The sequence below is a fragment of the Xanthomonas sp. NCPPB 2632 genome (assembly GCF_041228075.2).
Classification (GTDB): domain Bacteria; phylum Pseudomonadota; class Gammaproteobacteria; order Xanthomonadales; family Rhodanobacteraceae; genus Luteibacter.
In genome coordinates this window covers 286,091-401,433 of sequence record NZ_CM192979.1, presented here as the reverse complement: position 1 = coordinate 401,433, position 115,343 = coordinate 286,091, and the positions used below count along the sequence as shown (strand labels likewise).

The window sequence follows — 115,343 nt, the reverse complement described above, 5'->3', positions numbered from 1 at the left end:
GGACGACTGGTGGAACGAGGGATACACCCTCTACACCCCAGGAAATACGTCAGAGGACATGCTGTCTCGCCGAACGACATCTCCGGCAGCACCACAAGATGGCACCACTTACGTAGCGGTTTCCAAGGGGTTATGGCATCTGGGATGCCTTGCATCGACGGCCAACGGCGAGGCCGGTGAAGCCTTCCTGGCCAAGGGGCCGGATGGAACGAAGGTGTGGCTCAACCAGCTCGTTTATCGTCCTGCACGCGGCTATCGCATTCTCCGGCGCTTGGGCCTGATGATGGCCACGCGTGTAGAGGATCGTTTTGGCAACGCGCTAACCTACACCTACAACGGTGCAAAATTGACCCGTATCGACGGCAGCGACGGCCGGCAGGTCACGCTCGACTACACGAGCGACGGCCTGCATGTGGCACACATCAATGTCGTGACCGCCAATGCCACGCGCACCTGGACCTATGGCTACACCGCTGTATTCGGCGGCTCTGTGTTATCCAGTGTGACGCTGCCTGATGGCAGTGGCTGGGCCTATAACCTTGGCGACCTGACCTATGACGTCAAGTCGACCACTCCCACCGGTCATTGCCTGGATCCCGCAGCGCCAGATGAAAGCATAAGCAAGGTGGGGACGATTACCGGCCCGTCAGGCGCAGCGGGGCGCTTCGAGCTCCGTCCCACCCGCCATGCCCGCTCGGATGTCTTCGAATACTGCGACGCCACCAATGCGACAACAAACGGCACCGAGCATGCCCCGCGTTATACCAACAACCTGGCGGTTCGAGCCAAGTCGCTCAGCGGTGCGGGCATCGGAACGCTGAACTGGACGTACAGCTATCCCGTGGCTGCCGGCAGTTGGCGCAAGGACTGCCAGAATTCCGGATGCAGCACGACGTCGTATTCGGAGATGATCGACCCGTCAGGCAACACGACTCGATTCACCTTCAGCAATCGTGCCGATGCCAGCGAAGGCAAGGCACTCAAGACCGAATATTTCAATGGGGGCACAGGCGGGGCACCGGTGCGCACGGAAACCCTGGCTTACGCGTCCGCAAGTCAAGGGCCGTGGCCGACCAGTTATGGTCTCGGATTCAACATCTACGCCAACCGTGAGAGGCAGCAAAGTGATGTGCCCCTGGCACGCAAGGATATAGCCCAGGATGGCGACACTTATACGTGGCAGGCGCTGACGTTCGATGCCTATGCGCGTCCGGCGACCACACGGCGAAATAGCAGTTTCGGCTACTCGGTGGACGAAGCGCATGCTTACCAGGATGACACCACTAGGGGCATCATCGGGCTGCCTTTGCAGGAGAGCAACCTCACCACCGGCGAAGTGGTCAGCCGGAATACCTACGATGCGTCCACCCTGACACTGGCCTCCCGCGCGGTCTTCGGTCAGGCAGTGATGAACTACGCGTTCAATGCGCAGGGTCAGCTGGCCAGTTTCACCGATGCCAACCAGCACACGACGACGCTGAGCAATTACAAGCGGGGGATTCCTCAGTCCATCGCCTATCCCGACCAAAGCCCTGACCATCCCAATGGCACCAGTCAGTCCATCGCGGTTGACGACTTTGGTCAGATTACCTCGATCACCGACCAGGCAGGAGCAACTACCCAATACACGTACGACGCGATAGGCCGTGTCGCCCGCATCGACTACCCCGCTGGTGACACGGTAGCTTGGGCGCCGCGCGTGCTTGGCTACTCGCTGAGCGGTGACGCCCGGGGCATGGGAGGTAGCCATTGGGTGCGTACGGTGACGCAGGCCAACTATTCCGAGCGCACCGACTTCGACGTGTTCTTGCGTCCGGTGATGAACGGCAAATCCGAGGTGGGCACCGGCGCCCTTTATGTCTCCGATCGCACGGAGTACGACTGGAAAGGCCGCAAGACGTTTGTGGCTTATCCCGTGGACGGTGCGCCCGACCGTAGCGCCATCTCTGTTGGCGTATCTACCGTCTACGACGCCTTGGGACGTGCCACCGGCACGACCCAGCCTTCGGAGCTGAACAAGGTGCTGACGACAAACACACAGTACCTTTCAGGTGGTCGGCGTCAGGACACTGATGCACGAGGCAACGCCACGGTGACCGCGTTCCAGGCCTTCGATGCGCCCGGCTATGACAGACCTGTTCGTGTCGATGCGCCAGAAGGGGTAACTCAGGTCATCGCCCGCGATGTCTACGGCAATCCCTTGTCGTTGGCCCAAGGAGGCGTTACCAAGACGATGGCCTACGACGCTCAGCACCGCCTGTGCCGCTCATGGGAGCCTGAAACAGGCAGTGCCATCACGGCCTATGACGCTGCAAGCAACGTGTCGTGGACGGCATCCGGCATCGCCTTCAATGGATCAGGCTGCGGCTACGATCAGGCGACCGATGCGGCCAAGGTCAAGCGTTCGTACGATGGCATGAACCGAGTCACGGCGGTGATGTATCCCCAGGGCACCCTGGCGACGAGCTTCAGCTACGACCGCCTGGGCAATCCCGCCTCGGCGACGGCGGCGACCAGCGGCCCGTCTCCCAATAGCACCGGCACGGTGACCTGGAGTTTCGGTCGCAACAAACTCGGCCTACTAACGGCTGAGGTTCTGGCCGTGGATGGATGGTCATGGGCCTTCAGCTACAGCTATGACGCCAACGGCAAGGTGAGCAACACCCAGTACCCGGATGGCGAAAATGTGGCGGTCAATCCCAATGCCCTGGGACAACCCACGACAGCTGGACGCTTTGCCAGTGGAGCAACCTATATGCCCGATGGTCAAACGAAGACCTACGGACTGAGTAACGGTGCGCTCTATTCCGCTGAACCCAACGCACGTCAACTGCTGCGTAATTTCACGTTCGGTACCGCTGCGAATCTGGCGGTGAGCGAAGACTTCACTTATGACGAAGCTTCAAATCTGACACAGATCAATGATCGAGTCGGTAGTGGTCAACGGTCTCGCACCATGAGCTACGACAATCTAAACCGGCTGACATCGGCCGCGGCAGGTGGCCTGTGGGGTACCGAAACGTACACCTACGACACGCTCAACAATCTGCGCAGCATTGGCAACAGCGGCGGGCTCAACACGTATGGATACGATGCCAACAATCGGCTGACGACCATCACCAACGGCGGCACCACCGTGCATACGTTCCAATACGATGCACGCGGGAACACGGTAATCAAGGATGGTGCGGCACTCAACTTCGACATAGCCAACCGCCTGCTGAGTCTGGCAGGCAAGGGTGACTACCTGTACGACGCTGCCGGACGTCGCGTGCGATCGATGACCCCGTCAGGCACAACGTACTACGCGTATAACAGTGCCGGACAGTTGGTCTGGCAGTACGACCAAGCCACGGCCAATGGCACCGACTATATCCACCTTGGCAAGACACTGGTTGCCAGCAAAAAAGCGTCGACGTCGGCGGTGATGGGCAACATCGACGGGGTGACGACCGGGGCCAATGCCACCATCAGTGGCTGGGCGTGTGCCAGTGGGTTGGCCCAGTCGATCGATGTGCATCTGTATGTCGGTGGACCCGCCGGTTCCGGCACTGGCGTCGGTGCTTACACGGCGAATCAACCCAGCGAGACAGCCGTGCAGACTGCCTGTCATTCCAGCGGAACCAAGCACCGCTTCAGCATCCCCTTGACTGACGCCCAGCGTGTGCAATATGCCGGCAAAGCGATTTACGTCCATGGCATCTCGCTGACGGGTGGCGGCAATAATCTTCTTGCACAGTCCGGCACCTTCGTCATCCCGCCGTCCGTTCTGGCTCCTTCTTCGCCCGCGTCAATATCGGCCGCGGCAGCCGGTGACCTTTCGAACATCGCGGTCAACTGGTCGGCGACGGGCAATACGACGAGCTACAAGACGGAATGTTCCACCAACAGTGGTCCATGGGCGACGCTTTATACGGGAACGGGGACCAGCGCTTTCTACAATGGGCCGGGCGATGCGACGTATCAGTTCCGCGCGTCTGCATGCAATGCGAACGGCTGTAGCACACCGACGGTGTCGTCCGTTGTCACCATCGCGCATATCCCGCCAGCGCCGGCCAGCATCAGCGTGCCGGCCAATTCGACTGGTGCCGTGGCGGTGAGTTGGCCTGCGACGACGTATGCCACGTCGTACCAGGTGGACCACAGCACGAACGGCAACTGGGCCAACGTGTGGTCCGGGACAAGCACGTCCACCACCGTGAACGAAGGCACCTCAGGCAACTGGTCCTATCGCGTGCGTGCCTGCAACGCGAACGGCTGCGGCGGTTATGCGACCAGCGGTGGTGTGATCGTGATGCGGCCACCGGGCACCCCGACCATCACTGGTGGTGGTACCAGTAATACGGGTGCATACACGATCAGTTGGTCCACCGTAAGTGATGCAACCAGCTACAACCTTGGCGAGTCGGTAAACGGGAGTGGGTTCCAACGTGTCCAATGGAATGCCTCGACCAGTTGGTCTACGTCAGGTCGTGGCAACGGCACTTATGCGTATCAGGTTCAGGGGTGCAACGACCTGTCGTGCGGGCCTTGGAGCAATGTAACGACGGTAACGGTGTCACTGGTGCCCTCTGCGCCGCCGGCGCCAACCTTAACCACGACGTACCACGGCCCAACCAAGCCCACGGTGCTGGTCAAGTGGACAGCGCAGTCATCCGCCACGCGGTACGAACTGATGGAAAACAACACCCAGGTCTACAACGGCTCGGCTCTATCCTATAGCTCGTTGCAGCAACCTGGCGTCACGCTTACCTACAAGGTGCGCGCATGCAACGCCGTGGGCTGCTCGGCCTACAGCCCGTCGAACAGTGTGAGTCCGTGATGGCCCGGCACAGGAACATGATGATGGAGACTTCCGCGATGTCGATCGTTCGTCGTTGCCTGCGGCCGGGGTCGGCTTGGCTAACAGCCTTGCTGCTTTTGATGGCGATGGTTTGCGCAAGCATGGGGGTTGCCCATGCGGCGGAGACGATTACCTACTACTACACGAGTCCGCAGGGAACGGTGCTGGCGAAGGCAGATGCGTCGGGCAACATCATTAGCAGTACGGATTACCGGCCCTACGGCACGCAGGCGCTGGGTACGCCGGAGCAGGGGCCGGGGTATACGGGGCATGTTAACGACACTGTATCCGGATTCGTTTATATGCAGGCCCGCTATTACGATCCGGAGGTAGGGCGCTTTCTAAGCAATGACCCCATGCCTTCAAAAGCAGGCAACCTCTTTACTCCTGCTCGTTATACCTACGCGAATAACAATCCAACACTTAATATCGATCCTGATGGTCGCCAAGCGTTTGCAGGATGGAGTGATTCCCAAGTACACGCAGTCGCTCTAAATCCCGGCGCGGGTGCCACTTTTACGGGAATAGTCCTCACATCCCTGCCCATAATTGGAGACGTGGCCAACATAGTTGAGGCCGTGCAGGACCCATCGCCCGTCAATATCGCAGCGGCTGCCATCGGAATTGTGCCGGAAGGTGGCGGCCCAGCCGCCAGCGTCATCCGATTAGGCACTTCCGGGGGCGAGCGGGCAGGCAAGGTTTTTACACGGATGGGTAAGATAGAGGTCAAGGAGATAAATGCAGCTGCACATGAGGGCAAGATTGTCTGCGAAGCATGTGGTCGTGAGACGGTTCCAGCGCTGCAAAGTCAAAAAGGAGTGACGCCTCCGGGAAACGAAGCACATGTCGATCACATTATAGCCAAGTCGAAGAACGGAGATGGCTCACCATCGAATGGTCAGGTACTCTGCCGCGACTGTAACCTGGACAAAGGCGCGGATTAATGAAAGAACAAATAAAGCTCTTCTTTCACGTACAACAGGACGAAGACGGTTTCCCGGGCGTGGGATCGGAATCAGTGTGGGCTATACCCACCGAGCGTGAGGGCTTGTTTACTGTAGATAATATTCCATTTTTTGCTACCGACGCGAATTTAGGTGACGTCGTGTCAGTGACAGAAAGGGATGGCGTTTTATGGTTTCGTGAGGTCGTGACAAAAGTCCCGCTCTCACTGGTACGAATCGTTTTTTTTAACCCTGAGAAGCACGAGCGCGTAAGTTTAAAACTGAAAAGTTTTGGATGCCAAACTGAGTACTGGGCTGAGCGGAAACTTCTTTCCGTGTCGGTTCCAAGGAAGAGTCTTCCCGAAGTTCAAGCTTTTCTAGAAAGTGAGGCAAGTCTTGGGTCACTGGATTATGAAGAGCCAATTATAAGGGAATGAATAGTGCATGTCGGTTGACAAGAATGAGATCTTTGAAAGCCAGCTAAATTCCGAAGGAAGTCTGGCCGGAGTGTACGAGCACGACGACGAAGTGGGGTACTTCTACCTCTATGATCCGAACCGCCCAGAAGGCCAGACGATCATCGGCGCCGTGTGTGTTTCCGTCGGACCCTGCCTACATGACATCGACGACTTAGCCATCCGCTGGAGCCGTGATGAGCACATCGTCGGTTTGTTCGTGAAGGAACAGTTGCTTGCGGCATTCGACGTAAAGAACCAGAAAGCGTTCGGTGGTGAATCGAAAGGAAGCGTTGGTTTCCCTGCACTCGATCTCCAAGACTTTCCCGTCGATGGGATCAAGTCATGATAAAAATCGAGTTTCCCCCTGAAATGTCTCGCGACGACGAGGTTGAAATCCTGTTCGCGGAGCCGGTTGAAGGCGGCTTCCGCCTCGAGAACTCCCCGTTTTATGTGTACGGAGTGAGCTATCTCGATGTCGTGGCTGCCGATGCAGGCTCTGATCGCTGGCTGTTTACGCACGTCAAGAAGAGAAGCGGTCACTCGACGTACCGAATTCTTCTCAACGGAAAACATCAGGAAGCAGAGTTCAAGACGCGATGGCCTGCCCTGGAAATCCTGGGGTGCACGTACGAAGAGGGCGGGAAGCCCGAGCATCGTCTTTACGCCATTGATATACCCCCTGACGCTGACGTGCACGAAGCCTATCGGTTGCTGGAGCAGGGAGAAAACGATGGTGCATGGTTATTCGAAGAAGGTCACCACGATTCAGGTGTACCTGATCACCAGTGACCGGACTCGTTTCGAAACACTCTATCGCCACCGACATAGTGGGCGATATTCATTCGCCCTAGTCGAACGAGGTGAGAGATGAAGCAGTGACTGACGATCGTCGGTCTGCTACAACTCGCCATGGTGATCCTGGACGCACTGCGATTCATTGCCGCACTTCAACCCGCTCTTTGGATCGCCAGATGGTCTCTGGGCCTTCCCGGAAGCATCTTGGGCCAGTGGGCTGCAGAGAGATGGCTGTGGCATAGCGGTGCGTCGATGCGTGAGATCGGCATCTGCGGCCTGGTACTCGCCGTTATCTTTAACATGGCCCTGGCGTGGGCCATCGCGCGTCTTTCTCGCTGTACTCGACGAGCACTTCGACGTGAAGACTAAGCCCTCAGCTCAACGTCGAATCTTCAACCGCATCAGTTGCGTCATAGCCGCGCCATACGGCCGCCTGAGCATCGCCTTCGCGTGTAAACGTGCCGGCCTGTATACAGGCCGCGAGGGGCCGACCCACGCCCCCTTTTTCCCGAGCTCGCTAACGCAGAATGTAGGAGCGGACGATGTCCGCGATCCCTCAACAGCTCCTATTGCGAACGAAGCCGTACCACATACCATTGCCGGCGTTTCCTCATGCAGGTCACGGTGAATCGCGGACATCGTCCGCTCCTACACATGCACGCACGTGACGCGACTAAGGTTTCAACGTCGGATCTTCAACCGCATCAGTCGCTTTATCGCCGAGCCATACGGCGGCCTGAGCATTGCCGTGACGTCGAAACGTGCCTGCCGGTAGACCGGCCGCGCATGACTGAAAGTAAGAAACCCCGTCTTGCCGTGATAGGCGCCCGACCCCGACGCGCCGATACCACCGAACGGCAAATCATCCATCGCCAGGTGCATCACCGTATCGTTGATCGTGACGCCACCGACCACCGTGCGTGACAGAACGCGCTCCTGCTCCGCCACATCGTTGCCGAAATAATAAAGACTGAGCGGCCGTTCGTGCCGGTTGACGTACGCGATGGCGTCGTCGATACCATCATAGGGCAATACCGGCAAGATCGGCCCGAAGATCTCGTCGCGCATGACGTCCATCGTGTCGTTGGCGTCGATCACCGCCATCGGCGGGATACGGCGATCCGCCCTGGCAGCCAACGCACCGACGTCAAGACTGGCGGGTACGGCACCTTCCTTATCCGTCTCGTCGGGAACAAGGACGCGTACCGTGGCACCACCAGCACGCGCCGTATCGAGGTAACCCATCAATCGCGCATGATGCCGATCGTTGACGATAGCAGTGTAGTCAGGATTGTCCCGCCACGTCGGAAACATCACCCCGGCCGCCCGCGAAAGCGCGGCCACAAACGCCTCGACACGATCGCGCGGCACCAGCGCATAGTCCGGCGCCACACACATCTGCCCGGCGTTGAGTGTCTTGCCGAACATCATCCGACGTGCCGAGAGGTCAAGATCGGCATCGCGACCGACGATGGCCGGCGACTTGCCGCCCAGCTCCAGCGTCACCGGCACGAGGTGTTCCGCCGCCGCACGCACGATGTGCTTCGCCACCGAGGTGGCACCGGTGAACAACAAATGGTCGAAGGGAAGCCGGGAAAACGCCTCGCCCACGTCCGGACCGCCGGTCACCACCGCGATCTCGGTGTCGTCGAATGCAGCACCGATCATCTGCTGCATCAGCGCCGAACAACGCGGCGTGAGTTCGGACGGCTTGATCATCGCGCGGTTGCCGGCCGCGAGCACCCCCGCCAGTGGCGCAAACGTGAGGTTGAACGGGAAGTTCCACGGCGAGATAACGCCTACCGTGCCCTTGGGCAGGTAGTCCACCCACGCACGCGCACCCAGCAACGCGAGTGGTGCGGGCGACACCGCGCGGCGCTCGCGGCGCATCCACGCCCGCACATGGCGCTTTGCGTGCTTCAACGGTTCTATGGACGCCGCCACATCGGTGAACAGCGAGGCATCCACGCTGCGGTGGCCGAAGTCCTCGCTCAGCGCCTGGGTGATGGAGTCCGCGTTATCGACCAGCAGGCCGATGGCACGATCGAGGCGGTCTATGCGCGTCTCTGCCGAAGGCGGGCCTTCGGCGAGCTGCGCGGCTTTCTGGCGGTCGAGAATGTTCTGCATCCGGCCAGTGTAAGCCCGGACGCGTGATCAGGTGGCGGACGCGGACCAGCCGCCACCCAGGGCGCGGATCAGCTGCACGCTGGCGCGCAGCTGACGTGTTTCCAGGTCGATCACGTTGCGGCGGGCATCCAGCGCGGTCGTCTGCGCCTGCACCACGTCCAGGTAGCCCACCGCGCCTTCCCGGTAGCGGTTCATCGACAGGTCGACCGATCGCTGGGCCGCATCGGCGGCGGCGCGCTGGTCGACGAGTGCCGCACCCAGGTCGCGCAGCAGGGTGAGGTTGTCCTCGACCTGGGCGAAGGCATTGAGCACCACGTCGCGGTAGCGCGCCCCGGCTTCGTCGGTGGCCGCCTGCGCCTGTGCGACCACGGCCTTGCGGCGACCGCCGTCGAACAGGTTGAGCGCCAGCGTCGGCCCGATCGCCCAGAAGCGGTTGGGCGCCGTGGCGATGCTGCCCCACGACGAACTCTGCCAGCCGCCCTGCCCGTCCAGCGTCAGCTGTGGGTAGAACGCGGATTTCGCCACGCCGATGCGCGCGTTGGCGGCGGCCGTGCGTCGCTCTGCCGCCGCGATGTCCGGGCGACGCTGGAGAATGAGCGACGGCACCTCCAGCGGAAGGGTCGGCACCTTGACCTGCCCGTCGTCGGCCGCGAGCTGGAAGTTCGAGGCCGTATCGCCCACCAGCACGGCGATCGCATGCAGCACCAGGCTGCGTTGTGCCTGCGCCTGGGTCAGCTGCGATTTCGCGCTGGATAGCTGGGTCTGTGCACGCGCAACGTCCAGGCCGGACGCGATGCCGCCGTCATGCCGGGACTGCGTCAGCTTCAGTGCCCGGGCGAACGCGTCGATGCTCTGCTTCAGCACGGTGACCTGCCGGTCGAAACCGTTGAGTTGCAGGTAGCTGTCGGCAAGCTGCGCCTGCAGGCTGAGGCGCGCGGCGGCAAGATCGTCCCCGGCGGCTACCTGCTCGGCCTTGCCCGCGGTGACGGTATCGCGCACGCGCCCCCACAGGTCCACTTCGTAATCCAGCTGCGCACCGATCGTGTACGAGTCGTAGTAGGACGGCGACGTGGCACCGCGCAAAGGCCGGGTGTCCGACTCGCGGTTGCGCGTGCCGTTGGCATTCAGGCCGATCTGTGGGAACAGGCCTGCGCGCACCTGCCGCAGAACGGCTTCCGACTGCTCGTAATGCGCCAGCGCGGCGGCGAGGGACGCGTTGTTGGCCAGCAGCTTCACCTGCAGCGCATCGAGTCGGGCATCCCCGTAGAGGGTCCACCAACTGTCGCGCGCCAGGCGATCGGCGGGCTTCGCCTCCGTCCACGGCGACACGGCATTGGCGTACTGCGGTGCCACGGGCACCTCCGGCGCACGGTACGGCGGCGCCAGCGAACACGCCGTCATGCCGACGGTGACGAGGGCCGCCAGCACGATCCGCTCAGGCCGGCGCATGGACACCCTCCGCCTTCTTCGGCGCGTTGACCCGCACGGTGTCGCCATCCGCCAGTCCGTCGGGCGGGCTCTCGATGAGACGATCGCCCTGGGCGATCCCGGAGGACAGCTGCACGGTCTTGCCCATGTCGCGCGCGACGGTGACGGTGCGGAAGCTCACCTTGTCGTGCGCATCGAGCACCGCGACGCGCAGCCCCCGGTCGTCGAATACCAGCGCGCTGGCAGGAACACTGAACAACGCGGCGTTACCGGGCAGGTCGAAGGTCACACTGGCGTAGGCACCGGGCAGCAGTGTGCCTTCAGCGTTGTCGACGGACACCTGGACCAGCGTGGTGCCCGTGGCCGCATTGATGGCGGACGACGAGGATTCCACGATACCCGTGAAGGTACGCCCCGGGTATTCCGGCACGGTGAGCTTCACGGTCGAGCCCCGCTTGATCGACGGCGCGTCGTTCTGCGGCACGTTGACGTACATGCGCAGCTTGCGCGTGTCCGAGACGACGAACAGCTCCTGGCCCCCTCCACCCGCATTGATCAGCGCACCCACATCCGTCTCGCGCGCCGTCACGGTGCCGTCGAAGGGCGCGGTGAGCCGGGCAAACCCCTTCAGCGCCTGGATACGTTCCAGGTTGGCCTGCGCCGCGGTGGCGAGCGCATGCTTGGCCTCGTAGTCGCCCGTCTTCTCATCCACTTCCTGCCGGGAGACGGAATCGGAATCGCTCATGGATTTCCAACGCTTCGCCGTGGTCTGCGCCAGCGCCTCGTTGGCGCGCGCACTGGCCAGGTCGGCCCGCGCCTGCAGCAGCTGCTGGTCGAGATCCGGCGTTTCGATCTCGGCCAGCACATCGCCGGCCTTCACCTTCTGGCCGATGTCCGCTTTCCAGTACTTGAGGTAGCCGCTGGTGCGCGCGTAGATCGGCGCGCGAGCATAGGCCTGCAACCGGCCGGGAAGATTGAGCTCGCCGCCGCCCTGCCCACCCTGCGGCTCGACCACGTTCACCGTCGGCACGGCCTGCTCGTCCGTCCAGGTGCTCAGCTTGCGCGAGTCGTTGGCGCGCGTAGCGACGCCGGCGACGACGATCGCCAGCACCACGATGACGGCGATGATGCCGACGATGCGCAGACGACGCGGCGGTGGGGTATGCAACGTATCAGGCGACATGGACAGGCTCTCCGGAGGGCTTCGCCGGTGGTGTGGGGGACGCATGGCCGCGACGGCCGTGGATGATGCTGAAAACGACGGGGACGAACAGCAGCGTGGCGATCGTGGCGAAGATCAGGCCACCGATCACCGCACGGCCGAGCGGCGCATTCTGTTCACCGCCCTCGCCCAGGCCCAGCGCCATCGGGCCCATGCCGATGATCATCGCCAGCGCGGTCATCAGCACCGGGCGGAAGCGGACGAAGCCGCCCTCGAGCGCCGCGGCGGTGGCATCGCCGAGTTCGACAAGGCGCTCGCGACAGAAGCTGACCACCAGGATGGAGTTGGCGGTGGCCACGCCCATGCACATGATCGCGCCGGTCAGCGCGGGCACCGACAGCGTGGTGTGCGTGGCGAACAGCATCCAGACGATGCCTGCGATGGCCGCGGGCAACGCCGTGACGATCACGAACGGATCGCTCCACGACTGGAAGTTGACCACGATCAGCAGGTAGATGAGCACGATGGCACCGAGCAGACCGAAGATCAGCCCGGAGAACGCGTTGTTCATCGTCTGCACCTGGCCGAGCAGGGCCACGCTCGACGCCTTGGGCAGGTCCTTCCTGTGCGCATCGATGATGGCCTGGATATCCGCGGCCACGGCGCCCAGGTCGCGATCCTGCGTGGTGGCATAGATCTCCACCATGGACTGGATGTTGTACTGGCTGACCACCGCGTTGGTGGCCGTCCGCTCGATGGTGGCGAAGCCACCGAGGATCTGCGAACCCGCCGTGCCGCTGCTGGGCGTGACCGGCACGTTCTGCAGGTCGGCCAGCGAGTCCATGGCGTATTGCGGTGTCTGCATCACGATGGGATACGACACGCCGTTCTGCGGGTTGAGCCAGTAGGTGGGCGCGATCTGGCTGGAACCGGCCAGGTTCACGCCCAGGCTGCTGGTGACATCCCGCGCGGTGATGCCGACCTGCTGGGCCTGGCTGCGGTCCATGTTCACGTTGAGGGTGGGATTGGCCTGCGATTGCTGGATACGCGCATCGGCCACGCCGGGCACGCGACGGATGTCACGCAACAGGCGATCGGCGTAGGCGAAATTGGCCGACAGGTTGGGGCCGCGCACCTGCAGGTCGATCGGTGCCGGCGAGCCGAAGTTGAGGATCTGGCTGATGATGTCCGCCGGCGGAAACGAGAACGTCGTACCCGGAAATTCCCGCGGCAGTTTTTCGCGCAGCGTGCGGATGTAATCGGCCGTGGGCGCGTGCCCCTCGTTCAACGCGATCTGGATGTCGCCGTCCTGCGCACCGATGGTGCCGGTGTTGTTGTACGCGTTGTTGATACCCGAGTTGGACAGGCCGATGTTGTCCACCAGCGTACCCAGTTCTTCCCGCGGGATGATGCGGCGCACGGCGTTGCTCACCTGCGCGAAGATGCGCGCGCTTTCCTCCACGCGCGAGCCGACCGGCGCCCGCACATGCATGAGGATCTGACCGGAATCCACCGACGGGAAGAAGTTCCGGCCCAGCATCGGCACCAGGCCGAACGACAACACCACGAACGCCATGAAGACGATCACGAAAACCTTGCGGTGGGCGAGCGCCATGCCGAGCAGCCCGTGGTAGCGCTCGCGCACCGCTTCGAAGTGTGACTCGAACCCCCGCTGGAAGCGCACCAGCGGATTGCGCGACGGCGCCTTGCCCTCGCCATGCGGATCGTCGTGCGTATGCGGATGCAGCAGGTACTTCGCCATCGTCGGCACGAGCGTGCGCGAAAGGATGAACGAAGCGATCATCGCGAACATCACCGCCTCGGCCATCGGCACGAACAGGAAGCGCGCCACGCCGTTGAGGAAGAACATGGGCACGAAGACGATGCAGATGCACAGCAGCGACACGAAGGCCGGGGTGACGATCTGCGCGGCGCCGTCGAGGATCGCCGTCTCCACGTCCTTGCCCTGCTCCAGGTGCCAGTTGATATTCTCGATGGTCACGGTGGCGTCGTCGACCAGGATGCCCACCGCCAGCGCCAGGCCACCCAGCGTCATGATGTTCATGGTCTCGCCGAACGCAGCCAGTCCGGCGATCGAACCCAGGATGGACAGCGGGATCGACGTGGCGATGATCACGGTCGAGCGCCAGCTGCCAAGGAACAGCAGGATCATCAGGCTGGTCAGCGCGGCGGCGATCACGCCCTCACGCGCCACTCCCTCGATGGCACCGCTGACGAACAGCGACTGGTCGCCGATCGGCTTGATCTCCAGCGAGGGAGGCACGGACTCCTTCAGCCCGGCGACGCGGTCCTTGATGCCCTGGATGATCGCCAGCGTGGATGCGGAACCGTTCTTCAGCACCGTCATCAGCACCGAGCGGTTGCCGTCGACATGCACGATATTGGTCTGCGGCGGCGAGCCGTCGCGCACGTGGGCCACGTCGCGGATGTACACGGTGGCGCCGTCCACGGTCTTCACGGGCAGGTTGCCCAGCTCGTCGATCACCGAGGGCGCATTGTTGAGTTGCAGCGTGTACTCGAACCGGCCGATCTTCTGCGTGCCCACCGGCGTGATGAGGTTCTGCGCGGCCAGGGCGTTGGCCACATCCTGCGCGGACAGCCCGCGCGCCTGCAGCGCACCGGGATCGATGTCGATCTGCACCTGGCGCGTCTTGCCGCCGAAGGGGTACGGAATGGCCGCGCCCGGCACGGACGTCAACTGCGGACGGATGACGTTGAGGCCCAGGTCGCCCAGGTTCTGCTCGGTCAGGCCCTTGCCGGACAGCGCCAGCTGGATGATCGGTACCGTGGATGCGCTGTAGTTGAGGATGAGCGGCGGCGTGATGCCCTGGGGCAGCTGCTTCAGCAGCGTCTGCGCGACGGCGGTGACCTGCGCGTTGGCCGTACGGATGTCCACCGTCGGCTGGAAGAAGATCTTGACGATGCCGAAGCCCTGGATCGAGTTGGCTTCGATGTGTTCCACGTCGTTCACGGTGGTGGTGAGCACGCGTTCGAACGGCGAGGTCACGCGGCCGGCCATCTGGTCGGGCGGCAGGCCGGTGTACTGCCACACCACCGCGATCACCGGAATGCGGATCTCGGGAAAGATATCCGTCGGCGTGCGCAGCGCCGCCAGAGGACCCACGATGAGGATCAACAACGCGAGGACGATGAAGGTATACGGTCGCGTGAGTGCGATCCGGACGATGCCGATCATGGGAGAAGGATTCCGTGCGCGAATGCTGCGTCGCGGCGAAGTTTGCCCCCATGGGCCCGCAGGCCGTAGTTAAGATTTGTTTAGGCTGGCACGGCGGGGCACGTCACGGAGAACACCGCGCCGCGCTCGTCGCCACCGACCGCAAGCGAATAACCGTGCAACCTCACGATGGCGCTGACGATCGCCAACCCCAGGCCACAACCCGGCTTGGCGCGGGTTTCGTCGGCACGATAGAAGCGCCGGAACACTGCTTCGCGCTCGCCCTCGGGAATGCCCGGGCCCGTGTCGGCGATGTCGATGCGCGCCTCGCCCGAGGCATCCGTCAAGGCCACCATGCACACCGTGCCGTGGTCGGGCGTGAACTTGATGGCGTTGCCGACGAGGTTGGCGAACGCCTCGAACATGAGCTGGGGATCGCCGCGTAGCGGCGGCAGCGCACCCACTTCCAGGCGAAAATCGTGGCCGCGATCCTCCGCCAGCGGGGCGTAGAACTCGTGCACGTTACGCAGCACGGCGCCGATGTCGAGCGGTTCGAAGCACGCGCTGCGCTGGCGATCCTCCAGCTCCGACACGCGCAGCAAGGCGCGGAATCGCCCCAACACGGTGTCGATGTCGGCCACGCACGCCTCCAGCGCATCGCCTTCGGGCAACGCGGCAAACTGCTGTTGCAGACGATACAGCCGCGTGCGCACGCGCGTGAGCGGCGTCCGCAGGTCATGGGCGATGTTGTCGGTCACGCCCTTGACCTCGCCGAGCAGTCGCTCGATCTCGCCCAGGGCCGTATTGACGGTGGCGGCAAGCAGGTCCACCTCGTCGCCACCGCGCGTGACGGGCAGGCGGACACTGAGGTCGCCCTCGCGAATGGGCGCCATCGCCTGCTGGATGGCACGGATGCGCCGCGCGGGGCCACGCGCGATCAGCACGCCACCCAACACGCCGGGGATCAGCGTGAGCGACAGCCCCCACAGCAGGCCGCGGCGGATGATCGCGCCCAGGCCATCGATGGTGGTGCTGTCCTTGGCCACCACCAGGCGCTGACCACCGGGCAACAGGCGGGTGACGCCGCGGGCACGCAGCGGTGAGCGGTGCGCGGAGGCGAGGACGTTGGCCTGCACCGAGGTCACCACGCCGTCTTCCGTCAGCTCGGCCGGCACGTGCGCGATATTGCCCGCGATACGCCGGCCGTCGGCAGCGAACAGCCCCACCCACATGAAGCCCTGCACGTCGACGGCGCTGGCGGCTTCCACGGTTTCCGGCAGGCGGTGCGGGTCGGTGGTTTCCAGGTAGTGGATACGCGCGGCCAGCATCTGGTCGACCACGCCGGTCAGGTAGCGCGAGGTTTCCCACTGCACCACGCCCAGCAACACCACGCACCAGATCGCGAAAAGCGCCCCGTAGATGAGGATCAGTCGAGAGGTGGCGGAACGCCAGGCGTCAGTCAGCGGGCGCAAGCAGGTATCCCGATCCGCGCACGGTGCGGATCAGCGGCGGCTGGCCGCTACCGTCGATCTTGCGGCGAAGGCGTCCGATATGGACATCGATGACATTGGTGCCCGGGTCGAAATGAAACCCCCATACGTGCTCGAAGATCATCTGCCGCGTGACCACCTGCCCCGCATTGCGCATGAGGAATTCGAGCAGGCGGAACTCCGTGGGCAGCAGGGTGAGCGGCTGGCCGTTGCGCATGGCGTTGTGCTTGACCAGGTCGAGCTCCAGGTCGGCCACGCGCAGCCGGGTCTCATTCGCGCTGGGCCGCCGCCGGCGCAGCAGCACTTCGGCGCGCGCGGCCAGTTCGTCCGGCGAGAAGGGTTTGGTGAGGTAGTCGTCGCCGCCGGCGCGCAGTCCGCGGACACGCTCGTCCACGTCGGACAAGGCACTGATCATCAATACGGGCGTATCGATACGGCGCTGGCGCAACGCGGACACGATGTCGATGCCGTCCATGCCGGGCAGCATGCGATCGAGCGTGATGATGTCGTAGCCGTCGGCCAGGGCGCGCGCCAGGCCATCGCAACCATTCGCCACCCAGTCGGCGGTCAGGCCGTGCGCGGCCAGTTCCGCGACGATGTCACGCGCGGTGACTTCATCGTCCTCGATGACCAGTGCCTTCGGCATCCGCAGCGACTCCCGAGCAAAACGAATAGGAACAACGGAAAACGGCCCCGAGGGGCCGTTCCGGATCTTACGCCCAACGCGGCACTCAGGCAGCGATGGCGACGCGCATCTTCTTCATCGCGTTCGCTTCGATCTGGCGGATACGCTCGGCGGATACGCCGTACTCGTCCGCGAGATCCTGCAGCGTGGCCTTGTTGTCCTCGGCCAGCCAGCGACGCTGGATGATGTCGCGCGAGCGGGCATCCAGGTTACCGAGCGCCGACGACAGCGCGCCCATCTGGTTGTTGCTCGCATCTTCCTCGGCGAGGTTGTCGTACGGATCGGCGCCTTCGTCGACGAGGAAGGCGGCCGGTGCCGGCTTGTCGTCGTCATCGGCGTCGGCCGGGGCCTCGAAGCCCACATCGCGGCCGGAAAGACGCGATTCCATCTCGCGCACCGTGGCTTCGGGAACGCCCAGGTCGTGGGCTACCACGCGCACTTCTTCCGCGTTCATCCAGCCCAGGCGCTTCTTGCTCTTGCGCAGGTTGAAGAACAGCTTGCGCTGCGCCTTGGTGGTGGCGACCTTGACGATGCGCCAGTTGCGCAGGATGAACTCGTGCATTTCCGCGCGAATCCAGTGCACCGCGAAGCTGACCAGGCGAACGCCCTGGTCGGGGTCGAAGCGCTTGACCGCCTTCATCAGGCCGATATTGCCTTCCTGGATCAGGTCCGACAGCTGCAGGCCGTAGCCGTTGTAGCCCCGGGCCACATGGACCACGAAGCGCAGATGGGACATGACCAGCTGCTTGGCGGCGTCCAGATCGGCGTCGTCACGGAAGCGACGCGCCAGCGACTGCTCCTCGTCAAGGCTGAGCACCGGGATGCGATGGACTGCCGAGATGTAGGAATCCAGACTGCCGACGACGCTCGGGAGCCCGTAGTTACGGGTAACGAGAGCTTGGGACATGTGTGGAACCTCCAAAAAGTCTGTATGCAGATTAGCAGTCCCGATGTGAGAGTGCTAAGTCAGCCCGAAGTTCATCGGTTAACTGTACGCAATGGTACAGAAATACCCTGGGCCTGTCCAGATGGACCGGCCGGGGTATTCAGGAGGCAGACGGATACCTGCTCGCTGGAAGGCAGCGAAGCCGTCGCGAGGGGACAGGGCGAGTCCGTCGTACCTACAGTCATTGGGCCACAGGGCTGGCTTTAAAGGGTTCACTGCCCACCTAGCCTGCGGCTATGGCACTGCGGTTTCCCCCTCGAGCCGGCACCCTGGCGATCTGTCGCTTTCCAGCGCCCGGCATGGCTGCGGCTGCCGAGATGGTCAAAAACCGCCCTGTCATTGTCGTAAGCAGGATTTTACGAGGACGGCACGGATTGGCGACTGTGGTGCCGGTGAGCATGACCAGACCGAACGTTCCACGTCGCTGGCACGTACTTGTTCCTGCAGACGCCATGCCTCATGGCTGGAGCGACAAGCCGGGAGAACGCTGGGCCAAGTGCGACATGGTCACCACGGTCAGCCTTGAACGACTCAGTCTGGCCAACGCTCGCCGCCATGCAGGGCGGCCGGTATACGGCGGCGCCGAAGTCGACGAGCTAATACTTCGCCAGATTCGCGAGGCACTCGGGTACATCTTCGAACTTTTCTGAAAAACGGATGTTTCGAACGTTAACCCATTGACCGTGTGCGTGCCGCCCCCTTAACGTCCTGCGTGTCAGTCGGCTCGCCCGACCTCAAGACCTCGACGAGACCTTCGGGTGGTCGCCGAGGCAGACCGAAGCGCGATGACAAGCGCCTCGGATCTCACCCAGCCCGCGAGCCCAGGCTCGCGGGCTTTGTCACGTCTGGGGCAAGAGTTCCGCTTTCGCTGGAAGCGACCAGTCGATCGGCGCCTCGCCGCGGGATTCCAGGTAGGCGTTCGCCTTGGCGAAGTGCCCGCACCCCATGAAACCGCGGTGCGCGGACAGCGGCGAGGGATGCACGCTGCGCAGGATCAGGTGGCGCTTGCCGTCGATCAGCTGGCCCTTCTTATGGGCGTGGCTTCCCCACAGGAGAAACACCAGGCCTTCGCGCTCGCGATTCAGCGCGTCGATGGCGGCGTCCGTGAAGCCTTCCCAGCCCTTGCCCTGGTGCGATGCGGCCTGCCCCGCTTCCACCGTCAGCACCGCGTTGAGCAGCAGCACGCCCTGGTCGGCCCAGGGGGTGAGGCAGCCGTGGTCGGGCCGCGGAATGCCGAGGCTGCCTTCAATCTCCTTGAACATGTTCTGCAGCGACGGCGGCACCCGCACGCCGGGGCGCACCGAGAAGCTCAGCCCGTGCGCCTGGCCGGGGCCGTGGTAGGGATCCTGGCCGAGGATGACCACGCGTACGCGGTCGAAAGGCGTGTGCGCGAAGGCGTTGAAGATCTCCGGGCCCGGCGGGAAGATCGCCTTGCCCGCCGCCTTCTCGTCCCGAAGGGAGTGCGACAGGGCCAGCATGTCCGGCCGGTCGAGGTAAGGGCCGATCCGTTCCTTCCAGGACGGTTCCAGTTTGATGCGGTCGTTCAATCGCGTGTCCTTTCGCGCAGGTGCAGCGCCACCCGCAGCTGGAACAGCAGCTTGGTGATGAGCAGTTTTTCCTCGACGGGTTTCTCGACCAGGTCGTTGGCGCCCGCGCGGAGCAGCGCGGCCTGGTTGGCGGGGTTTTCGTCGCCGGTCATGATGAGCGTCGGCAACCGCCCCTTGCCGTAACCGAACTCGTTGCGGATGCGCTCGACCAGGTCGCCCCCCGTGAGCTCGCCTTTCAGGCTGACATCGGTCAGCACGATGTCCGCCCCCATCCGCCCCCGGGATTTCGCCTCGTGCAGGTGGACCAGGGCATCTTCCGCGCTGATCACGTGATGCACGGTCAGGCCGTATTTTTCCATCATGCGGCGGGTAGCCAGTGCGACCACGCGGCTGTCCTCGACGTAGAGCACCTCGCCCTCGGCGCCCCCTTCCGGACGGACATAGCCGCGGATGAATTCAGCCAGGGCCTCGAAGCCCAGCGACTTGTCGAAATAATCGGTGACGAACTCGCCCAGTTCTCGCCGATGGAGGCGCTCCTCGACGTCGCCCGAAACGACCACGATGGGCATGTAGATCTGCGGCGCGGATTCGCGCACGAAGCGGGCCACATCCAGGCCATCCATGTCGGGCAGGCGCAACGCCACGGTGACGAAATCGAACACCCCGCGCTGCAACTCGACCTGGGCCTCCGCGCCGGTGGACACGCCCACGATCTCCACGCCCGGCACTTCCGCGGTCACGACACGGGAAATGAGCTGGCGAACGACCCGGGAGCCGTCGACCAGGAGCATCCGCGGGGCCGTACCAGCCACGCCCGAACCGATGTGAGTCGCCACCCGGATTCCCCTTTTTTCAGACCGCCGCGGCGCGGCGGATCTGCCGCGCGCTGACCAGCCGCGCGCCCAGCCAGCCGAGCAGGGCCGAGGCGAACGGGACCGAAAGCAGCAACCAGGCCGGCAGGCCACCGAAACTGACGCTGCCATCGTACGCCGCCGCCAGGCGCCCGACCGGCCCGGCCATGGCCAGCTCCAGCGTCACGGCCAGCACCACCGCCAGCACGCCGGCGAGAAAGCCGAGCCAGAGGCCCGCGTAAAGGTAGGGCCGACGCACGAAGGGCCGGCTGGCGCCCACCAGCAGCAGCACACCGATCTCCGCGCTGCGGCTCTGGATATCCACCCGGATGGTGTTGCCCACGACCAGCAGCGCGGCGATGCCGAGCAGCGTGGCGAGCAGGCTCACGGCGCGCGTACCGACGCCGAGCAGGGCGTCCAGTCGCTGTCGCCACGCACCGGTGTCCTGCACCATGTCGACCCCGGGCGTGGCCTTCATCGCCTCGACCAGGCGTCCGGCATCCTCGGCGGACAGCCCGCTGCGCGGCTGCACCGAAAGCACGTAGGGCAACGGGTTCACGTCCAGCGACTGCAGCGACCCGGAAAAGCCCTGGACCTCGGCCAATTCGTCCAGGCCGTCCTTCGGGGTACGCACCACCACCTCGGCCACCTCGGGACGCCCACGCAACGCGGAGGCCGCGGTCTCGGCCATGGCACCGTTCTGGCCCGGCTTCATGAAAGCGCTGATGGACTGGTTGCGGCCAAGGGCGTCGCCCATGCGCTCGACGTTGCCCAGCAGCAGGTAGAACGCGAGCGGCAACGCCAACGCCACGCCCATGACCGCCACCGTGAGCAGCGTGCTGAGCGGGCGCGCTGCCAGACGCCGCAGGCTGATCGAGAGGCTCCATGCGTGGTGTTCGCGCCAGGCGCCCACCCGGCGCGCTTCGCTGCGCTGGGTCTTGGCGGGTTCGGCGGGGCGGCGGGTGTCGCGAGCGGCGTTCATACCACCTCCGTAGCTGGCACGTCGGCCACCAGCTTGCCGTGGTCGAGCACGACCACGCGTTTCTTCATGCGCTTGATGAGCATGAGGTCGTGGCTGGCGACGAGCACGGCCGTGCCCACCTGCTGGAACTCGGCGAACAGGGTCATGATCTCCATCGCCAGCTGGGGGTCGAGGTTGCCGGTGGGCTCGTCGGCGATCAGCACGGCCGGTTTGGCGACGATGGCGCGCGCGATACCCACCCGCTGCTGCTCGCCCGTGGACAGGGCATCGGGCAACTGCTTCTCGTAGCTGAGCAGGCCGACCTTCTCGAGCGCCGCGCGCACCCGGCGCGAACGATCCGCGGGTGCGATGCCGGCGATGACCAGCGGCAGTTCGACATTGGCGAACACGCTGCGATCCATCAGAAGCCGGTGATCCTGGAAGACCATGCCCAGCTTGCGGCGGATGCGGGGGATATCCGCCGAGCGGACGGTGTTGAGCTTCTGGCCGTCGAGGGTGACGACGCCGTTGGTGGGGCGCTCGATCATGGCCAGCAGCTTGAGCAGCGTGCTCTTGCCCGCGCCGGAATGGCCGGTGACGAAGGCCATCTCGCCCGCGGCGACCTGGAAAGAGACGTCGGTAAGGGCCTGGTGATCGCCCTCGTATCGTTTGCTCACCAGATCGAAACCGATCACCGCGTCACCCGTTGGCTGTTCAGCCTCAGAGGATAAGGGATGTCGTGACGGTTTTGCGGGCCGCCTTCATGGAGGCGGCCCGCACACGCCTCAGCGGTTGCCGAACAGGCGACCGATGCGGCGGAAGAACCCGACCTTTTTCTCGTGCGTCTTTTCCGCGGGAGCCGGCGTGCCAGCGGGGCGGTTCGCCGCCACCTGGCGTGACGGACGACGCCCCGGATTCGACTCGGCCGCACCCTCGTCCTTGTGGCGCGCGCCCGGCGACGCCGCCGGGCGATCGGCCGTTGCCGCCGCCTCGGCCACGTGCTGGCCATCGGCCACCACATCGAGGCCTTCCCGTGCGCCACGACCACGGCCACCGCGACGGCGACGACGCTTCTTCACCGTGCCATCGGCAGCCATGGCCTCGGTAGCCGCCGGCAGCTCCTCGACCGACTCCGCGACCACGACGGTGGTCATCGGCACCTCGGTGGATACCGCGGTGAACCCGCCCACGGGTTGGTCCTCGCGCGGCGGACGCGGCCGGCGCTCGCGGCTGGCCGGGCGTTCGCCGGAGCGGGACGACCCGCCGCGACCGTCGCGGCCGGCACGACCGCCCTTCTCCGGCGGCGCGCCGCGCGTGGGGATGTGGCCGCCGGTGTCGTTGGGATCGTCCACTTCGTCCTGTACGCCGTCGGCGCGGGGGCGCGGAGCCGGCATCACCAGCATCTTCGCGTCGATCGACGCGGTGGGGATCTTCTGGTTGATGTAGGTCTCGATGTCCGGCAGGCCCATCGCATACAGGTCACAGGCGAAGCTGACCGCGTCGCCCTCCGCACCCAGGCGGGCGGTACGGCCGATGCGATGCACGTAATCTTCGGCGTCCTGCGGGAGGTCGTAGTTGAAAACGTGGCTGACCGCCGGGATGTGCAGGCCGCGTGCGGCCACGTCGGTGGCCACGAGCAGGTCGATCTGGCCGTCCTGGAAGCGCTGGAGCAGCTTCTGGCGCTTGACCTGCGGCACGTCGCCGGAGATGGCGCCGACGCGGAAATTGTGCCGCTTCAGGCGATCGGTGATGCGCTCGGCGGCCGCCTTGGTGTTGACGAAGATGATGCTCCGCTCGGTCTTGCTCTCTTCGAGCAGGTTGAGCAGCAACGGCATCTTTTCTTCCTTGGACGGAAAGTAGACCACCTGGCGGACCCGGTCGGCGGTGACGTTTTCCGTCTCCACCACCAGCTTCTCGGCCTCGTGCATGTGCTCGTAGGCCAGCTCCAGCACGCGGTGGCTGAGGGTGGCGGAGAACAGCAGCACCTGGCGCTTATCGCGGGCCGGCAGGCGGCGGAAGATGAAGCGCACGTCCTTGATGAAGCCGAGGTCGAACATGCGGTCGGCTTCGTCGATGACCATGACCTCGACCGCGCCGAAGCCGAAGACGTCCTGCTTGTAGTAGTCGAGCAGGCGGCCGGGCGTGGCGATGATGATGTCGCAGCCGTCGCGCAGCTGCTGGCGCTGCTTGTCGTAGTCGACGCCGCCGTAGATCAGCGCGCTGCGCAGGCCGGTGGCCTTGCCGATCGTCTGGAAATCCTTCTCGATCTGGATGGCCAGTTCGCGGGTGGGCGCGATGATCAGGGCACGGGGGTCGGCATCCTTGCGGTCCGCCGCGGCCGGGTGCTTGAGCAGGCGGTCCATCAGGGCGACCAGGAAGGCGAAGGTCTTGCCCGTGCCCGTCTGCGCCTGGCCGGCGACGTCGCGCCCCAGGAGGGCGACCGGCAGGGTCAGTGCCTGAATGGGCGTGCAGCGGGTGATGCCCGCAGTGGCCAGACCCTGGTGGAGCAGCGGATGAAGGTCGAGGTTTTCGTAGAAGACGTCGGTGAGAACGGTTTCGGACATAGGTATGAATGGCCTGTCGTCGCGCCACGCGCATGCGCGGCAGCATCCCCGGCGACCGGCTTGGGGTCGGGGGACGGTGGGTGATCCGGCCGGCGTCACGGGAGAGTCGGGGGCGGCCGGTTGCCACCGGCGGCCTTACGACGCGCCCGGCGCACGATGGCCGGAGGCGGCGGCACGCGACCCGACGGCTTCCGCTGGCATAGGTGAAAAGGCTGGAAAACGAGTAACCTTCTTACCTATGTCAACGGAAACCATCCCGTCGGCGCCCTTGAAACGCTTGAAGCGCGCCCCTAGTTGCGTTGGAATGAGGGCTCGAGGCTGCAATGGCCAGGACCTTCGCTTCCGGTGCGACCCGCGACATGAGGCGCCTTAGTGTAGCCGATGTGAGCGTCACGGTCGTCAAGCCCCCCAGTCACCCCTTTTTGGAGATCACGGTGAGCGACAAGATCACCCATACGAGCGACGCTGCGTTCCAGCAGGAAGTCCTCGATTCCGACACCCCCGTCCTGCTCGATTTCTGGGCGGAATGGTGCGGCCCCTGCAAGTCCATCGCGCCGCTGCTCGACGAACTGGCCGGTGAATACGAAGGCAAGCTGAAGATCGTCAAGATCAACATCGACGAGAACCAGCAGACGCCGCGCCAGTTCGGCGTGCGCGGCATTCCCACCCTCATGCTGTTCAAGGACGGCAAGGTGGCGGGCACCCAGATCGGTGCCGTGGGCAAGGGCCAACTGGCCAAGTTTATCGACGGCGCCCTCTGATCCGTTTTTATCGCATGACCCGAGCCACCGCGTGAGGCGCTTTACGTCGCGCCTCACGCGATGCTAGGCTCTAGGGGTTCGCCGGGACACCGCTTGTCCCCCAGCCGCGAACCCTCTCCCCTCTTCTTTTAACGGCGCCCCGTGAGGTTTGCCCGTGTCCGATATCGAAACCAAAGACTCCAACGACGCCAAGGGCGCCGGCGACACGCCTGCGACCGAACCGCGTCCCCGTACGCGCCGCAAGGCGCCGCCTGCCGAAACGCAGGCGGTAGAAACGAGTGCTCCCGCACCGGCTCCGGTCAAGGCCCCGCCGCCATTGCCACCGGTGCCCGCACCGATGCCCGCGCCCGCCCCCCAGGCGGAACTGCAGCTTGGCAACACCTCGGCGCCGCCCGCCGACGCCCGACCGGCGTCGTCGCAAGGCGATTCCCGTGACGGTGGCCAGGCCAACCCGCCGCAGGGCGGCCAGGGCGGTCAGAACGGCCAGACGCAGGCGCGGGGCGACAACCCCAGCCCGCAGCAGAACCGCAACGACCGTGCCGATCGCAATCCTAACGGTGGCGCCAACCCCAACCCCAACGGCGGCGCCAACAACGCCAACAATGCCGAGCGCGAGGGCCGCGGCCGTCGTCGCCGCAACGAGCGCAACCCGCCCCGTCCGGGCGGTGGTGGCGGTGGCGGCAATCCGGGCAACGGCAATGGCGGCGGTGGCAACTACCAGCATCCGCGCAGCAACAATAACAACGGCTACCCCGTCGACGACGACGAGAACGCCGATGCCGGCAGCAACGATCGCCTGATCAACCTGACCGAACTCAAACGCAAAAACGCCATCCAGCTGCTCGAGTTTGCCGAGTCGCTGGGCGTGCGCGAGGGCGTGGCCCGTCAGCGCAAGCAGGATGTGGTGTTCAACATCCTCAAGGCCCATGCCCGGTCGGGCGGCGGCATCTGGGCGGAAGGCGTGCTGGAAATCCTGCAGGACGGCTTCGGCTTCCTGCGCTCGGCCGACGAGTCGTACCTGGCCGGCCCGGACGACATCTACGTCTCGCCGAGCCAGATCCGCCGCTTCAACCTGCGCACTGGCGATTACATCACCGGACGCGTCCGCCATCCCAAGGAAGGCGAGCGTTACTTCGCGATGCTCAAGGTGGACGACATCAACGGCGATCCGCCGGAGGCGTCGAAGAACAAGCTGTTGTTCGAAAACCTCACGCCGCTGTTCCCGCGCAAGTCGTTCAAGCTCGAGCGCGGCAACGGCTCCACCGAGGACATCACCGGGCGCATCCTCGACCTGGTGGCACCCATCGGCCGCGGCCAGCGCGGCCTCATCGTCTCCCAGCCCAAATCCGGCAAGACGATGATGCTGCAGAACGTCGCGCAGGCCATCCAGTACAACCACCCGGACGTCCATCTGATCATGCTGTTGATCGATGAGCGCCCCGAGGAAGTCACGGAAATCGCCCGCACGGTCCGCGCCGAAGTGATCAGTTCCACCTTCGACGAACCCGCGGTGCGTCACGTGCAGGTGGCCGAGATGGTGATCGAGCGGGCCAAGCGCCTGGTCGAGCACAAGAAGGACGTGGTGATCCTGCTCGACTCGATCACCCGCCTCGCCCGCGCCTACAACACGGTGGTGCCCAGTTCCGGCAAGGTGCTCACCGGTGGTGTCGACGCCAACGCCCTGCAGCGTCCGAAGCGGTTCTTCGGCGCGGCGCGCAACGTCGAGGAAGGCGGCAGCCTGACGATCATCGCCACGGCGCTGACCGATACGGGTTCGAAGATGGACGAGGTGATCTACGAGGAGTTCAAGGGCACCGGCAACATGGAAGTGCACCTGTCCCGGCGTATCTCCGAGAAGCGCGTCTATCCTGCCATCGACATCAACCGCTCCGGCACGCGCCGCGAAGACCTGCTGATCGACCCGGACCTGCTGGCCAAGATCTGGATCCTGCGCAAGCTCCTCCATCCGATGGACGAGTTGACGGCGATGGAGTTCATGCTCGACAAGATGAAGAACACGAAGTCCAACGACGAGTTCTTCAATTCGATGAAGCGCTGACCGCGCCTCACCGGAAGCTCGCGAAGAGGCCGCCCCAGGGCGGCCTCTTCGTTTTCACTACCTCACAAAAGCATTTGTTACCCTGCGCCGTCACGCCACACCTTTTACCGTCGGGCGTTTGCCCCCATGTGGGCGGCATCGGCCAAAAGCCCCCTCTTCAAGGAAAGCCCCTGTGTCCATCCCCAGCGCCGCCAAGAGCACGCCCATCGGCGACCGTAACGACCTGGTGGCGTACCTCGCCAAGGGCGAGAAGCCACGCGACGCCTGGCGGATCGGCACGGAGCACGAGAAGTTCGGCTTCTATACCGACGACCTGACCCCGCCGCCATTCGACGGCGATCGCCCCGGTATCCGCCAGCTGATGGAAACGCTGGCCACGCGCTTCGGCTGGGATGTCGCCCGTGAAGGCGACACGCCGGTAGCGCTTACCAAGGGCATGGCCAACATTACGCTCGAACCCGCCGGGCAGCTGGAGCTCTCGGGTGCGCCGCTGGAAACGATCCACGACACCTGCGACGAGGTGACCGACCATCTGCGCGAAGTGCGCTCGGTGGCGGAAGAACTCGGCATCGGCTTCCTCGGCATGGGCTTCCAGCCAAAATGGCGCCGCGACCAGATGCCCTGGATGCCCAAGGGGCGCTACAAGATCATGCGCGAGTACATGCCCAAGGTCGGATCGCTCGGCCTGGACATGATGACCCGCACCTGCACCGTCCAGGTCAACCTCGATTTCTCCAGCGAGGCGGACATGGTGAAGAAGTTCCGAGTCGCGCTCGCGCTGCAACCCATCGCCACCGCGCTGTTCGCCAACTCGCCCTTCACCGAGGGCAAGCCCAACGGCTACAAGTCGTTCCGCTCGCATGTATGGACGGATACCGACAACGATCGCACCGGCATGCTCGACTTCGTGTTCGAGGACGGCTTCGGCTACGAGCGCTATGTCGACTACATCCTCGATGTGCCGATGTACTTCAGCTACCGCGACGGCAAGTACGTCGACCTGGCCGGACAGGACTTCAAGAAGTTCATGCGCGGCGAGTTGCCGGCGCTGCCTGGCGTACGGGCCGACATGAAGGACTGGGCCGACCACCTGACCACCGCCTTCCCCGAGGTACGCCTCAAGCAATACCTGGAGATGCGCGGCGCCGACACCAGTACCTGGAATTCGCTGTGTGCCTTGCCGGCATTCTGGGTGGGCCTGCTGTACGACGACACCGCACTGGATGCCGCATGGGATCTCGTGAAGGACTTCACGAAGGCCGAGCGCCATGCCTTGCGCGACGGCGTGCCGAAGGAAGCGCTCGCCCTGCGCTTCCGCGACCACAGCGTGCGCGAATTGTCACTGGAAGCGGTGAAGATCGCCCGTGACGGCCTGAAGCGCCGCAACCGCCTGGGCCAGCGCGGCGTGGACGAGTCGGTATACCTCGAGCCGCTGGAGGAGATCGCCCTGTCCGGCAAGACCCAGGCCGATACCAAGCTCGAGCTTTTCCATGGCCCATGGAACGGCAGTGTCGATCCCGTCTTCCGCGACTACGCCTACTGAGACCCCAGCGATGCAGATGACCGAAACCCGGCTCGGCCGCCTCGACGATCTTCTCGCGTCGACAAACCGCCACTCACTCGAAACCCTCGACGGATTGTTCTGCGCGGCCCTGGTCGGGCCGGCCGAGGTCGGTGTCGACGAGTGCATGGCGGTCGTCGAGTCGGAAGACGCCATGCCGTGGCCGTCCGATGCCGTGGGCGAAGAAGCGGCCCTGCTCATGCAGGAATTCTGGGCGGTGATCGAGGCGCGCGTCGCTGGCGACCCGGCGCTGCTGGGCGAGGATTCCCTGCCGTTCGTCGACTCCCCCGAGGAGTTCGAGCAACTCGAGGACATCAGCGAGTACGACGGCGACTTTCCGCTGGCCAGCGACTGGGCGCTCGGCTTCCGCTTCGCCATCGACGCCTGGGAGGAAGCCTGGTCCGAGTGGCTGGACGAAACCACCTACCCCTTCGTCGGCATGCTGCTGACCCTCACCGCCGACCAGACCGATCCCGACCCCGGTACGCCGGCCGTGCCGCTGCCGACCTTTGAAGAGCGGATGACGCTGCTCAACGAGATACCGTTCCAGCTGGCGGCGCTGTATCGCCGACGTCACCCGGACCACGGGCGTCCGTTGCGTCGCGAGGACGCCAAGGTCGGGCGCAACGATAGCTGCAAGTGCGGCAGCGGGAAGAAATACAAGAAGTGCTGCGGCGCCGGCGGCTGATCCGCCCATAAAAAAAACCTCCCCGTTGCCGGGGAGGTTTTTTCGTATCAGGCCTCAGCCGATCGCCGAAGCGATCAGAACTGGTACTTGGCCGACACGCTGAGCAGGTTGCCCTTGTCGTCGCTCTCGCCGATCAGGCGGTCGTTCGTCGCGTCGGTGACGCCCGCGATGTGCGCCTTGTTGACAAAGATGTGCGCGTAACCGGCGTTGAGCTCGAAGTTCTCCGTGGCCTTGTAGCCGACGCCGAACGCCAGCCACTTGCGGGTGGAGTCGGGCACGCGCGGCGAGCGGGTGTCGTCGTAGGTCGGGGTGCTGTCCACGGCGATACCGGCACGCAGCGTCAGCTTGTCGGTCGGGTAGTACTCGCCACCGGCCGAGAGGAAGTAGCTGTTGCGCCAGCTGTAGTTCTCGCTGGTGGACGGCTGGTTCGGGTTCGAGTAATCGACCGTCAGATCCTTGAACTCGTCCCACTTGGTCCACGACAGGTCGAAGCCCAGGCCGAACTTGACGTCCTGGTGCCAGAAGCTGGCGGTGGCCACCACCGGCGTGGTGAAGCCCGCCGTGCCGTTGGTGTGGGTGAAGGGCGGCTGGCCGCTACCGAGCAGGGCACCGACGGTCGGGTTGGAAAGCACGGCCGAGACGTTGCTCGGCATCGTGAAGTTACCCGTGCCTTCCAGCGTGTGCTTGATCTTGCTGCGGTAGTTCAGCGCGATGCGGTCGTTCGGGGTCAGCCTCCACAGACCGCCGACCTGCCAGCCGTAGGCCCAGTCGTCGCCCTTGATCTTGGCCACGCCATCGCTGCCCGGCGGCACCACGGCGGCGTACTGGCCGGCCAGGGCACGAGCCACGGCAGGCGAGAGCTGGCCAGCCGCGGCGGCGCGCTGGATCAGGCCCAGGCCCACGGTGTTGTAGTTGATGGCGCTGGTCAGTTCGGCCGTGGTCTTCTGCGCGATGGCGCTGACGCCCAGGGCAAAGTTGTCGGTGACGTCGAACGAGGCCGACAGGGTGGCGTCATACGACTTGAAGTCGGACTTGATGGCGTTGTAACGACCCTTCCAGTCGCCGTCGTATTCGGTCTTGAAGCCGAACGGCGCGGTCAGGCCGAAGCCGACGTGCCAGCGATCGCTGACCTGGGTGGCCACGTAGAAGGCCGGCACCGGGATGGTGGTGCCCGCGTCGCCGCCGTTGCCACCCGAAATGGGACGACCCTGCGCGTCGGTGGCGGTGCCGTGGAACTTGGTGCTGAAGTTGATGCCGGTGACGTCGGCCTGGAACGTGGTGCCCTTGAGCATGCTCATGGCGGCCGGGTTGTTCACGATGACGGACGCATCGTCACCTGCCGCGGTGGAACCGGCGAAAGCGCGGCCGAGCGCAGCGGCACTGTTTTCCTTCAGCTGGAAGGCACTGGCGTGGGCGGCCTGCGGAGCCACGAGCGCGCCGGCGATGGCCAGCGAAAGGGCGGCGACGGCCAACGGGCGGGTACGGATCAACGTCTGCATGGTGGGGCTCCTGCTTGTTCTGTCTGAGTCGATGTCACAGTCGCGCAACGGAAAAGTTCTCGTTTTCATACGCGCGTTTAACAATCTGCGGGGGAACTCTGGACGACTTGACGAATAATTTGCAAGTGCCGGTGCAACAAATCTGCAGGAATGTGGTCCGCACGCGCCCGCGGACTCCGGCCTTTTGCTACCTTAGGTACTCGAACCGCCAGCGAGACCGCCGTCATGCACTGCTATGTCTACGCAAGCCTTCGCAAGCCAGATACCTACGTCTGGATGACCCGCCGGGACGGCCTCGACATGCTTCCCGAACCGCTGGTCCTCCTGCTGGGCGAACTCCGGTTCGTGCTCGAGGTGGAACTCACCCCCCAGCGCAAGCTGCCGCACAACGACACTGAGCAAGTGCTCATCAACCTGGCCGGGTGCGGCTGGCACCTGCAGACACCCCCGGGCGAAACCCTCACCGTCTGCAACCAGCCGAACCACAACCGCGAGATCGACCCCGACCAGATGCTCGTCCGGGCCTGAGCGGCCGAAACCGCATCGGGCGCGTGGTGCATCGCCAGGGTTAACGCCGCGTTACCGCGTACGGCCATGCGCGTCCGTATACTCCCGCGCATGGCCAATCCCAAACGTCGTCGACCGTCGCTGCCCAAAGCGCTGACCTGGTTCATTCCCGCCCTTGCCGCGGTCGCCTGCGCCGGCCTCACGGCGTCGCCGCTGGCGCTGATTCCCCTTCTGCTGGCCAACGCGCTGGTGATGGGCGCGGTGTGCCACGCGATCGGCTTCGACCCCGAAACCAGCTACCTGCGCACGGCCCTGCGCCGGGGCTCCGCCTACGTGGTGATTTTCACCGCGTATACGTTCGTGGTCTTCGTGCTGGTGGCGTGGCCCCTGCTCAAGCTCACCCAGGCCCCCAGCCTGGGCGCGGCGCTCCTGCTGGCCGCCACTCTGGTGGTGGCGCTTGCCGCCCTCTGGCGAACGTGGCCGGCGTTCGGCCTGATCTACCTATGGGACGACGCCTATCCCGAAGACAGCGGAACGGCCTCGTGGATCTTCACGGCACTGGCGCGCTCGGTGAGTTTCGGCCGCCACCTGTCCGCCGAGGAGCGTTTCTTCTCCCATTTCCTCCCGGCGGCATTCAGCCTGCTGGTGCTGGCCTTCTGCGCCGTCGCGCTGTCCGGTCTGTATGGGGTGTTTCCTTCGGAAATGCGCCTGGTCGCGCTTGCGTTTTACGGCGTGGTGCTGTTGCCGGTGGCAGGCATGGTGATCGCCAATCGCACCCTGCGCGCGTTGCTCCCGGATCGCCGCGGGCGCCTGGGCGCGACTCGCGGAAGTGCGCCGCGCCGCGACGACATCGGGCAGGACGCGGAACGCCCTGTGCCGACCCCGCCCGCGCCCATTCCCGTGCTCAGCAGCGAGGAAAGCCAGCCGGGTGTGCGGGAGCGTGCCCTGCTGCTGGCCACCCGCGAGGGTGACATCGCCCGCGCCGTCGCCCTGGTCGAAGCGGGTGCCGAACCGAACACCGGCGCCGAGCCCGGCGACCGCGACCAGCGCCCCGTGTTGACACTGGCGGCACTGTCCCCCGATTCACGCCTGCTTCGAGCACTGATCGCACGGGGTGCCACCGTCGATCGCGCCCACCAGGGCGTTACCGCCTTGCACGCCACCACACGCGACAGCTGGCATGGCCGGCCCGAGGCCGTACTCACCCTGCTCAGCAATGGCGCGAATGCGGCGGCCATCGACAATGAGGGCAACACGCCGCTGCACGGCGCGGTGCTCAGTGCCGAGCCCACCGTCGCGGCCATGCTGCTCGACGCCGGCGCGCCAGTGGATGCGGTGAACGCCGCCGGCGACACGCCATTGGCGATCGCCTGCCGCGCCGCCAACTGGGCGCTGGTACGGTTTCTCCTGGAGCATGGCGCCAAGGCGTCGCCCGTGGGCGGTGAGCCCGCGCTGGTCGCCGCGGCGGGCATCGCCGATGACGACGCCGAGGGCGTCAAGGTGCTGCTGCGCTACAAGGCGGCGGTGAACGCCACCGACGCCCACGGCCGCTCGGCACTGATGGCCGCCGCCGCCGAAGGGCACGAGCAGATCGCCCGCGCACTGCTGCAGGCGCACGCGCAACCCAACCTCGCCGATCGTCACGGCACCACGGCCCTCATGGAGGCCTCGCGCGCCGGGGCGCACGGCATCGTGCAGCTGCTGGCCGACGCCCATGCGGACGCGTCGCCGCGCGATGGCCACGGCCGCGACGCACTCACCCTCGCCTGCCAGTCGCCGCGCGCGCAGGCGGCCACGGTGCGTGCGCTGCTCGCCCTCGGCGCGCAGCCGAAAGACCCCGGCGCGGACGGCAGGAGCGCGCTGGACCACGCGGCCGGTGCCGGGCGCTGGGATTTCGTGGCGTTGCTCGATCCGGAAACGCCGCTGCCGACATCGCTGAGCGAGTCGGTCGTGCCCGAGGCCGGCGCCGATTCGCCCCTGCACCTCTACGACGCCCTGCGCTTCGGGCACTGGGCCGTGGCCTCCACGTTCACCATCAAGGTCCGCGCGTGGCCCGTGGAGGAACTGGCGGCGCTCTATGTCGATCTTGCAGGGTCCGGTTTCGAGGCGGCGCGCGCATGGCTGCTCGACCACGGCCTGCATGCCGAGGCGCGACTGGGTGCACCCGACGACGCGCCCCAGGCCGGACGCCGCCTGTTCGACGCACTGCTACCCCAACTGCCGCAATCGGCCGACGCCCTGCTGCAGCTGATGCGTGCCGGCGCCAGCCCGGCCGGCGCGGGTCTGCTCGGCCAGGCGATCTGCCGCCTCGACGGAGCCGACGAACGCCTGACCCTGGCGATGCTCGAGTCCGGTGCCGATCCGTTCGGGGCCGATGCCCGCGGACGCACTCCCCTGCACATGGCCGCCGCTACGGGCCGTAGCGCGCTGCTGGGCGCCCTGCTCGCCCGCGGCATGAATCCGAACGTGCGCGACGCAGGAGGGCGCACGCCGCTGCACGCGGCGCTCGAGCAAGGCGGCGAAAGCCTGCCACTGGTACGCCTGCTGGTGGCGCACGGCGCCGACCCCGAGGCCGCCGACGTCAATGGCGAAACACCCTACGGCCTGGGCATCGGGCATGGCGACGTCGAGCGCTGGCTGAGCTGGACGGCGTGGCCGCTGCCGCGTCGCCCCCTGCGTGCCGACGATCTGCCGGCCGCCGCCGCCGCAGGCGACGCGCAAGCCGTGGACCGACTCATGGAGCTGGGTTTCCCCGTCGACACACGCGACCACCAGGGCGCGACCGGCCTGCTCCGCGCGGCCGGTGCCGGACAGCGTCACGTCGTCGACCACCTGCTCCAGGCAGGCGCCGACCCGACCCTCGCCGCGGCCTCGGGCATCACGCCGCTGGCGGCGGCCGTCAACGCGCGCCGCGACACCATCGTCGAGGCCTTGCTTGCGCATGGCGTATCGGCCGACCAGCGACTGCCGGGCGAGACCACGGCGCTGATGATCGCCGCCGCGCTGGGTTATCCGGAGATCGCCGACATGCTGCTGCGCGCAGGCGCCGATGCGAAAGCCGAAGACGCCCACGGTCACACGGCCCTGCACGCCGCCGCGCAGTACTGCTTCGGCAGCAGCGACAGCCTGCGTGCGCGGCGCCTGCTGGACACCGTGATCGGCAAGGGCGCCGATGCGAACAAGGCCGACAAGGACGGCGTGACCCCGCTACTGATGTTGCTGGGTGCGAACCTGCGCCCGGGCGCCCCTGCCGATGCCACTCACCTCGGCGCCCTGGTGCCGGTGCTGCTGGATGCCGGCGCCCGGATCGAACATGCCGACCATCGAGGTGTCAGCGCGCTGCACGCGAGCGCGATGCACGCCCTGCTCGGGCCGGCGCGCGTGCTGCTGCAGCGTGGCGCCAATCGCAACGCCGCCGATGGCTTCGGCCGCACCGCGGGCGATGTCGCACGGCACCTGGGCTATGTGGACATCGCGCATGAACTGGGCAACCGTGTCGGCACCGTGCCCAGCGTGCGCCAGACACTCCGGCAACCCGCCCAGCCGGATTGAAGCGCCCCCTCACGTAAACGCGACACCCCCTGTAGGAGCGCGCGATGCGCGCGACATCTTCTCGCGGTGCCTTTCATGCTGGCGCGCCAGCTCCCTTGGGGGAATATCGCGAAGAGATGTCGCGCGCATCGCGCGCTCCTACAAATACCGTGTCGTGTGTCAGATGCGCGTTGTATGCCGTGCGTCCTGGCGGAAGGCTTGCCTCAGCCGTCTCGCTCGCGCTCGTCCACGGCGTCGGCTTCGAACAGCTGCTGCAGGTCGTGCAGGGCTTCCTTCGAGGACTGGATGAGCGCCGCGTCGTCGTCGTACACGAGGTACTGGGCGCGCAGCACCTGCTCGTCGTGCTTGCGGAAACGGGCGATACGACTGTCGACGACCTCCGCCGGCATGTCCAGCGACTGGAGCACGTGGCGGGTCATTTCCAGGCTGGAGTAGAACGTCTCGCGCACGGGTTCTTCGATGCCGATGTCCATCAGGCGGAAGGCGTGCTGGCGGTTACGTGCACGGGCGATGATCTTCAGGTGCGGATACTGCCGCCTGACCAGCCGGGCGGTGCGGATGTTGGCCTCCGGATCGTCGGTGGCGATGACGAACACCTCGGCCTTGTCGGCCTGGGCCGCACGCAGCATTTCCGGACGCGCGGGGTCGCCGAAGAACAGCGACGTGCCACCGAACCGCCGCGAGGTATCCACCTGCTCCACCGAGCTTTCCAGGGCGACGAACGGGATGTCCTGCGCGCGCAGCATACGCGCGACGATCTGGCCCATGCGGCCGAAGCCCGCGATGATGACCCGCGGCGTATCGGACTCGATGGTGTCGAATGCGCGGTCGGGCGTGTGCGTGCGCTCGTGCACCAGCCGGGAAGCCGCCAGCACCAGCAGCGGTGTCAGCGCCATGGACAGCGAGATGGCCATGACCATCAACCCGCGCTGGCTGTCGTCGATCAGGCGGTTCTGCTGGGCGAGGTTGAGGATGACGAACGCGAACTCGCCGCCGCTGGCCAGCACGGCGGCAAGCCGCACGGAATCGGCAGTGGTCAATGCGCCGATCAGCCGGCCCAGCGGCACGATCAGCATCGCCTTGACGGCCAGCAGCAAGACCACCATGCCCAACACCAGGAGCGGCTTGGCCACCAGCAGCGCGAGGTCGACCGACATGCCCACGCTGACGAAGAACAGCCCGAGCAGCAGCCCCTTGAACGGCTCGATGTTGGATTCCAGTTCGTGCCGGTATTCCGAATCCGCCAGCAGCAGGCCGGCCAGGAAGGCACCGAGCGTGACCGAGATGCCGGCCAGTTCCATCAGCCATGCCGTGCCCATGACCACGAGCAGGGCCGTCGCGGTGAACACCTCGGTGCTCTTGGCGCGGGCGACGAAACGGAACACGTGGCGCAACAGCAGGCGACCGCCCAGGATCACCCCGAAGATGGTGCCGACCACCCGCAGCACGCTGGCCAGGTCAGGGCCGTGCGCATCGTGGGCCACGGCGCTGCCCAGCAGGGGCACCGCGGCGATCAGCGGAATGGCGGCCAGGTCCTGGAACAGCAGGATGGCGAAGGCCTGGCGACCGTAGGCCGAACCGGCTTCCTTGCGCTCGGCCAGGATCTGCAGGCCGAAGGCCGTGGAAGACAGGGCCAGACTGCCGCCGACGATGACGCCGGCTTTCCAGGTGAGGCCGAACAGGAAATAGCCGATGGCGCCGAGCGCCAGCGCGCAGGTAATGACCTGCAGGCTGCCGCTGCCGAATACCGCGCGTCGCATCACCCACAGGCGCGATGGCGACAGTTCCAGCCCGATCACGAACAGCATCAGCACGACGCCGAAATCGGAGATCGTCGCGACACCCTCGGTGTCGTTTACCAGACCGAGGACCGACGGCCCGATGACCACCCCTGCCAACAGGTAGCCGAGCACGGCGCCAAGGCGGAAGCGCTTCGTGAGGGGCACGGCCACGACCGTCGCCAGCAGGAAGACGACGGCCGTCTCGAGAAAGTGATGTCCATCCATCCTGCGACTCCCGGAAGATCGTTCCGGATTATGTCACGCGAGCGAACACGCTGGCCTCGCACGATCGGCCAGCGATGCGGCGCATCAGCTCTTCAGCCAGCGCGCCACGTCCACCGCGAAATACGTGAGGATCGCGTCCGCGCCGGCACGCTTCATCGCCAGCAGGGATTCCATGACCACGGCCTTCTCGTCCAGCCAGCCGTTCTGCGCGGCGGCCTTGATCATCGCGTACTCGCCGCTGACCTGATAGACGAAGGTGGGCGCGCCGAAGGTGTCCTTCACCCGACGGACGATGTCCAGGTAAGGCAGGCCGGGCTTCACCATCACCGCGTCCGCACCCTCGGCGAGGTCTAGCTCCACCTCGCGCAGGGCTTCGTCGCTGTTGCCGACGTCCATCTGGTAGGTGTGCTTGTTGCCCTTGCCCAGGTTGCCCGACGAACCCACGGCGTCGCGGAACGGGCCGTAGAAGCTGGACGCGTACTTCGCCGAATACGCCAGGATGCGCGTGTGGATATGGCCGGCTTCCTCCAGGGCATCGCGGATGGCACCGATACGCCCGTCCATCATGTCGGACGGGGCGATGAAATCCATGCCGGCTTCCGCCTGCGCCAGCGACATCCGGATCAGCGCCTGCACCGTGGCGTCGTTCATCACGTAGCCGTCGGCGTCGATCAGGCCGTCCTGGCCGTGCGTGGTGTACGGGTCCAGGGCCACGTCGCCGATCAGGCCCAGGTCGGGAAAACGTTCCTTGAGGGCCCGCGTCGCGCGCTGGAACAACGCCTGTGCGTTCCAGGCCTCGGCGGCGTCTTCGCTCTTCACCTCGTTGCCCACCGACGGAAACAGGGCCAGTGCCGGGATGCCCAGCGCCACGCACTCCTCGCCGAGCTTCAACAGCTGGTCGATCGAGAGCCGTTCCACGCCCGGCATGGAGGCCACCGGCTGTCGTACGCCTTCGCCATCGACAACGAACGCGACCATGATCAGGTCGGACACGGTGAGCACGGTCTCGCGCATCAGGGCGCGGGAGAAGGCATCGCGGCGCATGCGACGCATGCGGACGGCGGGGAAGGTCATGAAGGGTGGCCTGTGGGTGGGCAAGGCCACCATTTTACGCCTCGACCGCGATCGCGGTGGCGGCACGGGGTCGCAGGCCTCAGGCCACCTCGATACCGCACGTCGCACCGCGGACCAGCGCGATGCCGTACACCTCCGAGAGCAGCGCCGGATCGAGTGTCGCCCCCGGCGACCCCTGCCGCAGCAGGCGACCGCCGGCCATCAACGCCACCTCATCGGCGTAGCGCGCGGCCAGTGCCAGGTCGTGCAGCACGGCCACCACGCCGAAACCCTGGGTCGCAAGGGCGCGGGCCCGGCGCAGGATGAAGTGCTGATGGGCAATGTCGAGCCCGGCCTCGGGTTCGTCCAGAAGCAGCCACGCGCCGTGGCTGGCCCCTTCCCATACCTGCGCCAGCACCCGGGCCAGGTGCACGCGTTGGCGCTCGCCACCGGACAACACCGTGTAACGCCGCCCACGCAGCGCCCAGGCATGGGCCGCGTGCAGCGCCGCGGTGACGATGCCGGCATCGCGCGTCCGGTCGGCCGGGTGGGGCCCGCGGCCCAGCGCCACCACTTCCTCCACGGTGAAGCCGAAGTCGAGATCCACGCGCTGGGAAAGCATGGCGCGTCGCCGGGCCAGGTCGCGCGGGTGCCATGCCGACAACGCGCGATCATCGAGCGTGGCCACGCCCCCGCTCGCATGCGTCAGGCCGGCAAGCACTTTCAGCAGGCTGCTCTTGCCCGCGCCATTGGGGCCGATCAACACCAGCAGCCGGCCCGACGCCGCGGTCAGCGACACGTCGTGCAGGATGTGCCGTCCCTGGCGAACCAGGTCGACGTGGCGAGTCGCCAACCGCCCCCGCAGCGCCGTCACCGCGCCGCACCGTTGCCGCGCCCGCGCAGCAGCCAGAGGAAGAAGGGCCCACCGACGAGCGCGGTGAGCACCCCGATCGGCAGTTCGCCGGGCGCGACGACCGTGCGTGCCAGCGCGTCGGCCGCCACCAGCAGCGTGGCACCGCCCACCGCGGAGGCCGGCAGGAGCAAGCGATGGTCGGGGCCGAAGCCCATGCGCAGCAGATGCGGCACGATCAGGCCGACGAAACCGATCACGCCGGTAAAGGCCACCGAGGCACCGACGGCCAGCGCGACCAGACCCACGAGGAAGGGCTGCAGGCGCTCGGGCCGGTGGCCGAGCAGCGTCGCCTCGCTCTCGCCCAACAACAGGGCGTTGAGCCCTGCCGCGGCGGAGGGAAGGCACAGCAATGGCAGCAGTATCCACGGGGCCACCGTGGCCAGCCGCGACCAACTCGCGCCACCCAGGCTGCCAAGCGACCAGAAGGTCAGGTCGCGCAGCTGGTTTTCGTCCGCCAGATAGGTCAGCAGGCCGACCCCGGCCATGGCGATGGCGTTCACCGCGACGCCGGCGAGCAGGAGATGGCTGACGCCGCCACGATGGCGGCCCAGCACGTAGACGAAGGAGGTCGCGCCCAGGCCACCCACGAACGCCGCGGCGGCGACCCGCCAAGAGCCGGCCTGGCCACCGAGCACGATCGCGCCGACGGCGCCGAGGGCCGCGCCGGCGGACACGCCGATCAGACCGGGATCGGCCAGCGGGTTGCGGAACAGGCCCTGCATCGTCGCCCCGCCGCTGGCCAGCGCCGCGCCGACCAGGATCGCCAACAGCACCCTGGGCAGCCGCAGGCCGAGCACCACCGCGTCGTCGCCGCGCGCCGCGAGGCCATCCATCGCACGCAGAAGGGATGCAAGCACCTCGCGCGGCGGAATGTCGATGGCGCCGTGGCAGAGGCTCCACAGCACCGCCACGACGAGCAGCAGGACGAGCGCCGGCAGCGCCAGGCGGCGCCACGTCAACGTCGGCAACACGGCCACCACGGTGCTCATGGCGCGAGGAAAGACCAGCGCCGTTGCAGCGCGAGGGCCTCGTCGGCCGTACGCGGGCCGAAACCGAGCAGCGCCTGGCCCGGCACGAAGAACACCCGCCGGGCCTTGCCGGCCGGCGTATCGGCGACACCCGGCAGGGCCAGCACACCCGCGATGCCACCGACCGCCGCTTCGCGCTCCTGCATGAGGACGATGACGTCGGGCGCCATGGCCACCAGTGCTTCGGGAGACACGGCCTTGTAGCCGTCGATGCCCGCGGCGACATTGCGGGCCCCTGCCAGGACCAGCGCACGGTCGGCGGCCGTCTCCGCGCCGGCGGCCATGGGGCTGCCCTGCCCTGTCGACATGAGGAACACCGCGCGGGGATGATGGGACATGGCAACCACCGCAGCCGACAGTGTCGCGAACGTGCGCGTCACGCTGCGCGCCAGCGACTCCGCGTCCGCCGCGTGGCCGGTGAGCGCACCCACGCTGCGGATTTTCGCAACGATGTCCTCCGGCGTGCGCGATGCGGGCAACGAGGCGGTGCGCACACCCGCCTCGCGCAGCTGCGCCAGGGCCGCGGGCGGACCGGCATCGTGGGTCGCCACGATCAGGTCGGGGCGCAAAGCGAGCACGCCTTCCGCACTCAACTGCCGCACATAGCCGACCTGCGGCAGCGACGTGGCCGCCACGGGCCAGGTGCTGGTGCTGTCCACCGCGACCAGGTTGCCTTCGGCGTGGATGGCGTAGAGGGTCTCGGTGACGTCGCCGCCCAGGGCGACGATGCGCGACGCGGCGTTCGCTGTGAGCGACACGCACGCGAGCAGGGCGGCAAGCGCGAGATGACAGACACGGGTCGTCTTCATGCCGCCGCTCCTGCCGCTGCCAGCAACGCCCGCCAGTCGTCGCGCTCCGGCACGCCCGGTTTGCGCCGGCCGAACACCTGCACGATCTGCGTGCCGTCCTCCGCGTACAGTTCCAGTGACGTGACCATGCCTTCGGGTACCGGCTTGCGCACGATCCAGCTTTCGGCAATCGCGTCGGCACGAAGGTGCAGGTTGAAGTCGTCATCCAGCACGTTGAGCCAGGGCCCGGCCATCGCCACCTTCCGCACCGGGCCGGTATGGATCTGCACCACGCCCGGCGAGCCGACGAAGACCATCAGCGGCTCGCCACCCGCCGCCGCGCCTTCGAGCACCCGGCGCACGGTGCCATCGTCCACCCGGCTGGCGAACTCCGACCCCACCAGCCGCAGGGCCTGCGTGCGGGTCACCCGGTGCTTCCTCAGCAAGGCGAAGAAGTCGTGCGGGTCGCGCAACGCACGCCATCCATCGCGGAGTGCATCGACGGATACCTCGTCATCCGACTGCTGCACCGGAAGCGGGTCCGCCACCGCCACGCAATCGATGAGCGGTGACTGCACGGCCGCCGTGTAGCGATGCACCAGCGAGCGCCAGGCCGGACGATCGCTGTGTTCGGTGAGGTACACCTTGTGCACAGCCTTGCCGTCGCCGTCGAAGAACTGCAGGCTTTCCAGCGTGCGTCCGCGCGCCGATTCGCGAACCGCAAAACCGTAACGCCAGTGGGTGAGGAAAAGGCGGAGGTCGATATCCTCCGCAAGCACGATGCCCATGGTGCCGCCGATATCGATGTTCTCGTAACGGCCTTGCTTTTCATGCACACAGTACGCGTTGCGGGTAAGCGCCATCACACGCCCCAGCGAGGGAATCTCGCGGATCAGGCCCGGCAACTCACCCTCCAGTCGCGTAACCCCGTCGCCGACGCGACTGGCCACGAGTTCGCCCTCGCTCACGCCCAGGCGTTGCGCCGCGTCGCGGGCGCGAAGCCCGGGTTCGGCGTCGCGCAACCGTCGCCAGCCGTCCACCAGCGCGGGTATGTCCAGGCGTAATGGCGCCGATACGGGAATCTGCTGCATGGTCGTATCCTCAGAAGGTGTAACGGGCCGATACCGAGACGGCACGCCCCGGCATGGTCAGGCGTTCGATCTGTGCGTTGCGCACCTGGGCGTCGTCCACACCGCCACCGGTGGCCACGTTGGTCAACACGCCGCCGTGCAACGAGCCCCAGTCCCAGTACCTGCGATCGGCCAGGTTGGTGACGCCGGCCATCAGCTCCAGCGCAGCGATGGGTTTCCAGTGCGCGTAGAGGTCGATCGTCGCGTAACCCGGCGCGCGATACGTGTCGGCATCGTCCAGGCGCGACTTGCGGCGCACGCCCTTGCCGATCAGTTCGGCGCCCCACGTCGATGCGTCGTAGGACACACCCACGACAGCGGACAAGGGATCGACGCTGTTCAAGGGCGACGTGCCGCCGACGCCATAGACCTGCTTGTCACCCCTGGCGGCGGACAGGCTGCCCTGGATGCGCCAGCCGCGCAGCGCGTCGCTCAAGGCACCGAGCATCAGGCCGCCGGAGGCTTCGGCACCCTTGATGGTGGCGCGAGGGAAGTTCACCGCCTGCATGACGATCAGCAGGTTCTGGTTGAGCGCCCATTGCGGCCACTGGCTTCGATCCAGCGTGTAGCCGCCATATATGAAGTTGCGATAGCGGTTGTAGTACGTGCTTGCCGAGAAATAGCCCAGCTCGCCGTTACCGCGCACGCCGATCTCGATACCCCTGCTGGTCTCGGGCTTCAACGTCGGATTGGGCACGATGCCGTAGAGGCGTGGCGTACCCCATGCCACCGCCAGTTCGCTGTACAGCGGCGGGCGGAAACCCTGCGCGTAGCTCGCGTAGAGCTCGACGTTCTCCGCCATCGCGTAGGTGGCGCCGAGCTTTGGCGAGAATCGGCTCTTCGTCACGTTGCCGAGCCCATCCTGGACGAACGCGCCGTCGTAGTAGGGATCGTTCCGGTCGGGTCTGAAGGCATAACGGTCCCAGCGGACACCGGGCGTGACACGCAACCGGCCGTCCATCAGGACGAGCTCGTCCTGCGCGAAAACGGCGTAGCGATCGGTATCGTTGCGCGGGAAGAAGCGCAGCGGGTAGTTCTCCGGCATGTACGGCGAACGACTCGACACGACGCCGGTAGCCACGTTTCTGCCCTGACCATTCAGCTCGCCCGACGGCGTGGTACGCGAGGCCTCGATGCCATAGGCGATACGCTGGTCGACGTCGCTACCCTGAAGCGAACGGAACAGCGTTAGCTTGCCGCCCCACAGCCTTTCGCTCAGGTCGCTCAGGTAGAGGCGATCGTAGGTCGCGGCGCGCGAGGGCACATTGGCCAGGGTACGCGTGCTCGATTGGGTTTCCGACGTCTGCCACCACGCGTCCCACTCGACACGATCGGCGATGCCCAGGTCGATGTCGGCGTATCGTTGCCCCACCGAAACGCGGGTGCGCGTGGCACGGTCGGCCGCGACATCCGCCAGGAGCCGCGTGGTGCCGGCCTGGCCCAGCCCGCTGAGTACGTCGGTATCGACGCGGTTGCGGTACATGTCGACCGTGACGCGATCCTCGCGCCCCGACAGTGCGACATGCACATACTTGCCCAGCACGCTGGTGGTGTTCTGCGTCAACGGATCGGGGCGAGTGCGCAGATAGTTGGCCGTGTCGACATCGCCGGTGTTGCCGAGCTGGTTCGCTTCGCGATGATCGGCGACGAACACGATGCCGTTCTTCGGCGTGCCGCCCGCCAGCGTCAGCGACGTGCCCAGCGAGCGCTCGGCACTGCCGTAGCGCTCCTTCACCGATACGTAGACATCCTTGCCATCACGCAAGTAATCGGCGGGGTCCTTGGTGGTGTAGCGCACGGTGCCGCCGAGTGCGTCCGAAGGGTCAAGGGCGGATGCGGGGCCCCGGACGATCTCGACACTCTTCAGGGTGTCCGGGTCGACGAAGCTGCGTCCGGCACGCATGCCCGTGGTCGAGAAGCCGAAGGCGCTGGAAGCCGATACGCCGTCGGTCAGGATGGCCACGCGGTTACCGCCCAGGCCGCGGATATTGAAACTGTCGAGGCCCCAGCGCCCCGCCGTGCCCACGGCCGAGACGCCAGGTTCGTATTTCACGAGATCCCGTATGTCGACGACGAGGTGGCGATCCATGGCCTGGCGATCGATGACCGACACGGTGGCCGGCACATCGAAACGGAATGCCGAACCGATCGCGGTCACGGTGATGCGCGGCAGCTCGTCGGTGGTCGTAGCGGCTACTGCATCGGCGGCGTCGCGACCGTTGGCATGGGCAAGGGGCGAACAGGAGAGTGCCGCGCCGATCAGCGCGGCGAGGGCATGCTTTGGCAACACGTGATAGGTCCTTCGCAAGGTCGTGCCGATGAGGCACGTTTCGGGAGCTTGCGAAGGAGGCGTCCTGCCTCCGGCTGGCGCCGGTCAAGGGGAGCCGCACCCGGAGGTGCGACGTCGCGCCATGTTAATGCGAATGGTTCGCATTAATAACCACCCAACACGCTGTTTGTGGATCAGGCCTCGATACGGTTCGTGGTTTCCGTATCGAAGAAATGCACCCGCTCACGGTGGAAGCCGAGGGCGATCTCGCTGTCCGGTCGCACCGTGGAGTGCGGCGGCACGCGGGAGACGAGTTCGTCGCCGCCATGGCGCATGTTGAGGAACACCTCGTTGCCGACCGGCTCCACCACGTCGACATGCGCGTGCAGCCGTGCCTCGACACCGGGGTGATCGTCGACGGTGAGCAGGTCTTCCGGGCGGATACCGACGATGAGCGGCTTGTCCACGTACGCGGCCAATACGTCGCTCTGCGTGCCGAGGGCCAGCGTGCCCTCCTTCATCACCAGGCGCAGTCCGTCCTCGCGGCGTAGCGTGCCGTGGAAGAGATTCATTGCGGGACTGCCGAGGAAGCCCGCGACGAACAGGTTCACCGGCTTGTTGTAGAGGTTCATCGGCGTATCCAGCTGCTGGATGACTCCGCCGTTGAGCACCACGATGCGCTGGCCGAGCGTCATCGCCTCGATCTGGTCGTGCGTGACGTACACCATGGTGGCGCCCACGCGGCGGTGGATGCGCGCGATCTCGACACGGGTGGAAAGGCGAAGCTTGGCATCGAGATTGGACAGCGGCTCGTCGAGCAGGAATACCGACGGGTCGCGCACCATCGCGCGCCCCAGCGCCACACGCTGCCGCTGCCCGCCAGACAGGGCCGCGGGACGATGGTCCAGGCGCTCGTCCAGTCCCAGCATGTCGGAGGCACCCGCCACTCGACGATCGATCTCGGCCTTGTCCACCCCGCGCAGGCGCAGGCCGAAGCCGAGGTTCTCGCGCACGGTCATGTGCGGATAAAGCGCGTAGTTCTGGAACACCATGGCGATGTCGCGGTCTTTCGGCGGCACGTCGTTGACGACGCGGTCGCCGATGCTCAACGTGCCGCCGGAGATCGACTCCAGCCCGGCGATCATGCGCAACAGCGTGGTCTTGCCGCAGCCCGACGGCCCGACCAGCACCAGCAACTCGCCGTCGGCGATGTCGAAGCTCGCCTCCTTCAGGGCCACATGGCCGTTCGGATAAACCTTGCGCACCTTGTCGAGGCGAACTGCTGCCATCACTTACTCTCCCGTTGACCCGCATCCGAGGGGCAAATGCCCCGCCATGGACACGGGCGATGCGGTATTCTGCCCGCGTAAACGTTTACGTCAAAGTGTCGGTCGCGCGCCACCGTTTTTGAACGCCCCATGCGTGTGAAGAGGGCGTGGAGCAAACCGTCACTGGACGCCAGCGCCCGCGCGAGGCAACCTTGCGGGCTTCCGTGATCTGACAGGTCTGAAAAAACATGTCCAACGTGAGCGCCGCGGCGCCGACTCTGCTCGCCGACCTCGGCGGCACCAATGTGCGCTTCGGCATCGCGCATCCGGAAGCGGATCAACCACTTATCCAGGAAAGTATCCGGCGTTACCACGTCAAGGACTACGCCTCCCTTGGCGATGCCGCCAAGCAGTACTTCAAGGAAACCGGCCACGAGGCGCAGCGCGCCATCATCGCCGCGGCCGGCCGTATCGACAACGGCGAGACGGTCAAGGTCACCAACAACCCGTGGGCGATCTCGGCGAAGAACCTCGCAGCCGAGCTCGATCTGGAATGGGTGCACCTGGTCAACGATTTTGCCGCGCAGTCCATGGCGGTCATGCTGATGAGCTCCGCGAAGGACGCCAGCGGCCACCAGGACCTGGTGGAGGTGGGTACCGTCCCGGTGCCGAAGATCGGCGCCAAGGACGAGCAGACCTTCGTGGTGGTGGGCCCGGGCACCGGCCTGGGCGTGGGTGGCCTGCTCATTCGCGGCGAGAAGGTCAGCGTGCTGCAGACCGAAGGCGGCCACGCCGGCTTCGCCGCGCACAGCGCCGAGGACATCGAGATCCTCAAGGTGCTGAACCTGCGTTACGGCCGCGTCTCCAACGAGCGCCTGATCTGCGGCCAGGGCCTGGTCAACCTCTACGAGGCGATTTGCGAGATCTCCGGCCAGAAGCCGCGCGCGGACATCACGCCCGAAGAAATCACCAAGCTGGCTACGGACAAGAGTTGCGCCATGTGCGACCGCGCCGTGGAAACCTTTGCCGGCATCTTCGGCAGCGTGGCCGGCGACCTCGTGCTGACCCTGGGTGCCTGGGACGGCGTGTACCTTACCGGTGGCATGACACCGATCCTTCTTCCGTGGATCCAGAAGGGCAAGTTCCGCGAGCGCTTCGAGGCGAAGGGTCGTTTCCGCGACACGATGGAACAGGTACCGACGCAGGCGATCATGAACCCGGAACCGGGCCTCATCGGTGGCGCGGCGCTGGCCATCGTGGAAGCCGGCGGCACCCCGCTGCGCCGCTGACACCCAGGCGGCAGCCGCCATGCGTCATGCCGCGCGCAGCTGGAGCCCCAGCGCGCGCATGACGCGCATGACCGTCGCGAATTCCGGATTGCCCTCCGCCGAGAGGGCGCGATACAGCCCCTCGCGCGACAGGCCCGCCGCGCGTGAGACGCGGCTCATGCCACGCGCCCGGGCGATATCGCCCAGCGCGGCACGAATGAGGCTGCCATCACCCGGATCGTCGTCCAGGCTGGCGTTGAGATAGGCCATGTGATCCGCCTCGGTGACGAGGCGCTCGACGGGGTCCCAGCGAGTGAATTTCTCTTGCATGCTTGCTTGTCCCATGAGGCGGCACGTGCCGTGGCTTTCCTGATGTCACGCTGTTGCGAAGTCTTGTCTCCACCGCAGAGCAGGATGACCATCACGCCCGAACGCTGGATGAAATAGACCCGGTAGCCCGGTCCGTGATCGATGCGTATCTCGCGGACGCCCTCGCCCACATGCTTGACGTCACCGAGATAGCCGAGCGAGAGCCTGCGGATCCGGACATCGATGCGCGTGACGGCCGACCGATCGCGGAGCGACGACAACCAGCGGCGGAACGTTTCACTTTCGGCAATCTCGTACATGCCGCGCAACGTAACTCATAAGTTACACATGTGACCTATGGATTACAAGTATCGAGACGATAGATTACGCAGCAAAAAGCTGATCTGCCGAAAAAACAGTCTTTCCGATCAGAGGGGAGGCGCCAGCAGGGCGTCGAGGTCGCTCTCGTCGAAGCTCAGCCGCTCCCGGCTGCCGCCGCCTTCGAGGACGGCATCGGCCAGGTCAGCCTTGCGCGCCTTCAGCTCCTCGATGCGCTCCTCGACCGTGCCCGCGGTGATCAGGCGATAGACGAATACCGGTTTGTCCTGACCGATGCGGTGCGCGCGATCGCTGGCCTGCGCTTCGGCGGCGGGGTTCCACCAGGGGTCGTAATGGATGACGGTGTCCGCGCTGGTGAGGTTCAGGCCCACGCCGCCCGCCTTCAACGAAAGCAGGAACAGCGGTACGTCGCCTTCCTGGAAGCGCTGCACCGGCTCGGCACGATCGCGCGTTTCGCCGGTAAGCGTAACGTAGCTGATACGACGCCGATCGAGCTCGGCCGCGATGAGCTTCAGCATCTCGGTGAACTGACTGAACAACAGCACCCGACGGCCCTCGGCCAGCAACGCGGGCAACATGTCCATCAGCAGTTCGAACTTGGCCGAGTCGCGCACGCCGCGCGCGGCCTCGAGCTTCACCAGGCGCGGATCGCAGCAGACCTGACGAAGTTTCAGCAAGGCGTCGAGCACCACGATGCCGCTATGCGCGATGCCACGCTGCGCGATCACCTCGCGCAGCTCCTCCGCCAGTGACAGGCGCAGGCTTTCATAAAGGTCGCGCTGGCGCGACTCCATCACCACACGGCGCGTGATCTCGGTCTTGGCAGGCAGTTCGGAGGCCACCTGTGCCTTCGTGCGACGAAGGATGAAAGGTGCGATGCGCCGGTTAAGGCGGTCCTGGCATTCGATGTCCTGGTGCTTCTCGATCGGCGCGCGATAGTGCCGACGGAACGCGCCTTCGTCACCGAGCAGGCCGGGGACGGCGAGGTCCACCTGCGACCACAGTTCGCCGAGGTGATTCTCCAACGGCGTACCGGTGAGACAGAGGCAGCGCGGCACATTCATCGCGAGCAGCGCCCGGCGTGCCTGCGTGCGGGGGTTCTTCACCTGTTGCGCTTCGTCCAGCACCACCAGCGAGAACGCCTGTTTCTTCAGCGTCTCCACATCGCGTGGCAGCAGCGCATACGTGGTCAGGATGACATCGCGCTCGCCGATATGGGCGAAGGTTTCGGCACGCTGCGGGCCATGCAGTGCAAGCACGCGCAGGCCAGGAGCGAAGCGAGCCAGCTCGGACGACCAGTTGGGTACAAGGCTGGTCGGCACCACGACCAGTGCCGGCGACTCGAGGTTGCCGCTTTCCTTCAGGGCCAACAGGTGGGTGATGAGCTGCAGCGTCTTGCCAAGCCCCATGTCGTCGGCGAGCACGCCGCCCGTGCCGGCCTCGGCCAGCGCGTTCATCCAGCGCAGGCCGTCACGCTGATAACCGCGCAACTCGGCACGCAGGCCTTCCGGCACGGCATCGCTGGCACGCTCCGCCGCCTCGCGCAGGCGCTTGGTAAAACCACGCAGGCGCTCGGGCGCCTCGAACGAACCGCCGCTGGGCAGGGCCTGCACCAGTTCTTCCAGGCGACCGGCCTGCACGCGGGGCAGGTGCAATTGCTGACGCGGTTTTTCGAGGTATTCCGCCAGCGGCGCCAGCAGACCGCGCAGTTCCTTCAGGCGCACCGGCACGCGGCGACGCTCGTCCACCGGTGCATACCAGACGGAATCCTCCGCCTCGCCCGGGGTGGGGCTCAGGCTGAGCTGATGCTCCGCCAGTGCATGGGCCACGGCGGGCAGCAGGTTGACCCGCTTGCCCTCCACCTCGATGCCGATTTCCAGGTCGAAGGCGCGGTCGGCGTCGTCCTCGTGAGCCTTGCCGTACCAATGCACCGGACCTTCCAGCACCTCGAAGGGAAAGCTGCGGTCGTATTCCAGCACGAAGCCGTCGGCTTCGAGTCGGGGACGCAATGCGAGCCAGCGCGCGGGGGTGTTCACTTCCAGCGCACCGGCATAGCCCTTGCCGGGAAACAGCCAGGCATCGTCGGGCAGCGTGTCGGCCATGTCCCAGGGCAGGCCCTCGGTATCGACGGCCGGATTGAGGCCCGCACCTTCCAGGGTTTCCATGGAGGCGAGTTCTTCCGCCCGACGCCGCGCGATCTCCAGCAAGGCACCGTTACGCACGCGGCGCACCAGCGGCTCGCCGCCGCGCCCCGGAAGCCGTTCGCCGGCGTAATCGAAGGCGAGCCGGCCATACGCCAGCGGCGGGGTGCCGGCGGCAAGACGGGCGTGCCGCGTCAGCGCGTGCAGTACCAGCACGGGCCGTGGCGACACCTCGGCACGGCGCATGTCGCCGAACACCTGCGGTGCGGGAAGGCGCGATCCCATGCGCGTACCCGCCACACCGGTCATGAAAGCGGCCGTGCTTTCGGGCGGCAGGGGCGGCAGGTCCAGCCAGGTGTCCTCGTCGGGCGAGCCCTCCAGCGGGCCCACTTCCGCGTGCTCGGCATCGAGGAACCACAGCGAGCCGACGCGGAACAGCCGCTGGCTGGCGGGAAGTGCCGGCTGCAGTTTCTGGCTGCCGTCCTTCTCCAGATTCCAGCGCCAGCTGAGTGCGTGCGGCTGGCCGCGCGACAGCTTGAGTCCCGCCACGCCGCCGAAAAAGCATGGCGCGCCATCGAGCACCTCGGATAACAGCTGGTCGCCCAGTGCACCGGCGAAGCGCGCGTAGCTGCGGCTCTTGCGAAGGGTTTGCGGCAGGCCGAGCACCGTCGAGGCCAGGCGTTTTTCGGCCACGGTGAGCGCGGCATCGGGAAGATGGCGGCTGTCCAGCGGGGTGGGCCGCGAATAGCGCCCTTCCTCGCCGAGCGTCAGCAGCACCGGCGCAACATCCAGGCGGGCGGCCGGTTCGTGGTCGTCGTTGACGCCCTCGAGGAAGAAGCCGAGAACGATACGCCCGGCCGATGGCTCGGGCGCCGCCGGCTCGACGAGCGCGCGCTGCCATGCCACGGGTAACCCGTCGGCCATGGCGTGACGCCTGCGCTTGTCGTCCGGTTGATGCATCCGTATGCGAGCCTTTCGGCGCGACCAAAACAGGAAGCTTAGCAAAGGCGGCACGGCGTGCCCGTAGGACTTTTTACCCCGCGGACCGTCCCGGTTCAGCCAGCCGGGAGATGCCTCATGCGGCCGGTGCGCGGTGCGGAAAGAGGTCGACGGGGTATTCGGCCTTCTGTTCGCGGCCCATCAGCGTGCGCAGCCCCTGCTCGGGCGTGACCTCGCCATGGAGCACGGAGCGCACGGCGGCGGAGATCGGCAGGTCCAGCCCGTGAAACCCCGCGAGGCGGGCCACCTCGTCGGCCGTTACCACGCTTTCGACGACCTGGCCGATCTGGCGTATCGCCTCGGCCAGGGGAATGCCCCGACCCAGCGCGAGGCCGAGACGACGGTTGCGCGACAAATCACCCGTGCAGGTCAGCACCAGGTCGCCCAGGCCGGCAAGACCCATCAGGGTTTCGGCCCGGGCGCCCAGGGCGACGCCGAGGCGAAGCATTTCGTTCATGCCGCGGGTGATCAGGCCAGCGCGAGCGTTGAGCCCCAGTTCCATGCCGTCGGCGACGCCCGTGGCCACGGCCAGCACGTTTTTCATCGCGCCACCGAGCTCCGCGCCCAGGATGTCGTTACCGGTATAGGCCCGGAAATTGGGCGCATGCAGCAGCACGGCCAGTTCCTTGCCGAAAGCGTCATCCGTGGCATGCACGGTCACGGCACTGGGCAGGCCGGCCGTGACCTCGCGCGCGAAGGACGGCCCCGTGACCACCGCGGCAGGTCGACCGGGCAGTTTCTCGCCGACCAGCTCGTGCAGGAAACGACCGGTGCCGGTTTCGAAGCCCTTGGTGGCCCATGAAATACGCACGCCCGGCTCGAGCATCGGCACGATCTGGTCGAGCAGTGCGGCGAACGCGTGACTGGGCACCACCAGCAGCACGATGTCGGCCCCGCGCAACACGCTGGCCAGGTCGGCGTCGTAGGTGAGTTCCGGCGGCAGATCCAGGTCGGGCAGGTAACGCACGTTGCGCCGCGAGGCGGCCATCGCCGCCAGTACGTCCGCATCGCGCCCCCACAACCGGGTGGGGACGTCGTTGCGTGCCAGCAGCGCGGCCAACGCCGTGCCCCAGGAACCGGCACCGAGGACGGCGACGGTGGGTCGGGAAGCGGCGTTCATCGCTCAGCTGTTGAGCGGATGGGCACCGGCGCCTTCGACCTGCTGGCGCTGCTGTTCGGCGTACAGGGCGTCGAAGTTGATCGGCTGGAGGAGGAACGGCGGGAAGCCGCCTTCCTGGATCATGGCCGAGACCATCTGGCGCGCGTAGGGGAACAGCAGATTCGGGCAATAGGAGCCCAGGATGCCGTCACGGTCTTCCGCAGTGAAGCCGCCGATACCGAAGATACCGGCCTGGTGGACTTCGGCCAGGTAGGCGGTGCGCTCGCCCAGGTTGCAGGTGAGCGTGAGGCTGAGCACCACTTCGAACAGGTCGTTACCCAGGTCGACGGCCTTGTGGCCGAGGTTGAGCTGCACCTGCGGCTGCGTTTCCGTCTCGCCCATTTCCTGGAACACCTGCGGCGCGTTGGGCGCTTCGAAGGAGGCATCCTTGACGTAGATCTTTTGCAGCATGAGCTGCGGCTGGCCGGCCTGGCCGTTGACGGTGATGTCTGCCATTGCTTGAATCCTCGAAGGCGTCGTATGGGCGGGATACGTGCCGCTGGCACGAAAGCCGGGATTGTTTCACACAACCCGGCGCGCCGCACAGTCCGGCTTGCGTGGCGGGGTGGGATTCTGAGAGAATGCCCGGCTTCCCTATGCCGACCCGATACGTCGGGCACGTCCGTCATGTGATGCGGGCCTTGTCGAACGGGATGCTCCACCCCCTCCAGCCATCACATGGCGTCCCGCAACCCGGGCCGTGGCTGGGCCGTCGCCACCCTGGCCAAAGGGCGGTCCAACGAATCTAAAGGAGGTCATCATGGCCCGTAGATGCCAAGTCACCAACAAGGGCGTGCAGAGCGGCAACAACGTCTCGCACGCAAACAACAAGACCCGCCGCCGCTGGCTGCCGAACCTGCACGAGCGCCGCTTCTGGGTCGCGAGCGAGAACCGTTGGGTGAAGCTTCGCGTTTCCAACCACGCGCTGCGCACCATCGACAAGAACGGCATCGAAGCCGTGCTGGCCGACCTCCGTTCCCGCGGCGAAAAGATCTAAGGAGATCAACCATGGCAAGCAAGCGCGATAAGCACCGCCTGATTTCCACCGCGGGCACCGGTCACTTCTACACGACCACGAAGAACAAGAAGAACACCCCCGAAAAGATGGTGTTCATGAAGTACGATCCTGTCGTCCGCAAGCATGTGGAATACAAGGAAGGCAAGATTAAATAAGCGCCTGGCGCTTTTCGATCTTCCTGAAAAACCCGCCGCGAGGCGGGTTTTTTTTGGCTCGTCGTTCCTGGCCGGGAACGAGTCGCGGTCAGTGAAGAAAAAAGGGTTCTTCACGGATGACCCGGGCCCGTCCCGAAGCCGAAGCCAGAGCCAGAGCCACCGTCGCTAGGAGGGCGCGGCGAAAAACCGTAAAAAAGGCCCGCCAGTGATGGCGAGCCTTTCCAATAACCGCTGACCGTTCGCGCTTACGCGCCGACCGCCGAATAGCCCTTCAGGCGCTGAGCGAACTGCTGCAGCGAGCGGATGCCGCTTTCCTCGGCCTCGGCGATCCACTGCTGCAGCGACTTCAGCGCCTTGTCGCCTCCGCGCTCTTCCATCAACGCGACCAGCCGGGCGCGGAACTCGCAGACCGTGGCCAGCGCGGGGCGGTTGGCCAGGGCCGCCTGCATGCGCTCGCGCGCATCGTGATCGAGCCAACGCCCGCCATCGGCCAGTGCCCGGCGCACGCGACGCGGCACGGCCTTCAGGCTGTCGCCGGCCTGGGTCATTTCCTCGCGCATGGTCGGCAGGATGACGTTGCGGTAGTAATCGGTGGTGGCCTGGAAGCGCAGCGCCAGCACGCCCTTGAGCGTCTCCGAATCCGGCAGGTGCACGTTCGGACGGATGTTCAGCGTGGGCGCCACGCGCAGGACCTTGGCGAGGCGGAAGAAACGCAGGCTGCAGATCACCGCCCAACCGATGTCGAACTCCCACTTGCGCAGGGCGAACTTGGCCGAGCTGGGGAACGCGTGGTGGTTGTTGTGCAGTTCTTCGCCGCCGATCCAGAAGCCCCACGGCGAGATGTTGGTCGCGGTGTCGGAGCTTTCGAAGTTGCGGTAGCCCCACCAGTGGCCGATGCCGTTGACGAAGCCGGCGGCCCAGAACGGAATCCAGGCCATCTGCACGGCCCAGATGGCCATGCCGACCACGCCGAACAGCGCCACGTCGATGAAAGCCATCAGGACAGGACCCCAATACGGGTGTGCGCCGAACAGCTTGCGCTCGAACCAGTCGTCCGGCGTGCCGCGGCCGTACTTCTCCATGTCGGCCTTGTTGTAGCTGGCCTCGCGATAGAGCGATACGCCGTCGAGGAACACCTTCTTGATGCCGAAGACCTGCGGGCTGTGCGGATCTTCCTCGGTCTCGACCTTGGCGTGGTGCTTGCGATGGATGGCGACCCATTCCTTCACCACCATGCCCGTGGTGAGCCAGCCCCAGAAACGGAAGAAGCCGTTGAGGGTCCAATGGAAGTCCACGCCGCGATGCGTGGCGCTGCGGTGGTAATACAGCGTCACCGTGAAGATGGTGAGCTGGGTGACCACGAGGACATAGATGGCGATCTCGCCCCAACTGGCGCGAGTGAGGCCGTTGGCCAGGAAATCGAGCAGGGTGTCGAACATCGGTCGGTACCGCGCGGGGAGTGAAGGTGTCGTACAGGTGCCAGTCTAGCGAGCCAAACCCGTACCCACCAGCATGGAAAAGGGCCAAATGTGAAGCCCGCTGTTGTGGTTTCCGGACCCCATTCCGCACAATCGCAGGATGACCGATCCCTTACACGTTCAGCATGGTCGATGCGTAGCGGCATTTTGCGCACACGATGTCCGTCGTTGCGCGTCATTCGCGCTCACCACGCCATGACCGCGCCTCCTTTGCTGAACGTGTCGCGGGTGTCGCGTCGCCGTGCGGGGAGACAAGCGGTCGAGGACGTGTCGTTCAGCCTGAACCGCGGCGAAGTCCTGGGCCTGCTGGGCGTGAACGGCGCGGGCAAGTCGACCACCCTCGCCATGCTCGCGGGCGCCCTCCGGCCGGATGATGGCCGGATCGACATCGACGGCGAGGACTTCATCGCGCGGCCCGCGCTGGCCAGGAAGACGCTCGGCTGGCTGCCCGAGAGTGCGCCGCTGTGGCCCGAGCTGTCCGTGGACGAACACCTGCTGGCGTTTTCGCGCCTTCGCGGCGCCACGCGCAAGGACGCGAGGACGGCCACCGACGCCATCGTCGCCCGGCTCCAGTTGGGCGACCTCCGGCGGCGTCTTGCCGGCGTGCTGTCACAGGGCCAGCGACAGCGCCTCGGGCTTGCCTGTGCCCTGGTCCATCAGCCCGTACTCGTGATCCTGGACGAACCGGCCAACGCGCTCGACCCGGTCCAGGTCGGCGAACTGCGTCGACTGATCCGGGAACGCGCCGCGGCGGGCGCCGCGGTGATCCTGTCCACCCACGTGCTGGGCGAAGTGGTGGCCGTCTGCGATCGGGTGGCGATCCTCCACGAGGGCCGGCTCCGGCACGACGCCCCCTTGCGTGCCGCCGATGGCCATGGCGATGTCGAAGCGGTGTTCTTTGGAATCGCCACGGGAGGACGGACATGACCGTCGCCGCCGTCGCTCGCCTGGAATGGCGTCGCCTCGTGGTTCGTCCGCTGGCCTGGGCGCTTGCCTCACTCACCATCGCCTGGCTGGCCTGGACGTTCGTGCTCGGCCTGGGCCAGTTCCTCGGCGCCCAGGTGAAGCTGGCCGGTAGTGCCGATGCCCCCGGATTCACCGACCTGGTCGCCATCCCGCTGCTGGCGGAGCTGGACAAGCTCGCCTTTCTCGTGGTGCCGCTGATGACCATGACGCAGCTGGCCGGCGAGCGCCGTGCGGGCACCCTGGCGCTACTGGCATCGACCGGCCTGTCGCCGACACGCATCGTACTGGGCAAGTACATCGCGGTGCTGGGCTGGCTCGCCCTGTGGCTGGCGGCCACGGTGGCCATGCCCCTTTGCGTGGGCGCCGCCTCCACCGCGGACTGGGGCAAGCTTGCCGCGGCCACGCTGGGCACGGGCCTGTTTCTCGCGACGCTGGCGGCCATCGGCCTGGCCTGCTCGGCGGCCACGGCGTTTCCGGCGATCGCGGCGGCCATGTCGCTCATCGTCACGCTGGCGCTCTGGACCATCGACCGCGGCGCGCAGGCGGCCGGCGTAAGCGGTGGCTTCCTCGAATGGCTGGCCATGGCGACCCATCTACAGCACCTGATCCGCGGACTGGTCATGTCGTCCGACCTGGCCTGGTTCGCGCTGGCAATCGCCCTGTCGCTCACACTCGCCATCCGCCGCCTCGGCGCCGACCGGGAGCGCCAGTGATGCGCCGCCTCGATCGCTGGCTGGTGCTGCTGGGCCTGCTGGTGGCGACCGGCTGCCTCGGTTTCCTCAGTTCGCGCCATGTGTGGACGGCAGACTGGACCCGAGGTGGTCGCGCCAGCCTGGCACCGGAAAGCGTGGCCGTGCTGGACGCGCTGCACGGTCCGGTCGAGGTCATCGGCTATCTCTCGCCGACCGGCCCGCTGCGCGAGCAGATCGCCGCCGTGCTTGAGCGCTACACGCGCCAGAAGAAGGATCTGCACCTGTCCTTCGTCGATCCCGACCTCGATCCGGCGGCATCACGCCAGCTGGGCATCGCCGGCGACGGCGCCTTGCTGGTGCGCTACCAGGGCCGCGAGCAACGCGTGGAAAGCCCGATCAACGAGCGCAACCTGTCCAACGCGCTGGAACGCCTGGCGCGCGGGGGCGAGCGGGTGGTCGCCTTCGTCACCGGCGATGGCGAGCGACAGGCCGATGGCCACGCCAATGCGGATCTCGGCACCTTCATGGGCCAGATCGAACGCCGCGGCATCCGTGCCGTGCCACTCAACTTCAGCCAGACACGCGGCGTTCCCGAGCACACCGACCTGGTCGTGCTCGCCAGCCCCGGCGCGCCCTTGCCGGCGGCGAGCGTCGCCGCGCTGGTGGACTACCTGCGCGACGGCGGCAACCTGTTGTGGCTGACCGAGCCGGGCAACGACGACCTGGGCACCGGACCGCTCGCCGACGCCCTCGGCGTGCGGGTGCTCCCCGGGGTACTGGTGGATGGCCAGGGCAGCACCCTGAATGTCACCGACCCCCGCCTGGTCGTGGTGGGCGATTACCCCTTCCATGCCATCACCCGGGGATTCCACGAAAGTGCCCTGTTTCCGCAGGTGTCGGCGCTGGCGCAGGTGTCCGATCACGACTGGGCCGTGGTGCCGTTCCTGCGCTCGGGCGAGCGCAGCTGGACCGCCTTCGGCGGCATCGACAACGCGCACCCCTCGACCGTCGCCTTTCATCCGGAGGCCGGTGAGCTGAAAGGGCCACTGGATTTCGGCTTCGCGCTCAACCGCCTGTCGCCGCGCCCCGATCGCAACGAACAGCGCGCCGTGTTGATCGGCGACGGCGACTTCCTATCCAACACGTACATCGGCAACGGCGGCAACCGGGCCCTGGGCGAGCGCGTGCTCGACTGGCTGCTCGGCGACGACGTGCTGGTGAACCTGCCGGCGCGCGGCGCCCCCGACCGCATCATCGCGTTGTCGCAGGACGGGCTCAATGCGCTCACCTTCGGCTTCCTCGTCGCCCTGCCCCTCCTGCTGCTGGGCACGGGCGTGGGCATCGCGTGGCGACGCCGGAGGCGCTGACATGCGAAGCCGGCTGATCGGACTGCTGGTGCTGACCTTGCTGGTCGGTGCCGTGGCATGGCAATGGCACCTGGACGAAAGCGATGCCCGCGCGCATACACTGACGCCGCTCGACCCGGATGCGATCACGCGCATCGAGGTCGCGTTCAAGGGCATCACCCCCCAGCGCTTCGAGCGACGCGACGGCCACTGGATCGCCGAGGGCAACGGTAGCGTGGTCGACCAGGGTCGGCTGGGCGACTTGGCCGCGCTCGCGGCCACACCGGTGTCCGACTGGAAACCGTCCGCGGCGTTCGACCCGGCGAAGATCGGCCTGGCGCCGCCGATCGCCGTGCTGGTGCTCGACGATGTGCGCATCGACTTCGGCGACCTGGCCGCGCTCGGCAGGCAACGCTACGCGAGGGTGGGGAATCGCATCGCCTTCGTGCCCGCGCAGGCGCTACCGCGGGCCGAGCGAACCGCCGCCCTGCCGATGCACGCCGGCGCGCCGCCCTGAACCCCCTGCCCTGATTCCCAAGGCTCCGTGGCAGTTGCCAGCCGCCGCGACAGGCCCCATCTTCCGCGCATGCCCGAACTGCCCGAAGTCGAAACCACCCGCCGCGGGATCGCGCCGCACCTGGAAGGACGCCGCGTCACCGGCGTGGTGCTTCGTCGGCCGGACCTGCGCTGGCCCATTCCGCCGGAGATCACCTCGCACTTGCCCGGGCAGGTGATCGAGGCCGTGGAACGCCGCGCCAAATACCTGCTGCTGCGGACGCAGGCGGGCACGGCGCTGCTCCACCTGGGCATGTCCGGCATGTTGCGCGTGCTGCCGCGGGACACACCGCCGGGCAAGCACGACCACGTGGACATCGTGCTGGAGACCGACCAGGCACTGCGCCTGACCGATCCGCGCCGGTTCGGCGCACTGCTGTGGCAGATGCCGGGGGAAACCCATGCCCTGCTGGATGGCATCGGACCGGAGCCGTTGACCGACGCCTTCGACGGTGACGTGCTGTGGCGCCTGGCACAGGGACGCAGCGCGGCGGTCAAGACTTTCATCATGGACAACGCGGTCGTGGTCGGCGTGGGCAACATCTACGCCAGCGAGGCACTGTTCGCCGCCGGTATCGATCCCCGTCGCGCCGCCGGCAAGGTGTCGCGGCAGCGCTATGCCCGGCTCGCCGCCGAGATCAAGCGCATCCTGGCGTATGCGATTTCCCGGGGCGGCACCACGCTGCGCGACTTCCTCGCGCCCGACGGTGCGCCGGGGTATTTCTTCCAGGAGCTGTTCGTCTACGGACGGGGCGGCGAGCCCTGTAAACAGTGCGGCTCGCCGATCCGGGTCGTCACGCTCGGGCAGCGTGCTTCTTTCTACTGCCCTTCCTGCCAGGCCTGATCAATCCGGCCAGCGCATCGCCGCGTGCGAGTTGTTGAACAGCGGATCGGACTCGTCGCCCGAAAGGGCCACGGCCAGTCCACCCGCCACGCCGTCCACCTCGACCGTCTGCCCTTCCTCGAAATGCGCGCCGAGGGCGCCCAGGTCGACGAAGCGCTCCGCCAGCGCACCGGCGCGGTCGATCTCGCGGTCGGGCACGTTCGTCAGGCTGATGTCCGGACGACCGAACTTGCGCATGCCACGCGTGCGGATCCAGGAACGCCCCTTGGTCTCCTCCGGGCTGCACAGGATCAGCACATGGTGGCGCGTGGGCGCGCCGCCCTTGACCAGGTAGTGCTCACGCCAGCCGGCGGCATCGAACAGGCTGAGGATCTGCGGGTCGACCACCGCCTTGCCGCCGATGTCCGTCAGCGCGGCCACGACGCCAAGCGTGTCGCGCAGGTAATCCAGCGCGTCGCGGTCGGCAAACCGGCCGCGGATGGCGATGACGTGCGGCGCGGCCTTGGCCGCCGCGAAGGCTTCGGGGCTGTCCTCGCGCAGCAGGTCGCCCAGCGCGCCGGACAGGGGATAGCCCTCCCAACGGGACAGCACGGCGTTCTGGAAGCGTTGCAGCTCCACGCCGTCGGGCAGTCCCGCGCTGCCGTAGCGCGACGCGGGGATGGCCAGGTCTTCCGGAAAGGCGCCGAAGACGAAAAACAGCAGCACCGCATTTTCGTCGCTGGGCTGCCAGTGGGGGCGCGGCCACGAGGGGGCGGCAGGGGTCATGTCGGTCACGCGGGCTGTCCTTCGTCGGAATCGGTTTCGCCGAGCGGCAGCACGGATTGCTGCAACTCGATACGGCCATCGCCGGCGGTAACGCTCTTGAACTCCGCGCGGCTGACCGAGACATAGCGGTCGTTGCCGCCGATCTCAACCTGCGGGCCCTGGGTCACCGCCCGGCCATGCTCATCCACGCGAACCACCATCGTGGCCTTCCGACCCGAATGGCAGATCGTCTTGATCTCTTCCAGGTTGTCCGCCCAGGCCAGCAGGTAGCGGCTGCCCTCGAACAGTTCGCCGCGGAAATCGGTGCGCAGGCCATAGGCCAGCACCGGGATACCCAGCCGGTCCACTACGTCGGACAGCTGCCAGACCTGGGCCTTGCTCATGAACTGGGCCTCGTCCACCAGCACGCAGTGCAGCGGACCGCGGCGGGCGATGTCCCGCTCCACGATGGCGAGGATGTCCTCGTCGCCGGCGAAGCGCAGCGCGCGGGCCTGCAGGCCGATGCGCGACGCCACCACGCCTTCGCCGTAGCGGTTGTCCAGCGCCGGGGTGAGGATCAGCGTGCGCATGCCGCGCTCGTGGTAGTTGTGCGCGCTCTGCAGCAGCGTGGTGGTCTTGCCGGCATTCATTGCCGAATAGTAGAAATACAGCTTGGCCATGCCGGTCGTTCCGATGCGTGACCGCACATGGTACCGCCTGGCGCCGTCGCCGGCAGTCTCGCCGTCGCTGAGAGTACGGTCGCGTTCCCTTTCCCCGGGCCGGCACCTGATACCATCCACGGTCTCGTCCGCCTGTCCTTTCCGGCCCGAATCCCGATGCTCAATCCGCAACAACACGCGGCCGTCGAGTACTGCGACGGTCCCCTCCTCGTGCTGGCCGGTGCCGGCTCGGGCAAGACGCGCGTCATCACCGAAAAGATCTCGCACCTGATCTCGCGCCGCCACCTGGCCGCCGAGAAGATCGCCGCGATCACCTTCACCAACAAGGCGGCGAAGGAAATGCGCGAGCGCGTCGGCAAGCTCATTTCCGAGCAGTCGGCCAAGGCGCTCACGGTCTGCACCTTCCACGCGCTGGGCCTGAAGTTCCTGCAGATCGAGCACGACCGCGCGCAGCTGCGCCGCGGGTTCTCCGTGCTGGACGCCGACGACAGCGCCAACATGATCAAGGAGCTGTCACCCAAGGGCGTGAAACCGGAAGTCATCCAGGGCATCCGCAACCTGGTGGGCAAGGCCAAGAACGGCGGCCTGTCCCCGGAAGAAGCCATGGCCTCGGCGCGCAGCCCGCGCGAGATAGAAGCAGCCACCATCTACGACCTGTACCAGCAGCGCCTCGCCGCGTTCAACGCGGTGGACTTCGACGACCTGATCCGGCTGCCGCTGCGCATCCTGGAAACCGACGACGACGCGCGTGCCGTCTGGCAGGAGCGCCTGCGCTACCTGCTGGTCGACGAATACCAGGACACCAACGACGCGCAGTACCGCCTGCTCAAGGCCATCGCCGGCCCCAAGGCGCGCTTCACCTGCGTGGGCGACGACGACCAGAGCATCTACGCCTGGCGCGGCGCGAACCCCGAGAACATCGACCAGCTCGGGCGCGACTTCACCCACCTGCGCGTGATCAAGCTGGAGCAGAACTACCGCTGCGCCAAACGCATCCTGCGTGCGGCCAACCATCTGATCGCCAACAACCCGCACGTGCACGAGAAGCGCCTGTGGAGCGACCATGCCGAAGGCCCGCCCATCCGCGTTCTGGAATGCAAGGACAACGACCACGAAGCGGAACGCATCGCCTCCATCGCGGCCAGCCTGCACGAGAAGTACAAGGAAAAAGGCATCCGCTGGGATGACTTCTGCATCCTCTACCGCGGCAACTTCCAGGCACGCGTGATCGAGAAGGCGCTGCGTCTCGCCCGCGTGCCGTATCACCTCAGCGGTGCCCTTTCCTTCCTCGACCGCGCGGAAGTAAAGGACATCCTCTGCTACCTGCGCCTGCTGACCAATCCGACCGACGACGCCGCGTTCCTGCGCGTGGTCAACGTGCCCAAGCGCGAGATCGGTGCCACGTCGCTGGAAAAACTCGGGCAGATGGCGCAGTCCCGCAACGCGTCGTTGCTGGATGCCGCACGTAGCGACAGCGCACTGAAAACCATCGCACCGCGCGCCGCCTCGGCACTGGCCGGTTTCGCGCGGCTGATGGATGAACTGCGCAGCCACGCCGTGCATGAGAGCGCCGCCGACCTGGTCAACACCGTGATCGAGAAAACCGGTTACGGCGCGCAGATCGCGGCGTCCACCACCGACGAGGTGCTGCGCGAGCGCCGCCTCGGCAACCTGCGCGAGCTGGTCGACTGGTTCCGCGCCATGGGCCGCGACGGTGGCCGCACCGGCGACATCGCCGCCCAGCTCGCCCTGCTCAGTCACGCCGACCGCGACGATCCCGGCAACGCTCTGCGCATGATGACCCTGCACTCGGCGAAGGGGCTGGAGTTCCGTTTCGTCTTCATCGTCGGCTGCGAGGACGGCACGCTGCCACACGAAGGCGCCATCGACGAAGGCCGCCTCGACGAGGAACGCCGCCTGATGTATGTCGGCATCACGCGCGCGAAGGAAATGCTGACGCTGTCCTTCTCAGCCCGGTCGCGCAAGTACGGCGAGGTGCTTTCCAACGACCCGAGCCGCTTCCTCGAGGAACTGCCGCAGGACGATCTGCACTGGGACGGCAAGGACCCGGACGCCGACGCCGAAGTGAAAAAGGAAGCCGCCGACACCCACATCGCCCGCATCCGCGCGATGCTGGCGGGTGGTGGCTGATTCTTCAGATAAGCCCTTCCGCTTCCAGCTCGCTCTTCAGGTACGCGTAGTAAATCGGCGCAGCGACAAGCCCGGCAATGCCGAACGCCGCCTCGAACACCAGCATCGCGATCAGCAGCTCCCACGTGCGCGCACGGATCTGCCCGCCGACGATCTTCGCGTTGAGGAAGTATTCCAGCTTGTGCACCACGACCAGGAAGACCAGCGCCGCCACGCCGACCCACAGTGCGACCGACAACCCCGCCACCACGATCAGCACGTTGGAAATGAGGTTGCCCGCCACCGGCAGCAGGCCCACCACGAAGGTCACGATCACCAGCGTCTTCGCCAGCGGCACGTGCACGCCCAGCAGCGGGAGCGCCACCAGCAGGAACAGCGCCGCGAGTGTCGTGTTGATCGCCGATATCTTCAGCTGGGCGAAGATGATGTTGTGAAACGCCTCGGCAAGGCGCATCGAGCGGGTCGACAGCTCGAACGCCAGCGGCTTGGCCGGGCGACCGCCCGCCCCGTGCGACACGGCGACGATGGCACCCAGCACCAGGCCGATCAGGATATGCGCCGTCACCCGGGCCGCCGTGGTGCCGACCAGCTTCAGGTCCCCCGCGTGCTCGTGGGCCCAGCCCATGCCCTGGGTGCGGAAATCGTTGAGGCTGTCGGGCAGGCGCGAGGTCAGCCAGGGGGGCAATTGCTCGTGCGCCTTGTCCAGCAGCGGCACCAGCTTCGCATCCCACAGTTGCTGCGGATCGCCGATATCGCGGCGATAGAAACTCAGGGCCGCGAAGACCAGCAACACGATGGCGCCCACCACGATTACCGTGACCACGCCCACCGCGATGAGACGGGCCCGTTCACCCGGAATGACGCGCCGGACCAGCGGTGTCAGCGCCTCGACCACCTCGTAGACCAGCAGCCCCGCCAGCAGGGCGGAGACGAGGTGCAACATCAGCACGCCCCACAGCGCCAGCGCCGCGAGGATATAGGTGGCCACGCGGATGGCGCGGGAAGATCCGGGCGTGCTGATCATGTCGGGTTCCTTGAATGGCGGCGATTCCAGCATCACGACGATGAACGTCAGATCAAACGCGCGGCCTCGAGTTCAGACTTGAGGTAGGCGTAGAAAATGGGCGCCGCGACCACCCCTGGCAGCCCGAACGCCGCCTCGAACATCAGCATGGCCACCAGCAGCTCCCAGGCGCGGGCCCGGATCTGCCCACCGACGATGCGCGCGTTGAGGAAGTACTCCAGTTTGTGGATCACGATCAGGAAGACCAGCGCGCCCAGACCCACGTAAAGCGAGACGGACAACCCGACGATGGTGATGGCCGTGTTGGACATAAGATTGCCGATCACGGGCAGCAGCCCCACGAGGAACGTCACGACGATCAGCGTCTTGGTCAGCGGCAGGTGCACACCGAACAGGGGCAGGATGCCGAGCAGGTAGATCGCCGTGAACACGGTATTGACCAGGGAAATCTTGATCTGGGCGAACACGATGTTGTGGAACGCGTCGGCGAGCCGCGCGCTGCGCAGCGACATCTCGGCGGCGAACGGCCCCACCTGGTGGCTGGGCCGGGTGCGGCTCAGGGCGACGATGGCGCCGAGGATCAGCCCGATCAGGATATGTACCAGCACGCGCGCGGCCTCCTTGCCTGCCAGTTGCAGGTCCAGCGCGTGCGAGCGGGCCCAGTCCATCGCCGTGTAGCGGAGCGCCTCGACGCTGTCGGGCAGGCGATCGACGATGGCGGGGGGCAGTTGCTGCCGCGCACGCTCCACCAAAGGCATCAAGCGGTCCTGCCACAACTCCTGGGGGTTGCCGATCTCGTTGCGGAAGAAGCTGATCCCGCCCAGGATCAGCAGGGTCAACAGGCCGACCACCACCACGCCGATTACCGCCACGGCCAGCACGCGGGCGCGATCGTTCGGCAGACGGCGCCCCATCAAGGGCGCCGTGGAGACCACCATCTCGTAGACGAGCAGGCCGGCGAGCAGGGCCGGCAGCAGGCGCAGCCACAGGATCAGCAGCAAGCCGGCCCCTGCGGCGGCATAACTGGCGATGCGCACGGCGCGGGTCCGTGATGGCGAAGCGTCCATGGACGATCTCGTCGTGAGTAAGGCCGCAGTCTGTCAGTACGTGGGGCGGCAGCGCCAGAGGCATGCTCCCCGTCGTCAGGCTGTCGTAAACTGCGCGCAGAATCGCCGCCCCCTGGGTGCCGATACCCGATCGACAAGGGGTTTCCATGATGAAGTTCGCTCCGGTCGCCCTGGCGGCCGCACTCGCCCTCGCTGTCGGCGGTTGCGCCCATGCGCCGCGCGCCGCCACGCCGACCGCCCCCGCCACGGTCGTTGCCGCATCCGCGACGCCCGCCGCGCCTGCCATCGGCGCCGCCGCCGACGACAACCTCAACGCGGTGGCCTGGTCGCAGCGTGCCGACGAGCACGACCTGATCTACCTGCAGACCTTTCGCGAGGCGCAGGAGAAAATCCTCAAGGCGAAGCAAGACCCCACGTGGGACGCGTTACCGAAGGACGACCGCGCCGCGCACCCCTCGCTGAAGGGCCTCAAGCCGGCCGTGATCCTCGATATCGACGAGACCGTGCTGGACAACTCGCCGTATCAGGCGCGGCTGGTGCGTTCCGGCGGCGAATACAACGAGGCGGAGTGGGCGGCCTGGTGCAAGGAAGCGGCAGCCCGGCCGCTGCCCGGTGCCCTGGCATTCACCCGCTTTGCCGCGGACCACGGCATCGCCGTGTTCTACATTTCCAACCGGGCCCGTGACCTCGACGAAGCCACGCTGGCCAACCTGCGCAGCGCCGGTTTCCCCGTCGCCGGCAAGGAGTCCTTCCTCGGCCTGGGCACGGTCGTCGACGGTTGCGAGCAGGCAGGCAGCGAGAAGAGCTGCCGGCGGCAGCGGATCGGCGCCCACCACCGGGTGCTGATGCAGTTCGGCGACCAGCTGGGCGATTTCACCAGCATCCCCGGGAACACGCGCGAGGGCCGCAGTCGTGCCATGGCGCCCTACACGGCGTGGATCGGCGAACGCTGGTTCGTCCTGCCCAACCCCACCTACGGCTCGTGGGAGCCGGCGCTGTTCGACAACGATTTCGAACTGTCGCGCCCCGAGCGCCGGCAGAAAAAGATCGACGCGCTGCGCATCAATTGAATCAACAACTTAGATGGTGTTAGATAATGTATTGCATTAAGAATGCCATCCAACTATCATCCCCGTCGCCGAAACCCGTGGTGCTTTAAAGCAAGGCGGGCAAGGCCATTTCCCTTACCGGCTTCGGGCTGGATAACCCCGTGAGACGATGAGTCTCCGGGGTTTTTTCTTGTACGCTCCCCGTCCCCGCTGTCCCGAGACGTCGAAGCCCCCATGCGCCGTTCCCTCCTGCTGGTACCGGCCCTCCTGGCCCTGCTCGTGTCCGTCGCCGCCTGCGACAAGAAGAAGGCGGAAGCGCCGGGTACGCCGGGCGGCGGTTCGCCGGAGGACGCCACCCGCGCGTCGCTGGAGCTGATCCGCGACGGCAAGTTCGACATGTTCTGGCGCCATGCCCTGCCCCCGTCCGATTTCGCCAACCTGCGCGCGGACTGGCCGCGCCGCAACGAGGCCGAGGCGCCGATGGACCCGGCCGACCGCGCCAGGTTCGAGGCGGGCGTGAAACGCCTGACCGAGCCGGACGCCGAGAAAAAACTGTTCGCCGACCTGCGCCCCACGCTGGTGCGCTTCGACCGTGACTACAAGGACCAGATGCCGTTGATCGCGGGTGTCGGCCAGTCGATGGCGCTGACGGCGATCGACCAGGCCAAGGACCTTACCGTGCCGCAGAAACGGCAGTTGCGCGAGGCGGTGAACATCGTTGCTCCGTGGACGCAGACCGTTGCCTGGGGCGACCAGGGGCATGCGAAGGAAGCGATCGGCATCCTGGTCGACACCGCGCGCAAGGCGGGCCTCTCCACGCCCGACGCCCTGCACACGATGAACTTCGAGCAGTCGATGGCCACCTGGTCCACGGGGTGGCTCGGTTTCAAGCGCCTGCTGGCGGTCTACGGCCTGTCCGTGGACAAGAGCTTCGACTCGGTGAGCATCGATACGCTGGAAAACAACGGCGGCTCGGCCCACGTCAAGATCACCTATACCCTGCTCGACAAGCCTATTCAGACCGACGCGACCCTGGTGCTGCTGGACGGCCGCTGGTACGACAGCGACCTGCTTCAGCGCGTTCGTGAAGACCACGCACGCCTTGCCCAGCCCGTCCCGGCCACGAGTGCGCCTGCACCGGCCACCACCGCAGCGCCCCCCGCAAGGGCAACCGCCGCACCGGTCGCAGCCGCCCGGGCGCGCTGAGGCCGTACAATCGCCGCATGTCCGAAATCCCGATGAGTGCGGCTCCGCACGTCCATGTCGCCCGTTCACCCTGGTGGTTCAAGCTGCTGGGGCGTCTCCTCGAACCCTGGGTGCGGATCAAACGCGATCCGGCCGAACCGACCACGTTGCTCAGAAGCGGCGCGGCGGTGTGCTATGCCATCGAGCGCGACGGCACGTCGGACGCGCTGATCCTCGAGCGCGCCTGCCGCGAAGCCGGCCTGCCCAGCCCGATGCAGTTGCTGGAGCTGCCCGGCCGCCGGCGCCGTTCCGTGTTTTCGCTGAGCCGCCGGCATGGCTGGCTGTTCGGACGCACGGACGCAAGGGGCCCGAAGGAACCGCTCGGCCAGCTGATCCGCGCGATCGAGGACGATCCCACGCGCGACATCCAGGTGGTCCCCGTCTCGATCTACGTCGGACGCGCGCCCGCCCGCGAAAGCGGCTGGTTCAGCGTGCTGTTCGCGGAAAACTGGCTGGTGGTGGGCCGCTTCCGCCGCATGCTGGCCCTTCTGCTGAACGGCCGCGACACAGTGGTCCATTTCTCCACGCCGGTCTCCCTGCGCGACGTGCTGGGCGAGTCGCATGGCCTCACGCCTGAGCGGCTGACCCGCAAGATCGCCCGCGTGCTGCGTACCCACTTCCGGCGCGTGCGCGCGGCGGTGATCGGACCCGACCTCTCCCACCGCCGTACCGTAGTCGATGCCGTGCTCACCACCGAGCCGGTCCGCGACGCCATCGCCGCCACGGCCAGCAAGGAAAACATCACGCTGGCCAAGGCGCAGCGTCGCGCGCGCGATTTCGCGCTGGAGATCTCGGCCGACTATTCGCATCCCGTGGTGCGCTCGTCCTCGTTCCTGCTGTCCAACTTCTGGAACAAGCTGTACGACGGCATCGCGATGCATCACTTCGACAAGGCACGCGCCGCGGCTCCCGGCCACGAAGTGATCTACGTGCCCTGCCACCGCAGTCACACCGATTACCTGCTGCTGTCCTACCAGCTGCATCACTCGGGTGTGGTGCCGCCGCACATCGCCGCCGGCGTCAACCTCAACCTGCCGGTGGTGGGCCCGATCCTGCGCCGTGGCGGCGCGTTCTTCCTGCGTCGCAGCTTCAAGGGCAATGCGCTGTATTCCGTGGTGTTCAACGAATACCTCGCGCAACTGGTGGACCGCGGCGTACCGCTGGAATACTTCATCGAAGGTGGCCGTTCGCGCACGGGGCGCCTGCTCGCGCCACGTGCCGGCATGCTGGTGATGACATTGCGCGCATTCCTTCGCGCACCGCGCCGTCCCGTCCTGTTCCAGCCGGTGTACATCGGCTACGAGAAGCTGATGGAGGGCAAGTCCTACATCGGCGAACTATCGGGCAAGCCGAAAGAGAAGGAATCCCTGCTCGGCCTCATCCGCGGCCTGAAGGTGCTGCGCCAGCGCTACGGTCACGTGACGTTGAACTTCGGCGAGCCGATCCCGCTCACGCCGATGCTCGACGCCGTCGCCCCCGACTGGCGCGCAACCACCGCGGAGCCAGACACCCGCCCGGACTGGATGAACGGCGTGGTCGCCGATCTTGCCGACCGCATCCAGATCAACATCAACCGCGCGGCCGACGTCAATCCGATCAACCTGCTGGCCCTGGTGTTGCTGGCCACGCCCAAGCACGCGATGGCGGAAAACGACCTGCTGGCCCAGCTCGAGCTGACCAAGTCGATGTTCGTCGAAATGCCGTATTCGGATCGGGTCACCATCACGCCGATGAACCCGCAGGGCATCGTCGCCTATGGCGAGCAGATGGGCTGGATTCGCCGGGTACGCCACTCCCTGGGCGACGTGCTGGTCACGGACGGCGAGCAGGCGGTGCTGCTGTCGTACTTCCGCAACAACGTGCTGCACCTCAACGCGGCCGCCGCGTGGGTGGCGGCGTGCTTCCTCAACAACCGGCGCATGTCGCGCTCGTCCGTGATCCGGCTGGGCCGGCTCATCTACCCGTTCATCCAGGGCGAACTGTTCCTGCCGTGGGACCAGGACGGCTTTGCGGCGCAGGTGCAGGACACCATCGAGTTCTTCGTCCGCCGGGGCTTGCTGGAAGCCAGTGCCGACGGCCGCGTGCTCGAGCGTGGCCCTGGCCAGGACGATGGCGCGTACCAGCTTCGCGTCATCGCGCGCAGCATGCTGCAGGCCTTCGAGCGGTATTACATCGCCATCGCCGCGCTGGTGAAGAACGGCCCGCACACCATGAGTTCCGGCGAGCTGGAAACCGCGTGCACGCTCACGGCCCAGCGACTGGGCCTGCTCAACGAGCTGTCGGCACCGGAGTTCTTCGACAAGGCGCTGTTCCGCGGCTTCATCCAGAAGCTGCGTGAAGTGAAGATCGTCTGGACGGACAAGACGGGCAAGCTGGATTTCAGCGACGCCCTCGAAGACATGGTGCGCGACGCGCGCGTCATCCTCGCGCGCGAGGTGCGTCACTCGATCCTGAAGATCACGCCGGGTGGCGACGGCGATCGCGATCTCGACGCACGCCCGCCGGCCGATCCGGGCGAGACCACGGCGGAGTCGCTGCACGAGCGACACGTGGCCAACGAACAGACGCGCCACAAGGAACACCCCGGCGCGTAGATGCCTGTTACCCCGACACGACGCACGCGTCGGCGGGGACAGATGCAGGCGACTGCCACGCCTAACCTTTGCGGCGGGATTTCCCACGCAAAGGATGCAGCATGGATATGACTCCGCCGCAGGCCCCGCCTGCCATCGTCAGCGACACCCAGCAAGAGGCCATCGATGGCCTGCAAAGGCTCCTGGACGTTCAGGGCTGGCTGACCCGACAGCAGGCCACGATACCCGCCGTACCCTCCGACCCACGCTCCGGTAGCCGCGATACGTATCTGGCCGAACTGGCCGCCTGGTGGCAGCAGCCGATCGACGACGCGCCGGGCATGCCGCGGGTGTCGCGTACCGCGGCCCTCGCCACACGACTGGCATCGACGATGCGCGACGATGCCCTCGTCGGGCGCATCGACGGCACGCTGGACACCGATGCGGCCACCCTGGCGACCCGGTTCGCGCGTTCGGCCGGCGGCGACCTGCCGCCGGATATGGAAGCCCGAAGCCTGCGCGTCGGCGAGGTCGACTACGCCGGTGCCGTCATCGTCGTCAGTCGCAGCCAGCCATCACCCGTCCTGCTCTTCATGCCCGATCATGGCTGGGAGACCTTTCCCGATCTGGACACCCTCCACGCCCGCACCGAACGGCGACTGCGCGAAGTCATGGCACAGCGCGACGTCCTTGCGGGCGTGCGCGCGGACGACGCACAGCAGGTCGTCGCCACGGCGCGATTCGTCGATTCCGAAGCCATGCACGGCCAGGCCTTCGACGTCATGGCACGGCGCATCGTCGAACTGCAGGCGCAAAAGCTGACCGATGCATGGCCCGCCGAGGGCGCAGTGGATGCATCGCGGTTCGCCGACGACGCCGCTGCCGCGCTCGACCTGCACGACCTGCCCGATATCTTCGCCCTGCTGGGCTCGCGCGAGGCGCGCCTCACCAGCGCGGCAGCCGAAGCGCGACTGGCACGGGTTCCCGCCGGTGTCGCACAGGTCTGGCGCCACGCCGTGGCCGACTACAGGCTGGCCGGCCTGCTTGCCGTCGCGTCGGCGAGGCACCATCCGGGCGACATGCCGCTCGACCTCGCCGGCTGGAGCCGTCGCGAACTGGTCGCCGCGCTCTCCCGGCGCCAGTCGACCATCGATCCCGACGACATCGTCATCGAGGTGACCGGCACCGAGGCACTCAGCCTGCCCACATCGACAGCGTCCGCTCCCGCGCTGCGGTTGAGCCTGGCGGAGTTCGCCTTGCGCAACACGGGCCTGTTCGATGGCCGGCGGCTGCGCGTCACGGGCCCGGCCGGCGCCACACCCGACGCGCAGACGGTGCGCGAACTGGCCCGCGAACTCGATCTCGCGCCACGCTTCGCCGCTTACCTGCGCGAGCGGCTCGGCGACCCGCACGGGCGCCCCTATCGCACGGCCGCCATGCGTCTGCAGTACGCCCGAATGCGGATCGAGGCCGCGGACGCGCGCCTGTCCAGCTACCTGCCCGACGAGCCGGCGGTGTTTCTCGACGACCACGAGGATCGCGGCTACCGCCTGGTGGAAGCCGTGCTCGACGGCCCCACGCAAGCCGGGCGCCGCACGATCGGAGGACATCGGGTAACGGTGCGACAGCTGGTGTACCAGGGCGCCGTCGTCAGCGACGTGCTGGTGATCGGTGTGCGCGATCCGCGCAGCACGTCGCGCGTGGTGCTTTACACGCCGGGCGCACCCGACGGGCGGGCGTATCGCGAATTCACCGATCGCGCCACGGCGGCGCGTCAGTTCCTCTACGCACCCGCATTCGAGGACTACCTGCTCCAACGCCTGCCGGCCGAACTGGGCGAGTCGCGCCCGAACGGCAGTGGAAGGCGCTTTCGCGTGTCGGAGGCAACCGCCCGCGCCCATTGGGTACTGAGTGCACCCGGTGACGGTCGCGGCACCCTCACCGAGGGCCCGTTCACCGAGCAGTTGGTGGATGGCGATGTACGCACCGCGCTGTTCGATGCGGAGATCGTGCGACAGGCACGGGACGTGGCCTGGGCCGGCAGGAGCACGGCACATGCCGATGTGGAGTCCATCACGGGCATCCTGGGCGTTGCCCTGGGCGGCCATCGCGGGCCCGCATCCGCGATCGAGGATACCGTCGGTGCCGTGGGCCAGGCGCTGCGCTCGACCTGGCGTTTCTACGACAGCGTCAAGGCGGGCGACCAACCCCAGGCGTTCCTCGACTTCACCCAGGCCTACACCGCTTCGCTGGGTCTGCTGGGGTTGCACGGCAGTGTCCCGGCCGGCAGCAAGGCCCTGCTGTCGCTGCGGCGGGGTGGCAGCCAGGGACGCATCCAGCCGAGCCGACTACGCATCACCGATGCCCACCATGGACTGGACCCCCGCTACGCGACCCGGCACGCCGACCTCGGCGCGATCCGCCCGGACGCCGCAGGCATCTATCGGCTCGACGGCCGGCGCTACCTGCGTCAGCAGGGCCATGTCTTCGAGATTCGCCACGATGCCGCCCTGGACAGCTGGCGGCTGGTGCGGCCGAATGCACTCGACGCCGCGTTTTCCGGGCCTGCGGTGGCACCGGGTGCGTCCGGGAGCTGGCGCCTGCGCACCGATATCGGCCTGCGCGGTGGCTGGGTCGAGCACGGCGCGTTTCCCCAGCCAGCCACGCGTGGCATCGCAAACGCCGAACTGGACGGCCTGACCGCGTTCCAGCGCTGGACCTTCGAGCAAGCGTTCCGCCGGCGGCTGCACAACGCGGCCGAAGCCAACCTGCTGTTCTGGGATGTCACCGCGGTGCCGACGCCGCGCTTCGTCACGATGCGCCAGCGAACGGCCTGGAACGACGCACTGCGCGAAGCACGGGCGACACCTTCCCAACCGCTTCCGCACGGGCCGCACCGCCTCCCGGCGCGTCATGGCGGGTCCTGGCCCCCGAGGAATGGCCGGCCTCCGTATGGCACGCGCATCATCCGGGCGACCGGCTGCTGGCGCTGGGAACGGATGGCTCGCTCGTGCTGCCGCTCCAGTCGGTGCCCCGCTCGGGCCTGAGGGGCCTGCCGGCGCGACGGGATGCACCGCCGCCGGCCCGGGCGGGAGCCGTCGGTGAAGCCGGCGGCAGCGAATGGCTCCAGATCCACCTGGACCGTTACCGCGCACGGGTGGGTGCCGACGGACGTGCCGGCATCCGGGTCATCGAGGACCGGCAAGGCGACGTGACCACCTACGTCGTTCAGCCGGACGCCGGCTTCCCGCTGAGCTTCCTCGGTCTGGAAGCGGGCGATTTCACCGCGGTGCACCTCCCCTAAGGCGTCGGGCGGCCCGGCCTCCCGGGCGTGCCGACGGCTCGCCCGGGAACCCCCGACGGGGTACCATCCCACGATGGACAAGCACGACACCACCCACTTCGGTTTCCGCGACGTACCCGTCGCCGACAAGCAGAAACTCGTCGGCCAGGTATTCACCTCGGTCGCGCGCAGCTACGACCTCATGAACGACCTCATGTCGTTCGGTGTGCACCGGCTCTGGAAACGACACTTCGTCGCGGTCAGCGGTGTACGCCGCGGCGACCGCGTGCTCGACCTGGCCGGCGGCACCGGTGACATCGCGGCCCTGCTCAAGCCGGTCGTGGGCGACGAGGGCGAGGTGGTGGTCGGCGACATCAACGCCGCCATGCTCGGTGTCGGTCGCGATCGCCTCACCGATCGCGGCCTGGTGGCGGGCCTGCGCTGGGCGCAGATGAACGCCGAGATGCTGCCGTTTCCGGACAACAGCTTCGACGCGGTAACCATCGCCTTCGGCCTGCGCAACGTCACGGACAAGGACAAGGCGCTGGCCGACATGCACCGCATCCTCAAGCCCGGCGGTCGCGCGCTCGTGCTCGAGTTTTCCCGCGTGCAAAGCCCCGTCCTCTCCCGTCTGTACGACGTGCACTCCTTCCAGATCCTGCCCCGCCTCGGCCGCCTGTTCGCCAACGATGCCGACAGCTACCGGTACCTGGCCGAGTCGATCCGCAAGCATCCCGACCAGGACACGCTCAAGGGCATGATGCTGGCGGCGGGCTTCGGTCATGTGGAAGTGCGCAACCTCACCGGCGGCATCGTCGCGATCCATCGCGCGTACAAACTTTGAACGGGGCGTGGGCCACGGCCTGCTGAGGGCCTTCCCCACAGCGTTTCCCTGGCAAGCCCTGTCATGTAGTCGTGTTGCGCGGACAGACGCCTCGTGTGTCGCGATCTAGGCTTTGCGTGGTTTTTCCACCACGCAAAGGACGCGACATGGATACGACACCCCCGCAGGCGCCGCCTGCGATAACGAACAGCGAACACCAACCGGCGATCGACACGGTCGGGCGTCTTGCCGACGTGCAGCGCTGGCTGGTCGAACAACGCGACGCGCTGCCCGCATGGCCCGCGCAACCGTCCGCGGAAGGCAAGGCCGGCTACCTCGATAGCCTCACCGATTACTGGCGCGCTCCCGTCGCCCTTGCGCCGGGAGCACCCCCCGTGACGCGCGCCACCGCCCTGGCCGCAAAGCTGGCGTCCGCCATGCGCGACGATGCCACGCTGCTCGGCCTGGATGGCACCCTGGACGAACGCGCGGTGGCCTGGGTGGCCTCGCTCGCACGCTCGCGCGACGGCGTACCGCCCGACCTGGTCGCCAGCGAGCTGATGATCGGCGACACGCCCTATGCGGGGGCACTGGTCCTGCAAAAGCACGACGTGGACGATCTGGCCCTGCTTTTCACCCCGGAGGCGGGCTGGCAGACGTACCCGGGACTCGATACCCTCCATGAGGCGGCCGAAACGCACATCCGCGAAGCACTCGTCACGGCCGACGAGCTGCCCGGCATCGTTCCGGCGGACATCGAACCGCAGCTGGATGCCCGCTTCGTTTCGTCGCGCGACCTGGGGCCCGATGCCTTTGCCGTGCTGGTCGCGCGCATCGCCCATGTGCAGGAGCAACGGGTCGCCGGGGCCTGGGACGACTTCGCCGCCGGCCTGCTCCCGACCGATGCCCTTTACGATCGCGTGCACGAAGCACTCGACCTCAACGACCACCTCGACGTGCACGCGATGCTGTCGCGTCGTGATATCCGTCTGGGCGAGGCCGTCGAGCAGGCGCGCCTGGCCGGGTTGCCCGCCGAGGTGCGCGCCGCCAGCAAGCAGGCCCGTCGCGCCTACATGGATGCACTCGCCCAAGCGAGCCAGCAGCGCTCGGCGGCGGGGCTCGTCGACATACGATCATTGCACGACTTCGCGCACGACGTACTGCGGCAGCGACTGTCCGCGCACGGCATCACCGACGCGCCCGGCGATATCGCCGTTCACGTCACCCCGCGCGCCACCGACCTGCCGGCGTTGGTCTCGCAAGTATTCCGCACACCATCCTCCCGGCGTGCCAGCCTGGTCGAGCTGGCTTATCAAAACATCGGCCGATTCTCCACCGCCGCACTGTCCGCGGAGCGCATGGATGGCTCGGCGCTGTCCGCACCACTGGGATCGCAGGCGATCGCGGACATCGTCCGCGAGGCGGACGTGGGCACCCGGTATGCGGCTTACCTGGACGAGCGCCTGCTCGGTTCCGCCGAGGCGCGGACATCACGGTCGATCGCACGGAAACTGCACCAGTCCCGCATGCGTTTCGAACTGGAAGAAAGCCGGCTGTCCTATTACCGGCAGGATGTGCCACGCGCCTTCGCCCATGGCGATCGCGACGTGGGATACCGCTGGGCGAAAGCGGTGATCGATGCGCCGGATGCGGCATCCCGCGCCACGGTGGACGGCCATACCATCGTGGCGCGTCAGGTCATGTATCGCGGCGTGCCGTTGACCGACGTCTTCGAGGTGGGTACGCGGGCGCAAAGCGATACCTCCCGCGTCGTCTATTACACACCCGACGCCCCGGACGGTGTCGCTTTTCGCGAGTTCTACAGCCGCGAGGATGCCGCGCGACACTTCTTCCTCGATCCGGCCTACGAGGGTTGGCTGCTCGACCGCCTGCCCACCGCGTTCGCGGAGACCGCTGCCAACGGCACCCGCCGGTTCAAGGTATCCGACGCCGCGCAGCGCAATCGCTGGGTCTTCGCCCAGGACAACGCGGGGCACTACACCCGGATGGAAGAAAACCTGGAAACCCGCATCGTCGAGGGTGACCTGATCGACGCCCAGTACGATGCATCGGTGGCGCTGATGAAAAACCATGTCGCCACGCTTGCCCGTTCTACGGAAACCGCCGACTGGACGGCGACGGCCGATGCGCTCGCTTCCGTTACCGCTACGAGCAGCCCCGCGCACGGACTTGCCGCCGACCTGCTGGCACAGTCGCTGCGCCAGGCCACCCAGGTCATGCCGTCGTTGTGGCGCATGGAAGACAATCTGAGGGCAGGCGATCATCCCCAGGCGTTTCTCGATTTCGTCGAGGCCTACCATTCGTCGCTCAACGTGATCGGCGTGCGACCGCTTCGCGGCATACGGCTGCCGGGCATGCTGGTGCGTGGCGGCAGCCGTTCGGCTACCGTCGCGCCCAGCCGCCAGCGGGTTCTGCCACCGGACAGCTTCTTCGAATCGCGGTTCATCGCCCACGGTGTCGACGCCGTGCACGCCGATGCGGTGAGCGACGGTGTCCTGCGCATCGGCACCGGGCGCTACATCAGCCAGCACGGCAGGCTCTACGGCGTGCGCTTCGATGCCGGCCATGGCACGTGGCGGCTCACCCGCAGCGGCGCGCTCGACGCAAACTACACGGGCCCGGCGATCGAGCGCAGTGCGGCGGGCACATGGCAGCACGCTCGCCGGATCGGCCTGCGTGGCGGTGGCGAAGATCGCTTGCGCAAGCTGATCGGGCGCTTTCCGAAAGAACGCGCCGACCCACACGTCGCTGCGCTCAGCCCCACACAACGGCGTGCCCTGCTGGACGAATTGCATCGCCTGGCCGGCAACCGCAACCAGGCGGTGACCATCTACGGCAGCATGCGGCGAGCGGACAGCGCCCTGCGCGGCGCGGGACTCAACCTCGCACAGCAGGGTTATTTCCATCGGGCCCTTCAGCATGCCCTGGCGCTGCCGCGTGGCCCGGCGGCCACGGTCGGTCGGGTACAGCCCTTCGCCACGCCGCCCCGTCCCGCCACGCCACGCGTCACCACCGCCGTGACGAACCGTCCGGCCCTTTCCGGGGGAATGGTCGCCATGCGGCAGCCGGAAGGTCTCGCCGCCACGGCCTCGGGCCAGCAACTGCTGGTGGAGCTACCCCCAGCCTCTTGGCCAGATGCCGCGTGGGTCTACCTGACCCCGGGCGAGGTCGCGGCGCGCACCGGCGCGGTGGATATCCGGCTCTCCCAGGGTGTGCTCGCACAAGGCCGCGTGGCCGGAGTGGCCGGCCTGACCCTGCCACCGGGCACCCTGCTGACGGCGGTTCCCGGCGTGCCCGCACATCTGGGCGGCCCGACGGCGACGCTCGGTTCCTTCGCGGGCGGCTGGGTACGGATCGACCTGGGCGCGGTGCGCGCCCGGGCGGGTGTCGACGGACTGCCCCTGTTCCGCGTGTCCACGACGGGCGCACCGGGCAACAGCGGCGTCATCATCAACCCCCGTCCCACCGCAGCCGATCCCTACGCCGTGCGCGATGTATGGCTGGCTTCGGGTGAATACGAACTGGGCACGTGGTCGCCGCTGCCGACGACCTCCCCCTGACGACATCCGGCGCCGGGAGGCTCCCGGCGCCGGATGGCATACTGGAGGCTTGCCGCCAACGGAAGCCTCCATGCGCCTTTCATCCGCCTTCTTCCTCGTGCTCGCCCTGCCCGGCGTCGCGTTCGCCACCGACCCGCATTCCTACGCCCAGCCCGATGCCGTTCGCGTCACCCACCTCGATCTCGACCTGAAGCTGGACTTCGGCAAGCGCGAACTGGCCGGTGAGGCCACGCTGGCGCTGGACTGGAAAAGCCCCGGCGCGAAGGATCTGGTGCTGGATACGCGCGACCTGAAGATCGTCAGCGTGGACGCCGTGGATGCCGCCGGTAAACGTGCGGCACTGACCTTCGCGCTCGCACCACGGGATAAGGAACTCGGCTCGAAACTGACGATCCAGGCACCGGCGCATCCGGCGAGCGTACGCATCGTCTACACCACGTCGCCCGAGGCCTCGGGCCTGCAATGGCTCACCCCGGCGCAGACGGCCGACAAGAAACAGCCCTTCATGTTCTCGCAGTCGGAATCGATCCACGCGCGTTCGTGGGTTCCGCTGCAGGATTCGCCGGCCATTCGCTTCACCTACGACGCGCACGTCAGCGCACCGAAGGACGTGCGCGTGGTGATGAGCGCGATCAACGACGCGAAGCACCCGCTGAATGGCGATTTCACCTTCGACCAGTCGCATCCCATTCCGTCGTACCTGCTGGCCATCGCGGCCGGCGACCTGGCGGTGAAGGAAACCGGCCCGCGCAGCGCCGTCTATGCCGAGCCCAGCGTGGTCGGCAAGGCCGCGCACGAGTTCGAGGATACCGAGAAGCTGATCGCCACCACCGAGAAACTCTACGGCCCCTATGCCTGGGGCCGTTACGACATCCTGGTGCTGCCTCCGTCGTTCCCGTTCGGCGGCATGGAAAACCCGAACATGACCTTCGCCACGCCGACGGTACTGGTCGGCGACAAGAGCCTGGTCTCGCTGGTCTCGCACGAGCTGGCGCACTCGTGGTCGGGCAACCTCGTAACCAGCGCCGCCTGGCGCGACATCTGGCTCAACGAGGGATTCACCACCTACGTCCAGGGCCGGATTACCGAAGCCGTCTACGGCAAGACGCTGGCGGACGAGGAAGCGCTGCTGTCCGCGCGCGAACTGCAGAAGACGATCGGCGAGATGCCGGCCAACTCGCAGAAGCTCACCCCGGATGCGCGTGGCGTCGGTGCCGACGACTCGCTGTCCTCGGTTGCCTACGACAAGGGCTCGTGGTTCCTGCGCACCCTGGAGCAGCGTTTCGGTCGCGACACGTTCGATGCCTATCTGAAGGGCTATTTCGCCCACTTCGCCTTCCAGAGCATCGACACGGACACGATGTTCGCCTACCTCAAGGCCAACCTGCTGGATAAATATCCCGGCAAGATGAGCGACGCCGAGGCGCGCGCGTGGATCTGGCAGCCGGGCATCCCGAAAGACGCGCCGCTGCCCACGTCGCCACGCTTCGACGGCATCGATGCGCAGCGCACGGCGTTCCTCGCCGGTACGCTGGCCGCCGACAAGCTGGATGCGAAGGGATGGAACACCCAGGAATGGATGTACTTCCTCGACCGCCTGCCCGACGTGCCGCCGCTGGCGACGATGAAGGCGCTGGATGCGGCCTGGCACCTTACCGGTACGCCGAACGCCGAGATCGGCATGCGCTGGTATGCGCACGCCATTGCCGCCGGCGACAAGGCCGTCTGGCCCGCCGCGGCGGAGCACATGACCCGTATCGGCCGGCTCTACCTGACCACGCCGGTCTACCGCGCCTTTGCCCGCACCCCGGAAGGCCTGGCCTATGCCAAGGCCACCTACGCCAAGGCGAAGGGTGGCTACCATCCGATGACGCAACAGGCGGTGGAACGTATCCTCGCCGGTACGTCGAAGAAGTAAGCCCGCTCACGGGGCTTGCATACCGCCACGACGCCCCGCATCTTGCGGGGCGTCCTTCGTTCAGGCTTCCGATCCCATGGCCAAGTCCACCGTTCCCGCTTCGTCGCCCAGCCGGCCGCTCTGGCAACGCCTGCTGATCCGCCGGCTCAAGTTCCTCGTCGTCGTGGCGCTGGTGCTGGGCATCGGTGCCGGCGGTGTTTACCTGTTCGCACCCTCGCTGCTGCTCAAGGCCGATGCGGCACGCCTGGCGATGTCCGCGCACATGGAAAAGAAACAGGTGGTCGCGGGCGATACGACCTGGTCGTACTACGAGGGCGGTACCGGTCCCACCATCGTCCTTCTGCACGGCTTTGCCGCCAACAAGGAAACATGGCTGGAGATGGCCAAGGGCCTGACCGACCACTTCCACGTGGTGGCGCCCGACCTTCCCGGCTGGGGCGAATCCTCGCGCAATGAGGGTGGCGACTACGGTATCCCGGCGCAGGCGGCACGCCTGCAGGCGTTCGCCACCGCCACGGGACTCAAGCACTTCCTGCTGGTCGGGCAGTCGATGGGGGGCGCGATCGCCGGCGTGTACGCCAGCGAGCACCCCGACCAGGTGGCCAGCCTCGTCCTGATGAGTTCGCTCGGCCTCACCTTCAAGGACAACGACTTCGTCCGCGACGTCAAGGCCGGGAAGAACCCGTTCGTCTTCCACGATCGCGCCGACCTCGAAGCACTGCTTGCACGGATCTTCCTCACCCCGCCGCACATTCCCGGCCGTGTCGAGGATGCGCTGCTGGCGCGCAACGAGAAGGATCGTACCTTCATCGAACGCACCTTCAACCAGTTGCGTGAGCCGGCGCAGGCATATGCCCTGGACCCGGTCATCGGCGGCCTGCCCATGCCGGTACTCGGCGTCTGGTGCCGCGAGGACAAGATCATCGACGTGTCCGCGCTGGATACCCTTCGCGCCGGCCTGAAAAACTCGCCATCCATCGGCGCCACCGTCATGAACGGGTGCAACCACATGCCCATGCTGGAGAAGCCTGACGAGACGGCGCGGATCCTTACGGGCTTCGCGCTGGCGCACTGACAGACGAACAGGAAGCCCATTCCGTAACCTGCGGCACCCTCCCCGTCAGGTTTCAGCATGGATGCGATACCCCCGAACGCACCTCCCGCCGTGGTGCGCGCAACACACCAGGACGCCATCGACACGGTACAGCGGCTCATCGATACGGAGCGCTGGCTGATCGCGCAACAGGACGCCATGCCGGCGGTTCCCGATACGCTCGATCAAGGCACGGTCACGGCGTTCCTCGATCAACTCGATGGATTCTGGGCCGGCGAATCCACCGCCGCGGAGGGCGCGCACGTGCTTCCGCGGCGAGCCGCACTGGCGGCAAAACTGGCCGATGCGCTGTCCGATCTGGCTACGCTTCGCGGTCTCGACGGCACGCTCGACGACGACACCCGCCACCTCGTCGCTGCCTTCATCCGCCCTGGCGGCGTGGCGGCGGTGGCCGATATCGAACGGCGTGAAGTCACCTTCGCCGATACGCCTTACGCGGGCACGATGCTGGTGACGGATACGCGCCATGCCGGCCCGGTCATCGCGTTCACCGCCGCGCGCGGATGGGACCGCTATCCCGACCTGGATCATGCGCACGCCGCCATCGAGACGCATGTACGACGGACCCTCGCATGGCGGGCCGATATCCCCGGCATCGCCCGTGGCAAGTTGTCCCCAACGCTGGATCCCTTCGTCGATTCACGCGCAACGACCGAGCCCGCACCCGTGCTCCTGGTCGATCGCTTCATCGCCGCCCAGCGCGACAGGATCGAGCAGGCGTGGATCGAGTTCGAGCTCGAGCGTTCGCTGCCCGGACGGGCGCAACGGTTCGCCGATCGTCTCCGCGAGGCGCTGAGCCTCACGGATCTTTTCGACATCGAAGCCATCCTCGGCGTGCGCGAGGCGCGGTTGCGCACCGCCGTCGAGAACGAACGCCTGGGCGACGTGCCCGCCACGCTGGCCGCGGACTGGCGCCGGTCGCGCGCGGAGTACGTGGACACCCTGCGATTCGTCACCGATCGTCAGGCCATCGCGGGTGTCGGCCCGCCGCCGGAGTTGGGCGACTACACCGTCGACCAATTCGGGCGGGTACTACGCGCGCTGGGCATCCCCGACGATCCGCATGACATCACCCTGACACTGGACCGCTCACTGGACCCCTCCGCGCGGTTCTCCTCGCTCACAGCGCTGTTCAGCGGACCGGAACCCCTGCATGCCTCGCTTATCGAAGCCGCCTACAGCAACGTCCCGTCGCTGGGCGCGGACCGTTTCAGCGCACACGGCCGGGACGGCAAACCGATCGCAACGCTCACCGATCCCTACATCCGTGCGATCGTCAACCGGCTCGACATCCACTCCAGCTACCAGGCCAGGCTCACCACGGACCTGCGTGACGGCCCCGATGCCGCCTTGCGGCGTCGTGCCTTTCACGACATACGCGCCGCCAGGATGCGCCACGATGCCATCGACGCCCAGATCGCGTATCGGCGGGGAGAGCACGCCGGCGCCAGCCACCTCGGACTCACGGCATCGGCGCGACAGCGAATCGATGCCTTGCTCGATGCGATCGCGCAAGGCCAACCCGATGCGGCCGGGGTGCACCAGGTAACCCATGACGATGTGCCGTTACGGGACGTGCTCGAGATCGACATGACGCGCGGTGCCGGCGCTGTCGCATCGGCTGGCGAATCCACGCTGGTCTACTACACGCCCGACGCGCCCGATGGTGTCGCATTCCGGCAGTTCCACGATCGCACGGAGGCCGAACGGCTGTTCTTTCGCGATGCGGCGTTCCGCGATTACTTCCTGGACCGGCTACCCGTCGAATCCGCCGATACGCTGCAGAAGGGGGACGGCCTCAGGCTCAATGCCAACCGCAGCCTTCGCTGGGTGTTCAACGGCGATACGTCCAAGGATGGTGGGCAGTCCCCGGTCTCGCCGGGCGTCAAGGCCATCGCCGGCGATCCGTTCGACGCGCTCTACGACACCGCGTTCGACCACGCGCTGCGTAACGTGCGCGCACTGACACGCAGCACGCGCGACGCCAACCGGGAATTCCTGCTCGACCTGTGGCGACGCAATCCGGCCCATGCCCTTCCCGCGCAGACGGCCATCGCGACCCTCACCGCACCGTTCCGCGTGGCGCCGGCCGCATGGCGCGCCTACGACGCCATCCGCGAAGGCGCCTACGGCGACGGGTTCGTCGACACCACCGAAGGCTATGTCATGGCGCTGGCCGCGTATTCCCTGGGCAACTCCGTGCTGCATGCGTCCGCGGCGCCCTACGCCGTGCACTTCCGCGCCATGGGCGGCGCGCTGGTCAGTCGCGCCATGGCGCGCCCCTCGTCGGGTGCCAACCGACGTTACCTGGCGGAAGGTGTCACACCCACCGGGCAACCCGATCTGCGCGGCATGTATCGCATCGACGGAAGGTCGTATGTCGCCATCGGCGGCAAGCTCTACGAAGCGAATTACCATGCTCCCAGCCGCACGGTGCGCCTGGGTTCCACGCCCCCGCTGGATGCGGAGGCCATGGGGCCGCCGATAAGGCTACAGGGCGAACTCTGGCAGTCCGACCGCCGCACGGCAGCCCGCCAGCCCGCTGGCCGCCCGGCTACCGACGGCGTGGACACCGGCGCGTTCTACAGCGAATACCTCAACCAGCTCGAGCAGTCCTTCCCCGATGCCATCGAGCGTGAGTTGGTCGCCGAACAGATGTACCGGGAGCTACGCCGCCTGCCCACCCGCCGTATCGTCACCGAGGCACAGCGAAGCACGTTCAACGACGCAATGGCCCGAGCCGAGCAGGTCATCCGCTCGTCGTTCGACATCGGCCCCTCCCTTCCCGGCCGCCTGCGCAGGGTCGCCGAAGCGGATCTCCCGGAGCGCCTGTGGTTCTACGACGAAAAACCCCTGGAGCAAAGTGCCTTCTTCGGCGCATCGAACCCGGGCATGGACTGGGCGGCGCTGCGGAGCGAGGCGCAGGAGCGCGACATATTCGGCGTGCGGCTCAGTTCGGTACCACCGGAGGCGCCCACCCATGCCATCGTGGACGGCAGCGGCATCCGCCGGCTGGGGCGTGGGGAAGGCTTCGCCGTGGAGCTTAGGGTGCGGGACATCGTGAGGGGACAAGGGCCAGGCAAAGGCGGCGTCGAACTGCTGGCCGGCTCGGGCGCGCAGGGCAACCACTACGTGCTACGCACGCCGCCGGGCCGCCCCGTGATGCTGCAACCGAACCAGTTCCAGTTGATCGACACCTTGCCGGCGCCGACGAATTAGTCGGCGACGTCCGCCACCAGCCGGTCCAGCTGCATCTTCAGGCCGCTACCGTGGGCGCGAAGCCAGCGACGTTGTTCCTTCCAGTCCGGGAAGATGCTCTCGACCCAGTGCCAGAAGCGCGGCGAGTGGTTGCGGACCTTCAGGTGACACAACTCGTGGACCAGCACGTAACGCAAGGCCACCGGTGGCGCGAGCGCCAGGGCAAGGTCGAGGTTGATCCTGTCCCGCGTGTCCAGGCTGCCCCAGAGGCTTTTAAGGGGGCGGATCTTCAGGGCCGTGGGCGCCGCGTTGATCATCGGTATGTAGGCCGGCAACCAGCGTGAGACGTCACGCCGGATCTGCGCCTCGAAGTGCGTGGCCAGCAGGCCACGCGCGACGAGGAGCGCCCGCGCATGCGGGCCCGGTATCACCAGGGTGATGCCGGCGGCGTGCTGATCGACGCGGGGATAGGGGCCCTCGGCCCAGTCCAGCGCGATGTCCTCGCCCCGGAAGGGAAACGTGGTGGGCACGCCCACCTTGAGCCTGGGCAGCGGCGTGGCGTCGAGGTGGAACTCGTCCAGCTTCTGCTCGAGCCAGTCGGCGTGATGACGGAGGAAAGCCGTCATCTGCGCCGTATGGGTGCCGTGGGGATAGGTGAGCCGCGCGCCCCGGGAAGTGACGGTGAGGCGCAGGCGACGGGCACGCGGATGGGCCGCCTTGAGCACCCGGATGGTGCCGCCGGTTGCCGTGGACAGTTCCAGCCAGTCGCTGTCTTCCGATGCCATGTCGCGAGTCTCTTTCCGATCCCGACCAACATCCCACCAAGCCATATCAATTCCTGCGACGCGGCGCCCTGGTCACTCGGGGCGCGGCAACTTGAACCATTCTTCCAGCTTGGCGAGCAGCCTCGCATATTCCCCGGCCATCAGGGCGAAATTGGCGTCCATTTCCGCCGCGGCGGATTCAGGACTGTCGGCCTGCTCGTCGAGCACCACATCCGTGAACTTGATCTTGCGCAGGATGAGATCCTCGCCCAGCACGAACGAGATGCGGTCGTCGAACACCAGCCCCAGCTGGAACACCTGCTTGCCGGTGCGCAGGTGCTCGCGAATCTCCTCGGTGTCGAGATCCTGCCGACGGCAGCGGGCGATCGCCCCGGAGGCCGTGGCCGGATCGCGCAGTTCGCACTCGTCGCCCAGGGCCAGGCCCGCCGGCAGTTCCCCCGTGGCCACCCAATGCGTCATGAGCAGGCGGGGCGATTCTTCCGGTGCCAGCGGCACGGCCGGAAAACTGCCCAGGGCCTCGCGAATCTGGCTGAGGGTGTTCTCGGCGGACTTGCGGCTGGAGGTGTCCATGATCAGCCAGCCGTTCTTCTTGTCCACGAAGGCCGACATGCGCGACGTGCGCACGAACGCCCGCGGCAGCAGCTCGTTCATGACATCGTCCTTCATCCGCTTGCGCTCACGGCCGCTGACCTTGCGACCTTCTTCCTCGGCGATCTTCTGCACGCGGTTGGCCAGCTCGTCGTTGACCACGGATGTGGGCAGCAGTTTGTCCTCACCGGCCACGGTGACCATGGTGTTGGCCGCCACCGAATGGGTGAGGGCTTCTTCCCTGCGACCCAGGGGCGAGATGAAGCCGCGTGTGGACAACTCCATGGGACCCACGGAACGCAGGCGATGCTCGGGCAGTGCCTCGTCCAGGCGCTCGAGATCGGCGGCGACGGAGGCGGAGAAACGGAACAGGGTGAGATTGCGATAGAACATGGATCGGCGATTCTCTTGCGAATGAGGGACCGCGACAGGCGCGATGCGCCCGCCGACGAAAGGAGCGGCGGAGCGGGTCAGACGACCTGGGCGATCGCCGCGGCGACGCGGTCCAGGTTGTTGTCGTTGAGCGCCGCCACGCAGATGCGACCCGTACCGACAGCATAGATGCCGAACTCGGTGCGCAGCCGATCCACCTGGGCCGAGGAAAGCCCGGAGTAGGAAAACATGCCGCGCTGGGCTTCGATGAAACCGAAGTCGCCGTGCGTGGCCAGGCGCTGCACCAGGCCGCGACGCATGGTCCGGATGCGCTCGCGCATCTCGCCCAGTTCGGCTTCCCACTGCGCGCGCAGCGCGTCGTGGTTGAGCACGGCCGATACCACCGCGGCACCGTGGGTCGGCGGATTGGAGTAGTTGGTGCGGATGACACGCTTCACCTGGGACTGCACGCGGAGCGCTTCATCGTGCGAGCCGGTGACGATGGACAGGGCGCCCACGCGCTCACCGTACAGCGAGAACGACTTCGAGAACGAGCTGGCGACGAAGAACACCACACCGGCCTCCGCGAACAGGCGCACCGCGAGGGCGTCCGCCTCGATGCCGTCGCCGAAGCCCTGGTAGGCGATATCCAGGAACGGCACCAGGCCCTGCGCCTGCACGGTGTCGATGACGCGTGTCCAGTCGGCGGCGGTCAGGTCCACACCGGTCGGGTTGTGGCAGCAGGCATGCAGCACCACGATGGCGCCCTTCGGCAGCGATGCGAGGCCGGCGAGCATCGCATCCACGTCCACGCCGTGCGTGGCGGCATCGTAGTACGGGTAGTCCACCACCTCGAACCCGGCACCTTCGAAGAGGGCGCGGTGATTTTCCCAGCTGGGATTGCTGATGGCCACGGGCACGGACGGATCGAGGCGCTTGAGGAAATCGGCGCCGACCTTCAGCGCGCCGGTGCCGCCCAGGGCCTGCGCGGTGACCACGCGGCGCTCGGCGAGCAGGGGCGAGGCCTCGCCGAACAGCAGCTTCTGCACCGCGCTGTCGTAAAGCGCGATACCGTCGATGGGCAGGTAGCCACGCGGAAGCTGGGCTTCCAGGCGGGCTTTCTCGGCCTCGCGCACGGCGCGCAGCAGCGGTACGTGACCGTTGGCGTCGTAATAGACGCCGACACCGAGATTGACCTTGTCGGTGCGGGTATCGGCGCCGAAGGCTTCGTTGAGGCCGAGGATCGGATCGCGCGGCGCGAGTTCGACGGAAGAGAAAAGGGTCATGGTCGGCAGGCCTCGAAGCGGGAAGAGGAAAGGATCAGTCGTTGTCGTCGACGGTGTCGCCGCCGGTGAGCCATGCATGGGCGTCGGGTCGCGCCGCGCCTTCGCGTGCGCCGAGCGCCGCGAAGTCGAACAGGCGGCGATCCGTCAGCTGCGACGGCGCGATGTTGCCCATGGCGCGGAAGATCGTCTCGCTGCGGCCGGGGTTGGATTTTTCCCAATCGGCGAGCATGCGCTTGACCACCTTGCGCTGCAGGTTCTCCTGCGAGCCGCACAGGTTGCAGGGAATGATGGGGAAGGCGCGGGTCTCCGCGTAGGCCGCGATGTCGTCTTCCTTGCAGTAGGCCAGCGGGCGGATGACCACGTGGCGCCCGTCGTCGGACAGCAGCTTGGGCGGCATGGCCTTCAGGCTGCCCTGGTAGAACATGTTCAGGAAGAAGGTGCCGAGGATGTCGTCGCGATGATGGCCCAATGCGATCTTCGTGATGCCGTTGGCCGCTGCCCACTGGTAGAGCGCCCCGCGGCGCATGCGCGAGCACAGGCTGCACATGGTCTTGCCCGTGGGGATGACGCGCGTCACGACACTGTAGGTGTCCTGTTCGATGACATGGAACGGCACGCCCAGCGCGGTGAGATAACCCGGCAGCACGTGCTCCGGGAAATCCGGCTGTTTCTGGTCCAGGTTCACCGCGATGAGGTCGAACCGCACCGGCGCCTTGGCCTGCAGTGACAGCAGCATGTCCAGCAGGGTGTAGGAATCCTTCCCGCCGGAAAGGCAGACCATGATGCGGTCGCCGTCCTCGACCATGCCGAAGTCGGCGATGGCCTGGCCGACCTGGCGACGCAGGCGTTTGGCCAGTTTGCCGGCTTCGTAACTCTGCTTGCGGGTGGCGTCGGGCGTGGCGGACATGCGTTTGGGCGGTTCGGGACGGGTCGGCTGACCATTGTAGCCGCTGCGGGGGCCCTCGCCGGAGGTTACAATCGGACTTCCCCCCTCGCCCGGCCCAACGCCATGCAGGTCCAGGATCCTCACGAGCTCCAGCAACGCCTCGCCGAACTCAAGGTCGAGCACCGCGACCTCGACGCCGCCATCGACCACCTGGCCGCCGCCATCGGCCGCGACGAGCTCCAGCTGACCCGCCTGAAGAAGCGCAAGTTGCTGCTGAAGGACACCATTTCCCGGATCCAAAGCCGGCTCATCCCCGATCTGGATGCCTGAATGGTCGCGCTGACGCCCACCCGGCTGGCCAACCGCCACGTGACGCTTGAGCCGCTGCAACCGGCGCATGCCGGTCCGCTGGAGCGTGCCGCGGCCGATGGCGACCTCTGGAACCTGTGGTTCACTTCGGTGCCGGCGCCGGGCCGCATGGAGGCGTACATTGCCTCGGCCCTGCGCAAGCAGGACGAAGGCCACATGCTGCCCTGGGTGGTGCGCGAGAACGCCTCCGGCGACATCGTGGGTACCACCCGCTACTACGACATCGTCGACGATCCGCGGCGCATGGCCATCGGCTACACGTGGTACGCGCGGCGCTGGCAGCGCAGCCACGTCAACACCGCCTGCAAGCACCTGCTGCTGTCCCATGCCTTCCTGGGCCTGGATGCGGTGGCCGTCGAGTTCCACACCGACGCCTACAACCAGGATTCGCAGCGGGCCATCGAAAAACTGGGCGCGAAGCGCGAGGGCGTTCTGCGCGCCCACAAGCGCCGCCCGGACGGCTCGCTGCGCGACACCGTCTGCTACAGCATCCTCGCCACCGAGTGGCCCGACGTCGATAAATGGCTGCAGCTGCGGCTGGATCGCCTGGCACCGCCTGACGCCTGAGCCCGTGCGCCGAGGTGCTGCCGGCGCGGCCCCGGCGCAGCTGAATCAACGCGCCGCCACCGCCTCGGGAGACGAGGGGTGCACCACCAGGGTCGCGGTCATGCCCGCCGCCAGCACCACGCCGGACGGAAGGTGCGCCGCATCGATCCGGATACGTACCGGCACGCGCTGGGCGAGCCGCACCCAGTTGAAGGTCGGGTTCACGTCGGCCAGCAGGTCGCTGCCGGTCGGGTTATCGGCATCGGTGATGCCGCGGGCGATGCTCTCCACCGAGCCTTTCAGCCGCACGCCACCGCTCATCAGGCGGATATCGACCGGATCGCCCACACGCAGGCCGGGCAGCTTGGTCTCTTCGAAGTAGCCGTAGATCCAGTACGAGTGGCTGTCGATCAGGGCGAGGCGTGCGCTGCCGGCGCTGGCGTAGTCGCCGACGCGTATGTCCAGGTTGGTGACATAGCCATCCACCGGGGCACGCACTTCCGTGCGATCGAGGTTGAGCTGCGCGGAGGCCAGCTCCACCTGGGCCTGGGCCACGGCCGCCAGGGCCTGCTGCTGCGAGGCGCTGGCCTGCTTCGTGCTCGCCTGGGCCTGCTGCCACCCCGCTCTTGCCGCGTTGGCGGCGGCCACCGCGTTGGCCTTGTCTTCCGCCGAGATCACGTTGTTGATCAGCTTCTGCCGGCGTTCGGACTGGGCGGCGTACATCTCGAAGTTGGAGCGGCTCTGCAACGCACCGGCCTGGGCCGCGTTGATGCTGGCGCCCGCGGCGCGTGCCGCGGCCTCGGCGGCGTTGAGGTTGGCTTCGGCCTGTGCCACCGCGTTCGCGTAACGCGCCTTGTCGACGACGAACAGCAGGTCTCCCTTCTTCACCGTCTGGTTGTCGATGACCTTCACGTCGGTGACCAGCCCGGCCACGTCGGGCGCGATGCGCACGATCTCCGCGCGCACGCGGCCGTCGCGCGTCCACGGCGAATACATGTAGTGCTTCCACAGGGCGTGCCCGATCACGGCGGCGACAAGGACGACGACGGCGGTCACGGCAAAACGGATGACGGTGGCGAGTTTCATAGGGGCTTCACTCAGAGCAGGAGCAGCGCAAAGGCGCCGAAGACACAGACGAATACGGCGAGCCGGAACAACGGCGGGTGCCAGACCAGGCGGTACAGTCCGAACCGGCCGGCGATACTGTCGAAAAGCCAGAGCACCAGCAGCGCGACGACGAAGAGGATGAGCAGTCCCGGCACGAGTGCATCACCGAGGGCGATTTCACGAGGCATGGGCGATCTCCTTGCTGAGCGGCATATCGGGCATGTAGGCGGCGAGGACGGATTCCCCGTCCAGCAGCGCCATGCGCACCAGGTGCAGATGGGCCAGCAGGTGCTGCGTGCCCTCGTACTCACCGACACCGGCAATGGCCGTGGCGACCGCGTCCCGCGCCAGCAGATAGCCGTCCGCGTCGGGTTTCTCGTAGAAACGGGCCAGGGTGCGCAGCGTGTCCTGCAGGTACGGATGAAGAGCCGTCGGGATATCCCGACGCGCGATGTCATGACGCAGTTCGATCAACGCCCGCCCCGTCTCATGCACCGCCAGGGCCCACGCGATCAGCGTGCGCGAGTCGGCACTGCCGGGCTCCGTCTGGGCAACCACCTGGCTGACCAGGTCGTGGTTGACGCTTTCGAACCGGTGGCGAAGGCCGGGCAACGGCGCCTCCGCGGCGAGCGCGACCTGCCCGCGCAGGCGTGCCAGCTGGCGCCGCCGCAGCCAGGCGCTGCCGATCGCAGGGGGAATCACCACGAACGACACCGCCGCGGCGCCCAGCCCGACGATCTGCGCGATGGCGTCGTTGATGAAATGCGCCGGGTCGTACACCTGCATGTTCTTCAGCGTGAGGATGTAGGCAAAGCCCATGGCCCAGCCCAGGCCATAGGATGCGAAGCGTGGGGTCATCATCAGCACCAGGCCGACGGCCAGGAAAGGCGCCACGCCGACCACGAGCAGGCCGTAGCCGTCCAGACGCGTAAGGACGAAGAACTCGCAGATGAAGCCCACCACCATGCCCGAGAGGTAGCCGAGCATGACCTGCCAGGTCACCCGCGTCGGGTTGGGCGTGGTGGCGAACAGGCCAGCGAACACCGTGGCCAGCAACATCGCACTGGAGCCGAGCGGCCAGGCGCTGGCCACCCAGAACGCCCCCAGCACCAGCATGGTGAGCGTTGTGCGGAACGTGGCCAGGCCGGCGCCGAGGAAGTCGTTGCCGCGGTCGAAGCGCACGCGCTCCGCAGCGCCGGTGCTCACCCGTGGCGTCTGCAACGAGGCGGCCGTATCGACATAGTCGTAAAGCTCGTCGACGAAACGGGCCAGCAGCGACGCGCCGGTGTCGAAATCGCGAATGTCCTGCGGATCGGCCAGCGCAGCGCGTTGTGCCGGGGTGTTCGTCCGCATCGTGTCGCGCGCCGCCACCAGGCGCGGCAACAGCACGCGCGCGGCGGCGCCGGCCTCGATGGGTGCGTCGAGAGCGTCGCCGATCGGCGCGTACAGGCGCATCAACGCCTGTGCGGTCGCGTCGCGGCGCGCCCGCTTCAGCCGGTTGATCAGGTGGTGCAGCGACTGGAAGCTGGTAGACGCTGCCATGAAACGCTGGTTGAACAGGCGCAGGTGGCTGCTGCGCGCGCGGGCTTCGGCGTCTTCGAAAATCACCGAGCTGCGCAGGTCTTCCAGCGTGACCGCCGCGCGTACGAAGCGCAGGTGGGCGTTCTCCATGGTGTCGCGGGCGATCGCTCCGGCCGTGCTGTCGCGCACGAAGCCAACGAAGTGCGCGAACTGCTCGCGCGCCGCGCGCCGCAAGACGTCGCGCATGCGGCTGGGGAACACCACATCATTGACCACGCCGCTGACCATGAGGCCGAGCAGGACTTCACTGATACGCGCCCACGACGAATCGAAGACGCCGGGCGGATTGTCGATCACGGGAATGGCGACGATGGCCGCCGTGTAACCCGCCAGCACGAAGGCATACGACTTGAAGTTGCGATACAGCGTGGCGCCACCGGCACACACGCCGATCCACACCGACAGCGACAGCAGGAACAGGTCGCGCGTCTGCGGAAAGGCGGCCACGATGACGATGGCCGCCGCGGCGCCGGTCAGCGTGCCGATCGCACGGTAGAAACTCTTGGCCAGCACCATGCCGGACTGTCGGTTGGCGACGATGATGGTCGTCAGCATCGCCGTGGACGGCGCCGGCAGGGCCAGCCGCATGGCCAGCCACCCGGTGAGGAAAAACGCGAGCAGGGTCTTGCCGACGAACAGCCAGACGTCGACTTCCTCGCGCAGCGTCTCGACCACGACCTGGCGCGTGGTGGGAGTGGCATGTTGCAGATCGATGGCGGACATGGGTGCCCCCGTCACTCCCCGAACCCGGCCAGCATCTTCTTGAGCAGGCCTTCCAGTTGCGTCTGTTCGGTGGCGTCGAGGTTACGAGTCTGGCGGTGAAGCAACGTGACGATGTCGGGGAGGAACTGGGCGATCGTCTCCAGCCCGACCGGGGTCAGGGTCAGGGTGACCTTGCGGCGATCCTCGTCGCTGCCGGCGCGGGCTACATAGCCCTTCTCGCAGAGCTGGGTGGTGAGCCGGGTGATGTTGGCCAACTTCTCGCCGGCCGCCTCGGCCAGCTGCGACGGGTTCATCGCGTTATCCGGCGAGCCGTACAGCATCATCAGGATGTTGTATTCCGGATGGTTCAGCCCGTAGGGCTTCATCACGGCGTTGGCTTCGTCGTGCACCTGCTTGTAGAGGTGCTTGACCAGACGGACGAGCACAGCCGGCTGGCGCGGGAACCCCGGGTATTTACGCAGAGTGACGTCGAGGCGTGCTTCGGTGCGGGCGAAATCGCTCATGGGGAGGTCCGTAGCCGGGATACCTCATAAGTATATAGTTCATTTATGTACTATCAATAGATGAACTTGATATGTGCGAGCGCCATCGCTAACTGCGGCAAGCCACTGATCTATAAAATTTATCGGCGGCGCTCCCTACGCCCATCGGACTTTCCATCGTCATGAAAGTCGATGGCGATCACTCGGCCGTTCGCGTCGCGCATGATCTGCACGTAGTCGATGCCGTCCCCGGCATAGGTGAGCATGTCGTCCGCGGAGGTGACGAGTCTTTTCGCCGGGCCATTGTCGCGTTGCATCCAGGCGGACCCGGCGCGTACTTCGATAATGTGCATGCCGCCACCGGGAATGACGTACGTACCGGCAATGGCGTCGAGCCGATGCGGCGCCCAGTCGATTGCCCGAAAGCTACGATAGGGTTTGCCGAGGGCCAGCGCCGTGAGTCGTCGCGCCAGCGAGCGGGCCTGCACCGCGGGTGTATCCGAGTTCTCGAGAACCACCACAGCAATGTCGGCCGAAGGCACGTAGACGTAGTACGACACGTACCCTTCGATGCCACCCGAGTGCTCGGCCACGACAACGCCTTGCACATGACCCGGCACCATGCCGAGACCGTAAGGCAAGTCGACCGGGCCGATGCGCGCAGAATGCGCCATCTCCCGAAAGGCGGCGGGCCCCGGCACCGATCCCGTTGCCAGACCATGTAGCAGCGCGGCGAAGCCACCCGCGGACGCCGACAGCCCACCGGCGGCGCCCGGCCCGGCAATCGAGTACATGATCGGCCGAGCGATATCGCCACGTGCGTCGACGGTATACCCAGGGACCATGGCGGGGACCACGGCATTGTCGTCACGGAAGGCGACGCCGCGGACATGAAGCGGCGCCAGCACCAGATCGCGCTCTGCGTCGAACCACGACTCCCCGGTGACCTTCTCAATGATCGCCCCCAGCACCATGTAGCCCGAATTGCTGTAGTGCCAGTCACTACCAGGCGCAAAGTCGGGTGGCGCGGAGGCGATGGCCTTCAACCGGGCGGTCGAGTCCATGGCGTCGGTCAAGGCTGCGGACCAGGCATCACTCACACCGGACGTATGCGAAAGAAGCTGCCGGACCGTGACCGTGTCGGCACGCGGAAAGCTCGGCAACCACCGGGCGATGGGCGCGTCCAGGTCCAGCTTGCCCTGCGCGTGCAACTGCATGACGGTGGCCGCCGTCACGGTCTTGGTCAGCGATCCGATGCGGAAGACGCTGTCTATAGTCAGCGGCACGCCCAACTCGACGCTGGCGAGCCCTCGGGCGCTGGCGTAGACCTCACGACCCTCCCGGTAGACGACTACGCTCGCTCCAGGCGCCTGCGCTGGGATCGCCGACATCATCGTGTCGGCTTCGGGTTTCCAGTCGGGCACCGTACCGCCCCTGGCTTGGCTGATGGCAAGCCATCCGATGGCCATGCAGACATGGATTCTTGTCACTGCCTTCCCCCGTAAACGTGGTTACCCCGGTAGCCAGACCATCCGTGTCTCTGGAAAAGCGCTCCGCCGCCCCCATTCTGGCGTCCAGGAGTCACCATGAACACTTCCAAGCTGTTTTCCAACCTGCTTCTGGCCCTCGTCACGGTCATCCTCGTGAGTGGCTGCCGACACCCTGCCGCCGAAGGCGCCATGCAGCCAGGCGCCCGTGCGGGCGCGGTGGTTCGCCGGGCGCAAACGCCCGCGCCCACACCCACGCCGAAAGCGAAGATCGAAGTCATGTCCGCACAAGAGCTTGCCCAGGCCTTTGCAGACGATCGCACTGCATCCACCGTTCGGTTCGCACACCGTACCGTCGAGGTAACCGGCGAGGTGGGCAATCTCGAGGCCGGCGGCGATGGTACGCCCGTAGTCACCCTCAAAGGCGGCAAGGGTTCGACGAATCCACGATTCGTCCTCGATGCCGATGCCTGGCCGGACGTCTCCACCCTCAAGACCGGCGCGACGGTGAGACTGTCATGCCGGGATGGGTCCGAGAGCGCCGGTCAGGTGACCTTGAAGGCGTGCGCGCTGCTGTAGGGCCCGACAAACACGATGACGGCCCGATCCGCGTAGGCAGACCGGGCCGTCGGGTCGCAGTGACACACTTACTGCTTGAGCGGAACCGTCTCGAAACCACCGCCCTGCGGCGCGGCGTTCTGGGCCGGCTGCGATGCTGGCGGAGCAGCGCCTCGCACCGGAGCCGCGCCACGGGCACCGCAGGTGTACGCACCCCAGTCCTGCGAGCCACCGTTGGGCTCACCGAGGGGCTTGATGGTGTCCGCACCCATCTTCGCGGCCTCGTTACGCGCGAGCACTTCAAGTTCGTCGCGGACCTTCAGGTCGTCGCGATCGATGGGGCCGACGCGGCTCTGCACGGACACCGTGACCTTGCCCTGGTCGCGGCAGCTGGACACATCGCCGTTCCAGGCCGTGCGGACGTTGCGCGCGCTGTCGTCGAGCTTGATGCCCCACGAGCACGCTGAGAGGGCGAGCGGGACGAGGAGAACGAGGACCTTGCGCATGGATTGAGCTCCGGAAAAACGTTGGGGGGACATGCTAGCCAAATGCCGCGAAGGGCGCGATCTGAATCGACCGCGCCCTTCGCTGGGGATTACCTTGCCGTGGTCGCGGGCGGCGCCTTAGCCTTGCCCGCGCGCCCGGACACCGGCGCTGCGATGTCCTTCGCCGGCTGGCCGTCGGCATCGATCACATGCACTTCGCCGAGGTTGAGCGCGCGCACCGGGGCCTCGATCTTGCGCAGGTCGCCGACGATGACCCAGGTCAGGGCGTCGGGACGGATGACGGCGGCGAGCGCGGCCTCGGCCTTGGCACGGTCGACCCCTTCGATACGCGACTTCAACGTCTGCACGTAGTCGTCCGGGCGGCCATAGATGAGGATGCCACTGATGGCGCCCAGCACGGAGGACGTGGTCTCGAAGCTACCGGGCAACGCGCGGATCCGCTGCGCCTGGATGTTGCCGATTTCATCGGCGGTGAGCGGTTTCGGGCCGATGACGGCCTTGGCCTCCTTGAGAATTTCGGCCGCCGATTCGGCCGTCTTGTCGGTCTGCACCGGCGCGTAGAACAGCAGCGGGCGCTGCCCCTGCGCATCGGAGAGCATGCTGCCCGCACCGTACGCCCAGCGCTTTTCCTCGCGCAGGTTCATGTTGAGGCGCGAGGTGAACGTGCCGCCGAAGGCGCCGTTGGCGATGCCCAGGTCCAGTGCGTCGGGCGCACGGGTGGAGGGTGCCAGCAGGCCGGCCAGGATCAACGACTGCGGGGCATCGGTACGATTGACCAGGAAGACGCGCGGCTTCGGCTGGGCCGCCACCTGCCCGATGTTCCGCGCTGGCACGGCCGTGGCCGGGGCCTGCCAGTCGCCGAAGACCGCATCGAGCTGCGGCAGGATTTCCGCGAGGGTGGTGTCGCCGGCGACCACGATGCGTACGTTGTCCGGCCGCAGGTAGTCGCGCTGGAAGGTGGCGAGGTCCGCAGCGGTGAGCGAGACAATGGCTTTTTCGGTACCGCTGCCCGTGAACGGGATGCCGTAGGCATGGTTGGCGCCGTAGAGCAGCGGCGGCAACGTGCGCAGCGCGAGGCCGGTGGGTTCGGTTTTTTCCTGCGCGATGCCGGCCATCCACTGGCCACGTACGCGCTCGATGTCGTCCGCCTTGAACGCGGGGTTGCGCGTGATGTCGGCGAACAGCGCGAGCGAGGGCGTGAGGTCGCTGTTGAGCGCGTTCAGGCCGACGCTGCAGGTATCCAGCGAGCAACTGGACGAGACGATGGCACCCAGGCGCTCCTTGCGCCGTGCCACCTCCACCGAATCGAGCGAGCGCGTGCTTTCTTCCAGCAGCGCGGAGGTGAAGCTGGCGGTGCCCAGCTTGCGGCCCTGGTCGGCCGCGTAGCCCGCGTTGAACAGGAGCAGCACCTGGGTCACCGGTACCGTGTGGCGCTCGGCCAGCACCACCTCGATGCCGTTCTTCAGCTTGCCCCGCTGGAGCGTGGGGAAGGACAGGTCGGGGAAGGTGTCCACCGACGGCACGCCCTTGCTGCGATCGACCTGGGACGCGCCGACGGCATAGGACCGTGTCGGCGGGGTGACGGCGGTGGGGCGGCCCGGCGATGTACCCAGGCCGGTTACCGCCTTGTCCTCGGCGGCGGGATCGAAGCCGGCTGCCGCAGGTAGGATGGTGAGCGTGTAGTCGCCGCGGGTCAGCCAGGTCTTCGACGCCGCCAGCACCGAGGCGGTCGTGGCGTTCTGCGCCCGCTCCAGGTCCTTCTTGTAGGCCTCCGGATCGTTACGGTAGACCTGTCCCTCGGCGAGGATCACGGCCTTGCCGCCCGAGCCGCCCACTTTCTCCAGGCCGCGGATGAATCCCGCGCGGTTGGCGACCTTGGCACGCGCCAGCTCGTCGGCCGTGGGCCCGGTGGCGAGGTAATCCTTCCATACCGACGCCACGGCCGCTTCGACCTTCGCCGGGTCCACGCCGGCCTTGACGTCCACCGTGAGCTGCACCTGGCTGGCGAGGGCGAACGGCGAGATGCCGAGGCTGACATCGTCGGCGAGCTTGTCCTGGTAGACCAGACGCTGGTAAAGCCGCGATGTCTTGCCGCCGCCGAGAACCGTGGTAGCGAGATCGAGCTGTATCGCATCGTCCGTACCCAGCTGGGGCACGATCCACGTCCGCACGATGCGCGCCTGCGCGACCTGGTCATGCTGGATACCGCGCGTGGATGCCTGTAGCGGGGTGATCCACGGTTGCTGCCGGGGGACGGGCGGCCCTGCGGGAATGTCGCCGAAATACTTCTCGGCCTTCGCCTTGGCCTGGGCCACCGTGATGTCGCCCGCCAGCACGAGGGTGGTGTTGGCTGCCCCGTAGTAGTCGTGGAACCACTGCTTGACGTCGGCCAGCGAGGCCGCGTCCAGGTCGGCCATCGAACCGATGGTGTCGTGGTGATAGGGGTGATTGGCCGGGTAGGTGTTGACCAGGACGTTCTCGTCCACGCGGCCGTAGGGCTGGTTCTCGCCCTGGCGCTTCTCGTTCTGCACCACCCCGCGCTGGGTGTCCAGTTCCTTCTGGCCGATGGCGCCGAGCAGGTGGCCCATCCGGTCGGATTCCATCCACAGCGCCATATCGAGGGCGGTGGTAGGCACGGTCTCGAAGTAATTGGTGCGGTCGAACCACGTGGTGCCGTTCATGTCGGTGGCGCCGGCGCGCTCGAACGGCTGGAAATAGGTGCCCTTGCGGTTTTCCGAGCCCGAGAACATCAGGTGCTCGAACAGGTGGGCGAAGCCGGTCTTGCCGGCCGGCTCGTCGCCCGAGCCCACGTGGTACCAGATGCTGACCGCGACCACGGGCGCCTTGTGGTCTTCATGCACGACGACGGTGAGGCCGTTCGGCAACTGGAAGCGCGTGTAGGCGATGTCGGGAATCGTGTCGGGCGCGGACGACGCCGCGGCGGCGGCCCCGACGAAGGAGATCAGCCCGGCGGCAAGCAGGGCGAGGCGGTTCTTCATGCACGACTCCAGAGGGCCCTCGTGGCCCGGATGCACGGAGGCTAGCCCGGTCGCTCCGTCGGGCGCAATCGGTGGTGCCCGATTGTCCGCGGGTTGTCCGGTCGCGGGTGGTCAGTGTCCGCGGACAAGCGATCTGTCGGAAGCCACATGACAAACCTCATACGAATCAACTCATTGCCGACACTCAAAGGCTGGCACGGCACTTGCGTTACTAGTCATGCCCCGCCGGGCGGCTTCCTGCCCCGGCTCCTCGAAGGAACACGCCATGAAATACGAACTGATGATGCTCAACGGCCTGCTGGTCACCTCGATGTTCCTCTGCGGGTTCACGCTCTTCCAGATGGTCTGATCGCACAACGTTTCCCGTCGGAGATACACCATGCAACACGAACTTCTCATCCTGCGCAGCCTGCTGGTCGCTTCCATGCTCGTCTGCGGCCTGATCGTCGGCAACATGCTCACCTACACGGGTGCGCCGATCCAGCTGGCCGCCGTCGGGCAGGCCACGATCGCCCCAGCCGTCACCTGCGACGCGACGATCGCGCATGCCACCTGCGCGTCGCCGGCCGCATAATGGGGGCATGCCCCATGTCATCCTCTTCCGACCCGAAATACCGCCCAACACGGGCAACGTGATTCGCCTCTGCGCCAATACGGGCGCGGGGCTGCACCTGGTACGGCCGCTCGGCTTCGAACTCGACGACGCCCGCCTGCGTCGCGCCGGCCTGGACTACCACGAATTCGCACGGGTGGCGGTGCACGACACCCTGGACGCCTGCCTCGACGCCCTCGGCCGACCGCGTGTATTCGCGTTCTCCACGCGCGGGCAGCAGCTCCATACCGAGATGACCTTCGCCGAAGGCGATGCCCTGCTGTTCGGTTGCGAGACGGCCGGCCTGCCCGACGACGTACTGGACGCCCTTCCCGCCGGGCAGCGCGTGCGCCTGCCCATGCGTCCGGGCAACCGCAGCCTCAACCTCTCCAACGCCGTGGCGGTCGCCGTGTTCGAGGTGTGGCGCCAGGCCGGCTTCGACGGCGCGGCCTGAGCCGCGCAAGCTACAATCGGGACATGACTCCCGAACGTCCCCCGGCCGACGCCGATCCTCGTCGCTTCCTGCCCCGACCGCTACGTGTGCTGGCCGGCCGTGCCATGGAGGCCGCGCTCAACCGCGCGGTCGACCTCGATCCCGACACCCGTGCCCGACTCGACGCGCTCGACGGCCGCAGCGTGCAGGTGCACCTCGCCGGGCCCGAACTGGGCATCCGCATCACCGTGGAGAAGGGCCGCCTGCGCGTGGGGCCGCCCGAGGAAGGCGGCAGCCTGCGCGTCGCCGCTTCGCCGGGTAGCCTGCTGGCCATGGCGCTGCGCCGCGACGACGATGGCGTGGCGCCCGGGAAGGTGGACATCGCGGGCGACGCCGAGCTGGCGCGACGCCTGGAGCGCCTGGCCCGGCAGTACGCGCCGGACGTAGAGGAAGCTTTCGCGAAGACCTTCGGCGACCGGCTGGGCGTTCCGCTGGCCACCGCCCTGCGCGAGGGCCTGGCCCATGCGCGCGAGTCCGTCTCGCACCTCACCGAGGACACCGCCGACTGGCTGCGCGAGGAAGGCCGCGTAGCCGTGGCCCCGGGCGAAATGGATACCTTCCTCGACGGCGTGGATGCCGTCCGCGAACGCACGGAGCGCGCCGAGGCCCGGCTTGCCCGCCTCGCCCGGGCACTCGGGGAGTCGCGCGCATGACGCCGTTCCGCCTTGCCCCGCGCCTGTTCCGCGTGCTTGCCGTCCTGCTGAAGTACCAGCTGGACGAAGTGATCGAAGGCGCCCGCCTTTATCGTCCGCTCAAGCTGCTGACCCCGTTGCTGCCCGGTCCGGCGGTAGACACCCGCGGTCTGTCGCGCGGCGTACGCCTCCGGCTGGCGCTGACCGAGCTGGGTCCGATCTTCGTCAAGGCCGGCCAGGTGCTGTCCACGCGGCGCGACCTGGTGCCGCCGGACATCGCGGACGACCTCGCCCTGCTCCAGGACCAGGTGCCGCCCTTCCCCGGTGCGGAAGCGCGGGCCATCGTCGAGCGTGAGCTGCGGGCGCCGGTGACCACGCTGTTCGCCGCCTTCGACGAAACCGCCCTCGCCTCCGCATCCATCGCCCAGGTGCATGCGGCGACGCTGCACGACGGCCGGGAAGTGGTGCTGAAGGTGCTGCGTCCCGGTATCGACCGCCGCATCGCGCGCGACATCGACCTCCTGCGTTCCCTGGGCGAGCTGGCCCAGCGATGGCATCCCGCGGCCGACAAGATCCGCCCGATGGAGGTGGTGGCCGAGGTCGAGAAGATGCTCGAGAACGAGCTGGACCTGCAGCGTGAAGGCGCCAGCGCCAGCCTGCTCCGGCGCAATTTCGCCAGCGGCGTCGATCTCTACGTGCCGGAGGTCCACTGGGATTTCAGCACGCAGGGCGTGCTGACGCTCGAGCGGGTGCGTGGTGTCAGCGCCGACGACATCGTGGCGATCGACGCCGCCGGCCTCGATCGCAAGGCGCTCGCCGCCAAGGGCGTGCGCCTGTTCTACGAGCAGGTGTTCCGCGACAACTTCTTCCATGCCGACGCGCACCCGGGCAACATCTGGGTGGACACCACGCGCGTGGACGAGCCGCGCTTCATCGCGCTGGACTTCGGCATCATGGGCTCGCTGCCGGAAGCCGACCAGTACTGGCTGGCCGAGAACTTCATCGCGCTGTTCGAGCGCGACTACGCGCGCATCGCTCAGCTGCATGTCGCCGCCGGCTGGATGCCCTCCAACGTTCGCGTCGACGAGCTGGAGGCCGCCGTGCGCACGGTGTGCGAGCCCTACTTCACCCGCCCGCTGTCACAGATCTCCATTGCCGACCTGGTGGTGAAGCTGTTCCGCACCGCGCAGCGTTTCGAGCTCACGCTGCAGCCGCAGTTGATCCTGCTGCAGAAGACACTGCTCAACATCGAAGGGGTGGGCCGCCTGCTCGACCCGGACATCGACATCTGGGCGGTGGCGCACCCCGTGCTGCGTCGCATCCTGCGCGAGCGCTACAGCGTGCGTGCCACCTTGCGCGATGTACGCCGGCGCCTGCCGGACTGGGTCCGCACCGCGCCGCGCGCGCCGGAGCTGCTGCGCGACGCCCTGTTGCAGGTCGCCAGCGGACAGCGTCGTGACGTCGCCGATCCGCTGGCACTCGCGGTGGCGCGCGACGACGCACGTCGCATGCGCCGCCTGATCGCCTGCGGCCTGCTGGGCGCCACGCTGCTGATCTGCGGCGCACTGGTCGGCACGCTGGCGCCACGCGGCATGTGGCCCGGCATCGCGGCCGCGGCGGTCGGCGTGCTGGTGTTCGTCGCGGGCTGGCCTCGACGGGTTCGCTGAGCGCCGTGCTCGACATCCTTTATCAGGACGACGACATCGTCGCCGTCAACAAGCCGGCCAATCTCGCCGTGCATCGGTCCACCTTCGTCGGGCCGGACGATGCATTCCTGATCGACCTGCTCCGCGAACAGGTCGACGGCCGCCTGCACCTGGCCCACCGGCTGGATCGCGCCACGTCGGGCGTGCTGCTGGTGGCGCGATCCTCCGAGGTAGCCGCGCAGCTGGGCGAGCAGTTCATGGGCCGCAGCGTGCGCAAGCGATACCTCGCCGTGGTGCGCGGCTGGCCCGATCCCGAGGAAGGCACCATCGATTATCCGTTGCCGGGGTCGCGCGATACCGGTCCGCGTCGCGAGGCGAGCACCGACTATCGCCGACTGGCCACGACCGAGGTGGCCATTGCCCTCGGTCGCTATGAGGCACAGCGCTACGCGCTGATGCTTGCGGAACCGCGCACGGGCCGGTTCCGGCAGATCCGCAAGCATTTCGCGCACATCCATCATCCGCTGGTCGGCGACAGCCAGCACGGGCGTGGCGACCACAACCGGCTTTTCAGGCAGCACTTCGCCTCGCATCGCCTGCTGCTGCACGCCACCTCGCTGGCGTTCGTGCATCCCACGGCGGTACGACCGATGTGCATCGAGGCGCCCCTGGATGACACCTGGCATCGCCTGATCGCGCGTTTCGGCTGGCAGGACGCCTACGCCTGGCCTGCCGCACTGCACGACGGGAACGGATCGGGCGGCTGCTAGAATCCGCAGCCACCATGCTCATCGTCACATCCTCCATCGCCATTCCCGACGCCGAACTGATCGAGCGCTTCACGCGCGCCGACGGCCCGGGCGGCCAGCACGTCAACCGGACGGAAAGCGCGGTCGAACTTCGCTTCGATATCGCGTCGTCGCCGTCGCTGCCCGATGCGGTGCGCGAGCGGTTGCTGGCCCGGGGCGACCGGCGCATCACGGATGCAGGCGTGCTGGTGATCCAGGCCCGCCGGTTCCGCGAACAGGCACGCAACCGCGACGACGCCCGGGATCGCCTTGCGGAGATTGTGCGGGCCGCTACCGTGGTCGCGAAGAAACGTGTGGCCACTCGCCCCACCCGCGCCTCGAAGGAGCGCCGGCTGGCGGGCAAGACCCAGCGCAGCCAGACGAAGAAGGGCCGTTCGAAAGACTGGAGCCACGATTGAGCTTGCGCCCTGTGGACGGCATTCCGGTACTCGGCCCCCATGTACCCGCGTTGCCGGTGTCCCGCTGGATGCGCTTCTGTCGATGGCTGATCGCCCGCAGCGGCTGGCGCGTGATCGGTGAGTTCCCCGACCTGTCGAAACTGATCGTCATCGGCGCGCCCCATTCGTCCTATTGGGATGGCATCTGGGGCCTGCTGATGAAATCGGCCATGGGGATGGATGTCGGCGTGATGATCAAGCGTGAAGTGTTGAATGGCCCGTTCGGGCCGATCGTGCGTCGTCTCGGCATGATACCCATCGACCGCTCCGCCGCAGCCAACGTGGTCGACCAGATCGTCGGGCGATTCGCCACCCACGACACGATGTGGGTGGCTATCGCGCCGGAAGGCACGCGCAAACCGGTGACGCAGTGGAAGTCCGGCTTCCTGCGCATTGCCCACGCGAGTGGCGTGCCCATCCAGCCCGTGTTTATCGACTACCCGAGCCGGAGCTTTACCCTTGGACCGTTGGTGTATGCCACGGGGGACATGGACGCGGACATGACGACTATTCGCCGCCTGTTCGTGGGTTATCGCGGGAAGCACCGCGACGCTTGAGATCAGCCCAGGCCGCGCGAGTGACGCACGGTGTAGTTCGTGGGCCGCGGCAAATCGTTTTTAACGACGATGCGATAGCTTCCGGGGCCGAGGCGAGGAATATGCGGAGCATATCCTTGGGCGATGCTGCGCCACTTGCCTTTTTCGAACTGCTGGATGGAAACCATCACAAGGCCGGTCGATGACGATGAGAAGGGACCGGTGCAGGTGGTTTTCCACGTGAAGACCTGCGCCTCTTCATGGGCACCCAGGCGTCCACTCAAGGTCGTTTGCGGCAATTGGCCGATGCAACGGCCCGGGAAGCGGAACGGTGCGGCATGTAATGGCACGGTGTACGCCGCCAGAACGACCGCGGCGGCCCCGATGCAGCAATAAATACGACGACGTTCGACACGGTTCATGAGCCATTTCCTGTAAGGGCGGTAATGCCGTCCGGAACATTAAAGGCTCGTCGATAGGGCATTCTGTCGGCGAACACGCCATTGCTCGTAAGACAAACGACTGCCTTTCCTGCCTACAGCAGAGCAGCACTACCCGACCGGATAACGATAGACGGGCCTGCATTTTTCTCAGCAAGGCAATGACACGCTCAAGAAAGCGAATTGTCGACAGCGGACCCATGAGAACGAACAGCGCGGTCAGAACACCTGCAAAGTTCAGTGCCGGCTGGCGGCTTGAGCGGGTAAGAAGCAACGAATTCGGCTACCAGGACACACCCATCGAAGGTGGCGTGGCCGCCGATGTCGCGAGAACCCTTCCGGTGGCACTCAAGCGTCAGCTAGCCGCCGTCAACATGCGTTCGATCAATCCGGTCGAACTGAGTCGCCTTTCGGGGAGGCTTCACCATATGGGCTATTTATCTCATGACGCGTGGTCGCAACTCGGCGAATTTCAGATCGACTACCGGTCTCCCATCGATCCCACCGCACTCACCAAAGAGGCGCTCAGGACCCTACGCGGCGTCGACGATGCGAAATACGCGCTCGCCATCCGCCAATACGAAGCGGGGATCGCTGCGGCGCAAAGCCTCACGGAACTCACAGATTATCTAAGAAGCCACTCGGTCGATCTCTATGCCTGATCAGCGTCCCGAGTGCCCTGATTCGTCATAGTCCCGGTGCGTCAGCAAACCCGGCCGGATCAGATCGATGAACGCCTGGGCCTCGGGGCTGAGGAACTTGCCCTTGCGCATCACCACGCCGTAACTGCGCTGCGGGAAATACTGGCGAAGGTTGCGCACGGCGAGGGTTTCGCGATCCGCCTCGGTGATGCAGATGCCCGTGACGATCGAGATACCGAGTCCCATCGCCACGTACTGCTTGATCACATCCCAGCCTCCCACCTCGATCGCTACCGTATACGGCACATGGCGCTGCTGGAACACCATGTCGACCAGCCGGAAGGTGGTCAGGCGCTGCGGCGGCAGGATCAAACCGTAGGGCGAGAGGTCTTCAAGGCGGATGTCCTGCTTCGACGCCAGCGGGTGGTCCGGCGGCATGATCAGCATCGGATCGTAGTGATACACCGGTGCCCAGGCGATGTCGTTGGGCACGTCCAGCATCGACCCGATGGCGATGTCCGCCTCGTCCGCCCGTAGCAGGGCCAGACCGTCCTTGCCTGTCACGTTGGCCAGTTGCAGGTGCACCGACGGGTAACGTTCCCGGTAGGCCTTCACGAGATCGGGTAGCAGGTACTGGATGGTGGACGAGCCCGCGGCCACGGTCAGCTTGCCGCTATGGGTGGTGCGCGTCTTGGCCTGGAATTCGCGATCGAGGTTTTCGAAGCCCTCCACGAGGGGCCGGGCCATGGCGTAAAGCGCCTCGCCTGCGTCGGTCAGGGTGACGCGACGACGCGTGCGCTCGAGCAGGGGCGCACCGAGCTCACGCTCCAGTGCCTTCAGTTGCAGGCTCACGGAGGGCTGCGACAGGAAGAGGGCTTCGGCGGCTCGACTGAGGGTGCCTAGCCGGACCGTGTAGACGAACGCACGCAGCTGCTTGAGCCGATTGCCCTTGTAGTAGAAGCGCGCGGGACTTTCAGAGCGCGGGGGCGGGGCTGCGCCGGCACCGCTTTTTACACCGCGTCTTGCGGGAACGGACGACATTGTCTCATTTTCTCCCTTCCATACAATGACTTATACAAATCATTAAATACGCTAATAGTTATATTTGAAACATATGCTTTGTCAACATCGTACGCCCAGGGCTAGCGTGGGTTCCACACCCGCTACCCCGAGGCACCACCCATGGCTGTTCCCGAAAGCGCGATCGACCATCGCAGCGGCATGCGGTTCGACGCTGCCGCGAACGCGTACGACGACATCCTGACCCCGGAAGCCGTCGCCTTCGTGGCCGACCTGCACCGGTGCTTCGATAGCACGCGGCTGGCCCTGCTAGCCGAGCGCAGCGCACGCCAGCAACGCTATGACGCCGGCGAGCTGCCGGATTTCCGGTCCGACACGGCCGCCATTCGCGAAGGGGACTGGCGCATTGGGCCGATCCCGGCGGTGCTGAAGGATCGCCGCGTGGAGATCACCGGCCCGGTGGAGCGGAAGATGATCATCAACGCGCTCAATTCCGGCGCGAAGGTGTTCATGGCGGACTTCGAGGATTCGAGCGCGCCCACCTGGGCCAACCAGATGGACGGCCAGCGCAACCTGCGTGACGCCGTGGACGGCAGCATCGCGTTCACCAGCGCCGACGGCAAGGTGTATCGCGTCGGCGACCGCCCGGCCGTGCTGATGGTCAGGCCGCGTGGCTGGCACCTGCCCGAGCGCCACGCCGAGGTCGACGGCGATGTGGTCAGCGGCGCGCTGGTGGATTTCGGGCTGTTCGCGTTCCACAACGCCCGAACACTGCACGAGAGCGACCGCGGCCCGTATTTCTACCTGCCCAAGCTGCAAAGCATGGAGGAAGCCGCACTGTGGGAATCGGTGATGGCCCACGCCGAGGGTCGCCTCGGGCTCCCGCATGGCGCCATGAAGGCCACCGTGCTGATCGAGACGCTACCCGCCGCGTTCCAGATGGACGAAATCCTGCATGCCTTGCGCAGCCGCATCGTCGGACTGAACTGCGGCCGCTGGGACTACATCTTTTCTTACCTCAAGACCTTCCGCGCGCATGGCGACCGCCTGCTGCCGGACCGCGGCCAGGTGACCATGACCGTGCCGTTCCTTAAGGCCTATTCGGAGTTGCTGATCCGTACCTGCCACAGGCGTGGTGCCTTCGCGATGGGCGGCATGGCCGCGCAGATTCCGATCCGTGGCGACGACGCGGCCAACGAAGCCGCCATGGCGAAGGTGCGCGCGGACAAGCTTCGCGAGGTGACCGCCGGCCACGACGGCACCTGGGTCGCGCATCCGGCGCTCGTGCCGGTGGCACAGGCGATCTTCGATGCGCACATGCCCACGCCCAACCAGCTGCATGTCGCCCGCGACGACGTCTCGGTGTCAAGGGAACAGCTGATTGCGCCCGCGATCGGCACCGTGACCCGCACGGGTTTCGACAACAACGTGGAAGTGTGCCTGCGCTATACCGCGGCATGGCTGGATGGCCAGGGCTGCGTGCCCATCCATCACCTGATGGAAGACGCCGCCACGGCCGAAATCGCGCGGGTACAACTGTGGCAGTGGCTGCACCACGGCCCGCTGGATTTCAGCGACCACGCGCACATCGACTTCGCCCTGTTCGATCACGCGCTGGCCACGCACGCCCATCGCCTGCGCGACAGCGCGCTGCCCGGCGCCGCGCGCGCCGACGACGCGGCCGCCCTGCTCAGCGCACTCACCCATGCCGACACGCTGCGCGACTTCCTCACCCTGCCCGCCTACGAACACCTGGCCTGACCGATCTCCAAGGAACCCGAACGATGAAGACGCACACCGCCGAGCACATCACGCTGGACTGGACCAACAACGACCGCTGGCAGGGCATCGAGCGGCCGTATGCCGCCGAGGACGTGGTCAAGCTGCGCGGCACGATCCAGGTGGAACACACGCTGGCGCGCCACGGCGCCGAACGCCTGTGGCACGCGCTCCACGAGCGGCCTTATGTCAACGCGCTGGGTGCGCTCACGGGCAACCAGGCCATGCAACAGGTCAAGGCCGGCCTGCAGGCGATCTATATGTCCGGTTGGCAGGTCGCGGCCGATGCCAACACGGCTGGCTCGATGTATCCGGACCAGTCGCTGTATCCGGTGGACTCGGTGCCCAACGTGGTGCGTAAGATCAACAAGACCCTGCTACGCGCGGACCAGATCCACCACGCGGAAGGCCGGCACGGCATCGACTGGCTGGTGCCGATTGTCGCGGATGCCGAGGCGGGCTTCGGCGGCGTGCTCAATGCCTATGAGTTGATGACCCACATGATCGAAGCCGGCGCGGCTGGCGTGCACTTCGAGGATCAGCTGGCCAGTGCCAAGAAGTGCGGCCACATGGGTGGCAAGGTGCTGGTGCCGACGCAGGAGGCCGTGCAGAAACTGATCGCCGCACGACTGGCCGCGGATGTGGCCGGCGTGCCCACGCTGATCGTGGCGCGCACCGATGCGATGGGTGCCGCGCTGGTCACGTCCGACGTGGACGACCACGACAAGCCGTTCCTGACCGGCAAGCGCACCGTGGAAGGTTTCTATGAAGCCAGGCAGGGCATCGACCAGGCGATCAGCCGTGGGCTCGCGTATGCGCCCTATGCCGACCTCATCTGGTGCGAGACCTCCACGCCGGATATGGATGAGGCGAGGCGTTTCGCCGAAGCCATCCACGCACGCTTTCCAGGCAAGAAGCTCGCCTACAACTGCTCACCGAGTTTCAACTGGAAGAAGAACCTCGACGAGGCCACCATCGCCACCTTCCAGCAAAAACTGGGCGAGCTGGGCTATGCGTTCCAGTTCATCACCCTGGCCGGCTTCCACGCACTCAACCATTCGATGTTTCAGCTGGCGCGTGGCTATCGCGATCGGCAGATGGCCGCCTATGTCGAACTGCAGGAAGCGGAGTTCGCGGCCGAGAAGGACGGCTATACGGCCGCTCGCCACCAGCGGGAAGTGGGCACCGGTTACTTCGACACGGTCAACCAGGTGATCGCGGGATCGCTCAGCTCATTGTCGGCGCTGAGTGGGTCCACCGAGGAACACCAGTTCCATCCGGCGTCGGCCTCGGCGGCTTGAGGAATGAGGGGGCGCCCAGCAACGGGTCAGCGCGGCGGCGGCACCAGCGCGATCACCGTCCAGCCGGGGCGAGGCTCGAGCGAGTGCTTGCCGGACGCGATCCGCAGGTCACCCCTCTCTTCCACGCCGAACAGCGGCACGGTACGCGAGCCGTATTCCTCGATGAAGTGCGGCCAGTCGAAGGTCTCGGTCATGCGCGTGGACTTGATCCGCCAGCCATCGTGCAGCAACTCGGCGAACCGCGCATGGGTCATGTCTTCGGCAAAAAGCGCCGTGGCGACCAGGCTGCCGGCGAGGGAGGCGCGGCCATGGCTTTCCTCGATCGACAGGTTGCGCAAGCGGAACACCTTGTCGCGGCCGAATTCCTCGCGGTAGTGCACGCTGGCCAGCGAATTGAGCTCGCGATGCGTCGACACCGCCAGCAGGTGGCCGATGCCCGCCAGGTCGAGGTTGCGGTCCGCCGCCTGCGACGAAGGGTTACCGAAGAAGGTGGACAGCCCCGCCATGCGCGCCGTGCGAATACCGTTCCAGTCGTCGTCGGCCACCACGACACGCAGCCCCTCGATGGCGGCAAGCGAGCGAGCGATCTCCAGGGCCACGATGTCGGACCCGTAGATCAACACGCCGCGCGGCTCCGGGTCGGCGACCTTGAGCCAGCGCGCCAGCGGACGGGCCGTGGCGCTCTGGAACACCACCGTGCCGATGATCATGAGGAAGACCAGCGGCACCATCTTGTCCGCGCCGGCCATACCGGCCTTTTCCAGCCGGATCGCGAATAGGGCCGACACCGACGCCGCGACGATGCCCCGCGGCGCCACCCAGGCGATCAACGCCCGTTCGCGCCACGACAATCCGCTGCCCAGGCTGGCAAGGAATACAGACAACGGCCGGATGAAAAGCTGCGCGACGAAGAAAATCAGCACGCCACCCAGCAGCGCGCCGTCGGGCAGCGGCCAGTCGAGCCGCGCCGCCAGCAGGATGAACAGCATCGAGACCAGCAGCGTGGTCAGGTGCTCCTTGAAATCCATAATGTCGTCGATGTGCACGTCGCGCATGTTGCCCAGCGCGATGCCCATGATCGTCACCGCCAGCAGGCCCGATTCGTGCGCGAACGTGTTGGACAGGGTGAACGCGGCGAGCACGGCGGCCAGCGTGCCGAAGTTCTGCAGGTATTCGGGTATCCAGTGGCGCCGCAGCAGCGTGCCGTGGATCAGCGCGGACAAGCCACCCACGATCGCGCCGCACGCGATGGTGCCGAGGAAGACCTGGATGGAATGGCCCTCGCGATGCGAGACGATCGCCTCGTATACCAACACGGCGAACAATGCGCCGATCGGGTCGATGACGATGCCCTCCCAGCGCAGGATGTTGGCGATCCGCGCATTGGGCCGCACCGTGCGCAGCATGGGCGCGATCACGGTCGGCCCGGTCACGCAGGTGAGCGCACCGAACAGCAGCGCCAGCTCCCAGCTGAGCCCGCCGATCCAGTGCGCCGCCGCGGCCAGCAGCAGCAGCGCGATGACCGCGCCGTAGCTGACCAATCCGCGGACGGCATGCCCGATCCCCCTCAGCTCACTGAAACGCAGGGTGAGGCTACCCTCGAACAGGATCACGGCCACCGCCAGCGACACCACGGGGAACAGCAGGTCGCCCATGACCTTGTCCGGCTTGAGCAGTCCGGTGACCGGCCCGGCCAGGATGCCGGCCAGGAGCAGGAACAGGATCGCTGGCAGGCGCACCCGCCAGGCCACCCACTGGCATAGGAAGCCGATGCCGAGCATCAATGTCAGCAGGATGCCGAGTTCGAGTCCCATGTGATTCCCTGTGCCTTGGAAAGAAAAAACGGCCAACGCCGAAGGCGGGCCGTTAAAGAAGAGCATAGGGAATCGTTGGTGAAGATAAAGGCCGGGCCCCGGTGCTGGAGCGGGGGGAGGGAGGGGTTCCAGCACCGGAGCGGGGCAAGCGGTTCATTAGAGAACCGCCTGGTACAGAATTATCCGCGCCGTCGCGGCATTCGTCAACTGGTCAGTACATGAAATAAGTTTAAGGTGGTGTCGCCTACATGCCCGGTGCCACGGCCGGCTGGCGGACCGCTTGCTGTTCGATCTGCTCTTGCGGAGCGGCAAGCCCCGGCGCCTGGCCTTGCCTCGCATTCGCCTCCTCGAATGCCTGTGTGCTCCGGGCAAGCGGGGTATTGACTGCCTGCGATGTCTCCACCTCCGCAACACGCCTGAAAGGCGAGTTCAGCTCGCCCTGGATGGCCCATGCGCGGGTGCCATCCTCACTCAGAACCACCTGGTCGATACGACTCAAGCCTTCCGCTTGACCCTTCGCGACGAGCGAGCCGGCAAAGTTCGCACTTTGCTGGTCGGGGGTGCGCCCGTGTGCTTCATCGACGCGATGGACCGCCGCCAGGGCCTGCGTATACATCGCGTTGCCGGCGTGGCCGGGTTGGTCCATGGTGGCGGCCTGCATGTCGTTGCCCGCTACCGTGCTGCGTAGCGCGCTGGCCGCCCCCAAGGCGCCCAGGGTGTCCTTGCCTGCAACACCGTCGGCTGACAGAGCGTGATCGCGCTGGAACGTTTCGACGGCATGGCGCGTTGCCGGCCCGAAGTCGCCATCCGCATGCAGTGGGCGGCCCTGGGCGTCCTTGTAGCCTAGCGTGCTCAACGCAGTTTGCATGGCACGGACGTCGGCGTCATCGTGCATGCCCTCGCGCAGGGTTGCGTCCCGTACGGTCCCTGACGATGACGGAACAGGGGCGGCAGGCGCGCTGGGTAGCGGCTGACTCTGGCCGGTGCCGAGGTGCATAGCCGTCAGTGCGTTTTCAAGCCGTGTTTCGCGATTGGCCACCGAGGTAGGATGGTCCACACCATAGCGCGTCGCGTTGATGAACGTCTGGATGTCTTCGCGCGTGATCGTGTCGCCATGCAGTTGCACTGTTCCGCCTGGAAGCGTTACCGGGTTGCCTTCCAGGTATGCGAGCATCGAATTTTTTGGCGCCACGGCGTTGTCTATGCCGCCGATGGTGAACTGGTTGTCGTAGTCGGCAAGGGCCAGTTGCAGCGCCGGGTCGGCCGCAATGGCGTTGCCTACGGCGGGGTTGTTCTGCTGGATTCGATCGACGACATCACCGACACGACTGGTGGCAACGTCGAGCTGCGAGTTGGTGAATGCATCTATTCTTGACTGCGGAATCGCCTGGAGCTGAGCATTCAGGCCCGAGAGTTCCTGCTGACTGAGTCCACCATGCTGCGACAAGGCCTGAATCTGCTGCTGCGAAAACCCGTTTTCGCGCAGAAAATCCTGGACGCCACCATGGTCGGTGCGTACATCAAACTGCAGCATGCCAAACGAATAAGAACTCTTGTCGCCGCCTGCATAGCTGAAGGTATTGAGTGCCGACGCGTTATTGCCGTTCTCAGTGGAGAACAGCATGGTGCGCAGCTGGTCGGTGGTCATGTCCGTCATGATCGTAACTCCTGGTACTCGATGAATCGGTGGATGAAACGGATTTATCAGCCTCCAAAACACTGCCTGTTGGTAAACTCAAGCAATGCTGTTGCTGAGTCGTCCGTCGACGGTTCCAGCGCAAAGTGGCCGACCATCTCGTCATTGCAGATGCGCACACGCTGGCGCGCGGAACCGGTCTGCAGTGTACAGAGGGCACCATAACTGTGATTGCCACCGGACGTACCACTGGGTAGGTCGATAAGTCTGTCGCACCCAAGGATCCGACCAGGCTTCTTGTTCTCCGCCAACGACTTGTTGAACGCATCCACGCGAGCCCCCGTATCACGCATCGTAATGACGCTGCGGCACGATTTTCCCTCGGGAATGTCGCACTTCGATGTATCGGCGATGTACTTGTCGTTCGTGGACAGCATGGCGATACGAGCCTCGTAGGCGCGCGTGAGGCATGTGCCATCCGTGCATACGTCGCGAACGTACCGATTCCAGTGACGCTGTTCGGTTACGAGCGTTGGCTTGCTCGAAGGCGCGGCGGCCGCCATCGCGTCCTTATAGGCTTGCTGAAGCCGTGTATCGAGGCTGGACAGGGCGCTGTCGGCACAAATCGTCTTCTCGGTCGGCGTGCTGGCCTTCGCGCAGTCGAAACTGGCGGCAAAGCACGTCGGTGACACCATGACCAGGGTGGCGAGGGCAAGCCAGTGGATGCGACGCATGTTTTCTCCTTGGAGCATTAGATACGGCGGCTCATGCCGACGGGCAAGCAAGCGGCGGAGCATACCTGCTTGCGTCCTAGTAATAAGCGAAACCGGACATAAGACATGGCGTCTGCCGGATCAACTTTTTCAAAACCGCCGGTAATGCAGCGCCTCGGCCAAGTGCGACTGCTCCACACACCCCGCCCCGCCCTCCATATCGGCAATGGTCCGCGCCACTCGCAGAATCCGGTGATACGCCCGCGCCGACGCACCCATCGTGTCCAGGGTTTCCTGCAGCCATTCCCGCTCCGCCGATGGCAGGGCGCAGTCGCGCTCCAGGTTCGCTACGCTTAGTTCAGCGTTGGCCTGGCCCGCACGCAGCAACGCTTTCTCCCGCGCGTTGATGACCCGCTTGCGAACCGTGGCGCTGTCGTCGTCTCGTGGACCACGCATGGCCGCGAACTCGGCGATGGGCACGCGGGGCACTTCCACGCAGAGGTCGATGCGATCCATCAACGGACCGGAGATGCGCCCGCGGTAGCGCTGGATCTGGTCGGGCGTGCAGCGGCAGTCGTGCAAGGGATCGCCGGAGTACCCACAGGGACACGGGTTCATGGCGGCGACGAGCTGGAACTCGGCGGGAAAGGTGCACTGACGGGCGGCACGCGAGATCACGATCTGCCCGGACTCGAGCGGTTCGCGCAGTACCTCCAGCACCTGCCGGCTGAATTCCGGCAGCTCGTCCAGGAACAGCACGCCGTTGTGCGCCAGCGAGATTTCGCCCGGCCGCGGACTGGAGCCACCGCCGACTAGCGCGACGCCCGATGCCGTGTGGTGCGGTGCCCGGAAAGGCCGGCGGCGCCAGCAGGCGGGATCGATAGCCTCGCCGGACAGCGAGCGGATAGCGCAGCTTTCCAGCGCCTCCGATTCGGTCATGGGCGGCAGGATGCCCGGCAGCCGTTCGGCCAGCATGGTCTTGCCCGTGCCCGGCGGACCGATCAGCAGGATGTGGTGTCCGCCAGCCGCGGCGATTTCCAGCGCCCGCCGTGCCTGGTATTGACCGCGGAGGTCGCTCATGTCCGGGCCGCACATGGGCAGGTCGTAGAAATCCGCGGCGGCCGGACTGACCAGCTCCGCCTGACCGCGCAACCAGGCGCAGACCTCGGCCAGGCTGCCGGCCAGCAGCACGTCGCCTTCGCCGATGAGAGCGGCTTCGGCCGCGTTGGCCAGCGGGACCACGATGCGACGGCCGCTGCGCCGCGCTCGAATCAGGGCGGGCAGGATGCCGGGCACGGCCCGCAGTTCGCCGGACAGGGCCAACTCACCCAGGAACTCGCAGTCGTCCAGGCGTTCCCGCGGCACCTGCGAGCCCGCGGCGAGGATACCCAGCGCGATGGCCAGGTCGAAGCGTCCACCGTCCTTGGGCAGTTCGGCGGGGGCGAGGTTCACGGTGACCCGGCGACTGGGGTATTCGAAATCGGTGTTCTGGATGGCCACGCGGACGCGGTCGCGCGCTTCCCGCACGGCGGCCTCGGGGAGCCCGACGATGGAGGTGGACGGCAGTCCGCCGGAGAGGTGCACCTCGACGATGACCTGTGGCGCGGTAACGCCTTCCTGCGCGCGCGATAGAGTGACGGCGAGGCTCATGACGAGGGATATCGTAACCGCTTACGCAAAGCGGTGGGAGGCGAACGTCTGCGATCCTGTAGGGATCCGGCGCTCATTTGCCTCTCCTTGTGCCCGGCGTGGGAAAAATAACCGCCCCCGACCGCTCTCGGGGTGAGGGTGACGGATCAGGGGCGGTCCCGGGCCTTACGGCCTTCCTGGCTGGCCGTGCTGCGCCATGCTGACTTCCAGGTCGGCGAGGCGCTTTTCCAGAGCGTCGAGCTTTTCTCGCGTACGAGCCAGCACCTGGCTCTGCACATCGAATTCTTCACGAGTAACGAGATCGAGGCGGCGTAGTCCCTGCGCCAGAATATCTTTGAAGTTGGCGTGCATATCCTCACGCGCTTGCGCCAACCCTGGCGGAACCAACGATGCCAACCGCTGTGCGAGTTGATCGATACCCTGCACATCCATCTTGCGCACCCCGATGTCGTGGAAAGAAGTTTAGGTGATTCATTTGTAGGCGCTATAGGCCTACGCCTACACGGCGTGTAGGGTTTCCCCTACAAAATGCCTCGGGCAGACGATAACCGATCGCGGATGGCACAATGACCGTCTGCGCGCCGGTAGCCGGACGTGCTCTTCAGGAGTGTTACATGAAGCTGGTCGTCGCCATCATCAAGCCGTTCAAGCTGGACGACGTCCGCGAGGCCCTCGCCGAGGTCGGCGTCCAGGGCGTCACGGTGACCGAGGTCAAGGGTTTCGGCCGGCAGAAGGGCCATACCGAGCTCTACCGGGGCGCCGAGTACGTGGTCGACTTCCTGCCCAAGATCAAGCTGGAGGTGGCCGTGGCCGACGACCAGATCGAGCGCGTGGTCGAGGCGATCCAGGCCGCGGCCCGTACGGGCAAGATCGGTGACGGCAAGATCTTTGTCAGCCAGCTCGATCAGGTGGTGCGTATCCGCACGGGCGAACTGGACAACGACGCCCTCTGACGGCGCCGCCGAGGGTCAGGCGGCAGGCGCCAGCCGCTTGAAGCGGCGATGGTGCAGCAGGACACCAGCGTAGTACGCCGCGTAGTAGCCCAGGGTCAGCCCCACCACCAGCATGGTCAGCGGGCTGTTCCCCGGCGGCGGCGTGTGGGCAGCCATCGGCGCCGCGCCCTCCACGACCGGGGCCAGCACCAGGAACCGCCAGGCCATGCGGCCGACCAGCAGGGCCGTCAACGCACCGCCGATCCAGGGATTGGGGATGTAGAAGTCGCCGCCGTCCGGCGTGGATTCGAACCGGGTCAGCCGCAGCCCGATCAGGGCCAGGGCGCTGCCCAGTACGATGCCGCCCAACGCCCCCTCGCCCAGACGGATATCCTGCAGACCCGAAAGCATCGCGAAGCAGGCGATCAGGACAAAGATGACCACGCGGGCGGTCATGCGCTTCGTCCGGATGGGCTGCCGCCCGAAGCTGCCACGAACCCGGCGGTAGACGGCGAAGGCCATCAACGGGGCGACGATGAACGGGATAGCGGCGGGAGCAAGCATGGGATGGCCTCGGCAGGGGTGGACTGTGGGCTCACCTTACGACCGGGGCCGGCCCCACGGCAGGGCCGGATGTGAGGGTTTCGAGGTGACGTATGTCAGGTAAGGGGCGACTTACTTCGCCTTGCCCTGGTTGGCCACCGCGGCCATCCGGGCTTCGATGTCGGCCTGGTCGCCCAGGTAGTAGTGCTTCACGGCCTTCAGATCGGCATCGAACTCGTACACCAGCGGAATGCCATTGGGGATGTTGAGCTCGGCGATGTCGTCGTCGGAGATGCCGTCGAAGTACTTCACCAGCGCGCGCATGGAATTGCCGTGGGCGGCCATGAGGACGTTCCGGCCCTCCTTGATTGCCGGGGCCAGCACCTCGTGCCAGTAAGGCAGCACGCGGGCGACGGTGTCCTTCAGGCACTCGGTCAGCGGCACGTCGATGCCCTCGTAGCGGGCGTCGTCGGCGAAGGCCATGGCACCGGCCTCGAGCGCCGGGGGCGGGGTGTCGTAGCTGCGGCGCCAGACATGGACCTGCTCGTTGCCGTACTTCGCCGCCGTCTCGGCCTTGTTGAGGCCGGTCAGTGCGCCGTAGTGACGCTCGTTGAGGCGCCAGTCGGTGACCACCGGGATCCACATCAGGTCCATCG

The 115,343-nt window shown here is 66.6% G+C and carries 97 protein-coding genes (2 of these 97 running past the window's edge); 46 read left to right on the top strand and 51 right to left on the bottom strand.

Annotated features, from left to right (window positions below; translation table 11 throughout):
• The 5 genes in view from AB8808_RS01755 to AB8808_RS01735 are tightly spaced (at most 38 nt apart) and all read left to right on the top strand, a layout consistent with a single transcriptional unit that may run on beyond the window.
• Window positions 1–4,822: the 3' portion of a hypothetical protein gene (locus AB8808_RS01755; RefSeq protein WP_369926225.1), read on the top strand. It extends 485 nt beyond the left edge of the window; only the last 4,822 of its 5,307 coding nucleotides appear in the window; its start codon lies off the left edge, out of view; the stop codon is at window positions 4,820–4,822.
• Window positions 4,823–4,860: 38 nt separating this feature from the next.
• A complete protein-coding gene (locus tag AB8808_RS01750) occupies window positions 4,861–5,787 on the top strand; it encodes an RHS repeat-associated core domain-containing protein (protein ID WP_369926223.1) in 927 nt (308 codons plus the stop codon).
• Entirely contained in the window at window positions 5,787–6,224 is a 438-nt protein-coding gene (locus AB8808_RS01745; protein ID WP_369926221.1) for a DUF4265 domain-containing protein, read from the top strand. The genes AB8808_RS01750 and AB8808_RS01745 overlap by 1 nt, the downstream gene beginning before the upstream one ends.
• Before the next feature lie 7 nt (window positions 6,225–6,231).
• Window positions 6,232–6,591 (top strand): DUF2251 domain-containing protein, encoded by a 360-nt coding sequence (locus AB8808_RS01740; protein WP_369926218.1) that lies wholly within the window; start codon window positions 6,232–6,234, stop codon window positions 6,589–6,591.
• Window positions 6,588–7,034, top strand: a complete 447-nt coding sequence (locus AB8808_RS01735) for a DUF4265 domain-containing protein (protein WP_369926216.1) — start codon at window positions 6,588–6,590, stop codon at window positions 7,032–7,034. The genes AB8808_RS01740 and AB8808_RS01735 overlap by 4 nt, the downstream gene beginning before the upstream one ends.
• 687 nt (window positions 7,035–7,721) lie before the next feature.
• Here AB8808_RS01735 and AB8808_RS01730 read toward each other — a convergent pair.
• The 7 genes from AB8808_RS01730 to rpoH form a co-directional block, all read right to left on the bottom strand.
• Window positions 7,722–9,167 (bottom strand): coniferyl aldehyde dehydrogenase, encoded by a 1,446-nt coding sequence (locus tag AB8808_RS01730; RefSeq protein ID WP_369926214.1) that lies wholly within the window; start codon window positions 9,165–9,167, stop codon window positions 7,722–7,724.
• 27 nt (window positions 9,168–9,194) lie between these two features.
• Window positions 9,195–10,616 (bottom strand): efflux transporter outer membrane subunit, encoded by a 1,422-nt coding sequence (locus tag AB8808_RS01725; protein WP_369926212.1) that lies wholly within the window; start codon window positions 10,614–10,616, stop codon window positions 9,195–9,197.
• On the bottom strand, window positions 10,603–11,778 hold the full coding sequence (locus tag AB8808_RS01720) for an efflux RND transporter periplasmic adaptor subunit (protein WP_369926209.1): 1,176 nt from the start codon (window positions 11,776–11,778) through the stop codon (window positions 10,603–10,605). The genes AB8808_RS01725 and AB8808_RS01720 overlap by 14 nt, the downstream gene beginning before the upstream one ends.
• The gene (locus AB8808_RS01715; RefSeq protein ID WP_369926207.1) at window positions 11,768–14,974 is read right to left on the bottom strand and encodes an efflux RND transporter permease subunit; all 3,207 of its coding nucleotides are present in this window, start codon (window positions 14,972–14,974) and stop codon (window positions 11,768–11,770) included. The genes AB8808_RS01720 and AB8808_RS01715 overlap by 11 nt, the downstream gene beginning before the upstream one ends.
• An 80-nt stretch (window positions 14,975–15,054) precedes the next feature.
• Window positions 15,055–16,425, bottom strand: a complete 1,371-nt coding sequence (locus AB8808_RS01710; protein WP_369926205.1) for a sensor histidine kinase — start codon at window positions 16,423–16,425, stop codon at window positions 15,055–15,057.
• A complete protein-coding gene (locus AB8808_RS01705; RefSeq protein ID WP_369926203.1) occupies window positions 16,409–17,089 on the bottom strand; it encodes a response regulator transcription factor in 681 nt (226 codons plus the stop codon). Before AB8808_RS01705 ends, AB8808_RS01710 begins: the two co-directional genes overlap by 17 nt.
• Before the next feature lie 85 nt (window positions 17,090–17,174).
• The gene (gene rpoH, locus AB8808_RS01700) at window positions 17,175–18,035 is read right to left on the bottom strand and encodes an RNA polymerase sigma factor RpoH (RefSeq protein WP_036109786.1); all 861 of its coding nucleotides are present in this window, start codon (window positions 18,033–18,035) and stop codon (window positions 17,175–17,177) included.
• 275 nt (window positions 18,036–18,310) lie between these two features.
• Here rpoH and AB8808_RS01695 point away from each other — a divergent pair, with 275 nt between their 5' ends.
• Entirely contained in the window at window positions 18,311–18,724 is a 414-nt protein-coding gene (locus AB8808_RS01695; protein WP_369926200.1) for a type II toxin-antitoxin system PemK/MazF family toxin, read from the top strand.
• Window positions 18,725–18,913: 189 nt separating this feature from the next.
• Here AB8808_RS01695 and ung read toward each other — a convergent pair whose 3' ends face one another.
• The 5 genes from ung to AB8808_RS01670 form a co-directional block, all read right to left on the bottom strand.
• Complete coding sequence (ung, locus tag AB8808_RS01690) at window positions 18,914–19,621, bottom strand: uracil-DNA glycosylase (protein WP_369926198.1); 708 nt, start codon at window positions 19,619–19,621, stop codon at window positions 18,914–18,916.
• Window positions 19,618–20,412, bottom strand: a complete 795-nt coding sequence (locus AB8808_RS01685) for a response regulator (protein ID WP_369931312.1) — start codon at window positions 20,410–20,412, stop codon at window positions 19,618–19,620. Before AB8808_RS01685 ends, ung begins: the two co-directional genes overlap by 4 nt.
• A gap of 61 nt (window positions 20,413–20,473) precedes the next feature.
• Window positions 20,474–21,454, bottom strand: a complete 981-nt coding sequence (gene ftsX / locus AB8808_RS01680) for a permease-like cell division protein FtsX (protein WP_369926195.1) — start codon at window positions 21,452–21,454, stop codon at window positions 20,474–20,476.
• A complete protein-coding gene (ftsE, locus tag AB8808_RS01675; RefSeq protein ID WP_285404178.1) occupies window positions 21,451–22,128 on the bottom strand; it encodes a cell division ATP-binding protein FtsE in 678 nt (225 codons plus the stop codon). The genes ftsX and ftsE overlap by 4 nt, the downstream gene beginning before the upstream one ends.
• A 90-nt stretch (window positions 22,129–22,218) precedes the next feature.
• Window positions 22,219–23,997, bottom strand: a complete 1,779-nt coding sequence (locus AB8808_RS01670) for a DEAD/DEAH box helicase (RefSeq protein WP_369926192.1) — start codon at window positions 23,995–23,997, stop codon at window positions 22,219–22,221.
• Between the two features lie 434 nt (window positions 23,998–24,431).
• Here AB8808_RS01670 and trxA point away from each other — a divergent pair, with 434 nt between their 5' ends.
• The 4 genes from trxA (at window position 24,432) to AB8808_RS01650 (ending at window position 29,066) form a co-directional block, all read left to right on the top strand.
• Window positions 24,432–24,758 carry a thioredoxin TrxA gene (trxA, locus tag AB8808_RS01665; RefSeq protein ID WP_036143580.1) on the top strand — a complete coding sequence of 109 codons (327 nt, stop codon included), beginning with the start codon at window positions 24,432–24,434 and terminating at the stop codon, window positions 24,756–24,758.
• A gap of 337 nt (window positions 24,759–25,095) precedes the next feature.
• A complete protein-coding gene (gene rho, locus AB8808_RS01660; protein WP_506193282.1) occupies window positions 25,096–26,817 on the top strand; it encodes a transcription termination factor Rho in 1,722 nt (573 codons plus the stop codon).
• Window positions 26,818–26,989: 172 nt separating this feature from the next.
• Window positions 26,990–28,360: a glutamate--cysteine ligase gene (locus AB8808_RS01655; RefSeq protein WP_369926187.1), complete on the top strand. Its 1,371-nt coding sequence runs from the start codon at window positions 26,990–26,992 to the stop codon at window positions 28,358–28,360.
• 10 nt (window positions 28,361–28,370) lie between these two features.
• Complete coding sequence (locus AB8808_RS01650) at window positions 28,371–29,066, top strand: UPF0149 family protein (RefSeq protein WP_369926185.1); 696 nt, start codon at window positions 28,371–28,373, stop codon at window positions 29,064–29,066.
• A gap of 74 nt (window positions 29,067–29,140) precedes the next feature.
• On the opposite strand, the gene AB8808_RS01645 is transcribed toward AB8808_RS01650, so the two are convergent.
• Window positions 29,141–30,565, bottom strand: a complete 1,425-nt coding sequence (locus AB8808_RS01645) for an OmpP1/FadL family transporter (RefSeq protein ID WP_369926183.1) — start codon at window positions 30,563–30,565, stop codon at window positions 29,141–29,143.
• A 225-nt stretch (window positions 30,566–30,790) separates the two neighbouring features.
• Here AB8808_RS01645 and AB8808_RS01640 point away from each other — a divergent pair, with 225 nt between their 5' ends.
• Window positions 30,791–31,093, top strand: coding sequence for a YcgL domain-containing protein (locus AB8808_RS01640; RefSeq protein WP_036138187.1), 303 nt, complete (start codon window positions 30,791–30,793; stop codon window positions 31,091–31,093).
• 90 nt (window positions 31,094–31,183) lie between these two features.
• Window positions 31,184–34,624, top strand: coding sequence for an ankyrin repeat domain-containing protein (locus AB8808_RS01635; RefSeq protein ID WP_369926181.1), 3,441 nt, complete (start codon window positions 31,184–31,186; stop codon window positions 34,622–34,624).
• 203 nt (window positions 34,625–34,827) lie between these two features.
• Here AB8808_RS01635 and AB8808_RS01630 read toward each other — a convergent pair whose 3' ends face one another.
• From AB8808_RS01630 to AB8808_RS01595, 8 genes are all read right to left on the bottom strand, one after another.
• Window positions 34,828–36,630 (bottom strand): monovalent cation:proton antiporter-2 (CPA2) family protein, encoded by a 1,803-nt coding sequence (locus AB8808_RS01630; protein ID WP_369926179.1) that lies wholly within the window; start codon window positions 36,628–36,630, stop codon window positions 34,828–34,830.
• An 84-nt stretch (window positions 36,631–36,714) separates the two neighbouring features.
• Entirely contained in the window at window positions 36,715–37,704 is a 990-nt protein-coding gene (gene hemB, locus AB8808_RS01625) for a porphobilinogen synthase (RefSeq protein WP_369926177.1), read from the bottom strand.
• Between the two features lie 79 nt (window positions 37,705–37,783).
• Window positions 37,784–38,536, bottom strand: a complete 753-nt coding sequence (locus AB8808_RS01620; protein ID WP_369926175.1) for a heme ABC transporter ATP-binding protein — start codon at window positions 38,534–38,536, stop codon at window positions 37,784–37,786.
• Between the two features lie 17 nt (window positions 38,537–38,553).
• Complete coding sequence (locus AB8808_RS01615) at window positions 38,554–39,585, bottom strand: FecCD family ABC transporter permease (protein ID WP_369926173.1); 1,032 nt, start codon at window positions 39,583–39,585, stop codon at window positions 38,554–38,556.
• The gene (locus tag AB8808_RS01610; protein WP_369926171.1) at window positions 39,582–40,433 is read right to left on the bottom strand and encodes a heme/hemin ABC transporter substrate-binding protein; all 852 of its coding nucleotides are present in this window, start codon (window positions 40,431–40,433) and stop codon (window positions 39,582–39,584) included. The genes AB8808_RS01615 and AB8808_RS01610 overlap by 4 nt, the downstream gene beginning before the upstream one ends.
• Entirely contained in the window at window positions 40,430–41,503 is a 1,074-nt protein-coding gene (locus AB8808_RS01605) for a hemin-degrading factor (protein WP_369926169.1), read from the bottom strand. The genes AB8808_RS01610 and AB8808_RS01605 overlap by 4 nt, the downstream gene beginning before the upstream one ends.
• A gap of 10 nt (window positions 41,504–41,513) precedes the next feature.
• Complete coding sequence (locus AB8808_RS01600) at window positions 41,514–43,832, bottom strand: TonB-dependent hemoglobin/transferrin/lactoferrin family receptor (RefSeq protein WP_369926167.1); 2,319 nt, start codon at window positions 43,830–43,832, stop codon at window positions 41,514–41,516.
• Between the two features lie 173 nt (window positions 43,833–44,005).
• On the bottom strand, window positions 44,006–45,100 hold the full coding sequence (locus AB8808_RS01595) for an ABC transporter ATP-binding protein (protein WP_369926165.1): 1,095 nt from the start codon (window positions 45,098–45,100) through the stop codon (window positions 44,006–44,008).
• Between the two features lie 227 nt (window positions 45,101–45,327).
• On the opposite strand from AB8808_RS01595, the gene glk reads away from it, so the two are divergent.
• On the top strand, window positions 45,328–46,368 hold the full coding sequence (glk, locus tag AB8808_RS01590; RefSeq protein WP_036138205.1) for a glucokinase: 1,041 nt from the start codon (window positions 45,328–45,330) through the stop codon (window positions 46,366–46,368).
• Between the two features lie 24 nt (window positions 46,369–46,392).
• On the opposite strand, the gene AB8808_RS01585 is transcribed toward glk, so the two are convergent.
• From AB8808_RS01585 to secB, 5 genes are all read right to left on the bottom strand, one after another.
• Window positions 46,393–46,617, bottom strand: coding sequence for an addiction module antidote protein (locus tag AB8808_RS01585; protein ID WP_506193240.1), 225 nt, complete (start codon window positions 46,615–46,617; stop codon window positions 46,393–46,395).
• Window positions 46,524–46,976, bottom strand: a complete 453-nt coding sequence (locus AB8808_RS01580) for a type II toxin-antitoxin system RelE/ParE family toxin (RefSeq protein WP_506193239.1) — start codon at window positions 46,974–46,976, stop codon at window positions 46,524–46,526. The genes AB8808_RS01585 and AB8808_RS01580 overlap by 94 nt, the downstream gene beginning before the upstream one ends.
• A gap of 108 nt (window positions 46,977–47,084) precedes the next feature.
• Entirely contained in the window at window positions 47,085–50,096 is a 3,012-nt protein-coding gene (locus tag AB8808_RS01575) for a DEAD/DEAH box helicase (protein WP_369926160.1), read from the bottom strand.
• Window positions 50,097–50,211: 115 nt separating this feature from the next.
• Entirely contained in the window at window positions 50,212–51,255 is a 1,044-nt protein-coding gene (locus AB8808_RS01570) for an NAD(P)H-dependent glycerol-3-phosphate dehydrogenase (RefSeq protein ID WP_285404217.1), read from the bottom strand.
• A gap of 3 nt (window positions 51,256–51,258) precedes the next feature.
• Window positions 51,259–51,750, bottom strand: a complete 492-nt coding sequence (gene secB, locus AB8808_RS01565; protein WP_036138212.1) for a protein-export chaperone SecB — start codon at window positions 51,748–51,750, stop codon at window positions 51,259–51,261.
• 304 nt (window positions 51,751–52,054) lie between these two features.
• Here secB and rpmB point away from each other — a divergent pair, with 304 nt between their 5' ends.
• Together rpmB and rpmG are read left to right on the top strand one after the other, a co-directional pair.
• Entirely contained in the window at window positions 52,055–52,291 is a 237-nt protein-coding gene (gene rpmB / locus AB8808_RS01560) for a 50S ribosomal protein L28 (protein WP_036109731.1), read from the top strand.
• A gap of 11 nt (window positions 52,292–52,302) precedes the next feature.
• On the top strand, window positions 52,303–52,467 hold the full coding sequence (rpmG, locus tag AB8808_RS01555) for a 50S ribosomal protein L33 (RefSeq protein WP_036109728.1): 165 nt from the start codon (window positions 52,303–52,305) through the stop codon (window positions 52,465–52,467).
• 245 nt (window positions 52,468–52,712) lie between these two features.
• On the opposite strand, the gene AB8808_RS01550 is transcribed toward rpmG, so the two are convergent.
• Window positions 52,713–53,906, bottom strand: coding sequence for a DesA family fatty acid desaturase (locus tag AB8808_RS01550; RefSeq protein WP_369926156.1), 1,194 nt, complete (start codon window positions 53,904–53,906; stop codon window positions 52,713–52,715).
• Window positions 53,907–54,140: 234 nt separating this feature from the next.
• On the opposite strand from AB8808_RS01550, the gene AB8808_RS01545 reads away from it, so the two are divergent.
• The 5 genes from AB8808_RS01545 to mutM all read left to right on the top strand — a co-directional run bounded on the left by AB8808_RS01545 (window position 54,141) and on the right by mutM (window position 58,348).
• Entirely contained in the window at window positions 54,141–54,872 is a 732-nt protein-coding gene (locus AB8808_RS01545) for an ABC transporter ATP-binding protein (protein ID WP_369926154.1), read from the top strand.
• Window positions 54,869–55,624, top strand: coding sequence for an ABC transporter permease (locus AB8808_RS01540; RefSeq protein ID WP_369926152.1), 756 nt, complete (start codon window positions 54,869–54,871; stop codon window positions 55,622–55,624). Before AB8808_RS01545 ends, AB8808_RS01540 begins: the two co-directional genes overlap by 4 nt.
• Complete coding sequence (locus AB8808_RS01535) at window positions 55,624–56,970, top strand: GldG family protein (RefSeq protein ID WP_369926150.1); 1,347 nt, start codon at window positions 55,624–55,626, stop codon at window positions 56,968–56,970. Before AB8808_RS01540 ends, AB8808_RS01535 begins: the two co-directional genes overlap by 1 nt.
• Window position 56,971: 1 nt before the next feature.
• Window positions 56,972–57,466: a hypothetical protein gene (locus AB8808_RS01530; protein ID WP_369926148.1), complete on the top strand. Its 495-nt coding sequence runs from the start codon at window positions 56,972–56,974 to the stop codon at window positions 57,464–57,466.
• Window positions 57,467–57,535: 69 nt separating this feature from the next.
• Complete coding sequence (mutM, locus tag AB8808_RS01525) at window positions 57,536–58,348, top strand: bifunctional DNA-formamidopyrimidine glycosylase/DNA-(apurinic or apyrimidinic site) lyase (RefSeq protein ID WP_369926146.1); 813 nt, start codon at window positions 57,536–57,538, stop codon at window positions 58,346–58,348.
• Here mutM and AB8808_RS01520 read toward each other — a convergent pair whose 3' ends face one another.
• Window positions 58,349–59,113, bottom strand: a complete 765-nt coding sequence (locus tag AB8808_RS01520) for a hypothetical protein (RefSeq protein ID WP_369931311.1) — start codon at window positions 59,111–59,113, stop codon at window positions 58,349–58,351.
• 5 nt (window positions 59,114–59,118) lie between these two features.
• On the bottom strand, window positions 59,119–59,772 hold the full coding sequence (locus AB8808_RS01515; RefSeq protein WP_036138231.1) for a thymidine kinase: 654 nt from the start codon (window positions 59,770–59,772) through the stop codon (window positions 59,119–59,121).
• A gap of 156 nt (window positions 59,773–59,928) precedes the next feature.
• Here AB8808_RS01515 and AB8808_RS01510 point away from each other — a divergent pair, with 156 nt between their 5' ends.
• Complete coding sequence (locus AB8808_RS01510) at window positions 59,929–61,923, top strand: UvrD-helicase domain-containing protein (protein WP_369926143.1); 1,995 nt, start codon at window positions 59,929–59,931, stop codon at window positions 61,921–61,923.
• Window positions 61,924–61,927: 4 nt separating this feature from the next.
• Here the strand turns inward: AB8808_RS01510 and AB8808_RS01505 are convergent, their stop codons facing one another.
• Both AB8808_RS01505 and AB8808_RS01500 read right to left on the bottom strand, forming a co-directional pair.
• The gene (locus AB8808_RS01505) at window positions 61,928–62,947 is read right to left on the bottom strand and encodes an AI-2E family transporter (protein ID WP_369926141.1); all 1,020 of its coding nucleotides are present in this window, start codon (window positions 62,945–62,947) and stop codon (window positions 61,928–61,930) included.
• A 47-nt stretch (window positions 62,948–62,994) separates the two neighbouring features.
• Window positions 62,995–64,014 carry an AI-2E family transporter gene (locus AB8808_RS01500; RefSeq protein ID WP_369926139.1) on the bottom strand — a complete coding sequence of 340 codons (1,020 nt, stop codon included), beginning with the start codon at window positions 64,012–64,014 and terminating at the stop codon, window positions 62,995–62,997.
• Between the two features lie 146 nt (window positions 64,015–64,160).
• On the opposite strand from AB8808_RS01500, the gene AB8808_RS01495 reads away from it, so the two are divergent.
• The 10 genes from AB8808_RS01495 (at window position 64,161) to AB8808_RS01450 (ending at window position 82,819) form a co-directional block, all read left to right on the top strand.
• The gene (locus AB8808_RS01495) at window positions 64,161–65,084 is read left to right on the top strand and encodes an HAD family acid phosphatase (RefSeq protein ID WP_369926137.1); all 924 of its coding nucleotides are present in this window, start codon (window positions 64,161–64,163) and stop codon (window positions 65,082–65,084) included.
• Window positions 65,085–65,297: 213 nt separating this feature from the next.
• On the top strand, window positions 65,298–66,269 hold the full coding sequence (locus AB8808_RS01490; protein ID WP_369926134.1) for a hypothetical protein: 972 nt from the start codon (window positions 65,298–65,300) through the stop codon (window positions 66,267–66,269).
• Window positions 66,270–66,286: 17 nt separating this feature from the next.
• Complete coding sequence (plsB, locus tag AB8808_RS01485) at window positions 66,287–68,902, top strand: glycerol-3-phosphate 1-O-acyltransferase PlsB (protein WP_369926132.1); 2,616 nt, start codon at window positions 66,287–66,289, stop codon at window positions 68,900–68,902.
• 101 nt (window positions 68,903–69,003) lie between these two features.
• Window positions 69,004–71,928 carry a dermonecrotic toxin domain-containing protein gene (locus AB8808_RS01480; protein ID WP_369926131.1) on the top strand — a complete coding sequence of 975 codons (2,925 nt, stop codon included), beginning with the start codon at window positions 69,004–69,006 and terminating at the stop codon, window positions 71,926–71,928.
• Window positions 71,892–72,185, top strand: coding sequence for a hypothetical protein (locus AB8808_RS01475; RefSeq protein ID WP_369926130.1), 294 nt, complete (start codon window positions 71,892–71,894; stop codon window positions 72,183–72,185). Before AB8808_RS01480 ends, AB8808_RS01475 begins: the two co-directional genes overlap by 37 nt.
• Window positions 72,186–72,258: 73 nt before the next feature.
• Window positions 72,259–73,008, top strand: a complete 750-nt coding sequence (gene ubiE, locus AB8808_RS01470) for a bifunctional demethylmenaquinone methyltransferase/2-methoxy-6-polyprenyl-1,4-benzoquinol methylase UbiE (protein WP_369926129.1) — start codon at window positions 72,259–72,261, stop codon at window positions 73,006–73,008.
• A gap of 146 nt (window positions 73,009–73,154) precedes the next feature.
• Window positions 73,155–76,568, top strand: a complete 3,414-nt coding sequence (locus tag AB8808_RS01465) for a dermonecrotic toxin domain-containing protein (protein ID WP_369926127.1) — start codon at window positions 73,155–73,157, stop codon at window positions 76,566–76,568.
• Between the two features lie 70 nt (window positions 76,569–76,638).
• On the top strand, window positions 76,639–78,486 hold the full coding sequence (locus tag AB8808_RS01460) for a M1 family metallopeptidase (RefSeq protein WP_369926125.1): 1,848 nt from the start codon (window positions 76,639–76,641) through the stop codon (window positions 78,484–78,486).
• Window positions 78,487–78,562: 76 nt separating this feature from the next.
• Window positions 78,563–79,561 (top strand): alpha/beta fold hydrolase, encoded by a 999-nt coding sequence (locus AB8808_RS01455; RefSeq protein ID WP_369926122.1) that lies wholly within the window; start codon window positions 78,563–78,565, stop codon window positions 79,559–79,561.
• A gap of 57 nt (window positions 79,562–79,618) precedes the next feature.
• A complete protein-coding gene (locus AB8808_RS01450) occupies window positions 79,619–82,819 on the top strand; it encodes a hypothetical protein (protein WP_369926120.1) in 3,201 nt (1,066 codons plus the stop codon).
• Here the strand turns inward: AB8808_RS01450 and AB8808_RS01445 are convergent.
• The 4 genes from AB8808_RS01445 to ttcA all read right to left on the bottom strand — a co-directional run bounded on the left by AB8808_RS01445 (window position 82,816) and on the right by ttcA (window position 86,736).
• Window positions 82,816–83,583 carry a M48 family metallopeptidase gene (locus AB8808_RS01445; protein ID WP_369926118.1) on the bottom strand — a complete coding sequence of 256 codons (768 nt, stop codon included), beginning with the start codon at window positions 83,581–83,583 and terminating at the stop codon, window positions 82,816–82,818. The genes AB8808_RS01450 and AB8808_RS01445 overlap by 4 nt on opposite strands.
• Before the next feature lie 72 nt (window positions 83,584–83,655).
• Window positions 83,656–84,564 (bottom strand): recombination-associated protein RdgC, encoded by a 909-nt coding sequence (locus AB8808_RS01440; RefSeq protein ID WP_369926116.1) that lies wholly within the window; start codon window positions 84,562–84,564, stop codon window positions 83,656–83,658.
• A 77-nt stretch (window positions 84,565–84,641) separates the two neighbouring features.
• Window positions 84,642–85,829 carry an amino acid aminotransferase gene (locus tag AB8808_RS01435; protein WP_369926114.1) on the bottom strand — a complete coding sequence of 396 codons (1,188 nt, stop codon included), beginning with the start codon at window positions 85,827–85,829 and terminating at the stop codon, window positions 84,642–84,644.
• Between the two features lie 34 nt (window positions 85,830–85,863).
• Window positions 85,864–86,736 carry a tRNA 2-thiocytidine(32) synthetase TtcA gene (ttcA, locus tag AB8808_RS01430; RefSeq protein ID WP_369926112.1) on the bottom strand — a complete coding sequence of 291 codons (873 nt, stop codon included), beginning with the start codon at window positions 86,734–86,736 and terminating at the stop codon, window positions 85,864–85,866.
• A gap of 102 nt (window positions 86,737–86,838) precedes the next feature.
• Here ttcA and AB8808_RS01425 point away from each other — a divergent pair, with 102 nt between their 5' ends.
• Together AB8808_RS01425 and AB8808_RS01420 are read left to right on the top strand one after the other, a co-directional pair.
• Window positions 86,839–87,045, top strand: coding sequence for a YdcH family protein (locus AB8808_RS01425; protein WP_036138267.1), 207 nt, complete (start codon window positions 86,839–86,841; stop codon window positions 87,043–87,045).
• Entirely contained in the window at window positions 87,046–87,651 is a 606-nt protein-coding gene (locus tag AB8808_RS01420; RefSeq protein ID WP_369926110.1) for a GNAT family N-acetyltransferase, read from the top strand.
• Between the two features lie 45 nt (window positions 87,652–87,696).
• Here the strand turns inward: AB8808_RS01420 and AB8808_RS01415 are convergent, their stop codons facing one another.
• The 5 genes from AB8808_RS01415 to AB8808_RS01395 form a co-directional block, all read right to left on the bottom strand.
• Window positions 87,697–88,716: an HlyD family secretion protein gene (locus AB8808_RS01415; RefSeq protein WP_369926108.1), complete on the bottom strand. Its 1,020-nt coding sequence runs from the start codon at window positions 88,714–88,716 to the stop codon at window positions 87,697–87,699.
• Window positions 88,717–88,727: 11 nt separating this feature from the next.
• Window positions 88,728–88,925 (bottom strand): DUF1656 domain-containing protein, encoded by a 198-nt coding sequence (locus tag AB8808_RS01410; RefSeq protein ID WP_369926106.1) that lies wholly within the window; start codon window positions 88,923–88,925, stop codon window positions 88,728–88,730.
• Window positions 88,915–91,041: an FUSC family protein gene (locus AB8808_RS01405; protein WP_369926104.1), complete on the bottom strand. Its 2,127-nt coding sequence runs from the start codon at window positions 91,039–91,041 to the stop codon at window positions 88,915–88,917. Before AB8808_RS01405 ends, AB8808_RS01410 begins: the two co-directional genes overlap by 11 nt.
• An 11-nt stretch (window positions 91,042–91,052) precedes the next feature.
• The gene (locus AB8808_RS01400) at window positions 91,053–91,544 is read right to left on the bottom strand and encodes a MarR family winged helix-turn-helix transcriptional regulator (RefSeq protein WP_369926102.1); all 492 of its coding nucleotides are present in this window, start codon (window positions 91,542–91,544) and stop codon (window positions 91,053–91,055) included.
• A gap of 119 nt (window positions 91,545–91,663) precedes the next feature.
• Window positions 91,664–92,992, bottom strand: a complete 1,329-nt coding sequence (locus AB8808_RS01395; protein WP_369926100.1) for a serine hydrolase domain-containing protein — start codon at window positions 92,990–92,992, stop codon at window positions 91,664–91,666.
• Window positions 92,993–93,109: 117 nt separating this feature from the next.
• Between AB8808_RS01395 and AB8808_RS01390 the strand changes: the two genes are divergently transcribed.
• Entirely contained in the window at window positions 93,110–93,589 is a 480-nt protein-coding gene (locus tag AB8808_RS01390; protein ID WP_369926099.1) for an OB-fold protein, read from the top strand.
• A gap of 68 nt (window positions 93,590–93,657) precedes the next feature.
• On the opposite strand, the gene AB8808_RS01385 is transcribed toward AB8808_RS01390, so the two are convergent.
• Both AB8808_RS01385 and AB8808_RS01380 read right to left on the bottom strand, forming a co-directional pair.
• The gene (locus tag AB8808_RS01385) at window positions 93,658–94,074 is read right to left on the bottom strand and encodes a DUF4156 domain-containing protein (protein ID WP_285404292.1); all 417 of its coding nucleotides are present in this window, start codon (window positions 94,072–94,074) and stop codon (window positions 93,658–93,660) included.
• A gap of 89 nt (window positions 94,075–94,163) precedes the next feature.
• A complete protein-coding gene (locus AB8808_RS01380) occupies window positions 94,164–97,073 on the bottom strand; it encodes a M16 family metallopeptidase (RefSeq protein ID WP_369926096.1) in 2,910 nt (969 codons plus the stop codon).
• Window positions 97,074–97,290: 217 nt separating this feature from the next.
• On the opposite strand from AB8808_RS01380, the gene AB8808_RS01375 reads away from it, so the two are divergent.
• Genes AB8808_RS01375 through AB8808_RS01340 form a run of 8 tightly spaced genes read left to right on the top strand, consistent with a single transcriptional unit; the run spans window position 97,291 to window position 102,239 of the window.
• Window positions 97,291–97,422, top strand: coding sequence for a hypothetical protein (locus AB8808_RS01375; RefSeq protein ID WP_255349630.1), 132 nt, complete (start codon window positions 97,291–97,293; stop codon window positions 97,420–97,422).
• A gap of 30 nt (window positions 97,423–97,452) precedes the next feature.
• A complete protein-coding gene (locus AB8808_RS01370) occupies window positions 97,453–97,647 on the top strand; it encodes a hypothetical protein (RefSeq protein ID WP_285404300.1) in 195 nt (64 codons plus the stop codon).
• Between the two features lie 7 nt (window positions 97,648–97,654).
• Complete coding sequence (locus AB8808_RS01365; protein WP_369926093.1) at window positions 97,655–98,119, top strand: tRNA (cytidine(34)-2'-O)-methyltransferase; 465 nt, start codon at window positions 97,655–97,657, stop codon at window positions 98,117–98,119.
• A 23-nt stretch (window positions 98,120–98,142) separates the two neighbouring features.
• Window positions 98,143–98,811: a ubiquinone biosynthesis accessory factor UbiJ gene (locus AB8808_RS01360; RefSeq protein WP_369926091.1), complete on the top strand. Its 669-nt coding sequence runs from the start codon at window positions 98,143–98,145 to the stop codon at window positions 98,809–98,811.
• Window positions 98,808–100,457 (top strand): ubiquinone biosynthesis regulatory protein kinase UbiB, encoded by a 1,650-nt coding sequence (ubiB, locus tag AB8808_RS01355; RefSeq protein ID WP_369926089.1) that lies wholly within the window; start codon window positions 98,808–98,810, stop codon window positions 100,455–100,457. The genes AB8808_RS01360 and ubiB overlap by 4 nt, the downstream gene beginning before the upstream one ends.
• Before the next feature lie 5 nt (window positions 100,458–100,462).
• On the top strand, window positions 100,463–101,206 hold the full coding sequence (locus AB8808_RS01350) for a pseudouridine synthase (protein ID WP_369926087.1): 744 nt from the start codon (window positions 100,463–100,465) through the stop codon (window positions 101,204–101,206).
• Window positions 101,207–101,220: 14 nt separating this feature from the next.
• Complete coding sequence (arfB, locus tag AB8808_RS01345; RefSeq protein ID WP_036138296.1) at window positions 101,221–101,643, top strand: alternative ribosome rescue aminoacyl-tRNA hydrolase ArfB; 423 nt, start codon at window positions 101,221–101,223, stop codon at window positions 101,641–101,643.
• 11 nt (window positions 101,644–101,654) lie between these two features.
• Complete coding sequence (locus tag AB8808_RS01340; RefSeq protein ID WP_506193238.1) at window positions 101,655–102,239, top strand: 1-acyl-sn-glycerol-3-phosphate acyltransferase; 585 nt, start codon at window positions 101,655–101,657, stop codon at window positions 102,237–102,239.
• A gap of 2 nt (window positions 102,240–102,241) precedes the next feature.
• Here AB8808_RS01340 and AB8808_RS01335 read toward each other — a convergent pair whose 3' ends face one another.
• Entirely contained in the window at window positions 102,242–102,640 is a 399-nt protein-coding gene (locus tag AB8808_RS01335) for a hypothetical protein (protein WP_369926083.1), read from the bottom strand.
• 218 nt (window positions 102,641–102,858) lie between these two features.
• Here AB8808_RS01335 and AB8808_RS01330 point away from each other — a divergent pair, with 218 nt between their 5' ends.
• Entirely contained in the window at window positions 102,859–103,320 is a 462-nt protein-coding gene (locus AB8808_RS01330; protein WP_369926081.1) for a hypothetical protein, read from the top strand.
• On the opposite strand, the gene AB8808_RS01325 is transcribed toward AB8808_RS01330, so the two are convergent.
• Window positions 103,321–104,340 carry a LysR family transcriptional regulator gene (locus tag AB8808_RS01325; RefSeq protein WP_369926079.1) on the bottom strand — a complete coding sequence of 340 codons (1,020 nt, stop codon included), beginning with the start codon at window positions 104,338–104,340 and terminating at the stop codon, window positions 103,321–103,323.
• Between the two features lie 141 nt (window positions 104,341–104,481).
• Here AB8808_RS01325 and aceB point away from each other — a divergent pair, with 141 nt between their 5' ends.
• Both aceB and aceA read left to right on the top strand, forming a co-directional pair.
• The gene (gene aceB / locus AB8808_RS01320; RefSeq protein WP_369926077.1) at window positions 104,482–106,080 is read left to right on the top strand and encodes a malate synthase A; all 1,599 of its coding nucleotides are present in this window, start codon (window positions 104,482–104,484) and stop codon (window positions 106,078–106,080) included.
• Window positions 106,081–106,103: 23 nt separating this feature from the next.
• A complete protein-coding gene (gene aceA, locus AB8808_RS01315; RefSeq protein ID WP_369926076.1) occupies window positions 106,104–107,399 on the top strand; it encodes an isocitrate lyase in 1,296 nt (431 codons plus the stop codon).
• A gap of 26 nt (window positions 107,400–107,425) precedes the next feature.
• Here aceA and AB8808_RS01310 read toward each other — a convergent pair whose 3' ends face one another.
• From AB8808_RS01310 to ubiK, 5 genes are all read right to left on the bottom strand, one after another.
• A complete protein-coding gene (locus AB8808_RS01310) occupies window positions 107,426–109,213 on the bottom strand; it encodes a cation:proton antiporter (RefSeq protein ID WP_369926074.1) in 1,788 nt (595 codons plus the stop codon).
• Between the two features lie 244 nt (window positions 109,214–109,457).
• Window positions 109,458–110,870, bottom strand: a complete 1,413-nt coding sequence (locus AB8808_RS01305; RefSeq protein WP_369926071.1) for an XVIPCD domain-containing protein — start codon at window positions 110,868–110,870, stop codon at window positions 109,458–109,460.
• Between the two features lie 47 nt (window positions 110,871–110,917).
• On the bottom strand, window positions 110,918–111,583 hold the full coding sequence (locus tag AB8808_RS01300) for a lysozyme inhibitor LprI family protein (RefSeq protein WP_369926069.1): 666 nt from the start codon (window positions 111,581–111,583) through the stop codon (window positions 110,918–110,920).
• A gap of 129 nt (window positions 111,584–111,712) precedes the next feature.
• Window positions 111,713–113,212: a YifB family Mg chelatase-like AAA ATPase gene (locus AB8808_RS01295; RefSeq protein WP_369926067.1), complete on the bottom strand. Its 1,500-nt coding sequence runs from the start codon at window positions 113,210–113,212 to the stop codon at window positions 111,713–111,715.
• Between the two features lie 165 nt (window positions 113,213–113,377).
• The gene (gene ubiK, locus AB8808_RS01290; RefSeq protein ID WP_369931310.1) at window positions 113,378–113,644 is read right to left on the bottom strand and encodes a ubiquinone biosynthesis accessory factor UbiK; all 267 of its coding nucleotides are present in this window, start codon (window positions 113,642–113,644) and stop codon (window positions 113,378–113,380) included.
• 182 nt (window positions 113,645–113,826) lie between these two features.
• Here ubiK and glnK point away from each other — a divergent pair, with 182 nt between their 5' ends.
• A complete protein-coding gene (glnK, locus tag AB8808_RS01285; protein WP_036138319.1) occupies window positions 113,827–114,165 on the top strand; it encodes a P-II family nitrogen regulator in 339 nt (112 codons plus the stop codon).
• A gap of 15 nt (window positions 114,166–114,180) precedes the next feature.
• Here glnK and AB8808_RS01280 read toward each other — a convergent pair whose 3' ends face one another.
• Complete coding sequence (locus tag AB8808_RS01280; protein WP_369926064.1) at window positions 114,181–114,708, bottom strand: CcdC protein domain-containing protein; 528 nt, start codon at window positions 114,706–114,708, stop codon at window positions 114,181–114,183.
• A 111-nt stretch (window positions 114,709–114,819) separates the two neighbouring features.
• A protein-coding gene (gene gpmA, locus AB8808_RS01275) for a 2,3-diphosphoglycerate-dependent phosphoglycerate mutase (protein WP_369926061.1) crosses the window boundary here: on the bottom strand, window positions 114,820–115,343 show its 3' portion. Its footprint extends 211 nt past the window's final position; 524 of the gene's 735 nt are visible here — the last part of the coding sequence; its start codon lies beyond the right edge, outside the window — the gene reads right to left on this strand; the stop codon is at window positions 114,820–114,822.

Bases quoted from the DNA above. Each gene is read 5' to 3' on its own strand.
- rpmB (WP_036109731.1), top strand. From the start codon at position 52,055: ATGGCCCGTAGATGCCAAGTCACCAACAAGGGCGTGCAGAGCGGCAAC.
- ubiB (WP_369926089.1), top strand. From the start codon at position 98,808: ATGACGCCGTTCCGCCTTGCCCCGCGCCTGTTCCGCGTGCTTGCCGTC.
- ttcA (WP_369926112.1), bottom strand. From the start codon at position 86,736: ATGTCCGCCACGCCCGACGCCACCCGCAAGCAGAGTTACGAAGCCGGC.
- AB8808_RS01725 (WP_369926212.1), bottom strand. From the start codon at position 10,616: ATGCGCCGGCCTGAGCGGATCGTGCTGGCGGCCCTCGTCACCGTCGGC.
- AB8808_RS01635 (WP_369926181.1), top strand. From the start codon at position 31,184: ATGGCCAATCCCAAACGTCGTCGACCGTCGCTGCCCAAAGCGCTGACC.
- AB8808_RS01435 (WP_369926114.1), bottom strand. From the start codon at position 85,829: ATGACCCTTTTCTCTTCCGTCGAACTCGCGCCGCGCGATCCGATCCTC.
- AB8808_RS01630 (WP_369926179.1), bottom strand. From the start codon at position 36,630: ATGGATGGACATCACTTTCTCGAGACGGCCGTCGTCTTCCTGCTGGCG.
- AB8808_RS01750 (WP_369926223.1), top strand. From the start codon at position 4,861: ATGTCGATCGTTCGTCGTTGCCTGCGGCCGGGGTCGGCTTGGCTAACA.
- rho (WP_506193282.1), top strand. From the start codon at position 25,096: ATGCCCGCGCCCGCCCCCCAGGCGGAACTGCAGCTTGGCAACACCTCG.
- AB8808_RS01370 (WP_285404300.1), top strand. From the start codon at position 97,453: ATGCAACACGAACTTCTCATCCTGCGCAGCCTGCTGGTCGCTTCCATG.
- hemB (WP_369926177.1), bottom strand. From the start codon at position 37,704: ATGACCTTCCCCGCCGTCCGCATGCGTCGCATGCGCCGCGATGCCTTC.
- AB8808_RS01505 (WP_369926141.1), bottom strand. From the start codon at position 62,947: ATGATCAGCACGCCCGGATCTTCCCGCGCCATCCGCGTGGCCACCTAT.
- AB8808_RS01365 (WP_369926093.1), top strand. From the start codon at position 97,655: ATGCCCCATGTCATCCTCTTCCGACCCGAAATACCGCCCAACACGGGC.
- AB8808_RS01575 (WP_369926160.1), bottom strand. From the start codon at position 50,096: ATGCATCAACCGGACGACAAGCGCAGGCGTCACGCCATGGCCGACGGG.
- AB8808_RS01305 (WP_369926071.1), bottom strand. From the start codon at position 110,870: ATGACGGACATGACCACCGACCAGCTGCGCACCATGCTGTTCTCCACT.
- AB8808_RS01400 (WP_369926102.1), bottom strand. From the start codon at position 91,544: ATGAGCGATTTCGCCCGCACCGAAGCACGCCTCGACGTCACTCTGCGT.
- AB8808_RS01605 (WP_369926169.1), bottom strand. From the start codon at position 41,503: ATGCAGCAGATTCCCGTATCGGCGCCATTACGCCTGGACATACCCGCG.
- AB8808_RS01480 (WP_369926131.1), top strand. From the start codon at position 69,004: ATGGATATGACTCCGCCGCAGGCCCCGCCTGCCATCGTCAGCGACACC.
- AB8808_RS01375 (WP_255349630.1), top strand. From the start codon at position 97,291: ATGCCCCGCCGGGCGGCTTCCTGCCCCGGCTCCTCGAAGGAACACGCC.
- glk (WP_036138205.1), top strand. From the start codon at position 45,328: ATGTCCAACGTGAGCGCCGCGGCGCCGACTCTGCTCGCCGACCTCGGC.
- rpoH (WP_036109786.1), bottom strand. From the start codon at position 18,035: ATGTCCCAAGCTCTCGTTACCCGTAACTACGGGCTCCCGAGCGTCGTC.
- AB8808_RS01585 (WP_506193240.1), bottom strand. From the start codon at position 46,617: ATGGCCTATCTCAACGCCAGCCTGGACGACGATCCGGGTGATGGCAGC.
- AB8808_RS01610 (WP_369926171.1), bottom strand. From the start codon at position 40,433: ATGAAGACGACCCGTGTCTGTCATCTCGCGCTTGCCGCCCTGCTCGCG.
- AB8808_RS01500 (WP_369926139.1), bottom strand. From the start codon at position 64,014: ATGGACGCTTCGCCATCACGGACCCGCGCCGTGCGCATCGCCAGTTAT.
- arfB (WP_036138296.1), top strand. From the start codon at position 101,221: ATGCTCATCGTCACATCCTCCATCGCCATTCCCGACGCCGAACTGATC.
- AB8808_RS01395 (WP_369926100.1), bottom strand. From the start codon at position 92,992: ATGGCCATCGGATGGCTTGCCATCAGCCAAGCCAGGGGCGGTACGGTG.
- AB8808_RS01740 (WP_369926218.1), top strand. From the start codon at position 6,232: ATGTCGGTTGACAAGAATGAGATCTTTGAAAGCCAGCTAAATTCCGAA.
- AB8808_RS01645 (WP_369926183.1), bottom strand. From the start codon at position 30,565: ATGCAGACGTTGATCCGTACCCGCCCGTTGGCCGTCGCCGCCCTTTCG.
- AB8808_RS01455 (WP_369926122.1), top strand. From the start codon at position 78,563: ATGGCCAAGTCCACCGTTCCCGCTTCGTCGCCCAGCCGGCCGCTCTGG.
- AB8808_RS01515 (WP_036138231.1), bottom strand. From the start codon at position 59,772: ATGGCCAAGCTGTATTTCTACTATTCGGCAATGAATGCCGGCAAGACC.
- AB8808_RS01615 (WP_369926173.1), bottom strand. From the start codon at position 39,585: ATGAGCACCGTGGTGGCCGTGTTGCCGACGTTGACGTGGCGCCGCCTG.
- secB (WP_036138212.1), bottom strand. From the start codon at position 51,750: ATGGCAGACATCACCGTCAACGGCCAGGCCGGCCAGCCGCAGCTCATG.
- AB8808_RS01450 (WP_369926120.1), top strand. From the start codon at position 79,619: ATGGATGCGATACCCCCGAACGCACCTCCCGCCGTGGTGCGCGCAACA.
- AB8808_RS01720 (WP_369926209.1), bottom strand. From the start codon at position 11,778: ATGTCGCCTGATACGTTGCATACCCCACCGCCGCGTCGTCTGCGCATC.
- glnK (WP_036138319.1), top strand. From the start codon at position 113,827: ATGAAGCTGGTCGTCGCCATCATCAAGCCGTTCAAGCTGGACGACGTC.
- AB8808_RS01650 (WP_369926185.1), top strand. From the start codon at position 28,371: ATGCAGATGACCGAAACCCGGCTCGGCCGCCTCGACGATCTTCTCGCG.
- AB8808_RS01295 (WP_369926067.1), bottom strand. From the start codon at position 113,212: ATGAGCCTCGCCGTCACTCTATCGCGCGCGCAGGAAGGCGTTACCGCG.
- AB8808_RS01510 (WP_369926143.1), top strand. From the start codon at position 59,929: ATGCTCAATCCGCAACAACACGCGGCCGTCGAGTACTGCGACGGTCCC.
- AB8808_RS01420 (WP_369926110.1), top strand. From the start codon at position 87,046: ATGGTCGCGCTGACGCCCACCCGGCTGGCCAACCGCCACGTGACGCTT.
- AB8808_RS01730 (WP_369926214.1), bottom strand. From the start codon at position 9,167: ATGCAGAACATTCTCGACCGCCAGAAAGCCGCGCAGCTCGCCGAAGGC.
- AB8808_RS01580 (WP_506193239.1), bottom strand. From the start codon at position 46,976: ATGTACGAGATTGCCGAAAGTGAAACGTTCCGCCGCTGGTTGTCGTCG.
- AB8808_RS01685 (WP_369931312.1), bottom strand. From the start codon at position 20,412: ATGCTCCTGGTCGACGGCTCCCGGGTCGTTCGCCAGCTCATTTCCCGT.
- AB8808_RS01490 (WP_369926134.1), top strand. From the start codon at position 65,298: ATGCGCCGTTCCCTCCTGCTGGTACCGGCCCTCCTGGCCCTGCTCGTG.
- AB8808_RS01550 (WP_369926156.1), bottom strand. From the start codon at position 53,906: ATGTTCGACACCCTGCTCGATTTCCTGGCCAACGGCCTCACTCGCGCC.
- AB8808_RS01390 (WP_369926099.1), top strand. From the start codon at position 93,110: ATGAACACTTCCAAGCTGTTTTCCAACCTGCTTCTGGCCCTCGTCACG.
- AB8808_RS01670 (WP_369926192.1), bottom strand. From the start codon at position 23,997: ATGTCCGAAACCGTTCTCACCGACGTCTTCTACGAAAACCTCGACCTT.
- AB8808_RS01310 (WP_369926074.1), bottom strand. From the start codon at position 109,213: ATGGGACTCGAACTCGGCATCCTGCTGACATTGATGCTCGGCATCGGC.
- plsB (WP_369926132.1), top strand. From the start codon at position 66,287: ATGTCCGAAATCCCGATGAGTGCGGCTCCGCACGTCCATGTCGCCCGT.
- ftsX (WP_369926195.1), bottom strand. From the start codon at position 21,454: ATGAACGCCGCTCGCGACACCCGCCGCCCCGCCGAACCCGCCAAGACC.
- AB8808_RS01570 (WP_285404217.1), bottom strand. From the start codon at position 51,255: ATGAACGCCGCTTCCCGACCCACCGTCGCCGTCCTCGGTGCCGGTTCC.
- AB8808_RS01300 (WP_369926069.1), bottom strand. From the start codon at position 111,583: ATGCGTCGCATCCACTGGCTTGCCCTCGCCACCCTGGTCATGGTGTCA.
- AB8808_RS01440 (WP_369926116.1), bottom strand. From the start codon at position 84,564: ATGTTCTATCGCAATCTCACCCTGTTCCGTTTCTCCGCCTCCGTCGCC.
- AB8808_RS01335 (WP_369926083.1), bottom strand. From the start codon at position 102,640: ATGAACCGTGTCGAACGTCGTCGTATTTATTGCTGCATCGGGGCCGCC.
- aceB (WP_369926077.1), top strand. From the start codon at position 104,482: ATGGCTGTTCCCGAAAGCGCGATCGACCATCGCAGCGGCATGCGGTTC.
- AB8808_RS01445 (WP_369926118.1), bottom strand. From the start codon at position 83,583: ATGGCATCGGAAGACAGCGACTGGCTGGAACTGTCCACGGCAACCGGC.
- AB8808_RS01385 (WP_285404292.1), bottom strand. From the start codon at position 94,074: ATGCGCAAGGTCCTCGTTCTCCTCGTCCCGCTCGCCCTCTCAGCGTGC.
- AB8808_RS01495 (WP_369926137.1), top strand. From the start codon at position 64,161: ATGATGAAGTTCGCTCCGGTCGCCCTGGCGGCCGCACTCGCCCTCGCT.
- AB8808_RS01330 (WP_369926081.1), top strand. From the start codon at position 102,859: ATGAGAACGAACAGCGCGGTCAGAACACCTGCAAAGTTCAGTGCCGGC.
- AB8808_RS01540 (WP_369926152.1), top strand. From the start codon at position 54,869: ATGACCGTCGCCGCCGTCGCTCGCCTGGAATGGCGTCGCCTCGTGGTT.
- AB8808_RS01360 (WP_369926091.1), top strand. From the start codon at position 98,143: ATGACTCCCGAACGTCCCCCGGCCGACGCCGATCCTCGTCGCTTCCTG.
- AB8808_RS01380 (WP_369926096.1), bottom strand. From the start codon at position 97,073: ATGAAGAACCGCCTCGCCCTGCTTGCCGCCGGGCTGATCTCCTTCGTC.
- AB8808_RS01520 (WP_369931311.1), bottom strand. From the start codon at position 59,113: ATGACCCCTGCCGCCCCCTCGTGGCCGCGCCCCCACTGGCAGCCCAGC.
- ubiK (WP_369931310.1), bottom strand. From the start codon at position 113,644: ATGGATGTGCAGGGTATCGATCAACTCGCACAGCGGTTGGCATCGTTG.
- ubiE (WP_369926129.1), top strand. From the start codon at position 72,259: ATGGACAAGCACGACACCACCCACTTCGGTTTCCGCGACGTACCCGTC.
- AB8808_RS01745 (WP_369926221.1), top strand. From the start codon at position 5,787: ATGAAAGAACAAATAAAGCTCTTCTTTCACGTACAACAGGACGAAGAC.
- aceA (WP_369926076.1), top strand. From the start codon at position 106,104: ATGAAGACGCACACCGCCGAGCACATCACGCTGGACTGGACCAACAAC.
- rpmG (WP_036109728.1), top strand. From the start codon at position 52,303: ATGGCAAGCAAGCGCGATAAGCACCGCCTGATTTCCACCGCGGGCACC.
- AB8808_RS01415 (WP_369926108.1), bottom strand. From the start codon at position 88,716: ATGAAACTCGCCACCGTCATCCGTTTTGCCGTGACCGCCGTCGTCGTC.
- AB8808_RS01735 (WP_369926216.1), top strand. From the start codon at position 6,588: ATGATAAAAATCGAGTTTCCCCCTGAAATGTCTCGCGACGACGAGGTT.
- mutM (WP_369926146.1), top strand. From the start codon at position 57,536: ATGCCCGAACTGCCCGAAGTCGAAACCACCCGCCGCGGGATCGCGCCG.
- AB8808_RS01715 (WP_369926207.1), bottom strand. From the start codon at position 14,974: ATGATCGGCATCGTCCGGATCGCACTCACGCGACCGTATACCTTCATC.
- AB8808_RS01595 (WP_369926165.1), bottom strand. From the start codon at position 45,100: ATGGCAGCAGTTCGCCTCGACAAGGTGCGCAAGGTTTATCCGAACGGC.
- AB8808_RS01465 (WP_369926127.1), top strand. From the start codon at position 73,155: ATGGATACGACACCCCCGCAGGCGCCGCCTGCGATAACGAACAGCGAA.
- AB8808_RS01425 (WP_036138267.1), top strand. From the start codon at position 86,839: ATGCAGGTCCAGGATCCTCACGAGCTCCAGCAACGCCTCGCCGAACTC.
- AB8808_RS01460 (WP_369926125.1), top strand. From the start codon at position 76,639: ATGCGCCTTTCATCCGCCTTCTTCCTCGTGCTCGCCCTGCCCGGCGTC.
- AB8808_RS01325 (WP_369926079.1), bottom strand. From the start codon at position 104,340: ATGTCGTCCGTTCCCGCAAGACGCGGTGTAAAAAGCGGTGCCGGCGCA.
- AB8808_RS01405 (WP_369926104.1), bottom strand. From the start codon at position 91,041: ATGTCCGCCATCGATCTGCAACATGCCACTCCCACCACGCGCCAGGTC.
- AB8808_RS01530 (WP_369926148.1), top strand. From the start codon at position 56,972: ATGCGAAGCCGGCTGATCGGACTGCTGGTGCTGACCTTGCTGGTCGGT.
- AB8808_RS01410 (WP_369926106.1), bottom strand. From the start codon at position 88,925: ATGCCTCGTGAAATCGCCCTCGGTGATGCACTCGTGCCGGGACTGCTC.
- AB8808_RS01640 (WP_036138187.1), top strand. From the start codon at position 30,791: ATGCACTGCTATGTCTACGCAAGCCTTCGCAAGCCAGATACCTACGTC.
- AB8808_RS01280 (WP_369926064.1), bottom strand. From the start codon at position 114,708: ATGCTTGCTCCCGCCGCTATCCCGTTCATCGTCGCCCCGTTGATGGCC.
- AB8808_RS01695 (WP_369926200.1), top strand. From the start codon at position 18,311: ATGGCACTGCGGTTTCCCCCTCGAGCCGGCACCCTGGCGATCTGTCGC.
- AB8808_RS01535 (WP_369926150.1), top strand. From the start codon at position 55,624: ATGCGCCGCCTCGATCGCTGGCTGGTGCTGCTGGGCCTGCTGGTGGCG.
- AB8808_RS01705 (WP_369926203.1), bottom strand. From the start codon at position 17,089: ATGCCGAAGGCACTGGTCATCGAGGACGATGAAGTCACCGCGCGTGAC.
- AB8808_RS01545 (WP_369926154.1), top strand. From the start codon at position 54,141: ATGACCGCGCCTCCTTTGCTGAACGTGTCGCGGGTGTCGCGTCGCCGT.